At 57.0% G+C, this 107,278-nt stretch carries 83 protein-coding genes; 6 read left to right on the top strand and 77 right to left on the bottom strand.

Annotation, left to right across the window (positions count from 1 at the left end; genetic code table 11):
• Positions 1-653: 653 nt before the first annotated feature.
• Positions 654-2,270, top strand: coding sequence for a nitrite/sulfite reductase (locus tag AC6I6H_RS10060; protein WP_497953626.1), 1,617 nt, complete (start codon positions 654-656; stop codon positions 2,268-2,270).
• A 34-nt stretch (positions 2,271-2,304) separates the two neighbouring features.
• Here the strand turns inward: AC6I6H_RS10060 and AC6I6H_RS10055 are convergent, their stop codons facing one another.
• The 5 genes from AC6I6H_RS10055 to uvrB all read right to left on the bottom strand — a co-directional run bounded on the left by AC6I6H_RS10055 (position 2,305) and on the right by uvrB (position 11,516).
• Positions 2,305-2,934, bottom strand: coding sequence for a cation:proton antiporter regulatory subunit (locus AC6I6H_RS10055; protein WP_497953625.1), 630 nt, complete (start codon positions 2,932-2,934; stop codon positions 2,305-2,307).
• Between the two features lie 254 nt (positions 2,935-3,188).
• Positions 3,189-4,367, bottom strand: coding sequence for a mannitol-1-phosphate 5-dehydrogenase (locus AC6I6H_RS10050; RefSeq protein ID WP_497953624.1), 1,179 nt, complete (start codon positions 4,365-4,367; stop codon positions 3,189-3,191).
• Positions 4,368-4,586: 219 nt separating this feature from the next.
• Positions 4,587-5,297, bottom strand: coding sequence for an HAD family hydrolase (locus AC6I6H_RS10045; RefSeq protein WP_497953623.1), 711 nt, complete (start codon positions 5,295-5,297; stop codon positions 4,587-4,589).
• A 236-nt stretch (positions 5,298-5,533) separates the two neighbouring features.
• Complete coding sequence (uvrA, locus tag AC6I6H_RS10040) at positions 5,534-8,587, bottom strand: excinuclease ABC subunit UvrA (RefSeq protein ID WP_497953622.1); 3,054 nt, start codon at positions 8,585-8,587, stop codon at positions 5,534-5,536.
• A 928-nt stretch (positions 8,588-9,515) separates the two neighbouring features.
• Positions 9,516-11,516: an excinuclease ABC subunit UvrB gene (uvrB, locus tag AC6I6H_RS10035; protein WP_497953621.1), complete on the bottom strand. Its 2,001-nt coding sequence runs from the start codon at positions 11,514-11,516 to the stop codon at positions 9,516-9,518.
• Positions 11,517-11,714: 198 nt separating this feature from the next.
• Here uvrB and AC6I6H_RS10030 point away from each other — a divergent pair, with 198 nt between their 5' ends.
• Together AC6I6H_RS10030 and AC6I6H_RS10025 are read left to right on the top strand one after the other, a co-directional pair.
• A complete protein-coding gene (locus tag AC6I6H_RS10030; protein WP_497953620.1) occupies positions 11,715-12,515 on the top strand; it encodes a flagellar motor protein in 801 nt (266 codons plus the stop codon).
• Entirely contained in the window at positions 12,499-13,329 is an 831-nt protein-coding gene (locus tag AC6I6H_RS10025; RefSeq protein ID WP_497953619.1) for a flagellar motor protein MotB, read from the top strand. Before AC6I6H_RS10030 ends, AC6I6H_RS10025 begins: the two co-directional genes overlap by 17 nt.
• 87 nt (positions 13,330-13,416) lie before the next feature.
• Here AC6I6H_RS10025 and AC6I6H_RS10020 read toward each other — a convergent pair whose 3' ends face one another.
• From AC6I6H_RS10020 to AC6I6H_RS09920, 21 genes are all read right to left on the bottom strand, one after another.
• Positions 13,417-13,971 carry a hypothetical protein gene (locus tag AC6I6H_RS10020; RefSeq protein ID WP_497953618.1) on the bottom strand — a complete coding sequence of 185 codons (555 nt, stop codon included), beginning with the start codon at positions 13,969-13,971 and terminating at the stop codon, positions 13,417-13,419.
• 243 nt (positions 13,972-14,214) lie between these two features.
• On the bottom strand, positions 14,215-15,507 hold the full coding sequence (locus AC6I6H_RS10015) for a PDZ domain-containing protein (protein ID WP_497953617.1): 1,293 nt from the start codon (positions 15,505-15,507) through the stop codon (positions 14,215-14,217).
• Positions 15,508-15,630: 123 nt separating this feature from the next.
• Positions 15,631-17,097 carry a S41 family peptidase gene (locus AC6I6H_RS10010; RefSeq protein WP_497953616.1) on the bottom strand — a complete coding sequence of 489 codons (1,467 nt, stop codon included), beginning with the start codon at positions 17,095-17,097 and terminating at the stop codon, positions 15,631-15,633.
• A 92-nt stretch (positions 17,098-17,189) separates the two neighbouring features.
• Positions 17,190-18,485 (bottom strand): murein hydrolase activator EnvC family protein, encoded by a 1,296-nt coding sequence (locus AC6I6H_RS10005; protein ID WP_497953615.1) that lies wholly within the window; start codon positions 18,483-18,485, stop codon positions 17,190-17,192.
• 12 nt (positions 18,486-18,497) lie between these two features.
• Complete coding sequence (gene ftsX, locus AC6I6H_RS10000; RefSeq protein WP_497953614.1) at positions 18,498-19,403, bottom strand: permease-like cell division protein FtsX; 906 nt, start codon at positions 19,401-19,403, stop codon at positions 18,498-18,500.
• A complete protein-coding gene (gene ftsE, locus AC6I6H_RS09995; protein ID WP_497953613.1) occupies positions 19,393-20,079 on the bottom strand; it encodes a cell division ATP-binding protein FtsE in 687 nt (228 codons plus the stop codon). The genes ftsX and ftsE overlap by 11 nt, the downstream gene beginning before the upstream one ends.
• Positions 20,080-20,634: 555 nt before the next feature.
• The gene (argH, locus tag AC6I6H_RS09990; protein ID WP_497953612.1) at positions 20,635-22,065 is read right to left on the bottom strand and encodes an argininosuccinate lyase; all 1,431 of its coding nucleotides are present in this window, start codon (positions 22,063-22,065) and stop codon (positions 20,635-20,637) included.
• Between the two features lie 231 nt (positions 22,066-22,296).
• Entirely contained in the window at positions 22,297-23,535 is a 1,239-nt protein-coding gene (locus tag AC6I6H_RS09985) for an argininosuccinate synthase (protein WP_497953611.1), read from the bottom strand.
• Positions 23,536-23,584: 49 nt separating this feature from the next.
• On the bottom strand, positions 23,585-24,538 hold the full coding sequence (gene argF / locus AC6I6H_RS09980; protein WP_497953610.1) for an ornithine carbamoyltransferase: 954 nt from the start codon (positions 24,536-24,538) through the stop codon (positions 23,585-23,587).
• 55 nt (positions 24,539-24,593) lie between these two features.
• Positions 24,594-25,781, bottom strand: coding sequence for an acetylornithine transaminase (gene argD, locus AC6I6H_RS09975; protein WP_497953609.1), 1,188 nt, complete (start codon positions 25,779-25,781; stop codon positions 24,594-24,596).
• Positions 25,782-25,801: 20 nt separating this feature from the next.
• On the bottom strand, positions 25,802-26,596 hold the full coding sequence (gene argB, locus AC6I6H_RS09970) for an acetylglutamate kinase (protein ID WP_497953608.1): 795 nt from the start codon (positions 26,594-26,596) through the stop codon (positions 25,802-25,804).
• Between the two features lie 35 nt (positions 26,597-26,631).
• Complete coding sequence (gene argJ / locus AC6I6H_RS09965) at positions 26,632-27,852, bottom strand: bifunctional glutamate N-acetyltransferase/amino-acid acetyltransferase ArgJ (RefSeq protein ID WP_497953607.1); 1,221 nt, start codon at positions 27,850-27,852, stop codon at positions 26,632-26,634.
• A gap of 80 nt (positions 27,853-27,932) precedes the next feature.
• Positions 27,933-28,982, bottom strand: coding sequence for an N-acetyl-gamma-glutamyl-phosphate reductase (gene argC, locus AC6I6H_RS09960; protein WP_497953606.1), 1,050 nt, complete (start codon positions 28,980-28,982; stop codon positions 27,933-27,935).
• Between the two features lie 303 nt (positions 28,983-29,285).
• A protein-coding gene (gene prfB, locus AC6I6H_RS09955) for a peptide chain release factor 2 (protein ID WP_497953605.1) occupies positions 29,286-30,408 on the bottom strand; the annotation gives its coding sequence in 2 pieces (ribosomal slippage) (positions 29,286-30,332 and positions 30,334-30,408; 1,122 coding nt in all).
• Positions 30,409-30,783: 375 nt separating this feature from the next.
• Positions 30,784-33,297: a preprotein translocase subunit SecA gene (gene secA, locus AC6I6H_RS09950; protein WP_497953604.1), complete on the bottom strand. Its 2,514-nt coding sequence runs from the start codon at positions 33,295-33,297 to the stop codon at positions 30,784-30,786.
• 205 nt (positions 33,298-33,502) lie between these two features.
• Positions 33,503-34,051: a ribosome hibernation-promoting factor, HPF/YfiA family gene (gene hpf, locus AC6I6H_RS09945; RefSeq protein WP_497953603.1), complete on the bottom strand. Its 549-nt coding sequence runs from the start codon at positions 34,049-34,051 to the stop codon at positions 33,503-33,505.
• Between the two features lie 204 nt (positions 34,052-34,255).
• A complete protein-coding gene (locus AC6I6H_RS09940; protein WP_497953629.1) occupies positions 34,256-34,453 on the bottom strand; it encodes a cold shock domain-containing protein in 198 nt (65 codons plus the stop codon).
• Between the two features lie 664 nt (positions 34,454-35,117).
• A complete protein-coding gene (locus tag AC6I6H_RS09935) occupies positions 35,118-36,353 on the bottom strand; it encodes a hypothetical protein (protein ID WP_497953602.1) in 1,236 nt (411 codons plus the stop codon).
• Positions 36,346-37,461 (bottom strand): glycosyltransferase family 4 protein, encoded by a 1,116-nt coding sequence (locus AC6I6H_RS09930; RefSeq protein WP_497953601.1) that lies wholly within the window; start codon positions 37,459-37,461, stop codon positions 36,346-36,348. The genes AC6I6H_RS09935 and AC6I6H_RS09930 overlap by 8 nt, the downstream gene beginning before the upstream one ends.
• A 119-nt stretch (positions 37,462-37,580) precedes the next feature.
• Positions 37,581-39,665 (bottom strand): glycosyltransferase, encoded by a 2,085-nt coding sequence (locus AC6I6H_RS09925; RefSeq protein ID WP_497953600.1) that lies wholly within the window; start codon positions 39,663-39,665, stop codon positions 37,581-37,583.
• A 40-nt stretch (positions 39,666-39,705) separates the two neighbouring features.
• Positions 39,706-41,841: a glycosyltransferase gene (locus tag AC6I6H_RS09920; protein ID WP_497953599.1), complete on the bottom strand. Its 2,136-nt coding sequence runs from the start codon at positions 41,839-41,841 to the stop codon at positions 39,706-39,708.
• Positions 41,842-42,037: 196 nt separating this feature from the next.
• Here AC6I6H_RS09920 and AC6I6H_RS09915 point away from each other — a divergent pair, with 196 nt between their 5' ends.
• A complete protein-coding gene (locus tag AC6I6H_RS09915) occupies positions 42,038-43,972 on the top strand; it encodes a glycosyltransferase (RefSeq protein ID WP_497953598.1) in 1,935 nt (644 codons plus the stop codon).
• 34 nt (positions 43,973-44,006) lie between these two features.
• Here AC6I6H_RS09915 and AC6I6H_RS09910 read toward each other — a convergent pair whose 3' ends face one another.
• The 23 genes from AC6I6H_RS09910 to AC6I6H_RS09800 all read right to left on the bottom strand — a co-directional run bounded on the left by AC6I6H_RS09910 (position 44,007) and on the right by AC6I6H_RS09800 (position 65,471).
• The gene (locus AC6I6H_RS09910; protein ID WP_497953597.1) at positions 44,007-44,366 is read right to left on the bottom strand and encodes a hypothetical protein; all 360 of its coding nucleotides are present in this window, start codon (positions 44,364-44,366) and stop codon (positions 44,007-44,009) included.
• Entirely contained in the window at positions 44,363-44,746 is a 384-nt protein-coding gene (gene fliS / locus AC6I6H_RS09905) for a flagellar export chaperone FliS (protein WP_497953596.1), read from the bottom strand. Before fliS ends, AC6I6H_RS09910 begins: the two co-directional genes overlap by 4 nt.
• Before the next feature lie 5 nt (positions 44,747-44,751).
• Complete coding sequence (locus tag AC6I6H_RS09900) at positions 44,752-45,129, bottom strand: flagellar protein FlaG (protein ID WP_497953595.1); 378 nt, start codon at positions 45,127-45,129, stop codon at positions 44,752-44,754.
• Between the two features lie 14 nt (positions 45,130-45,143).
• Positions 45,144-46,925, bottom strand: coding sequence for a flagellar filament capping protein FliD (gene fliD / locus AC6I6H_RS09895; protein ID WP_497953628.1), 1,782 nt, complete (start codon positions 46,923-46,925; stop codon positions 45,144-45,146).
• Positions 46,926-46,993: 68 nt separating this feature from the next.
• Entirely contained in the window at positions 46,994-48,049 is a 1,056-nt protein-coding gene (locus AC6I6H_RS09890; protein ID WP_497953594.1) for a glycosyltransferase, read from the bottom strand.
• A gap of 71 nt (positions 48,050-48,120) precedes the next feature.
• Complete coding sequence (locus tag AC6I6H_RS09885) at positions 48,121-48,930, bottom strand: flagellin N-terminal helical domain-containing protein (protein WP_497953593.1); 810 nt, start codon at positions 48,928-48,930, stop codon at positions 48,121-48,123.
• A 71-nt stretch (positions 48,931-49,001) separates the two neighbouring features.
• The gene (locus AC6I6H_RS09880; protein WP_497953592.1) at positions 49,002-49,811 is read right to left on the bottom strand and encodes a flagellin N-terminal helical domain-containing protein; all 810 of its coding nucleotides are present in this window, start codon (positions 49,809-49,811) and stop codon (positions 49,002-49,004) included.
• 87 nt (positions 49,812-49,898) lie between these two features.
• A complete protein-coding gene (locus AC6I6H_RS09875) occupies positions 49,899-50,708 on the bottom strand; it encodes a flagellin N-terminal helical domain-containing protein (RefSeq protein WP_497953591.1) in 810 nt (269 codons plus the stop codon).
• Positions 50,709-50,794: 86 nt separating this feature from the next.
• Positions 50,795-51,604, bottom strand: a complete 810-nt coding sequence (locus AC6I6H_RS09870; protein ID WP_497953590.1) for a flagellin N-terminal helical domain-containing protein — start codon at positions 51,602-51,604, stop codon at positions 50,795-50,797.
• A gap of 118 nt (positions 51,605-51,722) precedes the next feature.
• Positions 51,723-51,953, bottom strand: a complete 231-nt coding sequence (csrA, locus tag AC6I6H_RS09865; RefSeq protein ID WP_497953589.1) for a carbon storage regulator CsrA — start codon at positions 51,951-51,953, stop codon at positions 51,723-51,725.
• Positions 51,953-52,375, bottom strand: coding sequence for a flagellar assembly protein FliW (gene fliW / locus AC6I6H_RS09860; protein WP_497953588.1), 423 nt, complete (start codon positions 52,373-52,375; stop codon positions 51,953-51,955). The genes csrA and fliW overlap by 1 nt, the downstream gene beginning before the upstream one ends.
• A gap of 50 nt (positions 52,376-52,425) precedes the next feature.
• Positions 52,426-52,998, bottom strand: a complete 573-nt coding sequence (locus AC6I6H_RS09855) for a DUF6470 family protein (protein WP_497953587.1) — start codon at positions 52,996-52,998, stop codon at positions 52,426-52,428.
• Positions 52,999-53,013: 15 nt separating this feature from the next.
• Positions 53,014-53,916, bottom strand: coding sequence for a flagellar hook-associated protein FlgL (gene flgL / locus AC6I6H_RS09850; protein WP_497953586.1), 903 nt, complete (start codon positions 53,914-53,916; stop codon positions 53,014-53,016).
• A 28-nt stretch (positions 53,917-53,944) separates the two neighbouring features.
• Positions 53,945-55,540, bottom strand: coding sequence for a flagellar hook-associated protein FlgK (flgK, locus tag AC6I6H_RS09845; RefSeq protein ID WP_497953585.1), 1,596 nt, complete (start codon positions 55,538-55,540; stop codon positions 53,945-53,947).
• Between the two features lie 16 nt (positions 55,541-55,556).
• Positions 55,557-56,057, bottom strand: a complete 501-nt coding sequence (locus tag AC6I6H_RS09840) for a flagellar protein FlgN (RefSeq protein WP_497953584.1) — start codon at positions 56,055-56,057, stop codon at positions 55,557-55,559.
• 44 nt (positions 56,058-56,101) lie between these two features.
• Positions 56,102-56,383, bottom strand: coding sequence for a flagellar biosynthesis anti-sigma factor FlgM (gene flgM, locus AC6I6H_RS09835; protein WP_497953583.1), 282 nt, complete (start codon positions 56,381-56,383; stop codon positions 56,102-56,104).
• Between the two features lie 116 nt (positions 56,384-56,499).
• On the bottom strand, positions 56,500-56,928 hold the full coding sequence (locus AC6I6H_RS09830) for a flagellar protein (protein WP_497953582.1): 429 nt from the start codon (positions 56,926-56,928) through the stop codon (positions 56,500-56,502).
• A 241-nt stretch (positions 56,929-57,169) separates the two neighbouring features.
• Positions 57,170-58,042 (bottom strand): ComFC family protein, encoded by an 873-nt coding sequence (locus AC6I6H_RS09825; protein ID WP_497953581.1) that lies wholly within the window; start codon positions 58,040-58,042, stop codon positions 57,170-57,172.
• Positions 58,043-58,055: 13 nt separating this feature from the next.
• Positions 58,056-60,290, bottom strand: a complete 2,235-nt coding sequence (locus AC6I6H_RS09820; protein WP_497953580.1) for a helicase-related protein — start codon at positions 60,288-60,290, stop codon at positions 58,056-58,058.
• Positions 60,291-60,325: 35 nt separating this feature from the next.
• Positions 60,326-60,727, bottom strand: a complete 402-nt coding sequence (locus tag AC6I6H_RS09815) for a hypothetical protein (protein ID WP_497953579.1) — start codon at positions 60,725-60,727, stop codon at positions 60,326-60,328.
• Between the two features lie 131 nt (positions 60,728-60,858).
• Positions 60,859-61,587: a response regulator gene (locus AC6I6H_RS09810; protein ID WP_497953578.1), complete on the bottom strand. Its 729-nt coding sequence runs from the start codon at positions 61,585-61,587 to the stop codon at positions 60,859-60,861.
• Positions 61,588-61,591: 4 nt separating this feature from the next.
• Positions 61,592-62,746 (bottom strand): sensor histidine kinase, encoded by a 1,155-nt coding sequence (locus AC6I6H_RS09805; RefSeq protein WP_497953577.1) that lies wholly within the window; start codon positions 62,744-62,746, stop codon positions 61,592-61,594.
• An 82-nt stretch (positions 62,747-62,828) separates the two neighbouring features.
• Positions 62,829-65,471, bottom strand: coding sequence for a stalk domain-containing protein (locus AC6I6H_RS09800; RefSeq protein WP_497953576.1), 2,643 nt, complete (start codon positions 65,469-65,471; stop codon positions 62,829-62,831).
• Positions 65,472-65,759: 288 nt separating this feature from the next.
• Here AC6I6H_RS09800 and AC6I6H_RS09795 point away from each other — a divergent pair, with 288 nt between their 5' ends.
• Positions 65,760-68,093 carry an Ig-like domain-containing protein gene (locus AC6I6H_RS09795; RefSeq protein ID WP_497953575.1) on the top strand — a complete coding sequence of 778 codons (2,334 nt, stop codon included), beginning with the start codon at positions 65,760-65,762 and terminating at the stop codon, positions 68,091-68,093.
• A 213-nt stretch (positions 68,094-68,306) separates the two neighbouring features.
• Here AC6I6H_RS09795 and AC6I6H_RS09790 read toward each other — a convergent pair whose 3' ends face one another.
• From AC6I6H_RS09790 to AC6I6H_RS09655, 28 genes are all read right to left on the bottom strand, one after another.
• On the bottom strand, positions 68,307-69,662 hold the full coding sequence (locus tag AC6I6H_RS09790; RefSeq protein WP_497953574.1) for a hypothetical protein: 1,356 nt from the start codon (positions 69,660-69,662) through the stop codon (positions 68,307-68,309).
• Between the two features lie 97 nt (positions 69,663-69,759).
• Positions 69,760-70,974 carry a methionine adenosyltransferase gene (metK, locus tag AC6I6H_RS09785; protein WP_497953573.1) on the bottom strand — a complete coding sequence of 405 codons (1,215 nt, stop codon included), beginning with the start codon at positions 70,972-70,974 and terminating at the stop codon, positions 69,760-69,762.
• A gap of 131 nt (positions 70,975-71,105) precedes the next feature.
• The gene (locus AC6I6H_RS09780) at positions 71,106-71,393 is read right to left on the bottom strand and encodes an alpha/beta-type small acid-soluble spore protein (RefSeq protein WP_497953572.1); all 288 of its coding nucleotides are present in this window, start codon (positions 71,391-71,393) and stop codon (positions 71,106-71,108) included.
• A 102-nt stretch (positions 71,394-71,495) separates the two neighbouring features.
• The gene (locus AC6I6H_RS09775; protein ID WP_497953571.1) at positions 71,496-71,972 is read right to left on the bottom strand and encodes a hypothetical protein; all 477 of its coding nucleotides are present in this window, start codon (positions 71,970-71,972) and stop codon (positions 71,496-71,498) included.
• A gap of 117 nt (positions 71,973-72,089) precedes the next feature.
• Positions 72,090-74,978, bottom strand: a complete 2,889-nt coding sequence (locus AC6I6H_RS09770; RefSeq protein WP_497953570.1) for an S-layer homology domain-containing protein — start codon at positions 74,976-74,978, stop codon at positions 72,090-72,092.
• 468 nt (positions 74,979-75,446) lie between these two features.
• Positions 75,447-79,175, bottom strand: a complete 3,729-nt coding sequence (locus AC6I6H_RS09765) for an S-layer homology domain-containing protein (RefSeq protein WP_497953569.1) — start codon at positions 79,173-79,175, stop codon at positions 75,447-75,449.
• A gap of 359 nt (positions 79,176-79,534) precedes the next feature.
• Entirely contained in the window at positions 79,535-80,563 is a 1,029-nt protein-coding gene (locus tag AC6I6H_RS09760) for an MraY family glycosyltransferase (protein ID WP_497953627.1), read from the bottom strand.
• A gap of 212 nt (positions 80,564-80,775) precedes the next feature.
• Positions 80,776-81,519 (bottom strand): WecB/TagA/CpsF family glycosyltransferase, encoded by a 744-nt coding sequence (locus AC6I6H_RS09755; protein WP_497953568.1) that lies wholly within the window; start codon positions 81,517-81,519, stop codon positions 80,776-80,778.
• 2 nt (positions 81,520-81,521) lie between these two features.
• On the bottom strand, positions 81,522-82,775 hold the full coding sequence (gene csaB, locus AC6I6H_RS09750; RefSeq protein WP_497953567.1) for a polysaccharide pyruvyl transferase CsaB: 1,254 nt from the start codon (positions 82,773-82,775) through the stop codon (positions 81,522-81,524).
• Positions 82,751-84,805, bottom strand: coding sequence for a DUF5693 family protein (locus AC6I6H_RS09745; protein WP_497953566.1), 2,055 nt, complete (start codon positions 84,803-84,805; stop codon positions 82,751-82,753). The genes csaB and AC6I6H_RS09745 overlap by 25 nt, the downstream gene beginning before the upstream one ends.
• Positions 84,806-84,818: 13 nt before the next feature.
• A complete protein-coding gene (locus tag AC6I6H_RS09740) occupies positions 84,819-86,516 on the bottom strand; it encodes a phospho-sugar mutase (protein WP_497953565.1) in 1,698 nt (565 codons plus the stop codon).
• A gap of 159 nt (positions 86,517-86,675) precedes the next feature.
• Positions 86,676-87,119: a 3-hydroxyacyl-ACP dehydratase FabZ gene (gene fabZ / locus AC6I6H_RS09735; RefSeq protein WP_497953564.1), complete on the bottom strand. Its 444-nt coding sequence runs from the start codon at positions 87,117-87,119 to the stop codon at positions 86,676-86,678.
• Between the two features lie 166 nt (positions 87,120-87,285).
• Positions 87,286-87,798 carry a CDP-alcohol phosphatidyltransferase family protein gene (locus tag AC6I6H_RS09730; protein WP_497953563.1) on the bottom strand — a complete coding sequence of 171 codons (513 nt, stop codon included), beginning with the start codon at positions 87,796-87,798 and terminating at the stop codon, positions 87,286-87,288.
• 88 nt (positions 87,799-87,886) lie between these two features.
• The gene (locus AC6I6H_RS09725) at positions 87,887-88,204 is read right to left on the bottom strand and encodes a DNA-directed RNA polymerase subunit beta (RefSeq protein ID WP_497953562.1); all 318 of its coding nucleotides are present in this window, start codon (positions 88,202-88,204) and stop codon (positions 87,887-87,889) included.
• Positions 88,205-88,227: 23 nt separating this feature from the next.
• A complete protein-coding gene (locus tag AC6I6H_RS09720; protein ID WP_497953561.1) occupies positions 88,228-89,115 on the bottom strand; it encodes a flagellar hook-basal body protein in 888 nt (295 codons plus the stop codon).
• A gap of 7 nt (positions 89,116-89,122) precedes the next feature.
• A complete protein-coding gene (locus AC6I6H_RS09715) occupies positions 89,123-90,064 on the bottom strand; it encodes a flagellar hook-basal body protein (protein ID WP_497953560.1) in 942 nt (313 codons plus the stop codon).
• A gap of 31 nt (positions 90,065-90,095) precedes the next feature.
• Positions 90,096-91,106 carry a rod shape-determining protein gene (locus AC6I6H_RS09710; protein ID WP_497953559.1) on the bottom strand — a complete coding sequence of 337 codons (1,011 nt, stop codon included), beginning with the start codon at positions 91,104-91,106 and terminating at the stop codon, positions 90,096-90,098.
• A gap of 186 nt (positions 91,107-91,292) precedes the next feature.
• The gene (gene spoIIID, locus AC6I6H_RS09705; RefSeq protein ID WP_497953558.1) at positions 91,293-91,586 is read right to left on the bottom strand and encodes a sporulation transcriptional regulator SpoIIID; all 294 of its coding nucleotides are present in this window, start codon (positions 91,584-91,586) and stop codon (positions 91,293-91,295) included.
• Between the two features lie 297 nt (positions 91,587-91,883).
• On the bottom strand, positions 91,884-92,615 hold the full coding sequence (locus AC6I6H_RS09700; RefSeq protein ID WP_497953557.1) for a peptidoglycan DD-metalloendopeptidase family protein: 732 nt from the start codon (positions 92,613-92,615) through the stop codon (positions 91,884-91,886).
• Between the two features lie 75 nt (positions 92,616-92,690).
• On the bottom strand, positions 92,691-93,914 hold the full coding sequence (gene spoIID, locus AC6I6H_RS09695; RefSeq protein WP_497953556.1) for a stage II sporulation protein D: 1,224 nt from the start codon (positions 93,912-93,914) through the stop codon (positions 92,691-92,693).
• A gap of 329 nt (positions 93,915-94,243) precedes the next feature.
• The gene (locus AC6I6H_RS09690; RefSeq protein ID WP_497953555.1) at positions 94,244-95,050 is read right to left on the bottom strand and encodes an endonuclease/exonuclease/phosphatase family protein; all 807 of its coding nucleotides are present in this window, start codon (positions 95,048-95,050) and stop codon (positions 94,244-94,246) included.
• A 36-nt stretch (positions 95,051-95,086) separates the two neighbouring features.
• Entirely contained in the window at positions 95,087-96,055 is a 969-nt protein-coding gene (locus tag AC6I6H_RS09685; protein ID WP_497953554.1) for a LacI family DNA-binding transcriptional regulator, read from the bottom strand.
• 50 nt (positions 96,056-96,105) lie between these two features.
• Positions 96,106-99,474, bottom strand: coding sequence for a GH36-type glycosyl hydrolase domain-containing protein (locus AC6I6H_RS09680; protein WP_497953553.1), 3,369 nt, complete (start codon positions 99,472-99,474; stop codon positions 96,106-96,108).
• A 99-nt stretch (positions 99,475-99,573) separates the two neighbouring features.
• A complete protein-coding gene (locus AC6I6H_RS09675) occupies positions 99,574-101,730 on the bottom strand; it encodes a glycoside hydrolase family 3 N-terminal domain-containing protein (RefSeq protein WP_497953552.1) in 2,157 nt (718 codons plus the stop codon).
• Between the two features lie 164 nt (positions 101,731-101,894).
• A complete protein-coding gene (locus AC6I6H_RS09670; RefSeq protein WP_497953551.1) occupies positions 101,895-103,496 on the bottom strand; it encodes a type 2 periplasmic-binding domain-containing protein in 1,602 nt (533 codons plus the stop codon).
• Between the two features lie 55 nt (positions 103,497-103,551).
• Positions 103,552-104,451 (bottom strand): carbohydrate ABC transporter permease, encoded by a 900-nt coding sequence (locus AC6I6H_RS09665; RefSeq protein ID WP_497953550.1) that lies wholly within the window; start codon positions 104,449-104,451, stop codon positions 103,552-103,554.
• A 27-nt stretch (positions 104,452-104,478) separates the two neighbouring features.
• Positions 104,479-105,432: an ABC transporter permease gene (locus tag AC6I6H_RS09660; RefSeq protein WP_497953549.1), complete on the bottom strand. Its 954-nt coding sequence runs from the start codon at positions 105,430-105,432 to the stop codon at positions 104,479-104,481.
• Positions 105,429-105,785 carry a hypothetical protein gene (locus tag AC6I6H_RS09655; protein ID WP_497953548.1) on the bottom strand — a complete coding sequence of 119 codons (357 nt, stop codon included), beginning with the start codon at positions 105,783-105,785 and terminating at the stop codon, positions 105,429-105,431. The genes AC6I6H_RS09660 and AC6I6H_RS09655 overlap by 4 nt, the downstream gene beginning before the upstream one ends.
• A 104-nt stretch (positions 105,786-105,889) precedes the next feature.
• Between AC6I6H_RS09655 and AC6I6H_RS09650 the strand changes: the two genes are divergently transcribed.
• A complete protein-coding gene (locus AC6I6H_RS09650; RefSeq protein ID WP_497953547.1) occupies positions 105,890-106,801 on the top strand; it encodes a serine hydrolase domain-containing protein in 912 nt (303 codons plus the stop codon).
• Positions 106,802-107,278 lie beyond the last annotated feature (477 nt).

Below are 107,278 nucleotides of genomic sequence, written 5' to 3'. Positions count from 1 at the left end.
TTTTGGCATTTTACCCCATGTTAACTTCTTTGCAAGTCTACTGCCATTTTTGACCTAATAATTGCATAAAGGCAACTATTTTTCCCATTTCCTCTGAATATCGCTTCTTTTATTAAAATAAATGCGCCTACGTTCTTATTTCGCAATAGAGGCGGGAATCTTAGAAAATAGGTGTCGCCTTGCACCTATTCGCCAACATCACATCGCCGCTCTTTCTTTATCGTTCGCTTGTTCGCTTACTCGGGTATTCTTTTATAGGCCTGTTCCCTTGTCCCTTTTACGCATATTCACTTGTTCGTTGTTCCCTTGCTCCCCAGTTCGGCCCAACCGCTCATCCTCGCCAATCTCCTCCAGCCACATTTCAAGTTCAACCCCGGCAGCCTTTATCATAAGAAACGGCGGCACAAGCAATAGCCGTACAAGCAGACGCGAACGTCCAAAAGAGAACAAACTTCATAAGCGGAACACGAAGTTACCCGCTACCTCGCTAAAAAGCATCCCTCCCATATCAGAAATGCTTTTGGAAACCATAATATTCTCTTATGCCTATATATCCGGGTTTTGTGGTAGGATTAATAGTACAAAAAAAGGAAACGACGCCCGCGCCATAATCCGCGGCCGGGGTTTCAATCCGCAAAGGAGGCTGCCGCGCCATGGCATATGAAGCCAAATGGGCGTCCGACAAGGAAAAGCTGAGCAAGGTGGAGCTGCAAAAGCTGGAAAAGGACGGCCTGGACGTCATTCGTTCGATTATCGAAACCTACTCGCGCGAGGGATACGCCTCCATTCCGGAGGATGAGCTGAACCGGTTTAAATGGGCCGGCGTCTACGAGCAAAAGCCCCGCGACGGTCATTTTATGATGCGGGTGCGGATCAATACGGGACGCATGACCTCGGAGCAGGCGAGAGGCCTCGCCTCCATCGCCCAGGAGTACGGCCGCGATCTGGCCGACGTAACCACCCGCCAGGCGATTCAGTTCCACTGGCTGCGGGTGGAGAACCTGCCGGATATTTTTCAGCGGCTGGAGAAGGTCGGACTCTACTCGTATGAAGCATGCGGCGACTGCCCCCGTACCATTGTCGGCAACCCGCTCGCCGGCATCGACAAGGACGAACTGCTGGACACGACGGCTCTTGTCGAGGAGATCAATGACTTTTTCCTGCTGAACCGCGATTTCTCAAACCTGCCGCGCAAGTACAAAATGTCGGTTTCCTCCAGCATTTACAATACAGCGCATGCCGAAATCAACGATCTCTCGCTTACGCCCGCCGTAAAAGTAATCGACGGCGCGGAAGTGACCGGCTTTCACGTTTGGGTCGGCGGCGGCTTGTCCGCCAAGCCGCATTTTGCCAAGAAGCTGGACCTGTTCGTTCGTCCCGAGGAAGCGCTTAAAGTGGCGGTCGGAGTCACGACGCTGTTCCGGGACCACGGGTACCGGGAGAAGCGGCATCACGCCCGGCTGAAATTTCTGGTGGCGGATTGGGGGCCGGAGAAGTTCCTGGACGAGCTGAAAAAGCTGATCGGGGATATGCCGGGGCTCGGCGAGGACAAAATCGTCGGCTGGAACGGCGCCTACTTTGACGGCGTTCATCCGCAGCGCCAGCCGGGTTTGAACTATGTCGGGCTGAACGTGCCCGTCGGGCGGCTGTCCGGGACGGAGCTCGCGGAGCTGGCCCGGCTTGCGGATGAATACGGCGACGGAACAATCCGCACCACCATGTCGCAAAACATCATTCTTCCGGGCATCCCGGACGCCAAGGTGGAGGCGCTGCTGAAGGAAAAGGTGCTGGAGCGGCTCACCCCCTTTCCGGACCGGTTTGTCAGCCGCACCGTGTCCTGCACAGGGAATGAATTCTGCAACCTGGCCATCGTCGAAACGAAGGAGCGCGCCCGCCGCGTCGCCGAATACCTGGACAGCCGGGTGCAGCTGGACGAGGACATCCGGATTCATTTCGTCGGCTGCCCCAACAGCTGCGGGCACCGCTACATTGCCGATATCGGCCTGCAGGGCTCGCTGGTCAAAACCCCCGAGGGTATGATCGACGCGTTCGATCTTTCCGTCGGAGGCATCCTCGGGCCGAACGCGACGCTGGTCAGCCCGCTCAAAGGACGGGTCAAAGGCGACGATGTCGGCCCGGTGCTGGAGCAGCTGATTCTGTTCTACCGGGACAACCGGAGCGCGGAGGAAACGTTCCACCAGTTCGTGCACCGCGTCGGCCCCGCGGCCTTCCAGGAAAAGCTGGCCGAAGCGCTCGTCGCGGCTTCCTGATCAAAAGCATCGCGCTCCATTCCGCCCGTTTTCTTTAGTCCTCCGGACCGGAGGAGTTGAGGAAGCGGGCGGTTTTTTCGGCTGTTTCCCCGCTCCCGACAAACACCACCCGGTCTCCTTCCTGAAGCTGAACGTACGGCCCCGGTGAGATGGTGACGCCTTTGTCCCGGCGCAGGGCGATGATGGTCGCGCCGGTGTTCTGCCACAGCTGCAGCTCGGCAATCGTCCGCCCGATGACATGGGCCCCCGGCTCGATGGTCACTTCGAGCGGATTGTACGGCGTCAGGTTGCGCAGACGGTCGGAATAGTTCATCATGTCCCGGACCAAGCTGTCGAACTTTTCGTCGATGGCCTTTTTTTCGCGCAGCAGCTGCTCCAGCTCCTGCTTCAGCGAGTACGCCGAGCCGATGTACTGGTTGTATTGGTTGATGTAATCGATCGCTTTTTCCCGGGACAGGACCGTGATTTCCTTTCCCTGGCTGACTTCGACGATGCCCGCTTCGCGCAGAAGCGCGATCGACTTGCGGATGGTTTCCGAAGAGACGTGATACTGGCCGGTTAAAAGCGTCCTCCCCGACAGCTTGGAGGATACCGGAAACTCCTTGTTAATAATCCGCTGCGCCAGGTCAAGGGCGATGGATTGGTAAATCGGCAGGTCGCTCATGGTTTGTTAACGCTCCCAATAAACCCTCCGTTTGGACCGGAGGCAGGATGATGAAATCCGTTGGACATGTAGTCCTTCCTTATTTTATACGAAGCGCCTGCAAAAGAAAAAGCGGCAAGCAAAACGCTCCGCCTCCCGGCACGGCGCGCATCGTTCGGCAGGCCGGGGGTTGGCGGAGCGTTTTTGGATCATGCGCGGCGGTACGGAGGCGGGTTCCCGCCGATTCGGTTGGCGGATGGAAAACATCCCGCCGCTTACGCCTGCATCAGACCGGACGGGCGGACTGCAGGTGCGAGCGTTTCATACTGCTCAAGAATTTGTGTCTGAAGCGGATGCCCCGCCGCAATACCCAGGTGATGCTCGATGACATGCGGCACGCCGTGCCGGTGCAGCTCGCTTTGCAGCCGGACCGCTTCGGCGTCCTCCGGCGAGTCGAACAGCAGGGCGGCCGCGACCGCCGACGTCAGATGGGCTGTCTCCAGGCCCAAGGCGTGCGCTTGCAGCAGCGGACGGACCAGCCGCTCCTGCGGCGAGAGCTTGCGAAGCGGAGACCGCCCGACGCGAACGATTTCGTCCGTCAGCGCCGGATTGGCGAAGCGCTCCAGGGTCGTGCGAATGTAAGCCTGGTGCCGTTTTTCGTCCAACCCGAACTTGGCCGCCAGCAGCTTCCCCGTCTCGCTCAGAATCAGGTGAACTTTGGCCCGCAGCTCTCCGTTTTCGAGCGCCTCCTGTATCGTCCGAAAGCCCTTCAAATGCCCCAGGTATGCGGCGGCGCAGTGGCCCGTATTCACGGTAAACAGCTTGCGCTCCTGATACGGCTCCAGCGGGTCGGCGTAGCGGACGCCTGCAATGTCGGGGTAATCGTCCAGCAGAGCAGAACGGTCCACGACCCACTCGTAAAATGGCTCCACCGTCACCTGCAGCGGATCGGCGGTTTTCTTCTGGTCGGGTACAATCCGGTCCACGGTCGCGTCGGGAAAAGCGATCCAGCGGTCGGCCTTGGACCGCAGCCTCTCGTCCAGGTGGGCGTAAACCAGCTTTTTCAGCCGGCTGCTCCCCTTTACGCCATTCTCGCAAGCAATCACATGCAGCGGCCGGCTGCCCGCCCGCAGGCGAAGCTCGATGCCCCGGGCGATCGGCTTTGCGATCTCCTTTAGCGAGGAAGCGCCGACCGCTGTCGTGACCACCTCCGCCTCGGCTACGGCAGCCGCAACTTCCTCGGGCCGTCCCGAATGGACGGCCGTTACGTTCGTCACCACTTCCGTTTCGCGCTCCGGACCGGCCAGCGTGACCGGATAGGCCTTCCGCTGCCGCAGCAGCTTTTCCTGCTTGGGATTCCGGACAACAAAGCAAACCTCATACCCCGACTCCGACAAAAGCTTTCCGATGAAGCCCCGGCCGATATTGCCGGCTCCAAAATGAACGGCCTTCATGCAATCCCTCCTTGGTTGGCTGTTGACATATCCCGTAAATTTAACAGAATCTTCTGATAATTTCGCGTGCGAAAAGACGCCCCGCCGGCCGCTTTGTTTAAAAGCGCGCCGCAGGTGAGGAGGTCTTTTCATTTACCGGAGCAGGGGCGATGCGGCTCGGTTCGTTTGCCGCGCCACCATGCGCCTCTTTTTCGGATGTCCATCCGCAAGCGGCTCCCGTCAGTTGGCGGCAGCCGTTCCGCCGCTGACCGGATCTTGCGCTCCGATGCAGTAGGTTACGGGATTGGCGAGCAGCTCTTTGAAATCGACTTTGCTGAGACAATCGGTTTTGGTGGGAGGGGTGTCGAATGTCAGGAGCTTGGTGATCGTGTTGGGCACGACCACGCAGTGCATGCCGGCGGCCACGGCCGCGCGGGTGCCGTTCGGGGAATCCTCGATGGCGATCGCTTCATCGCCTCGCACGCCGAAGCAGTCAAGCACTTGCTGGTACAATTCGGGGTCGGGCTTCACATTTTGCACATCGTCCGCGGTGCGGATGCAGTCGAAATACTCGCGGATGCCCAAATGAACCATGTATTTGTCAATCCATTCGCGGCGGGAGCTCGTCGCCAGGCCGATCTTCAATCCGGCCTCCTTGGCGCTGTCGAGAAAATGCCGGATGCCCGGGCGCACCTGCTCGCTTTCCATCAAAAGCGTATGCTGGGCGTGCACCGTCGTCCGCAGCTCCTCTCGGTCTACCGGAAGGTTCATATGCGTGTTCAGATACTCATAGGGGTTAAAGGCGCTCAGGCTGGTCCCGATGCATTGCGAGTACAGGTCCACCGTCAAATCCACGCCATGCGTCTTGTAAGCGTCACGGAAGGCAACATACCATGCGGTTTCCGTATCGATTATCGTACCGTCAAAATCAAAAACCATCGCTTTAATCAAAATACAGTCTCCTCTCCAGCTCTGTGATGTCTTGCCGCCGGCCGGTGTCGGGTGCTTTTTTATTTTCGGGCTGACTCCTATCCGTTGTTCTGTAGTATACACCAGTTCCTCTTCACTAACAACCCATATGTAAGGTATATGTTGTTAGTTGCGGAAAGTTGCCTAAAACAGCAAAACAACCTTCTTTTGCTCGTGGATGAGAAAAGAAGGTTGTTTTGCTCTATTGCTTCTGCCTGTCAATCCAAGGCTTCGGCTCGCCGGCCTTTGCCTTTTCCGGCTGCTTTCGGCTTGCCCGCTTCCTTCGTCCTGCCGGCCGCTTTCCCTTTCTTCCCTACCGCCGGTACATCCGCCGGGTCCAGCGCCGCGCCGGTTTCCCGCTTCGCCTGCTCCGCTTGCTCCGAGCCGCCCGAGCGATAAGCCCAGTTCCCGCCATCGGGGCCATACAGGACTTCCGTGCGAAGGCGGTCCCGCTCCATAACCGGCTTCAGGTAACGGCCGGTGTACGACACGTCGCTTTTCTCGCACACTTTTTCCGGTGTGCCGGTGGCTACGATCGTCCCGCCCTTGGTGCCGCCCTCCGGTCCGAGGTCAATCAGGTAGTCGGCTGTTTTGATGACGTCCAGGTTGTGCTCGATAACCAGCACGGTCTCGCCGCTGTCCACGAGCCGGTGCAGGACCTCCAGCAAACGGTCGATGTCGTCGACATGCAGACCGGTGGTCGGTTCATCGAGAATGTAGAACGAACGGCCCGTGTTGCGGCGGTACAGCTCGGCCGCCAGCTTCACGCGCTGCGCTTCGCCTCCGGACATGGTCGTCGAAGGCTGCCCCAGCTTCATGTACCCGAGCCCTACGTCCAGCAACGATTTGATTTTCCGGTAAATGCGCGGGTTGTTCTCAAAGAAGCGGCTCGCGTCCTCAATGGTCATGTCCAGCACTTCGGCGATGTTTTTGCCCTTGTAGCGGATTTCCATCGTTTCGCGGTTGTACCGGCTGCCTTTGCAGACTTCGCAGGGAACGTACACGTCGGGCAGGAAGTGCATCTCGATTTTGATGATCCCGTCGCCCCGGCACGCTTCGCAGCGCCCGCCCTTGATGTTAAAGCTGAACCGGCCCTTCTTGTAGCCGCGCACCTTGGCTTCGGTCGTGGTGGAATACAGGTCGCGGATGTCGTCGAACACCCCCGTGTAGGTGGCCGGGTTGGAGCGCGGCGTGCGTCCGATCGGCGACTGGTCGATTTCGATGACCTTTTCCACGTTTTCCAGACCGAGAATTTCTTTGTGGTCGCCCGGGCGCACCTTTGCCCGGTTCAGCTGCTTCGCCATGGACTTGTACAAGATTTCGTTCACCAGCGAGCTTTTGCCCGAGCCGGAGACCCCGGTGACGCAGGTGAAGACTCCGAGCGGGATTTTCACGTTGACGTTCTTCAGGTTGTTTTCCTTCGCTCCCCGGATTTCCAGCCATTCCTCGCGCGGCTTCCGTCTTTGGGACGGTACGGGGATCAGCTTTTTGCCGCTCAGGTATTGCCCGGTAATCGAAGCCGGATTGTCCATGATTTCCTGCGGCGTGCCCTCCGCGATGACGGAACCGCCGTGAATGCCTGCGCCCGGTCCGATGTCGATGATGTAATCGCAGGCCAGCATGGTGTCCTCGTCGTGCTCGACCACGATCAGCGTGTTGCCGAGGTCGCGCATTTTTTTCAGGGTGCTGATCAGGCGGTCGTTGTCCCGCTGGTGCAGCCCGATGCTCGGCTCGTCCAGGATGTACAGCACGCCCATCAGGCTGGAGCCGATCTGGGTGGCCAGCCGGATGCGCTGCGCTTCGCCGCCGGACAGCGTGCCGGCCGCACGGCTCATGTTCAGGTAATCCAGTCCGACGTTGACCAGGAAGCCGAGCCGTTCCTTGATTTCCTTCAAAATCAGGTTGGAGATGGCCTGCTCTTTGCCGGTCAGCTCCAGGCTGTCGAAAAAGAGATGGGCTTCGCCGACCGGAAGCTCCGTCACATACGCGATGTTTTGGCCGCCGACCGTCACCGCCAGTATTTCGGGCTTCAGCCGCTTGCCTTTGCACTTCTCGCATGGTTTGGACGCCATGAAGCCTTCGATGAACTCGCGGATGCCGTCGGATGCGGTTTCCCGGTACCGCCGCTCCAGGTTGTTCACGATGCCTTCAAAAGCCGCCCAGGCCTCGCGGCTGTGACCAAAATCGTTCTCGTAGCGGAAGTGCACCCGCTCGCCGCCCGTCCCGTACAGCAGCTTCTCCATCTGCGCGGGGGCCAGCTCTCCAACCGGGACGTTCATTGGTATTTTGTAGTGGCGGCAGACGGCCGCCAGAAATTGCGGATAGTAGTTGGACGTTCCGCCCGACCAGGCGGCAAACGCGCCGTTCTCGATCGTAAGGGTCGGGTCCGGCACCAAAAGGTCCGGGTCGACGATCATTTTGCTCCCCAGGCCGTCGCATTCGGGGCAGGCCCCGAACGGGCTGTTGAAGGAAAACATCCGGGGCGAAAGCTCCTCCATGCTAAAGCCGCAGATCGGACATGCCAGGTTCTGGCTGAAAAGCAGCTCCTCTTTTTCCATGACGTCGACCAGAACCCGGCCTTCGGCCATTTTGAGCGCCGTCTCCAGGGAATCGGCCAGACGGGTTTTCACATCTTCTTTCACGACGATCCGGTCGACGACGACCTCGATGGTGTGCTTTTTGTTTTTCTCCAGCTCGATCGTCTCGGAAAGCTCCCGCAGCTCGCCGTTGATCCGCACCCGGACAAAGCCCTGCTTGCGGATTTCATCCAGCAGCTTGACGTGCTCGCCTTTGCGTCCAGACACGAGCGGGGCCAAAATTTGCAAACGGGTCCGCTCGGGGTATTCCATTACCCGGTCCACCATCTGCTCGACCGTCTGGGACGTAATTTCCGTTCCGTGGACGGGGCAGTGCGGATGCCCGATGCGGGCGAACAAAAGCCGCAGGTAGTCGTAAATTTCCGTAACCGTCCCGACCGTGGACCGGGGGTTGCGGCTCGTCGTCCGCTGGTCGATGGATATCGCCGGCGAAAGCCCTTCGATGGAATCGACATCGGGCTTTTCCATTTGGCCCAGGAACTGCCGGGCGTACGCGGATAACGACTCCACGTACCGCCGCTGGCCTTCGGCATAGATCGTGTCGAAAGCCAGGGACGATTTGCCGGAGCCGCTGAGCCCCGTCAGCACGACGAATTTGTCGCGGGGAATCGTGACGTCGATGTTTTTCAGATTATGGGCTCGCGCCCCTTTGATTACAATATTGTCGCTGGCCACTCTCGCTCATCCTCCATGCCGAATTGGTTCCTTGAATTTTTCTATAAAAAGCGGCGGTTTGCCGAAAAAACCTTGCGGCGGCGAAGCGCCGGACTGCGCGTTCGGGACGGGGTTCCGGTCGCNCTCGCTCATCCTCCATGCCGAATTGGTTCCTTGAATTTTTCTATAAAAAGCGGCGGTTTGCCGAAAAAACCTTGCGGCGGCGAAGCGCCGGACTGCGCGTTCGGGACGGGGTTCCGGTCGCTGTTGGTTTTGAGAGGCCGGAATGAATTCCATCGGACGCCTCTCAAAACCAAAGGCGAACGCTGCCGCTCCTGCACCCCGTTCCCGACGCTCCGTCCTGCTTTTCGCCGCGTTGTTGGCGTGACCGCCGCGTTCCAGTTCGGCTCTGCCGAGGGGACGCTTCATGATCTGCTCGCGCTCAAGCGAAAACCTTTCGGCGGCGAAGCGCCGGACTGCGCGTTCGGGACGGGGTTCCGGTCGCTGTTGGTTTTGAGAGGCCGGAACGAACTCCATCGGACGCCTCTCAAAACCAAAGGCGAACGCTGCCGCTCCTGCACCCCGTTCCCGACGCTCCGTCCTGCTTTTCGCCGCGTTGTTGGCGTGACCGCCGCGTTCCAGTTCGGCTCTGCCGAGGGAACGCTTCATGATCTGCTCGCGCTCAAGCGAAAACCTTTCGGCGGCGAAGCGCCGGACTGCGCGTTCGGGACGGGGTTCCGGTCGCTGTTGGTTATGAGAGGCCGGAATGAACTCCATCGGAGGCCTCTCATAACCAAAGGCGAACGCTGCCGCTCCTGCACCCCGTTCCCGACGCTCCGTCCTGCTTTTCGCCGGGCAAACATGCCGGGGCAGCGAAAGCCGGGAAAAGTCCCGGCTCCGCTGCCCTCGTTCCGCCTGCGCCGCCGCACCGGAAAGCTTCCGGCCGCCGTCAGTCCGCGGCCTTCAGCTCCAGCACCGCGTCGCGCAGCTCGGCCGCCCGCTCGAATTGCAGGTTCTTGGCCGCTTCCTTCATTTCCTTCTCCAGCCGCTCGATCACGGTTTGCCGGTCGCGCTTGGACATCTTGCCGCCTTCCTTGAAGTTCGACAGGTAATCGCTCTTCTGCTCGGCGACCTTCGTCGCTTCGATGACATCGCGCACCCGCTTGCGGATCGTGGTCGGCGTGATGCCGTGTTGTTCGTTGAACGCCATCTGGATCGAACGGCGCCGTTCGGTTTCCTTGATGGCGCGGTCCATCGAATCGGTGATCTTGTCGCCGTACATCAGGACCATGCCCTCCGAGTTCCGCGCCGCCCGCCCGATCGTCTGGATCAGCGAACGGTCGGAGCGCAGGAAGCCTTCCTTGTCGGCATCGAGAATCGCCACAAGCGAAACCTCCGGCAGGTCCAGGCCCTCCCGGAGCAGGTTGATCCCGACGAGCACGTGGAAGGTGCCAAGCCGCAGGTCGCGCAAGATCTGCATCCGCTCCAGCGTTTTGATGTCCGAGTGCAGGTAGCGGACCTTGATCCCGATTTCCTTCAGGTAATCGGTCAAGTCCTCGGCCATCTTCTTGGTCAGCGTCGTCACCAGGACCCGCTCGTCCTTGGCGATCCGGTCGCGGATTTCCCCGATCAGATCGTCGATCTGGCCTTTGGTCGGCCGCACCTCGATCAGCGGATCGAGCAGGCCGGTCGGGCGGATGATCTGCTCCACCATTTCCGGGCAGTGCTCCAGCTCGTACGGCCCCGGTGTCGCTGAAACGTAGATGATCTGGTTGAACTTCTGCTCGAACTCGTCGAACCGCAGGGGGCGGTTATCGAGCGCCGAGGGCAGACGGAAGCCATGCTCCACCAGCACCTCCTTGCGCGCGCGGTCACCGTTGTACATGCCGCGGATCTGCGGCAGCGTAACGTGCGATTCGTCCACGACGACCAGCATATCGTCGGGGAAATAATCGAACAGCGTGTAAGGTGTCGCACCGCGCTCGCGGAAAGTGAGTGGCCCGGAATAGTTCTCGATCCCGGAGCAAAAGCCCATTTCCAGCATCATTTCAATGTCGTACCGCGTCCGCTGCTCCAGCCGCTGGGCTTCAAGCAGCTTGCCGAGACCGCGCAGCTCCTCCAGCCGCTCTTCCAGCTCGCGCTCGATGTTCACGACGGCCCGCTTCAACGAATCCTCGGCTGTTACAAAGTGGGAAGCCGGAAAGATGGAAATGTGTTCGCGTTCTCCGACGATTTCACCGGTCAACACGTCGATTTCCGTGATCCGCTCGATCTCGTCCCCGAACAGCTCGACGCGAACGGCGTGCTCTCCGCGGGAGGCGGGGAAAATCTCGACCACATCTCCCCGCACCCGGAACGTGCCGCGTACGAAGTTAATGTCGTTGCGCTGGTACTGGATGTCCACCAGCCGGTGCAAAATCTCGTTGCGCGGCTTCTCCATGCCGACCCGAAGAGACATGCGGAGATCCCGGTACTCCATCGGAGAACCGAGACCGTAGATGCAGGAGACGCTGGCCACGATGATGACATCCCGCCGCTCGAAAAGCGAGCTGGTGGCGGAGTGGCGGAGCTTGTCGATTTCCTCGTTGATGCTGGAGTCTTTCTCAATATAGGTATCGGAAGAGGCGATGTATGCTTCCGGTTGATAGTAATCGTAGTAGCTGACGAAGTAGTCGACCGAGTTGTTGGGGAAAAACTCTTTAAATTCGCTGGCGAGCTGCGCCGCCAGAGTCTTGTTGTGGGCGATGACCAGCGTCGGCCGGTTCAGCTTCGCGATCGTTTGGGCGATCGTGAACGTCTTCCCCGTACCGGTCGCACCGAGCAGCGTCTGATGCCGCTTGCCGGACCGCACGCCCTCCACAAGCTCGTCGATGGCTTTGGGCTGGTCCCCTTGAGGCGAAAATTCGGACTTCAGCTCGAACGTCTTGTCGCTCATGATAATGTTGCTCATTGCTTTAACCACCTGCCGATCTAGGAATTCCTCTAACATTTTCCACTTGGGAATCCGATAACTTAACTAACCGTCGAACAGGAAAATAAGAATACATGTTCGATCCATTATACCTTATTTTCCTTCCGCGTTGCAATCTGGCCTTTCATTAAGTGAACGCGGGTACATATCTTACTCTCGAGAACTGGAGTGGACATTGTGGACATTACTACAATTATTGGTCTTCTTTTGGGTCTTCTATCCTTGGTTGGCGGATTTATGCTGGAAGGCGGGCACGTCGAATCCCTGATGATTTACACCGCCGCCATCATTGTGTTCGGCGGCACCTTCGGCGCCGTCATCGTCAGCTTTCCGCTTTCCCATCTCAAAGAGCTTCCCAGCGCCTTCCGCATGGCTTTTGTGGAAAAGAAACGCGACCAGCGCCGGATCATCGAGGAGATCGTCGACATGGCGACCATCGCCCGCCGGGAAGGCGTTCTCGCTTTGGAGCAGCGTGCCCAGGAGCACAAGAACCCGTTTCTGAAGGAAGGGCTGCTGATGGTGGTCGACGGCACCGACCCCGAGTTAACCCGCCAGATTCTGGAGCTGGAAATGGACGCGCTGGAAACAAAGCATGACGGGTACGCCAAAATATTCGAATCCGCCGGCGGCTATGCCCCGACCATCGGGATTATCGGGACGGTGCTCGGTCTGATCCACGTGCTCGGCAACCTGGAGGACCCCGACACGCTCGGACCGAAAATCGCCGTCGCCTTTGCCGCCACCTTGTACGGCGTCGCGAGCGCAAACATCATTTACCTGCCGATAGCCTCCAAAATCAAAATGCGCAGCAAGGAAGCCATTTCCGATAGGGAGCTGATGCTGGAAGGCATCCTCGCCCTGCAGGCGGGCGAAAATCCGCAGCTGATCAAGAAAAAACTGAATTCCTTCCTCCACGACAAGGCCAGAAACAAAAATGAAGCGGGAGCGAGGGCGGAAGCCAATGTCGAGGCGGTCTAGAAAAAGGAAAGAGGCGTCGCACGAAAATCACGAGCGCTGGCTGGTCACTTACTCCGACTTGATCACGCTCCTGCTGGTCTTTTTTGTCGTCATGTATTCCATGAGCAAGGTCGACGTCAGCAAGTACGAGCAATTGTCGCAATCGCTCAGCTTTCAGTTTAACGGCTCGGAGTCCGTGGTCGCGAAAGGAGGCGGCGGTTCCGGCATCATCGGGACTGTAAATCCGGTCCAGGCGGAAGTGAAACCGGAGGAGCCTCAAAGCGACAAGGACAAGCCCAACGTAAACGAGAAGGACGGCGAAGCCGACGCCAAAAAAGAGCAAGACCTTCAGGACCTGCTGAAAACCATTACCCACTATATCCAGGAAAATAACCTGGAGGCTACCGTCTCCGCCGTAGACAGCCAAAGAGGGATTGCGGTTACTCTGAAGGACTACTTCCTGTTTGATCTGGGGCGGGCCGATCTGAAGCCCGGCGCATACCCTGTTTTGGACAAGCTCGCCAGTTTATTCCCGACACTGGACGCGCAGATCAGCATCGAAGGGCATACGGACAACCTGCCGCTCACGAACGGGGCGCTCTACAAGGACAACTGGCGGCTGTCGTCCGAGCGTTCCCTCTCGGTTCTGCGCTATTTCACGGAGCAAAAGCATCTGCCGCTCAAAACCTTCCAGTCCGTCGCCCACGCCGATACGCAGCCGGTAGCGCCCAATGACACCGAAGCGAACCGGCAGAAAAACCGGCGCGTGGAGATCATCGTTTTGCGCGACCTGCCGAAGCAAGACAACGAATCTCTGCCGCCGGGTTCTCCTTAAAAATCATCGAACGGATATAGGCGAATATAAAAGAGGGAGCTCCTTCAAGTCATTTCGGACGACTTGGGGACTCCCTTTTTCAATCCGTTAAAACTGATCCTTGTACTCCTTGACGACCCACTCGCCCTTCCTTTTTTCTACCGTAAACTGGGCCAACCCGACATAATCTTTCCCAATCGGACGAGGATACAAGCTGGATTTCTCTTTGGCTTCGCCCGGAAGCTCGTAATAATTCGCCTCAATCACATAAGCATGCTCCGGCGTCTCCCCTAAAGAGTGCAGGCTCAGAACGACCCGGTTGTTTTTCAAAACAGGCAGCCCGTTATTCTCCGAAACCCGATTCTCCCGCATCCAGGCTTTGATTGTTTCCATCATGGTCGCTTCCTCTTCCGTTTGCGCTTGCAGAACGGGCAGAGAAGGCGCCACCTCTTTTAAAACACTCTCCATCTCCCTGTCATACTGGGTCATCATATTTTGATACCCGGACAGCAATTCTTCCGATCTTTCGTGTTCCCGATCTTGGGTTTTGAGTGCCGTTAATTCCGAACGCAGGGAATGTATGCGGGTTTGCTGGTAATAAACCATCGTCCCTGCGCCGATGAGCAAAAGCAGAATAATCACGGTGTACCTTTTTTTCCTCATAAAATAGCCCCCTTCTGTCAAAAAATCAAACGCAACACTGTTCCAGTTTCTTCATTATAGCAGGTTATGTGGAAAGTTTTCCGTTTTGAGGTGAGGGTTTATCCATGCTACATTCTGAATGCGGAAATGGCGGAACGATAAAAGGCCTCCTTTCCTCAACGGGAGGACAGGAGGCCTGTTTCATTCCAAATGCATGCTTTGAAGCCGGTGATCGCTTGCAAGCCATACGTACGGTACGCTGCGTTACGCTTCAAACCCGCCCGTCCGCCGGTTCGGCCGGACGCCCATCCATTTGCGGCGAACGTATGCCGTGAAGGGAAACGGCTTCTCTTCCAGGAAAAACGGCGTCCGGTCGTCGGGCGCAAGAATCAGCCCCAGCTGATGATGCTCGTCCTCGTAAAGCGCGCGGCTGACAAACTTGCTCTGTCCTTCCAGGTTGAGCACCTCCAGCTTGCAAAAAGCGGGGTTCAGCCGCAGCGCCAGGTGCAGCTCCTCTTTCGTCGCTACCCGCTCTCCGTTCACCTTGTGTACGGTTTCGCCGGGCACGAGCCCGACCGCCTCCGCTGCGCTTCCCGGCAGCACCGCCAGAATTTTCAGTCCGCCCGCGTCATGAACATACAGCGGGCTGCGGCCCTCCTCCAGCCGGCGGGCGTAAAACCCGGCCGACTCGCGAAGCGCGACGGTCAGCACCGCTGCGGCCCAGCCGAACGGCGGCCAGAAGTAGACCGCCGCGCCCGCAGCCAGCAGAAGGACGCCGGACAGCAGCAGCAGGGCGGCGTTTTGCCTGAGCTTGGGTCCGGGGTGAAAGGCTGTGGTCGTTTGCGAAAACCCGAGGACAACCGGGAGAGCCAAGAAGCTCCATCCAACCGCCCCCCAATCACCCGAGAGAAGGGGCTCCCAAAGCGGCTGAAACGATGAATTGGCCGCAGGAGCAAGCAGCAGAAGAGGCACAGGCCAAAATCCTTGCAGCTGGAAGCCGCCTACGATTTTGCCGCGCCGGCTTTCCAGGTACAGCGGAAGGGCAAGCCGCTTGCCCTGTAGGAAGAGAAGCAGCCCTTCCATCAAATAAAGGACCGCCGCCAGAATGACCAGCGAAGGCATGTCCACGCCCGATACGGCCCGCCAAAGCCAGCCCCCCGCTCCCTTGAGTCCGCTGCCGTCCGGCAGATAAGCGGAAATCTGGTGCAGAAGGCCGAGCGCGCCCGCCGCGTATGCCGTGCCGAAAAACCGCACCCGTACCAGCAGGAAGAGGAGGCTGAATGCCCACAGCAGCACCGCGCTTTCCGGCGCGAGGCGGAAGCCGGTTAACGAGAACAGCAGAGAGACGGCCAGCCCGGCCGCCAATCCCCAGCCGACGGCCCGCAGCGTTTCCAAACGCAGCGAGCGAAGCCGGTGGGCGAAAAACTTGCGCTCCAGAATGATTTGCCTGCGGTACTGCATCACCACAAACAAAACGCTTATGTAGGAAAAAGGATTCAAGGCCAGCCTGCCGAGCGCGGGCAGGAGCCGCTGCAAAAGCTCGCGGATTGCGTCCATAGCTGCCGGTTCTCCTTTGAATGAAAAGAATGGGAAGGCCGGAGCCCGTTTCGGCTCCGCCTCCCCTTGTTTCGACGCCCCGCAGGGCGATTCCTTCACGGCCGGTCCCTAAAGTTGCCGGGATCAGGGCGCAAGGGCTTCTACTGTCGCCTGAACGGCGGCTTGCAGCTGGGTATCGTTTTTCGGATCGCTGATTTTCGTCACCAGCGATTCCTCCAGCCGCTCCATCGTGGCTGCGTCCGCTGCGCCGGTTTGCGGCAGCTTCACGGCCTTTTGGAATGCTTTGACCGCCGCTGCGGTTTTCTGGCTGTAGTAGCCGTCGGTGCGGTCCGGAGCGTACCCGGCCGCTTCCAGCAGGACCTGCAGCTTTTTGACCTCGTCGCCCACCATGTCGGCTTTGAGCGTCTTCTCCTTCGACAGTGCCGCCAGCAGGTAATAATCCGGCGGGCTCACCTTGATATCCGGGGCGATGCCTTTTTTGTGCACCCAGTTTCCGTTCGGCGTCAGCCACTTCATGATCGTCATCTTGATGTTGCTGCCGTCGCCCATTTCCTTTTCGTAAACGTCCTGAACGGTGCCTTTGCCGAACGTCGTTTCTCCGACCAGACGGCCTCCCGCCGCTTCCTTCACGATCCCGGCCAAAATCTCCGAAGCGCTCGCGCTGCCTCCGTTGATCAGAACGGTGACGGGGTACGTTTTGACGGGGTATTTCCCGTCCGAAGGCTGGGCGCTGCGTCGGCCTTCCCGGTCCTCCACCTGGAGGAGCGTTTTGCCTTCGGGCACAAAGTGTTTGGCGATGTCGAGAACGGATTCCAGAAGCCCGCCGGGGTTATCCCGAACGTCAATGATCAGGCCCTTCATCCCTTCCTTTTCCAGCCGGTTCAGCTCCGCGGTGAAATGCTCCGCCGTCTCTACGGAGAACTGCCGGATTTCAATCTTGCCGATCCGGTCGTTTACCATTTCCCCAAAAACCGTTTCCACCGGAATGTCGTCGCGCACCACCGTGATTTCCAGAGGCGATGTCGAGCCGGCCCGGGCGATCGACAGCTTCACCTGCGTTCCTTTGGGGCCGCGGATTTTAGCGACCGCCTCATTCAGGGACAGGCCGTCCAGCTTCTCGCCGTTGACCGACAGAATCGCATCCCCGGCGCGGATGCCCGCTTTTTCCGCAGGCGCGCCCTTGATCGGGGCCACCACGGTGACTACTCCGTCCACCAGAGAGCATTCCGCTCCGATGCCCTGGAAGGTGGACTGAATGTTCTCGTCGAACTGCTTCGCCTCTTCCGGGTCCATGTACGTCGTATACGGATCGTCCAGCGCTTCCAGCATGCCGTTGATCGCGCCGTCGACGATTTCTTCCTTGTCCACCTTGCTCAAAAACCGGTTTTCAATCAATCCGTACGCCGTTTCCACCTTTTGCAGCGCTTCTCCCGACAGACCGCCGGGCTCCCCGGTCTGCGGCGAGGCTGTGGCTTCCGGAGCTCCCGCGCGTGCGCCCAAAGGCGATTCAAGCGCCGCCATGGTCAAAATGCTGCCGGCAAACAGCGCCAGCAGCACAAAAGCGACGACGGTACGTCCTTTAAAAACCATCTTTTTTTTTCACCGCCTTCATCCGGGCCTGTCCGAGCGCCCCGCGTGCCTCACGGCTTCAGTATATGAGCTTCGGGGCCGTATTAGTATTCTTATTGGACGTAGGGCAGCGGATTTACCGGACTTTCGTTGATCCGGACCTCGAAGTGCAGGTGGTTGCCCGTCGAATCTCCCGTGTTGCCGACGCCGGCAATCACTTGTCCGCGTTCCACCTGCTGGCCTTCGCTTACGTAGATGCCGCCTTCCATAATATGCCCGTACCAGGTCCACATGCCGCCGCCATGGTCGATGACGACGGTGTTTCCGTAGCCGCTCACCCAGGAGGCGATCAGCACCGTTCCGCTTTCCGCGGCGACGATGTTCGTTCCGCGCGGCGCGGCAATGTCCATGCCTTTATGCAGCTTCCGGTAGCCCTTGATCGGGTCGATCCGGTAGCCGAAGGAAGAGGAAATCGTGCCGCTCGCCGGAACCGGCCAGGCCAGCTGGCCGTTGCCCGAAACCGCAACGCCTTGGGACCCTCCGCCGCCGCTTCCGCCCTGGCTGGCGGCTGCCGCAGCGGCCGCTTCCTGCCGGCGGCGCTCCGCTTCTTCCCGCTCCTTGCGTTCCTGCTCTTCTTTTTCCTTGGCGAGAATTTCGTTTTTCTCGCTGTACAGCTGCTGCTTCTGGCGGGCCAGGCTCAGCAGATTGGCTTCCTGCTCCTCGCTCGCTTCTTCCGCATCTTCCTGCTGCTTTGACAGGCTGGCGATGACCGCCTTGACCCGTTTTTCCTTATCCATCAGCGTGACTTTGACCGCTTCGGCCTCGGCATACAAGCCTTTGACCTCGGCCAGCTTCGTCTCCACGTTTTTCTTCAGCTCGGCGATCTCGTTGCGGTCGTTTTTGTTATCGTCCAGAATTTTGCGGTCCTGGCCGACCAGCTTTTGAACCGAGTCCATCCGGGTAATAAAATCCGAAAAGTTGGTTGCTTTGAGCAGCACATCCAGGTAAGAGACCGGTCCTTTTTTGTACATCATGCGCACGCGCGACTTCAACAGCGTGTCCCGCTTGGCGACGCGGTCCTCTGCTTCTTCCAGCTTGTAGCCGGCTTCCTTCAGCTCCAGGCTGGTGGCCGTTATTTGATGCTCCAGCTTGTTCAGCTGGGCCGTTTGCGTTTTGATATCCGCTTGCAGGTCGTTCATGGTGACGATTTGCTGTTCCTTTTGCTCCCCCAGCTGCCGGGCCTTCTGATCGGCGTTCTTCTGGGCGGCGGCCGCTTTCTGTTCGTTCTGTCGGATTTCGGCGATTTGACGGTCGATGTCTTCCTTTGCTCCCGCGGTAGCGGCCAGCGGTTGCAGCGTCAAGGCGGCTGCGGCGGCGATAGCGATCCATGCGGTCCAGGTCCGTTTCAACTTTCCGTCCTCCTACACCTTCAAAAATTTACGAACTGAAATCAAGCTGCCCCAAACCCCGATCACGAGTCCGATTGCCATGAGCACGCCCCCTATGGGATAAGCGATATCCGCAAACGGAGCCATTTTGAGAAAGGCCGTCGCCAGGTTGCGCTGCATGGGATCCAGAATGGCGCTGTAGCCATAGACCAGAACCACGGTCGGAATCAGCGCCCCGAGAAAGCCGATCAGCGCCCCTTCGACAAAAAAGGGCCAGCGGATAAAGCCGTTCGTCGCGCCCACCAGCTTCATGATCTTGATTTCCCGGTTGCGGGCCAAAATCGTCAGCTTGATGGTGTTTGAAATCAGGAACATGGAGGTAAATACGAGAGCGATGACAAACACGATGGCCACGTTGCGGACGATCGTGGTGACCTTAAACAGCGCGTTGATTGTGTCCTTGCCGTATTCGACGTCTTCAATGACGGGCGTTTCCTGCGTATCGTTCAAAGCCAGGATCTGCTGGGAAACCGCCTCCACCTGCCGCGGCTCGCGGACCTGCACCTCGAAGCCGTCCGGCATCGGGTTGTTTTCCCCTTCCAGGCCTTCCAGGTCGTCTTCCATGATGTCCCGCATCCGCTGGAGCGCCTCATCCTTGGATACAAACGTTACGGTTTGCACGTTGGGCAGCTGGCGGATCGACGTTTCGATCTCCTGCCGGACCGAATCCGGCGTCTCCAGCTGTAAAAATACTTTTATGGTCACTTGGTCTTCGATCTGATCGGACATGTAGCTCAGGTTGATGCCCAGCATCAGAAAAAGCCCCAGGATAAAAAGCGAGATGGTGATCGAGCTGACGGACGCAAAGGTCATCCAGCCGTTGCGGAAAACGCTTTTGCCGCCTTCCCGAAAGTGCCTGCCGAGGGTGCTAATCTTCATAGCCGTAATCCCCTCTCTGCTGGTCACGGACAATCTGGCCCTTTTCGATCGCGATGACCCGTCTGCGCCGGGTGTTGACGATCTCTTTGTTGTGGGTGGCCATGATGATGGTGGAGCCGCGGTAATTGATCTCGTCCAGGAGCTTCATGATGCCCCAGGACGCCTCCGGGTCCAGGTTGCCAGTCGGTTCGTCGGCGATAATCACCGCCGGGTTGTTGACGATGGCGCGGGCGATGGCCACGCGCTGCTGCTCGCCCCCGGACAGCTGGTTGGGGTACGAGGCCATCTTGTCCTTCAGGTTCACGAGCTCCAGCACTTCCTGCGTGCGCTTGCGGATCAGGCGCTTCGGCGCCTCGATCACCTCGAGGGCAAAGGCCACGTTCTCGCTGACGGTCAGCTTCGGAAGCAGCCGATAGTCTTGAAAAATGACGCCGATGTTGCGCCGGACAAACGGAATTTTGCGCGCCTTCAGCTTGCCCAGGTTGAAGCCGTTGACAAAAATCGTCCCTTTGGTCGGTTTTTCTTCTCTATAGATCATTTTCATGAACGTGGATTTGCCCGCTCCGGAGGGGCCGACCACGTAGACAAATTCGTTGACGCCGACTTTCAGATTGATGCCCCGCACGGCGCTTGTTCCGTCCGGGTACGTTTTCCAAACATCGTTCATTTCGATCATTTGTATCACTTCCTGTCGCTAGTAAGCCCTAACCCATTCGACAATGAAGCCCGAAATCCTTTCTTCGGGCGGCAAAGTACGTTGTTTTTTCACAATTGTCCCCGCATTTCGCTTCGCCTTGGCGCCGCAAGAGGACGGCCCGGGATTCGGGCGACCGACGGTCCTCCGGACAATCAAGGAGCGGGATGGAGCGAATGGCGGCAAATCTATGAAAGATACCGGCGGTTTCGGCCGACTTGATAGACGATCGGTCAAAAAAACCGAACAAAAAAGATCGGGCGAAGCAGCCTGCTTCGCCCGGCACGAATCTTATTGTACATGAGGCCCTGGCGATGTACAAGGCAAAACGGCCGTTTTGCCGTCGAAATATCTGAAAAATCCAAAAAAAGTCCGGTTTTCGCGGGGGAAAACCGGACTTTTTCACATGCGACGATGCGGCGCTTGGGCCACTCGGAAACATCTAATATATAGAAAGTGAAGCAATAGATAGATTATCCGAATGAGTCCGTCACGACTGCGGGGAGCGCTTCTCCTTCCGCCTTCTTGCCGCCCCTTCTAATCCGCGAAGGCGCCTCCGTTTTTTGCTGTGTAGGCTTCGACCCAGGAAGCCGTTTCGCGCGCGGCCTGCTCCGCCCGCTCCAGCGCCTGCTCCACCTGGGCGCGCGCCGTCCCGCCGTAGACGTCCCGGGCGTTCACCACCTGCTCGGGCTGAAGCACCTCGAAAATCCGCTCGTCGAACAGCTCGGAGAAGCCGCGGAACTCGTCCAGCGTCAGGTCGAGCAAAACGGTTCCCTTTTCGATGCAGTACAGGACAATGCGGCCGATGACTTCATGCGCCTGGCGGAAGGGCAGGCCTTTGGTCACCAGGTAATCGGCGATGTCCGTGGCGTTCGAGAAGTCGCTGTTCACCGCCTGGCGCATCCGGTCCTTGCGCACCTTCATCGTCGCCACCATGGGGGCGAACAGCTGAAGCGCGCCCTGCAGCGTCCGGACGGTGTCGAACATGCCTTCCTTGTCCTCCTGCATGTCCTTGTTGTAGGCCAGCGGCAGCGCCTTGAGCACGGTCAGAAGGCCGAACAGGTTGCCGTATACCCGGCCCGTCTTGCCCCGGACCAGCTCGGCGACGTCGGGGTTTTTCTTCTGCGGCATGATGCTGCTGCCGGTGCAAAAGGCATCGTCCAGCTCGATGAAGGCGAATTCGGTGCTGGACCATAGCACGAATTCCTCGCACAAGCGGGACAGGTGCGCCATGATCAGAGCCGAGCCGGAGAGGAACTCGACGATAAAGTCGCGGTCGCTGACCGCATCGAGGCTGTTCTCGTAGACGGCGTCAAAGCCGAGCTGCTCGGCAACGAAATGCCGGTCGATGGGAAACGTGGTGCCGGCCAGCGCTCCGGCGCCGAGCGGCAGCACGTTGATCCGCTTGTAGCTGTCCTGCAGGCGGCCGATGTCCCGCTGGAACATCGACACGTAGGCCAGCAGGTGATGCGCCAGCAAAATTGGCTGGGCCCGCTGCAGGTGCGTGTAGCCGGGCAGGATAGTATCCAGGTTCGCCCGCGCCTGCGCGAGCAGCGCTTCCTGCAGCTTCAGCAAAAGACCGGTCAGCTCGACCACCCGTTTGCGCAAATACAGGTGCATGTCGGTGGCGACCTGGTCGTTCCGGCTGCGCCCGGTATGCAGCTTGCCGCCGACGGAGCCGATCTCGGCCATAAGCGCCTTTTCCACGTTCATGTGGATGTCTTCGTCGCCGACGGCGTATTCCATTTCGCCGCGGCGGATCGTTCCGAGCACGCGGAGGAGGCCTTCCTTGATCTTGTCGGCGTCCTCCTGCGGGATGATGCCGCATTTGCCCAGCATGGCCACATGGGCCAGGCTGCCTTCTATGTCTTCTTCGGCCAGTTCCTTATCGAACGTAATGGAGGCCGTGTATTCTTCTACCAGCTGGTTGGTCGGCTTCGTGAAGCGTCCTCCCCATAATTTCGACACGGGCGGATCCTCTCTTTCGTGGGCTGCGGCGGGTTGCGGCGCTGAACAAAATTCGCCCGGAATAAGTCATCCAGGAACCTTTGGGCCTCCGGCCGCTGTTGGTTTCGGAATTGTATGGAATAATTTTCACCGGTAACAATCCGAAACCAAAGGCGGACGCTACGCTCCTGCGGCTCCAAACCTTCCTTCCTGACTCCCGGGCGAAAAGGTCAACCCCAAAACCGCCGAAGGTTATTGGGATTTGGCTTGCTCGACGCCGGAGGCGACTTTCAGGCGCAGGGCGTTCAGGCGAATGAAGCCCGCCGCGTCGCCCTGGTTGTACGCCTGCGTCGGATCGGCTTCCATCGTGGCGATGTTCGGGTTGTACAGGCTGACGTCGCTCTTGACGCCGGCGCCGATGACGTTGCCTTTGTACAGCTTCAGGCGCACGGTGCCGCTGACGTTTTTCTGGCTCTCGGCAACGAGCGCCTGCAGCGCAAGGCGTTCCGGCGCAAACCAGAAGCCGTTGTACACCAGCTCGCTGTACTTGGCGATGAGCGAATCGCGCAGGTGCATGACGTCGCGGTCCATCGTCAGGGATTCCATTTTGCGGTGCGCGGTGAACAGGATCGTACCGCCCGGCGTCTCGTATACGCCCCGGCTCTTCATGCCGACAAAGCGGTTTTCCACCATGTCGACGCGGCCGATGCCGTGTTTGCCGCCCAGCTTGTTCAGCTTCTGCATCACTTCAAGCGGTCTCAGGCGTTCGCCGTTTACGGCGACGCAGTCGCCTTTTTCAAAGTCCAGTTCGATGTATTCCGGCGTGTCGGGCGCGTCCTCGGGGGAAACGCTCAGCACGAACATGTCCTTGTTGGACTCGGCGCTCGGGTCGAACCACGGGTCCTCCAGAATGCCGCTCTCAAAGCTGATGTGCAGCAGGTTGCGGTCGGTGGAGTACGGCTTGGCGGCCGTCGCCTGTACGTTGATGCCGTGCTTTTCGGCATAGGCGATCATTTCCGCCCGGCCCGGGAACTGCTCGCGGAACTTCTCGTCCCTCCAGGGCGCGATGACCTCCAGCTCGGGCGCAAGCGCCGCCGCCGTCAGCTCGAAGCGGACCTGGTCGTTGCCTTTGCCGGTCGCGCCGTGGGCGATGGCGAACGCGCCTTCCTTGCGGGCGATTTCGACCATCCGTTTGGCGATCAGCGGGCGGGCGATGCTGGTGCCGAGCAGGTACTGCCCTTCATACAAAGCCCCCGACTGGAACATCGGAAAAATAAAGTCTTCGGCGAACTCCGCCTTCAGGTCGTCGATATACGCTTTGGTTGCGCCCGTTTTCAGCGCCTTTTCCTCCAGCCCGTCCAGCTCGTCCTCCTGGCCGATATCGGCCGTGAAGGTGATGATTTCCGCGTCATATGTTTCCTTCAGCCAGGCCAAAATGACAGAGGTGTCCAGTCCCCCGGAATAGGCCAGCACGATTTTATCTTTCGCCATGCGCTTGATCCTCGCTTTCGTTGTCCGTTTCGCCTTATAAGGCCAATTCTTACATCAAAGCTGCCATGATCGCTTTTTGCGCATGGAGCCGGTTTTCCGCTTCGTCAAAGATGATGGAATGCGGGCCGTCGATGACGCCTCCGCTCACTTCTTCGCCCCGGTGGGCGGGCAGGCAGTGGAGGAAAAGATAATCCTCCTTGGCCCCCTTCATCAGCTCTTCGTTAACCTGGTAAGCGGCAAACGCTTTTTCGCGGATTTTCTGCTCTTCCTCAAAGCCCATGCTCGCCCATACGTCGGTGTATACAATGTCCGCGCCTTCGACGGCTTCCCGCGGATCGGTGGTCACAAGCAGCGAGCCGCCGCTTTGCTCGGCGAATTCGCGCGTCATCTTCTGCACGCCCTCCTCCGGCATGTAGCCCTCGGGGGAGGCGACCGCCATGTGCAGGCCCAGCTTGCCGGCGCCCACCATGAGCGAATGCACCATGTTGTTGCCGTCGCCGACGTAGGCGATTTTCAGCCCCGCCAGCCTGCCTTTGTGCTCCAGCACCGTCATGTAGTCCGCGAGCGCCTGGCAGGGATGGGCGAAATCGGTCAAGCCGTTGATGACCGGAATTGTCGCCGACCGCGCCAGGTCGATTACGGTTTTGTGCGCGAAGGTGCGGATCATGATGCCGTCGAGGTAACGGGACATGACCTGGGCCGTGTCGGCGATCGGCTCGCCCCGGCCGATTTGCAGGTCGTTGCGCGACAGGAACAGCGCGTGCCCGCCCAGCTGGTACATCCCGACTTCAAACGAAACCCGGGTGCGGGTGGACGATTTCTCAAAAATCATGCCGAGGGTTTTGCCCTTCAGCGGCTGATAAACCTCGCCCGCCTTGTTAAGCCGCTTCAATTCAATGCCAAAATCGATCAGGCTGCGGATTTCCTCCGGCGTGTAATCGCCCAGCGCGGCAAAGTCCCGCCCCTTCAGCCCTTCGATTTGATAAGTCTTCAATAAACTCATAGCCACTGTCTCCTTCGCGTGTACTCCTTGCGAATCCTGCCGCCGTTCCCGTTCGTTATTTGCTGGCTGCCGGCTGGCCGACGAGAACGGATGAGATGATCTCCACCGCCCGGTCGATCTCCCTGCGGGTCACGAGCAGGTTGGGCAGCAGCCGGATCACATTCGGGCCGGCCGGAACGACCAGCAGCCCTTTGGCATGAATGGCGGCGATTTCTTCCGCCACCGGACCGTCACAGGCGATGCCCCAGATCAGCCCTATGCCGCGAATTTCCTTTACGCGCGGGTTGTTCCCCAGCGCAGTCTCCAGCTTGCCGTGGAGGTACTCGCCCAGCTCCGCCGCACGGTCGGCCAGTTTGTCGTTCAGCATGATCTCCGTGGTGGCAAGCGCTGCCGCCGCCGCGATCGGCGTGCCGCCAAACGTGCTGGCGTGGCTGCCCGCCGTGAAGGCCGGCTTCAGCCTCGCTTTGCCGAGCATTGCGCCGATCGGAAAGCCGCTGCCGAGCGCTTTGGCCAGCGTGAAAATATCCGGCTCGATGCCGTAGTGCTGATGCGCGAACAGCTTGCCGGTCCGGCACATGCCGGTTTGCACTTCGTCGACGATCAGCAGAAGGTCGTATTTGCCGCAAAGCCGGACGATCTCCTGCACAAAAACGGGATCGGCTTCCAGAACGCCGCCTTCGGCCTGGACCATTTCCAGCATAATCGCACAGGTTTTGTCGTTTATATAGCTTTCCAGCGCTTCCGGGTCGTTAAACGGCGCATGCACGAACCCTTCCGGCAGCGGCAGGAAGCCGTCCTTTACCTTTTCCTGCCCCGTGGCCGTTAAGGTCGCCAGCGTGCGGCCGTGGAACGATTGGTGGAAGGTGATGATTTCATAGCGTGCGTTGCCGAGCACCTTCTGGTTGTACCGGCGGGCCAGCTTGATCGCCGCCTCGTTCGCCTCCGCTCCGCTGTTGCAGAAAAACACCGCGTCCGCTCCGCTATTGGCCGTCAGCAGACCGGCCAGCTTTTCCGCATTCGGGTTGTGGAACAGGTTGCTGCAGTGCCACAGCTCATCCAGCTGGGCGACCAGCTTTTCTTTGACCGCCTGCGGCGCATGGCCGAGACCGGTGACCGCCAGACCGGACATGAAGTCGAGGTATTCCTTCCCGGTATCGTCGTAAAGCCGGCTGCCCTCCCCTTTGACCAGGGTAATCGGGTACCGGGCATAGTTTTGAAAAAGGGCGCTTTCCTGTTCCGCCATTCCGTTCACTCCATTCTGATTTATGCTTTGGCGATCCGTGTGCCGGCCGCTTCGGCCTTCACCGCCCGGCTCAGAATGCCGGGCACCGAGCCGTCCACGATCACCGCTTCGCTCACGTCCCCTTGGATGCACTGCACCGCTGCCTTCACTTTGGGAATCATGCCGCCGTAAATTTCCCCCGAGGCGATCATCTCGTCGATCTCCCGCGTGGTCACCCGCTCCAGGACGCGTTTTTCGCCGTCCACCGTTTTCAGGATGCCCGGAACGTCCGTCACCACGATCAGCCGTTTGGCTTTGATCGCGGAGGCGACGGCGCCCGCCGCCGTATCGGCGTTGATGTTGTAGCGGCCGCTGCCGTCCTCGGCCAGGCCGACCGGCGAAACGACCGGTATGTAACCGAGCGCCGCGATGCCTTCCAGGAGCGCGCCGTTCACGCGGACGACGTCGCCCACGAGGCCGACTTCGTTCGCATGGGCCACCGGAACCGCCTCGATCAACCGCCCGTCGATGCCCGACAGGCCGACCGCTTCCGCTCCGGCGGCCTGAATTCGTCGCACGATCTCCTTGTTGATTTTGCCGGAGAGCACCATCTCCACCACGTCGAGCACGGGCTCGCTCGTTTTCCGCAGGCCGCCGACAAATTCGCTTTCGATGCCGAACCGGGACAGCGACTCGTTAATGGCCGGTCCCCCGCCGTGCACGATGACGGGCGACCAGCCTTCCCGCAGCAAATCCCGCAGGTCCGCAAAAAAAGAATCCGGAAGAGCCGCAAGCGTGCTCCCCCCGCATTTGATGACAAAATTCTTTTCGTTCAAAGCCAAAAGCCCCTCTCCCGGCCGGCTGCCGGACCTCAGGTCCGGTAAGCGGCGTTAATCCGAACGTATTCGTATGTCAGGTCACAGCCCCACGCCGTGGCGCCGGATTCCCCCATGTGCAGGTCGATGAAAAGCTGAACTTCGGTTCCCTTTAAATATTCCGTAGCCGCAGGATCGTCAAACGGAACCGGACGCGACTGCTCCAGGACGAGAAAATCGCCCACCCGCACGTCGACCGTATTCACGTTGACCGGTTTCCCCGCCCGGCCCACGGCCGCGACGATCCGGCCCCAGTTGGCATCCGCTCCGAAGCAGGCGGATTTGACGAGGCTCGAGCCGACCACCGTTTTGGCGATCGCGCGGGCGGCTTCTTCGTCCGCCGCCCCGGCCACACGGACCTCGACCAGCTTGGTCGCCCCTTCCCCGTCCCGGGCGATCGCTTTGGCGAGGTATTCCGCCACATGCCGGAATCCGTCCCGGAAGGCCGGCCAGTCGGGATGCGACGGGCCGAGCCCCTCGCTGCCGCTCAAGCCGCTTGCCAGCGCCACCACCATGTCGTTGGTCGACGTGTCGCCGTCAACCGTAATCATGTTGAAGGTGGCGTCCGTCGCTTCGCTCAGCAGCCCCTGCAGGTCGGCGGCCTCTACCTTGGCATCCGTCGTCATGAAGCCGAGCATCGTCGCCATGTTCGGGTGAATCATGCCCGAGCCTTTGGCCGCACCGGCAATCCGCACCGGTCCGCCTGCCGTTTCCACCTGCACGCAGATGGCCTTTTGCACCAGATCGGTGGTCATGATCGCTTCGCAGAAGTCGTCGCCGCCCGCCGGGCCGACAGCGCCCGGCAGCGCCGCAATGCCGCGCCGCACCTTTTCCATCGGCAGCGGCTCGCCGATCACGCCGGTCGAGGCGACGCCGACGAGCAGCGGCTCGATGCCGAGCGCATCCGCAGCGGCCTGCCGCATGGTGCGGGCGTCTTCCTCGCCCTGTGCGCCGGTGCACGCATTTGCATTGCCGCTGTTGACGACCAGCGCCTGCAGCTTGCCGCCGGCCGCGATGCTTTCGCGGGTCACGCCGAGCGGCGCCGCCTGAAACGCGTTCAGCGTATACACCGCAGCCGCCGCAGCCGGCACTTCGCAGACCAAGAGCCCGAGGTCGCGCCGCTGCGTCTTTTTCAATCCGCCGTGCAGCCCTCCGGCCTGAAATCCCTTGGGCGACGTCACGTTGCCCCCCGGGAGAAGTTCAAAACGTTTCCCCATTTTCCGCACCGCTCCTGTATGTTGGCATCATTTTTGTTCCATAAGCTGGCTGTTCTTCCGTCTGTCCGCTTTCGTTCGGATCAGGGATACAGCGGATACCCCGTCAGACCTGCCGTCTCGTCCCAGCCCATCAGCAAGTTGAGGTTTTGAATCGCCTGTCCGGCGGCCCCCTTGACCAGGTTGTCGATGACCGAAACCACCGTCAGCCTTCCGGTCCGTTCGTCGACGGAAAGGCCGATGTCGCAGTAATTGGACCCGTACACCTCTTTGGTCGCCGGATACTGGCCCTTCGGCCGAACCCGCACAAACGGGCGGCCTTCATAATACGACCGGTACAGCGAAACCAGCTCGTCCGCCGTCCGCTTGCCGGTCAGGCTGGCGTACATCGTATTCAAAATGCCCCGCGTCATCGGCACGAGATGGGGGGTAAACGTCACCGTGACCGGCCGTCCCGCCACCCGCTCCAGCGCCTGCTCGATTTCCGGCGTATGCTGATGCTGATTCACTTTATACGCTTTGAAATTTTCGTTGATTTCCGAATAATGAGAGCCCAGGCTCAGGCCGCGCCCCGCGCCGGAGACGCCCGACTTCGCATCGATGATAATGGTGGCCGGGTCGATCCAGCCCTCCGCAACCGCCGGAATCAAACCGAGCAGCGCGGCCGTCGGATAACAGCCCGGATTGGAGATGAACCGCTTGCCCTTGACTTCGGTCCCGAACACCTCGGCAAGCCCGTATACCGCCTCTTCCAGATAACCCCGCGCGGCCGGCTCTTTTTTGTACCATTCCCGGTACACCTCTCCCGACTTCAGCCGGAAGTCGCCCGACAAATCCACGACCGTAAGCCCCGCTTCCAGCAGCCGGGGCACCAGCTCCGTACTCACGCCGTGGGGCGTGGCGGTAAAAACGACGTCCGCCTTGCTTTGCAGCAGGGGGATGTCGATGCCGTCCAGCTCCAGGTCCACCAGTCCGTTCAAGTGCGGAAACCCCTCTGCAAACGGAACGCCCGCGGTGGATGAGGAAACGACCGATGCCAGCTCCACATGCGGATGCCCCGCCAAAAGCCGGATCACTTCCACCCCGCCGTAACCGGTGGAGCCGACCACCGCCGCCCGCAATTTCTTTGTCATTCCCGAACCCCTCTCTCTGCAGCAAGCCCGTTTTCCGAAAAAAGATATGTATTATTATACGGATGTATGCATGATAATTCAACGCCTTTTTTGGAGGTCGCTTTCTTCCATTATAGCACGCGGCAATCCTGTAAAGCGAAAAAGAAAGATGGCGCAGGACTCCCCGAGTCACCGGACGGATTCACAGCCGGACCGCCAGCCCTTAGCGGCAAATTCCAACTTACTCGAACAAAAAATCCCCTTCGGGCGCGCGCCAAACGGCGCCGCCCCGAAGGGGATTCTAGCATGTTCATGCATTCCGGCTTATTCCTGTTCCGGCTCTTTGTTGATTTCCTTGCGGAGGGCGGCGTCGATCAGAAAATCGATCTCCCCGTCCATGACGGAGCCGACGTTGCCGGTTTCCGCTCCGGTCCGGTGGTCCTTTACCATGCTGTACGGATGGAAGACGTAGGAGCGGATTTGGCTGCCCCATGCGATGTCGGATTGCTCGCCGCGGATTTCGGCGAGCTCCTGCCGCTGCTCTTCAATGCGGCGCTCGTACAGCTTGGAACGAAGCATCGTCATCGCGCGTTCGCGGTTTTTGATCTGCGAGCGTTCCGTCTGGCAGGACACGACGATGCCGGTCGGCATGTGCGTGATCCGCACGGCGGAGTCGGTGGTATTGATGTGCTGCCCGCCCGCGCCGCTCGACCGGTACGTGTCGACCTTGAGGTCCTCCGTGCGGATCTCGATTTCGACCGTATCGTCAATTTCCGGCACGACGTCGCAGGAGACGAAGGAAGTGTGGCGGCGGCCGGACGCGTCAAACGGCGAGATGCGCACCAGCCGGTGGACGCCTTTCTCCGTTTTGAGGTAGCCGTAGGCGTTGTAGCCCTTGATCAGCAGCGTGACGCTTTTGACGCCGGCTTCGTCGCCGGGCAGGTAATCCAGCACCTCGACCTTGAAGCCGCGTTTTTCCGCCCAGCGGCGGTACATCCGCAGCAGCATTTCGGCCCAGTCCTGCGATTCGGTTCCGCCCGCACCGGGGTGCAGCTCCAGAATCGCGTTCAGCTTGTCGTACGGCTGGCTGAGCAAAAGCGTCAGCTCGTAAGCTTCCAGCTTGTCGACCAAAGCCCGCGTGCCGGAGGTGAGGTCGGCCAGCATGCTTTCATCCTGCTCCTCTTCCACCAGCTCCAGCATGACGGCCAGGTCTTCGTATTCACGGTTCAGCGCTTCAAAGTCGGCGGTCACCGATTTGATCGCGTTCAGCTCCGCGATGACCTTCTGAGCCCGGTCGTTGTCGTCCCAAAAGTCGGGGGCGGTCATCTTCTCCTCAAAGTCGGCGATTTGTTCCGTTTTGAGATCTAAGTCAAAGAGACCCCCTAAGGGCATGTAATCGTGCGGCTACTTCCCGCAAATCCTGTTTCACTTTCACTGAATCAAACATCGGTATCGCTCCGTTTCGTTATGTTCTAAACAATCAAGGATTGGAAAAAAGGAGCTCCGGGCCCTCTGAAATCGCTCTTTGATCGCTGCTGTTTTTGGAAGCCTTTGAATCAAGGCTGGCGCGGTCGGCTTCCAAAAACAAAGGCGAACGCTGCGCTTCTGCAGAGCGATTTCAGGCCCCTCCGCTCTCTTTTCCCCAATGGGCGGCCGTTTTCGGAGCCGCTCCGAAAACAAGGGATAGTGGAAAAAGCGGAGCTTCAGGCCCCCTGAAACCGTTCATCGATCGCTGCGCTTCCGCAGAACGGTTTCGGGTCCTTCCGCCCCTCTTTTCCCTTGCAGCTGTTACGGGAATTTCGCACCCCGTTTGGCGCCTTGCTTAAGACTGGCCGTGGCAGTGCTTGAACTTCTTGCCGCTGCCGCACGGGCAGGGATCGTTCCGGCCGACTTTCTCGTCCCGTTTGACCGGGCGCTTCTCGGCGGGCTCGGAGCCGGCGCTCGGATCGACCGCCTGTCCTTCGGCGACCGCCTGGCGCTCCAGGTTCACTTGAACCTGCGCCTTCATGATATACATCGAGACTTCTTCCTGAATGCTCTCGACCATCTGGCCGAACATTTCGAAGCCTTCGAACTGATACTCGCGCAGCGGGTCGGTTCCGCCGTAGGCGCGCAGGTGAATGCCCTGGCGGAGCTGATCCATCGCGTCGATGTGGTCCATCCACTTGCTGTCCACCGCGCGGAGCACGACAACCTTCTCGAACTCGCGCATGTTGTCCGAGCCGATGGCTTCCTCGCGCTCGTTGTACAGCTTCTCGATCCGGCCTTTGAGCATCTCCTCGATCTCTTCCGGCTCTTTGCCCCAGAGGTCGTCCCGGGTAAGCGATTCGTCGGGGAGGAAGGTGGCCTGCATGTATTTGATCAGGCCCTCGTAATCCCACTCTTCCGGGATTTGATCCTCGGGGCAGTGCGCTTTGACCGCGCGCTCCAGCGTCGGGTAAATCATGCCTTCGACAATGCCCCGGATGTTGTCGGATTCCAACACCTCGCGGCGCTGCTTGTAGATGATGTTCCGCTGCTGGTTCATTACGTCGTCATACTGCAGGACGACCTTCCGCACGTCGAAGTTGTTGCCTTCGACGCGTTTCTGGGCCGACTCGATGGCGCGGGAGACCAGACGGCTTTCGATCGGCTGGTCTTCTTCAAAGCCGAACCGCTCCATCATCGTCTTGATGTTTTCGGCGCCGAACCGGCGCATCAGCTCATCCTCCAGGGAGATGTAGAACTGGGACGAACCCGGGTCGCCCTGACGGCCCGCGCGGCCCCGCAGCTGGTTGTCGATCCGGCGGCTTTCATGCCGCTCGGTACCTATGATATGCAGCCCGCCAAGCTCCGCCACGCCCGTGCCGAGCAGAATGTCGGTCCCCCGGCCGGCCATGTTGGTCGCAATCGTTACGGCGCCCGGCTGGCCCGCTTGGGAAACGATCTCGGCTTCCTCGCGGTGGTACTTCGCGTTCAGCACCTGGTGCTTGATGCCTTTTTTCTTCAGCATGTCCGAAAGCAGCTCGGAGTTTTCAATCGAAATGGTCCCGACGAGCACCGGCTGGTTTTTGGCGTGGCGCACCGCGATTTCTTCCACGACCGCGCGGAACTTGCTCATGACGCTTTTGTAGACAACATCGGGCATGTCCTTGCGGATCATCGGCTTGTTCGTCGGCACGACGATGACGTCCAGCCCGTAAATTTTCTTGAACTCCTCTTCTTCCGTCTTCGCCGTACCGGTCATCCCGGCCAGCTTCTGGTACATCCGGAAGTAGTTCTGGAAGGTGATCGTGGCCAGCGTCATGCTTTCGTTCTGCACCTTCAGATTTTCCTTGGCTTCGATCGCCTGGTGCAGCCCTTCGCTGTAACGGCGGCCGGTCATCAGACGGCCGGTAAATTCATCGACGATAATGACTTCTTCGTCCTGAACGACATAATCCACGTCGCGCTTCATGATGACGTGGGCCTTCAGGGCTTGGGTAATGTGATGGTTCAACGTAATGTTGGCGTGGTCGTACAAGTTCTCGACGCCGAACATGCGCTCCGCCTTGGAGACCCCTTCTTCGGTCAGCATGACGGTTTTCAGCTTGATGTCCACCGTATAATCGGTTTCTTCCTTCAGCCGGGACACAAAGCGGTCGGCGGCGGTGTAGAGCTCCGTCGATTTGGCGGCTTGTCCCGAAATGATCAGCGGGGTCCGGGCTTCGTCGACCAGAATGGAGTCCACTTCGTCGACGATGGCGTAATAGAGCGGCCGCTGTACCATTTGCTCGCTGTACAGCACCATGTTGTCCCGCAGGTAGTCAAATCCGAATTCGTTGTTGGTTCCGTAGGTAATGTCGCAAGCGTACGCCGCCTGCTTGTCCGAATGATCCATATTATGAAGGTTCAGCCCGACGGTCATGCCGAGGAACTCGTAAATCTTGCCCATCTGCTCGGCGCCGACGGTCGCCAGATAATCGTTGACCGTAATCAAATGGACGCCTTTACCGGTAAGGGCGTTCAGGTACACGGGGAGCGTGCCCACGAGGGTTTTCCCTTCCCCGGTCTTCATCTCGGCGATCTTGCCGTCATGAAGCACCATGCCCCCGACCAGCTGAACGTCAAAATGCCGCATGCCGAGCACCCGGCGGGACGCTTCCCGGACGGTTGCGAAGGCTTCCGGCAGCAGGTCTTCCAGCGACTCGCCCTTTTCGTGCCTTTCTCTGTATTCAGCGGTTTTTGCGCGCAAGGCCTCGTCCGAAAGCGCCTGGAACTGCGCCTCCAGGCCGTTGATGCGCTCGACCGTTCTCATCATCCGTTTGATATCCCGTTCGTTGGAATCCCCGAACATTTTCTTAACGATTCCCAGCATGGGTGTACCCCTTTCAAAAATGCATAAATGACCGCGCACCCCATCCGGGCACACAGAAAATTGTAACAGTTTCCACTAGATGTAGCAACAATTCAAGCAGTGGCCGCCGGGCGGCATTCTTCTTTTATACGCAGCAAAACCCGATCCGTTTCAAGGAGTTTTCTCCCATCCGGAACCGGGTTTGAATTGGCTTATTCAGGACGGCTTAACGGGCCGGTTCAATCAAACCGTACGTTCCGTCGTCGCGGCGGTACACCACATTGACTTCTTCGGAAGAGTCGGAGTTGGAGAACACGAAGAAGCTGTGGCCGACCATGTTCATTTGGAGGATCGCTTCCTCCACGTTCATCGGCTTCAAGGTGAAGCGCTTCGTGCGCACAAGCTCGAATTGCTCATCCTCCTCATGCATTTGAGGCGCGTCGGGCTCTTCGACGAACGTCCTCATGCCGCTGACTTGGCGGATTTTGCGGTTCGCCTTCGTCTTGTGCTTGCGGATCTGCCGTTCCAGCTTCTCCGTCACCAGGTCGATGGAGGCGTACATGTCGGTTCCGCGAACCTCCGCACGCAGCAGCACGCCGGGCAGCGGGATGGTGACCTCGACGTTCTGGCGGTCGCGCACCACGCTCAAGGTAACGGTTACAGAGGATGTGGGGGGAGATTCAAAGTAGCGCTCCAAACGGTCGAGCTTTTTCTGAACGTAGTCCTTCAAAGCATCAGTCAATTCAAGATTGGCACCGCGGATGGTGTAATTCATATTTACTCCTCCTCTCCTCCCCATTATAGACGAAAACGGCTTCTCCTTCAAAATACTTTTACAATTCCGTTATCGCTTTCAAGAGCTGAAGCGGTTCCGCCTCAACGTGTGTCCGGCCACAAAAAACGCTCCGGAAAAACCGGAGCGCTTCTTGGAGCCGAGTGATCCATTTATGTAGGAACGGCTCTTCTACCAGCCGTCTTCTTACAGCTTCACAACGTTGGCTGCTTGCGGTCCGCGAGCGCCTTCCACGATGTCGAATTCAACTTGTTGGCCTTCGTCCAGGGACTTGAAGCCGTCAGATTGAATCGCGGAGAAGTGCACGAATACGTCGCCGCCTTCTTGCGTTTCGATGAAACCGTAACCTTTTTCTGCGTTAAACCATTTTACACGACCTTGCATGCACGAACATTCCCTTCTGTCTTCAAAATAAAGCGCTACCGCTTCCATTCGAATATAACATTCCGGCAACATCAATGTCAAACTGGTGAAAACCCGCACAATTCCTTGAATTTTCGCCTTTTTTCGCGCTTTGTCGGAGGCTCCGAAACCCGGTCGAAAGGACGCGGGGCGGACCGTGTACAAGCGGACATTTTCCGACCAAATCTTCTGAAAATTCGACAATCAACAGGTTTTTCACAAGGGGTGTTTCTTCTGAAAGCTTGTTTTCATTGAGATGAAAAGATTTGCACACATTATACACACCCTGTGGATAACTCTGTGGAGAAGTGGACAAATGGTGACAGGGGTGCAGGCGGACAACGAGCCGGGCTTTTCAGTAGGGCGTTCGAAAGAACGAGGAAAAACGGCGTCTGAGGACCGGTTTGTAGGTCAAAGGAAACGATGCACAATGGGAGAAAGAGCATTCCAAAACGGGGGCGGCTGGAGGGGGTGAAAGACAGACAGGGTTGGCTGACCGGACCGAGGCTGTGGACGGAGAATCCGGGCAGACCAACCCGGCCGGGACGATTGGAAGTCCAGCCTGTCGTTTTTGCGGAAGCTGCGTGCAAACCGAAAAAAAACGGCAGACCGGGACCGGGGCGCGGTTTCGTCTGCCGCAATGGGCCTATTGGAGATTGGTTTGGAAGCTGTCGAAACCGGCGAAGCTTGTTCGGGAAAGCTCCGCGAGCCGTTTAGTCCATTCGGCATACCGGGGCTGCCCCCTTTCGGCGAGGAACCGGCTGCGCTCCTCCTCCGTCCAGGAAGGCGCCACCGCCGCCAGTTCGGCCAAAATATCCTTCAGCCGGCTTGCCGCCAGCTTGAGCGGGAGATCGGGGCGCGGCTCCTCCAGCAGCGCATCCTCCAGCCGGTCCAGCTTCTCCAGCGCCAGCCGAAGCCGGCGGGCAAACACGTCGCCGGTATCCCAGGCCGTATCAAAGCCGATCGTTGCACGCAAGGCCTCTTCGGCGGCTGTGATTGCTGCCGTCAACCGGGCCGGCATGGAGCGGACCGGCTGAGCCCATTCCATTAATGCCCGCCTGTCGGCATCCGACAGTACGGCATAGCCGATTCCGCTGTGGCCGAGCCGGGCGTACCGCCCCTCCATCGCCATAAAGCGTACCGCCCGTGCGAGGCGGTCATGAGCTTCGGCCGCACCAGGGGGAAGCTGTACCAGCAATAGCCCGGCAGGCTTCAGCTTGCGGGCGGCATTGGCGAGCATGGCGGCAAGTTCCGAGTCCGTATGGCTCTCCGTTTGGAGGAAAATCAAATCAAAAAAGCCGTCCGCCAACGCTTCCAGCCCTTCCTCAAGCAAAGCGCAGCGCATTGCGGTCACGCCGGGTTCTTTTTCAATGACCGAAGATGTTGCCCCCTCCCGGTTGGCTGTCTTTTCGCCGGATAACGGACTTTCGGAACGCGCTGCAGCCGCCGCTGGTCCGCTCGCTGTCCCGCCGACCCCCTCGAGGAGAACCGCCACGACCCGGTTGTCGGGCGAAAACGCCGCCAGCGTCCGCGCCACAACGCGGATCGCCTCCGGGCAGCCGCCGCTTTCCCCAGCGCCGACAAAAAGCGCCCGCACCCGGCGGTACGTCCCCTGCATTAGCTGCCGGAACAGCAGCGCAACCGTCGCAAGCCGGTCAACCGCCGGAAACGGCTCCTCCCTTCCCGGTGCTCCGGGGCCGACGCCCGGTACCGACCCGGCCGGGTCGGCCAGCAGCCGGTCCAGGTGCTGAAGCAGCTCCGCATTGGTATGAACGGTGAAATTGCCCGCGTCCCCTTCATCCAGCGAAAGCACCGGCTCCAAACCGGACTGTCCCGCGTTTTTTAGAACGATATGGGCATGCAACCGAATTAATTCACGCATCGGCATTCTCCTTTAGATGAAGCAGCAGTTCAATCTTTCGGCAGATGAGCCGCCAGTCATGCCGGCGGCGCGCTTTCTCCTGAATATCGCCGCAGATCCGCCGGAGCCGCGCCTCATCCAAGCCCAGCTCCGCCAGCCGTTCCGCCAGCACGGCCGCCTGGTCCCGGGGAAATACGGCGCCATACTCCCCGTTTGACGTAATATCGTACCCCGCATCCAGGTCGCTGGAAATGATGCAGCAGCCAGACCAGGCGGCCTCCGGGAACACCAGAGGATACCCCTCCGAACGTGACGTCAGGCAAAACAGCTTTGCCTGCCGGTAAACTTCCGCCAGCTGCCGCCGATCCGTCATGGCCCCCGCAAAAACCGTTCTCGCCGCCGCTTCGGGATGAGCGGCCCGGTACTGCCTGATCCTGCTCTGAAAGGCCGGATCGATGTCCCCGACCAGCATCAGCTCCCAGTCCGGCAGACGCGAGGCGGCCGATGCGAAGGCCTCGAGCAGCACTTCGTTCGCCTTTTGCCAGATGCCGATCCGGCCGACCGTCAAAATCAGATTCCGCTTCTCACTGAACTCGACCCGTGGAGATGCGGGATCCGGGTCGTAATAGCCGTTCGGGATACAAGCCACTTTAAGCGGCCACTTGCGGGTCAGGTAACGGTGCATCCTTTCGCTTTCCACAGAAATCAAATCGCACTGCCGCAGGCAGCGCTCCATGCCCGGATTCATGGAAATCCGGTTCGCCCACCAGACGTTGGAATCCAGCTTCAAATAAATTTTGCCGCGCGGATTCAGCCGCTTGTACGTGTCGATCCAGGCCAGCGTCTCGGCGTAAATGCCGATCACGTACAAAATATCGATCCCGGCCGCATGCGCCTGTAGATAGCGCATCCCGTCCTCGGCGTAATTGCCGGTCGGCTGCTGCATAAATTCCATTCGCAGCCCCCGCACTTCGTTGTCCACATAAGGAAATTCACCGGCATACGTGACGATGACCGCCTCGTATCCAAGCTCCTTGTAAAACAAAAAGGGAATCATCCCGTGATCCTTGATCAGATGCACGTTGGAGATTCCCGGCGCCAGACAGACAAACGTTCGTCTTTGCGGCATTGCGGCACGCCCTTCCTTTCCGCCCGGCGTAGCGGGAATAAACCGGTATAGTTTATTCCGCGTTAAGGGCGGGGGGAAGGGCGAACATTGACTCAATTTGTTTTCTTTACGTCCTGGTCTTATTGTTGATCAAAGGAAGCTTTTACGAGGTACTGATAGGCTGTATACTGCTCAATCGGCGCTTGCCCAATAGAGGCCAGCTTTTCAAGGAAAGGCATGTCGCTTTCCGTCGGACCGACGCTTGTCTTGGAATATTGGACAGACGAGGAGCCCGCCCGGCGCATCATTTCATCAATCTCGGCAAGCGTGAAGAAACGGACGTGTGTGCGGTCCAGAAGCCCCGCATCTTCATAAGCAAACCTGCCGTTCAACAAATTCCTCATCAAGCTGTAATGCATAATATTCGGAATGCTGAGAAGCATCTTTCCATCCTTTTTCAGCAAGGGAGCCAGATTATTAATGGCGGACCATGGATCATACAAATGCTCGACAACATCCGCCAGAATGATATAGTCGAACGTATGGCGCTCATAATCCGGAACCTGGTGCTCTATATTTCCGGCAATAACCTCAGCAAATGTGCCGGCGATTGCGGCTGCATGCGGATTAAGCTCCATCCCGACAAGCGTGGAATCCTTGTAATAATTTCGGATTTGCAGCAGCGTTCCTCCGCATGCACAGCCAACCTCTAGAACTTTTAAAGGAGTTCCAACCGGCTCATCAATCAAACGGATGACATCCAAGCGGATGTTTGTACTGTAATGCGGGCCAAATCCCCACTTTGTCTCAAATTGTTCTCTGCTTTCTTTTAATACTGCCAGGTAATCGTTTTGCCTGACTTTAAAAGAAGATCCCCGGTGGTGATGGATAAAGGTATCCCCGCATTGCAGCAGCTTGTAGTTCTTTTGCAAAATGCGGAAGGAATAATCGTCATCCTCAAAATATCCCGTGGTAAGCTGTTCATCCCATGCGCCTACTTCCTCGACGACAGACTTTTTAATAAGGATACAAAATCCGTCAAGCTTTAAGCGCTCTTCCCATTTTGCCTTGTTGCTTTTATTATACTGCTCAGCAAACAGCTGCATCTCATTATAATTTCGATATTCGACGGATATTTTTTGGTAAGTAAAGCAGTCATTTGTGACCGGCCCTACCGCCCCGATGGAAGGATCACTATAAAGTGCGCCGGTTAAATTCTCAAGCCAACCCTTGGTAACCACTGCACTGTCGCTTAAAAAAAGGAGATTGTCTCCCGCAGCAGCGCCAATCGCTTGGTTGTATGCAGCTGCCAAGCTTATCTTTTCGTTATTGACGAGAAGCTTTAAATAAGGCTGGTTTCGTAACCATTCCAGAGCCTCTTCGGCTATATTCACACTAACGACAATAAGTTCATACTGCCCCCCGGGAGTCAATGCTCGGATGTTTTCAATGCATTGGGAGAGTTTATCCGCCCCGTTATCCGTCACAATCACGATACTTGTCTTCGTACGGCCATCTTTTTCAGATGGATAGAACGCTCCGGCATCTGAACTAGAATTCAGCAACTCTTTCCTATATTCCATCCTGTATAAAGCAAGGCTATCATTAAATCCATTTTCTGTCTTTAGTATCCCGCAGTCATGCAGACACCACGGCGATTCTTGACGAGGGATCGCCACTTCAAAGCCCTTGCGAATAAACTCCATACATTGCGATTGATCATAGAGGTGCCATCCCTTAAACAAATCCTCTCTCCAGGGCACATCGTACTGCGTCATCAAAATAAACCCGTCCAGTGATTCTACCGTTTCATATGCATCTGTTACTTCTGCGAAGGAAACCAAGTCCATTTTGCCGGTACTATTTTCGTAAACCTTTCCGATTTTGGTTGCAGAGTTCCACCAAATTCCGTCAACCGCCTGTTTTTTGGAGCCGATCATGCCCAGCATGCCAATCTGCGGGTTTTGCTGAAAAAGCCCCACCGTTTCCAGAATAAAATCCCGGTTGAGAACAAACGTATCCTGGTGGAAGTATACTTTATACTTTGCATCCGTTTGCTGCATCGCGAAGTTATAGCCGGATGTAATAGAGGAAGCGCCGGTTACAGGGAGAAGCTCAACTTCGAAATCATCCGGTATTCTCAAATTTTTTATATAGTTTACGGCTTCGGTAAACAAAACCTCATCGTTTACGCATGCGATGAAACAGACTTTTTTATCATTCATGGATGCATACCCTCCCGCGCTAAGAAATCAATCTGTTTCCTCAATGCAACGTATCTTTTATCATGCGTATTTTATTTGCAACCTCTTCGTTAGGGGCTTCGATTCGCTCCAGGTAAAGCAGTGCGGCTTCGTTTTCTCCAATCTCATGCAAAACACAGCTTAGTTGGAACAGGACCTCTGAATGATGAGGAGCAAAGAGTAATGCCTGTTCAAATAACGGGATGGTCAATTCCTCGAGGCCATTATAGAAAAACACAACAGCCAGTTCACCGAGAACCTCCGCTTTATGAATGGTTGTTTCCGAGATCGTTTCAAGGATGGCATCCAACGAAAACGCATCCTGCTGTACCCCGTTTATGAGTTCTGCCAATGCAGCTTCTTTTTCGATATCAAACTCAATTCTTCTCAAAATAAACTTCAAGTTGCTTTGCAATTCCTCTTTTTTGTTTAGCTCTTCCTGAATATCCTTCATCCAGCCGGTCACTCTCTCATCTTTTTCCGGAAGAAGATCGAACCAGGAAAGGGAAAGCTCCAGCTGCCCCATAAAATACATGGTCATTCCCAGATTAAACAAGGTGGTTGAGTTTGAACTATCTTCTTCAAATGCTTTGTTAAGGTAAGCTTGAGCCAATTGGTAATGGTTAAATTCAAGCAAACGGATGGCAAGGAAGTTGAGAAGTTCAACTTTACTTTCCTGTTGATTAAGGATAGTTATTACATCATCAAGATCAAAATTAATGAATTTATTTAAACTTTCTTCATCAGCCGTCTGTTGAATGAACTGATTTATGACCGTCTTGATTTCAGACTGGACGTCCATTTCCGCTTCCGCTTCTTTTCTCGCCACGACACGAAACTCTTTAACGTGAAGATGCTGAAATTCCCCGCCGCCCACCAAGTGCTTTACAATCTCCGCTTCATTGCCAGAGAGTGGCTCTTTCCCTTCTACAACGTACAGCGTTATATCTGAAAAGGCCGCTTTACCGAATAAAGCTTTTAGTTCATCATGACTTGGGTAGGCGAATTGCCCTCTCGGGATCTCCCCGTTTAGCAGCTTTCCTATCGTGCTGGTTTGAATCGGATTGGGATTAAGAACGTAAAGGATTCCCCCTGGTTTAAGGAGACCCTGGAGCTCGGCTAAGTACCCCGGTGTTGCAAAATCCCCCTTCAACTCATTATTCAAGATGATCGCATCAAAAAATTCACTTTTGAACTGGGTGCTCAGCTTGTCCGCCGCTCGAACCGGATGAAACGGTTTTATATAACTGGCGGCTGCAAGCTCTGCCTCATTACTGGACCATCCAAACACATTCGCCTTGGGGTATTCATTGCGGATGTCCAGCAGGTTCCCTCCGCAGCCGCAGCCGATTTCCAGCACGTTCATTTCATGATCATTCGCGAAGTGATTTTTAAGCGCTTTTGCAATATCCAGGTTCACCAGAAACCCCTTGGCCGCATCAAACGCCCATTTTTGATAGAATTTTATTCGGTTATTCCGCATCAGGTTATCATATTCAGGCGGGACCTCTTTAAAAGAAACGCTCCCGTAATGATGGATGAACGTGTCCTTACACAATAAAAGCCGATACCCGGCCCTTCTAATGCGGTGAGATATATCGTCATCTTCAAAATTCCCGGGGAAAAACTGCTCGTCAAGCAAGCCGACTTCCTTCAAAACAGAACTTTTGATGAGCATGCAGTATCCTACAAGCTTAAGCCGTTCTTCCCACCGTGTCGGATCAGAGTGATTATGGCTTTTTGCGAAAAAGTGCATGTCCTCTATTGTCGAATAATCCACCGGAATGGATTGGCCGTAGGAGGCGCTGTTGGTTACGGCACCGACAGCTCCTACGTCTTCTGCGCTAAACAAGCTGGAAAGCAGCTGATCCAGCCAGTTAGCTGTCACTACCGTATCGTTATTCAAGAGAAGAACGGCCTCTCCCGCCGCAATCTCGATTCCCTGGTTGCAAGCGCGCGGAAACCCTTCGTTTTTGTCGTTATAAATCACTTTAAGGTCCGGCTGTTCTTTAAGCCATTGAACCGTGTCATCCGACGAGTTGTTATCCACCACAATGATTTCATAGGTGTTCGGTCTTGTATATTGCCGAATGCTTTCGATACACTCAATGGTGTATGGAAGCTTGTTATAGGTGGCGATGACGATGCTGGTCAGCATAAATAAATTCCTCCATACCTCTTGGCCGTTTTCTGAGGCTCTTATAACCTTTATCGACAGTTCCCTCTCTAACCAACAGAAAAAACTTCTGGAAAATATAGAGTGGCGTGTATCAGGTTGATCTGCCAAAACAAGTGTTACGATGCTGCACAAAATCCGATATAGTAGTATAGATACATGGTTGACAGGAGGACCTATGGAAAAGCTGATTTCGTTTTGTATGATTATGAAGGATGAAGAAAAAGTTCTTCGCCGTTGTCTCGAAAGTGTGAAAGACCTTGTCGATGAAATCATTATTGTGGATACCGGGTCTACCGATAAATCGAAAGAAATTGCTGCCGAATTTACCGATTGCATCATTGATTTTGAGTGGATACAAGATTTCTCCGCAGCCCGAAATGCCGGCATAAGCAGGGCCGCCGGAAAATGGATCCTGTGGCTGGACGCCGATGAGTTCATTCAACAGGAAGATCATCAGCAACTGAGAACCTATCTGGAATCGTACGAAGCGGCTCAGCCGGTAGGGCTCATCCTTCCGATTTTTAATTACGTTGGCAATGAGAAAGACGGCAATTTTATTGAATCCTCCGCCGTGCGATTATTCTTGAACCATCCGGAGACAAGCTTCCGAAATCGCATCCACGAACAAGTGAGCTCCGTTCAAGATAACCTGTTACTGATGAAGTACAACTTTGTCATCTATCATACCGGTTACCTCACTGCGGTGCGCGAGGAAAAGGACAAACTGAATCGCAACAAGTCCATCTTCGATGAGCTTCTGTCCGAAAAGAAGCTGGATGTTTACGAAAGCTTTACATTAGGCAACGAGTTCATGGTGCAGAGGAATTTTAAAAAGGCGCTGTTCAATTATGAGAAGGCGTACAAGCGTTCATCCAAAAAAGAATCGTGGTTCGCTTATTGCCTTTACCAAATGATTCTTGCCAACAGCAGCCTGAACCGGGCGACGGATTGTATGCAACTGATTGAAGAAGGCCTCCGGATTTGGCCTCACTATTCAGACTTTTACTTTCTTCGGGCGTCTCTCTACCTTCAGTACGGAGTGTACAATCTTGCAATTGCCGACTTTGAAAAAAGCATCTCCGTTGCCGAGTCGCACGGGAAGGAACGGTTCTGGGTCCTTGCCTCTCACTACGGAACAACCTCGGCTTACGAAAAGCTTGCTTTAATCTATTCCAAATACCAGATTGATACACAAAAAGCCGTCTATTACTTAACGTTGATCATTAAAGTAAAGCCGACCGATTATGTTCATCTGCTTCAGCTCTTGGAGCTCCTTCTACTTCATGAAGAACAATCCAAGGTCGCCGCATTCCTGGAACAATTTTACCCTGCGGCCAAGGAAGAAAATGTCCTTATCTTGCTTCACCTTGTAATGAGCTTAGGGAACAAGGAGCTCGCCCGTGATTATTATCAGCTTTGCGTAGAGAGAAACATCTCCGTCTCCCCGTACAATCTGATGAAATACGGGATTATCCAGAAGGACATGCTCTTATTTGAACAATACGCAGGTTCCACCAGTCAGGATCATCACAATAAGCAAGCAATAAAACTGCATTTCGTGGCAGCTTTACTTTGGGAGGACCCCAAGTACCTGGATCAAATCCGTTCCGACGATCTTTACGAGCCGTTGGCTCAACATATGAAACACTTGTTGCGTAACGAGGGCAGGAACGATCTTGCAATGCCCGATGGAGAAGTCATTAAAGCCCTGTTAATCGACCTTTATAATTATGGGCTGCTGGAACAATATGAACGGGTATTGAACTATTTTGACAATATTGCCACCTACACGCTTAATGCTATGGGCGACTACTGTTTTGCCCATGGCAACTATGCCCTCGCCATTGATTATTATGCCACCTTAATCGATCAGGGTTTTCTTGGCATTACCGGTTACGAGAATGTCGCTTTATTTTATATCGCTCAGAATATGCAAGAGGACAGCTTGCCCTTTCTGGAAAAGGCAATCGAGCTGGCCAAATCAAAACCACACTTGTATTCGCTCTACCTGCAGAACTGCCCACCAGGCGAAGAACGGGACAAGATGAAAAAAAGAATGCAAGCTGCTTTTTCGGAAGCAAGGGTTTTGCCGTTTCTATTAAATCTCTAGAAATAAAAACAATGAGGATCGGCTGGTGCCGTCCTCATTGTTTTTTGTCCAGAAAAAAGCCTCCGGCTTGGGTTGCATAGCTGTTGCGTGCGTACAAATCTTTTGTCCGGTTGCCTCTTTGAAGTCGTGCATTTTGTTCAGCCGCTTCGTCCCGCTGCATCGTTTCGAGCCGAAGAATCTCCTGTTCCAGTCGGAAGCATTCCCGAAGCGTCTCCAACTGTTCGGAAGACCAAGAGGTACCGGACAGGAGCGTCCGAAGCTCTGCCTGCTCGGTTTGCCGGGCGGCCAACCCTTCCAGATCCGGTTCGCCGCTCTTCAGCATCTCATAGATTTCGACTGTCAGGAGCCGCATCTGTTCCAGCAAGCGGTCGGTAGAGTGGGCATTGCCGGTCATTGGGCTGCGCTCTTTTTGGTAAGTTTTAAAGCTTCTACCCACGTATCCCGAAGGTCCGTGACCAGCTCGATGGCCGTATTTAAGCTTTCTTCCTTTTTGTACAGGTTCGCTTCGGTCATTTGCTGTTTGATAAAATGGTATAAATCGCGCAGAGAAGCGGAAAGCTCATACTTCATATCCAGCGTAATGATAAACTCATCGATAATGTCCTGCGCGCGTTTAATGTTTTCATTTTTTCCGACATAATCCCCGGCGAGCAATGCGGTCTTGGCTTGCTTCAAAAATTTCAGGCATCCGTTATATAGCAACAAGGTTAACTCGCCGGGCGTGGCTGTATTGACCTGGGTTCTCATGTAAAGCTGTTGGGCCTGACTATTCAATTTCGTTACCTCTTTTCATCAATAAGTATTCCGCTGATCTCCTGAAGCTTCGCCGCAAGATCCAAAATTTTCTCGGGAGGAATCTCGCGTACAAGTTCGTTGGTGTCGCGATCAATCACTTTGACCATAATATCCCCGGTCTTCTCATGCACACTGTATTCAAACCGTTTGTTAATGCCCGCCAGCGCCTTGTTGGCCTTCTCCAGCTCTCGAACAACTGCTTCCTCGGAGATGGTTAGCTCTTGTTTTTCCTTGTGAAGCAGGTTTATAGCGCCGGTAGGCTCAAATTTTTTGGCTTTTTCCTGGACCGGCTGGCCGCCCTCCACCTTTACCGGTTTCGAGGCGCCGGAAGGAAGCGGGGAAGCAGAAGGTTGAATATCCATATTACTGGGCTCCTTTACGCAAATTGTTGCGAGAGCCATGACAGTTGTGAATTACTCTTCTGGATAGCAGTCTCCATGGCACTAAATTTTAGATAATAATAATCTTCTTTGTCAATCAGCTTGACCGACAGCCTGGAAATTTTGTCGTTTACCCCCCTCATGCTTAGCCCGAGGATTGTGTTGATATCATCGTCGATTGCCCCGACTCCTCCGGCCTTTTCCATCAATTCGGTTATTCCGGTACTGGCCTGTTCATACATACGCTGGGCAATGCCGACTTTATTGGGATCATCGGATTGGTTGGAGAACAAAGCGATTACGCTATCCGGGTCGCTGGAGAGCGCCGCCTTCAGTTTGGTTTCGTCCAGTATGATTTTACCCGAGTTCTGCTGGTTTTTGGGGTCATACGGTACGGTATCCACCCCAATGGACGATAAGGTGGAGAAGGAGCCGTCCAAGCCCGCCACGATCGCACTGGTGTCCGAACGGAAGCCCCGCAAGGCGCTTTGGAGAATCGTATCGTTTTTCAGCAGACCGCTTTTCGCCTTCTCCTCCCACAGCTTAATGTCGTTCTCTTTCATATCGGCTTTCTGTTCTTCCGTAAGCGGCGCAAACCCTTTGTATTTCGTTTCTTTTACCCGCTTGTTCAGAAGCTCGATCGTTTCGTTATACACGTTGACAAAATCTTTGATTTTGTTGAAAAGAGCATCCGTGTCCTTCACAACGGAGAGCGATTGGGGCACACCGGCTTCCGTCTTCTGCTTGAGCGTATAAGTCACATTATCGACTGTAAACGTGTTGCTGCTGCGATAGGACTCGATCCCGTCGATCTTGACGTGGGCATCCGTCCCCGATATGGAACCGGTAATTCCAAGCTTACCAAGGAGGTTGCCCGTATCCGCTCCGAGCGTTACGGTAGCCGCTACGCCTGTGCCTTTGGTTCGAAGAGAGACTTTGTCGGTGACCGAGTCGTACGTCATCGTGACGCCGGCGCTTGACTGGTTAACCTTGGTCATAATCGAAGCCAAGCTGTCCGAGGAAGTATACTCTATTTTTTGGCCGTTTATGGTAAATTCTCCGCCTGTAACAGCCGTACCAAACTTGGCCGTTTGGGAGGCGAAGGATTCCGTGGCATTCAGCTTGTAAGAAGCGCCGCTCGTAAACCCAAGCTTTGCAGCCCCGCCCGTTCCATCGTTTATTGTCAGTTGAGGAAGATACCCGGCTGTTCCGGCAGGCTTCAAATCCAACTGGTTGGAGGCCGTCAGGTTGACTTCGATGCTGCCTGCTCCAAAGGCCGAAGCCAGCTTATTGGTAAACTCGGTTTTCAGCTGTTCCGGGGTATACGTGCCTGCTTCAAGCGAAATGGTTTTGGTTACGCCGTTTAACGTGACATTCAACGTGTTCTGATCGGCCGCAACGGTCGTGGTGGCCCCCAGTGCCCCGCCGGTTAACCCCGCCTGGGAGATCGCTGCCGAACTGGACATGCTTGCGCCCGATGCCAGCTCCAGGATTTCCACGGTATGGCTAGCGACCGTTCCCCCTGTAGATGTCGCAGAGAAGTACGCATCATTCGCTGCACTAACCTTGGAGAGCGTCCAATCCCCCGACAGACGCATATTGTTCAGCGTATTGCGGAAGTTCGCCAGTTTGGTGTTCACTTCCCGGTATTGCTCCATCTGCCAACTCAACGTCTGTTTCTTGGCCTTCAAATTATCGAGCGGGATTCGTTCCGCTTTCATCAAATCCTTCACAATGGCTTCGATGTCCATCCCGGAACTCATGCCCGTTACCCGCATTGGCACGTTGACCAACCTCCTTTTTCCATCAACTCATTACTATATATATCGTATAAACGTTCGCGCTTTTAAAGGGAATTTTTCAAATTTTCGCAGCGCTCGCGTGCAATTTTCATAGATGGGGCGGCCACTTGGTAATAATGGATCGCTTTTTGTTTGCTGCCCATCAGTTCATAAAAGATGCCCAGGTTATAAGCAGCTTTAAAGGAACCGACGCCGGAAACGGTTGTGTACTTGGTCGTTTCACCGATTTTCAATGCTTGCAGGAAATAATGCTCGATCAGTTGAACCTGTCCGGTATTCATGGCGAGCAGCCCTAAAAGAAAGGGGAGATCCGGGAAGTCCGGATAATAGGTCAAATATGGCGTCACCAGTTCAACTGCCTCACGGTGACGGCCCAATTCGTGCAAGGTGTAGCCTAAAGTAACCAGCATAACGGGAAAATAGAGATGGGCGCGCGCTCCAACTTCCATTGAACGGCGTAAAGGTTCCTCAGCCTTTTGATAATCGCCCAGGCTGTAATAAAGCCGCCCTAGCTGATGCCACATATAGCCGTCGTTCGGATTCTCGTTCAAGTGCTTTTCGTAAAGCGGGATGTACCGGTCTTTCTTCTGCTTCGCGGCGTATTCGTCTGATTCGTAGCCAAGGTGCTTAATAACAAGCCCGGTATCTTGATAGTCCGGCTCTTGGCCTTGATAAAGAATTTTTTCGTGAACGGTGCCTGCAAACCGGAAATCGGCTGTATTGGGATAAAAGCGGAGCATACGGTGACGCGCGGTCTCGTCGCTCATTTGATTTTCTATGATTACCGTTCCTGCTCGATCCGGCCAACGTTCGATAAAGCGGTTTAGAACCGTCTCGGTATCCTTCGGAAGACGTTCGTCCGCGTCCATAACCAGAATATAATCCCCACTGGCGTGGCGGGCCGCTTCGTTACGGGCGTCAGCAAAACTGTTATTCCACGTAAAGGTGTAGGGTGCAACGCCCGCAGCGGCCAGCAATTCCAGTGTACGGTCTGTCGATCCGGTATCCAGAACGACTTTTTCATACGAAGACGGAATGCTGGCAAGCGCTTCGAGGATATGGTTTTCTTCGTTTTTTACGATCAGGCAAACGGAAATCATTCGTGGTCCCCCCAGAAAAAAAGGACCCATTAAGAAACTTAATGGGTCCCCGTGCTGTAGTTCTGTAAAGCTTAACGGAGCAGCTGCAGAACGCCTTGCGGAGCCTGATTGGCTTGCGCCAGCATCGCCGTGGACGCTTGCTGCAAAATGTTGAGCTTGGTATAGCTCATCATTTCTTTCGCCATGTCGACGTCACGGATACGGGACTCAGCAGCTTGCAGGTTCTCGGACGTAGCGCCCAGGTTGTTGATAACGCGTTCCAGACGGTTTTGTACCGCACCAAATTCGGAACGTGCCGTGTTGACCATGCCGATAGCAGCATCGATAGAAGGCAACGCTGCTTTTGCAAGGGCGGAATCCGTCAACTCGAGATCTTCAATGCTCAGAGTCGCACTGGTAATATTCTGGAGCGTTACCGTTACAGTGTCGCCTGATTTATCGCCAGTTTGAATGGAGAGGGTGGCATCGTCGTTCAATAACGTAATACCGTTAAAGTTGGTCTTCGTGGCGATATCATCGATAGCTTCGTCCAAAGCTTGAAACTCTTTGTCCATTGCCGCAAGGTCGGAAGCATTGTACGTGCCGTTGCTTGCTTTAACAGCCAGTTCTTTCATCCGCGTCAGCATGTCGGATACTTCGTTCATCGCGCCTTCTGCCGTTTGTACGAGCGATACGCCGTCTTGAGCGTTCGCTTGCGCTTGGTTCAAGGACTTGATTTGCGCGCGCATTTTTTCCGAGATCGACAGACCGGCCGCATCATCAGCGGCGCGGTTGATCCGGTAACCGGAAGACAGCTTTTCGCTGGATTTGCCTTGCGCACTGTTGTTGCCCACCAGGTTACGGTGCGCGTTCATGGCGTTCAGGTTGTGGTTGATAATCATGTTGTTATCCTCCTTGAGCTCTTATCCTCCACTTCCTTGTGGAGCTAATTTAAACGAGGGCTGCTACATTATTAACGGAGCAGTTGCAGAACGCCTTGCGGAGCCTGGTTGGCCTGCGCCAGCATCGCCGTCGAAGCTTGCTGCAGAATGTTGAGCTTGGTGTAGCTCATCATTTCTTTCGCCATGTCGACGTCACGGATACGGGATTCAGCGGCTTGCAGATTCTCGGACGTAGCGCCCAGGTTGTTGATTACACGTTCCAGGCGGTTTTGCACCGCGCCGAATTCGGAACGGGCCGTGTTGACTTTGCCAATCGCGGTGTCGATGGCTGCCAGTGCGTCACTTGCATTGGCGGAGGTCGTAAGATCTTCGGCATTGATTCCCAGAGTAGTGATTGTGATATCTTGTAGCGTTACCGTTACAGTATCGCCCGATTTATCACCTGTTTGAATAGAGATGGTTGTATCGTCGTTCAGCAGCGTAATGCCGTTGAAGTTCGTCTTGCTGGCAATGTCGTCGATTGCAGCTTCCAAAGCTTGGAATTCCTTGTCCATCGCGCCAAGGTCGGATGCATTGTACGTGCCGTTGCTTGCTTTAACGGCCAGTTCTTTCATCCGGGTCAGCATGTCGGACACTTCATTCATCGCGCCTTCTGCCGTTTGTACGAGCGACACACCGTCTTGAGCGTTCGCTTGCGCTTGGTTCAAGGACTTGATTTGCGCGCGCATTTTTTCCGAGATCGACAGGCCGGCTGCGTCGTCAGCGGCGCGGTTGATCCGGTAGCCGGAAGACAGCTTCTCACTGGACTTGCCTTGTGCGGTGTTGTTGCCCACCAGGTTACGGTGCGCGTTCATGGCGTTCAGGTTGTGGTTGATAATCATCGTTTTCTTCCTCCTTGAATTTTGTTCACCCCCACATCCTTGTAGGGGTTTTACGTATTACAAAAGGTTAAACGTTACGAACCGTTATTAACGGAGCAGCTGCAGTACGCCTTGCGGGGCTTGGTTGGCTTGCGCCAGCATCGCCGTCGAAGCTTGCTGCAAAATGTTGAGCTTGGTGTAGCTCATCATTTCTTTCGCCATATCAACGTCGCGGATACGGGATTCAGCAGCTTGCAGGTTCTCCGAGGTAGCGCCCAGGTTGTTGATAACGCGTTCCAGACGGTTTTGAACCGCACCGAATTCGGAACGGGCCGTGTTAACCAAGCCGATAGCTTCGTCAATCTCGGACAGTGCAAGTGTGGCGTTAGCAGAGGTTGTTAGGGACAAGGCGTTAATTCCAAGGGCAGTCGATTGGATATTTTGAAGCGTAACCGTTACAGTGTCACCCGATTTATCCCCCGTTTGAATGGAGAGGGTTCCCGTTTGGTTCAACAGCGTAATGCCGTTGAAGTTTGTCTTCGTAGCAATGTCGTTGATCGCTTCGTCCAAAGCGTCAAACTCTTTGTGCATCGCGGAAAGGTCGGAAGCATTGTACGTTCCATTGCTTGCTTTAACAGCCAATTCTTTCATCCGCGTCAGCATATCGGATACTTCGTTCATCGCGCCTTCTGCCGTTTGCACCAGCGATACGCCGTCTTGAGCGTTCGCTTGCGCTTGGTTCAAGGACTTGATTTGCGCACGCATTTTTTCCGAGATCGACAGGCCGGCTGCGTCGTCAGCGGCGCGGTTGATCCGGTAACCGGAAGACAGCTTCTCGCTGGACTTGCCTTGTGCGGTGTTGTTGCCTACCAGGTTGCGGTGCGCGTTCATGGCGTTCAGGTTGTGGTTGATAATCATCGTTTTCTTCCTCCTTGAATTTTGTTCACCCCCACATCCTTGTGAGGGTGCTGCATACTACAAAAGGTTAAGCGCTATCGTCGTTATTAACGGAGCAGTTGCAGAACGCCTTGCGGGGCTTGGTTGGCTTGTGCCAGCATCGCCGTCGAAGCTTGCTGCAGAATGTTGAGCTTGGTGTAGCTCATCATTTCTTTTGCCATGTCGACGTCACGAATCCGGGATTCAGCAGCTTGCAGGTTCTCGGATGTAGCACCCAGGTTGTTAATGACGCGCTCCAGGCGGTTTTGTACTGCGCCGAACTCGGAGCGGGCCGTGTTGACCGTGCCAATTGCGGTGTCAATCGCGCCCAATGCAGTATTAGCATTAGCGGAAGAAGTGAGTTGCGAGCCACCAATTCCCAGCGTTCCACTAGTGATGTTCTGAAGCGTTACCGTTACCGTATCACCCGATTTATCCCCTGTTTGAATGGAGAGTGTACCCGTTTGGTTCAGCAGCGTAATACCGTTGAAGTTGGTCTTATTAGCAATGTCATTGATTGCTTCATCCAAAGCTTGGAATTCTTTGTCCATCGCGGTAAGGTCAGACGCATTGTACGTGCCGTTGCTTGCTTTAACGGCCAGCTCTTTCATCCGTGTCAGCATGTCGGATACTTCGTTCATTGCACCTTCAGCCGTTTGCACGAGCGATACGCCGTCCTGAGCGTTCGCTTGCGCTTGGTTCAAGGACTTGATTTGCGCACGCATTTTTTCCGAAATCGACAGGCCGGCTGCATCGTCGGCGGCGCGGTTGATCCGGTAGCCGGAAGACAGCTTCTCGCTGGACTTGCCTTGTGCGGTGTTGTTGCCCACCAGGTTGCGGTGCGCGTTCATGGCGTTCAGGTTGTGGTTGATAATCATCGTTTTCTTCCTCCTTGAATTGTTCTTACTTTCCACGTCCATGTGGATTGAGTAGGGTACCCTTACAAAAGTAATTATCGGTGCGGAAAAGCGAATTGTTTATAGCATTTCCGGCGTTTTACGTCCCCGGATTATTTTTTTTCTTCAGCTTCAAAATGGCGTCCTTGCCGTGCGACGCCTCCCGGTTGGTATTCTGAATCGCTTCCAGCACTTCTTTTCGGTGAATGACGTACTGGGCCGGGGCGTTAATGCCGACTTTGATCTGGTCCCCCTCCACAGCCGTAATCATAATTTCAATCTCGTTGTTTATTATGATCGACTGGCCTTTTTTTCGGGTCAAAATAAGCATCAGCCTTCACCTCCGACTTTCGCTTCCTTCTTCCCGGAAAAAAGCCGCTCTTTTGTTCCATACTCATAACGGGATTGCAGCACCAGCTGCCGGCCCTTGCCGGTCCGTACGTTGATGACAAGCGGAGCGAGCAGATTCATGGTCGATTCGTGATAGGGATCGCGGACGGTGACCAGTCCAAGAACAAGCAGGTCTTCCTGCGTATCCGCTTCCAGTTCCTTACGCTCCTGTTCGGTCAGTTCAAATTCATAATCGGGGAAAAAGGAAAACGGCGAAGCGACGATAAACCCGAGCTCTTCATTGTCAACGGCCTGCAAATATGAATAAAGCGGTTCGTCTTCGATTTCTTCCAGCGTATACTGGCTGTATTCTTCAAATCCCAGGATGCTGCCGCCCATATCGATGGCTTTGGTTTTTGTCATCTCGTCACCTCATTTAAAATAAAGACAAGCTATAGGTCTACTATAGCTTGTCAGGCGGTAATTTCCAAGGCGGGCGGGGTGATTTCAATGCTGGCCCGCTGACGCAGGTAAATCTCCAGCTTGCCCCGCTCAAAAGAGATATCCGGTTTTTGCGGAGTGACTTGAATGTCTGCGCCCCCCTGGATCACTTCAATAGTCGGTCTGGTCTGAGTCGTATACTGTAGGCGCACATTGTTCGAAGAAGCGGCCCCCATGTATGCCAGATGAGGGAGCGGGTCGAAAGCTCCCGCCGCCAGCTCGGCAAAGGCGTTCCCGGACAGATGAATCGCTCCCATCCGGTGTCCCTCTTGCACCTTTTTGGCCAGGTTCTGCAAAAAGATTCCCTCTACCTGCGAATAAATCCGGCTGTTAAAGGCAGTCAGCTTGCCGCCGTTCAAAGCGTCCCAGGCGAGACTGGAGTCCACCGTGAGCTCCCCGCGGTCCGACTGGATCTGAAGCTCGGCCGGGGTCGATTGGATCTGAACATCGGCCCGGGGAGAATGCATGGTAAACTGTCCTGGGCCGGATTCAATACCGATCTGAGCAAACTGCTGGCGAATTTGAATATGCGGAATGGAAGCCATTGGGAAGCCTCCTTCTTATCGCAGAAAATCGACCAAGGTAGGCGTAATGATTTTTGCTCCCACCGAAAGGGAGGCTTGGTAGATGTTTTGGTTAATCTGCGATTGAATAATCAGTTCGTCATAATCGACATCTTCGACCTTCGACTGCAGGCTCGTCAAGTTGTAGTCCATATCCATCAGACGGTTGCCCATCAGCTCCAGACGGTTCGTGCGGGCGCCGATTTCGGAATGCGCCGTTAAAAGAACGTTGCGCTGCTCGTTGATCCGATCCACCGTAGAGGACAATGCAGCCGTGTCGGGAGGAGTCCCCAAGGCCGCAATAAAATCGTCGCAGATCTTAAAAATGTTCTCGTTGCTGCCGCCCGCTCCGAAAATGGCGTTCCCGGACATGTTGACCGGCACTTTAACGCCGGCACCCAGCTCATATTCAATCAGCATGCTGTCGGTTACGGCATTCGCTGCATTGGTTCCGTCCGGATAGGGAGGCTTGTCCGTGATTTGACCATTGAACACATATTTGCCGTTGATTTTGCTGTTCCCGATATCGACAAACTGCTTGCGCAGCTCCTGAACCTCGTTTTTAATCGCATCCAGCGCTTCCTGAGGGTTAGTTCCCGTCGCCGCTTTAACCGACAGCTCGGTCAGCCGCTGGTAAACGTCCTCCGCCTGCGAGAGCAGCGAGTCGTTGTAGTCCAGCCAGGATGCCGCGGAATCGGCATTCTTCTGGTATTGCTCATTTGAAGTCAGCTCGCTGCGATACCGCATCGCGTACGTAATGCCGACCGGATCGTCGGACGGCTTGTTGATTTTACGCCCTGTCGACATCTGCTCGCTGATGGTATCCGATTTGATCATGTTGCGGTTCAAATTGTGGATCAGCTGGTTGCTGATCATGCTTTGCGTTACGCGTAAAGGCACCTTACTCTTCCCCTCTCGTTAAAGGCGGTTACCGGCCGACAACGCCCATTCCATTGATGACCTTGTCCAGCATTTCGTCAAACGTCGTCATGATGCGGGCCGCCGCCGAGTAGGCGTGCTGGAATTTCATCATGTTGCTCATTTCTTCGTCCAGCGAAACCCCGCTTACGGATTGGCGCCGGGAATCCACCTGATTGACCAGGACGGCCTGGTTCTCCAATTGGCGGGAAGCCTCTTTGGACTGAACGCCCAACTGGCCCACCATGGATTGATAGAAGTTGTTGACCGTTCCCTTGCTGATCGACAAGCCGCTGCTGCTGAAATCGAATACGCTGTCCTTCAGCTGGCTCATAACGGCGGCAAGAGTACCGTTGCCGTTAATCAGCACTTCGTCCGAACCGACCAACGCCGTCCGCATCGAAGCGGCGATATTATCCGCACTGTCCAGGATGGGCTGGCTGAGCTTGATGTTGCCGGCCGTAATCGCCGCTCCGTCCGCGCCGGAGGTGAAAAACGCTCCGCCCGCCTGCGGGGTCCCCGAAAGGGTGTAGCCCAACTGGTGCAGGCCGTTCAGGCCGGCAACCTTGATCGTCAAGCCGCCGGGGCCGATCGTCCGGGACGAGACCGGGCCGTTGAATTGAAGCTCCTGGGTGGTGTCTTCTCCCGTGACTTCGTAAACCACCGCGCCTTCGGGAAGCACGGAGCCTTCCGGAATCGTGACCGTCACTTCACCGTTGGCGATCGTGTTGGCCAGAGAGTCCAGCTGTTTCTGATAATCCGCCACATACCGGTCGCGGGAAACCAGCATCCCGAACACTTCGCCGTTGTTCAGGGCGCCGGAGTCTTTTGCCTGCGAGAGCGAATCCGCCGTAACGGGTGTGACCGTTTGTCCGGCAAGGAGGCTGGTACCGCCCATGGTAATATTGTAGCCCTGCGCCGTTTCCTGCACTTGAATGTTGATGACCTTGGACAGTTCATCCGTCAAAAGGTCCCGTTGGTCGCGCAAGTCATTGGCATCGTTGCCCATGCCTTCGATCCGGATAATTTCCCGGTTCAGGTTTGCGATCCCCGTAAGCTGGGAATTGATCTCCGTCACCTTGACCTCAATGTTTTGGGTAAGGTCGTTTCCAAGATCCTGCAGCTTGCTGCTCGTATAATTCAAAGCATCCGTCAGGGCGATCCCGCTTTCACGCAAAATCTTGCGGGCCGTCGGGTTTTCCGGGTCCTTGCTGAGCCCCGACCAAGCCTGCCAGAACTGGTCCAGCACCTTTTGGAGGCCGGTGTCGGAGGGCTCGTTCAGAATCGTTTCCAGCTTTTCGAGCGTGTCCGCTTGAACGGTCCAGTTGCCCAGCGACTTGTTTTCATTGCGGAACTGGTCGTCCAGAAACTTCTCCCGCATGCGGGTAATCGACTGAAACTCGACGCCTGTTCCGAGCTGCCCGGGAGTTGTGGTATGGCTCATGCCCACAGCTTCCATCGGACGGGTGGCCACCATGTTTACGACCTGACGGGAGTAGCCCGCCGTATTGGCGTTTGCGATGTTGTGGCCGACCGTACTCAGGGCCGCCTGTTGGGTGAAAAGGCTTCGTTTGGATGTTTCCAGCAGGTGGAAGGTTGATGCCATGGTCGGGTCCTCCTAATCAAGCACGCGTGTCGAAACGCATGGCCTTCGATTGTCCGTTTTTTTGATTCATGGGATTCTGGTAAAAGGCCTCGTCCTCCGGAGGGCCGGCCAGCATATCCAGCGAGTAGTCGATAAAGGCGAGCGACTGCTCGATAAGCTGGCGGTTCCGCTCGTTGAGTCCCTTCAGCTTCTCCAGCCGGGCTAGCAGATCGGTTTGGAGCTGCCGAACGGTGTCCTTGTCCTCCGGACGGAAAATGAGCTTGATGACTTCATTAATGGTAATGTGCGGGGTAGGCCGAAAGCCTTTGGAAATCAGAAACCGGTCGACCGCTTCCACCCGGCGCTTCTCGCAATCCGCGATTTGCCGAATCAGCTGGGCTTCCTTGTGTACGATCCGGTTCAGTTCTTCGACATTGTTCTCCACAAGAACCCGGATCTTCTGCTCCGACAAATCAAGAAGCGAGTCGTGATGGGCAATCATTTGCTCCATTGCCTCGCACAGGGCTGGGATCGACATGCTGGTTCACCGTTTTCCTTTCCATGGGGCTGTTCTGGGTGTCATTACTTGATGTAGGGCCAGAGCTTCTCGGCAATTTTGCCGGCATCGACATGATAGGTGCCCGCCGAAACCTGCTGCTTCAGTTCCTCAATCTTGCGGGCCCGGGCTTCGCTTGCAGGCTCCTTGGCCGAAGCGGCCTGCAATTCCTGCAGCTCCTTCGCTTCCGGCGAAATCTCCACTTGGTCCTTCTGCTTCACTTTTTTCTCCTGCTTCACCTGCGCGCCTTCCTGCTGCTTCAGATAGGGATTGATGGGGCCTATGCGTGACGGTTCGTTTACTTTCACCGTTGATCACTCCTATGTATTCGGGTTAAAAAAAAGCCTGCCGATTCATCTTTACCCATATTATCGGCAGGCTCACTGTGAATATTTAGTTGTCGGACGGAATTAACAGGAATTTCTTATTGTTTCCGCTCTTGCAGACGGTCGCGAATCTGATATGTCGCGCCCTTGTTTGGCCCGTCGGGAGCCTCTTCCTTGCGCCGTTCATCCTCTTTGAGATTGGTATACTCCTTGGCCAGCCGCTGGCGGCAGTTGGGGCACATGGTCTGCTCGCGGATCGGCTCGCCGCAAACCTCGCACGGATAGGTAAGATTGGGAGCGTTGAGAATGGAGATCCGCCCTTCCCGGATAAACCGGATAATTTGCTTGACGGGGACCTCCGTGGCGTCGCTTAGTTCCTGCAGCGTGATTCCGCGGTTTTCACGCAAATATTTGAGACAGGCTTCATATTGGTTTTCCAAATCCTTCATACAGGACGGGCACAATTCGCTTGCGCTCCGTAAACAAACTTTTCCGCACCGCGAGCAGTTAATCACGTTCAAGCTCATGATCCGAACACCCTTTACTATATAGTACAACCGCTTTTTTAGAATGGCGGGACTGCCCTATCAAAAGATTTCCACTTTTGTCTAGTGTACATTAGAAAAAAAGGCTTGTATAGACAGCGAAAGCGGCGAGGTCCCCACAAAACGCGAAAATCCTTCCTGGCAGTCCAGGCCAAAGAGCCTGCCGCCTGTCAAAAGAGTCAATTATAAAAAATTATAAAAATGAACGCGGACGGCCGTCTCCTTACCGGGCCCATGTCAAAACATAGACCTCCGCCCCGGCTGCCTGCCGGAGGACAGCCGCACAGTGGTCGGCCGTGCTCCCGGTGGTATACACGTCGTCTACGAGAAGCAAACGAAGAGGGCTCGGGCAGGCCGATTTCAGATTCACCTGCTGCCTGAACGCATTCAGCCCGTCCTCATTGCAGGTAAATGCGCCATTCATATCCTGAAAACGGGCCAGCCGGCTTTTTTGGCTTTGCTTGGCCGTCGCCTTGACCCGGATTAGCAGCGGGAGCACCGGCCGCCGGATGTGAACGGCCAGCTCCCGCGCCATCCGCTCAGCCTGATCGAAGCCGCGCTCCGCCAGCCTTTCCCCGCTGACCGGAACATAGGTGACGCAGTCGAAGGGAGAAGCCTGCGGCCGATGGCCGCGGTTCGGGCTGCGGTTGCGGCTGCCTGCCGGGCCGCTCTCTCCGCAGAGTGCATCCGCCAGATGGGCGTGCCCGTGATAGAGCATGGCGCCGAACAAGCCGGCCAGTTCCTCGTCCCCCCGGTATTTAAACCGGGCCAGCAAGGCTTTCATGCTTTCATTGTACCTTACCGCGCTTCGGCTCAGCCGGAAATGCCGGTGATACCCCCTTTGGCAATCCGGGCAGTCGTCCGGCCGGCCGCAAACCGGGCAGCGGATTTCAGTTATCCAGGGAATTTCCCACAGGCAGGCTTCGCAAACGCGCAATGGGTTAGGCTCGCCGGCCGCCGCCTCCAGGCATATCGGGCACCTCGCAAGAGGCGGGGCCCAAAAGCCGTCCCGGACCGCCCTGGCGAGCAGGCGCGCCCGTTCGCCAAACCCGGCAAACGGCTGGGCGCCTGGTAGGGATTTAAATAATCGGCTCATAAGCTCCTTCCTTTCATAAAAGAGATTCCGGTTCCCGGATGAGATAGCCGCGGACGGCTGCCAGCCGGTTCATCCGCCGGATCTGCCGGACGGCGCCGCTTTGGGATCTCGTCAGCGCCGATGCCGCAAATACGACAACTCCGGCCGGGTCTTCCTTGGAGCGGCCCGCCCGTCCGGCCATTTGCACGAGAGACGCTTCGTCAAACAGACCGGCATCGGCGTCCAAAATGAACACATCGGTTTTCGGGACGGTCACGCCCCGTTCGAGAATGGTGGTTGTCACCAGCAGGTCGATGTTTTTCTGACGGAAGCCCGTCACCTTTTCCGTTCGTTCGGCATCCTTCGAGGAGGTTCCCTCCACCCGCTTGTCCGGATACTCGGCGGCCAGAAGGGCCGCAAGGGGCGCAACCCATTTGATCTGCGGAACAAACACAAACACCTGAGCCTCTCTTTTCAGAGAGCGTCCCAGCCGTTTGCGGAGCGCCGCCGGAAGGCGGCCTTTCGGCAGCCATTTGGCCAGCGGGCCGACGCGCAGCAGCCACGGCACCGGCAGGGGCCGGCGGTGAAAACGCACCGGCACCTCGGCGTACGGGAGAAGCCCCCTGCGCGCTTCAAGCTGAAGCGGTTTCGGCGGGGTGGCGCTCAGCAGGATGGAGCGTCCGGAAGGTGTTAACGACTTCTTTGCGGCGTAATGGAGCATCGGATCACCCGCGTATGGAAATGCATCAAGCTCGTCAATTACGGCCAGGTCAAAGGCGCTGCGAAACCGAAGCAGCTGATGCGTCGTCGCCAGCGTAATGCCGCCGCCCTCCCAGCGTTCCTCGGTGCCCCCGTACAAAGCCGCCACCCGGCAATCGGGAAAAGCCTTTCGCAAGCGCGGCAGGAGCTCCAGCACCACATCTTTCCGGGGTGTCGCCACGAGCACGCTTCGGCCCGCCCGCACTTCGTGCTCTAGGAGCGGAAAGATCATTTCCGTTTTGCCAGCGCCGGTGACGGCCCAAATAAGGAAGCGGTCCGCCGGGCGGGGCATGCTCTCGCCGCGCAGGAACGCGAGCGCGGCGGCGGAGGCGTCCGCCTGGGCCGGGCTCAGCCCCCAGCGCGCGGCAAGCGCCGCCGCTGCCGCAGGCGAACCCGGGCGCACCGCCGCGCGGCCGTTTGCCCGGCGGCCGAAGCGCCCGAGGCGCCAGCGCCCCAGCGGCAGGCTGGCCGCCGCTTCCGGCGCGGGTGCGCTTTCGCCAGCCGCCCGGCGGGAGCCCGCGGCGGCGATGGCGCGCGGCGCCCGGTGCCGCGCCCGGCGGCTGCCCGCGGCCGGGGCTGCGGCGGTGCAGGCCGCCTCGCGCCGCAGCGCCGCTTCCTCCGCGGCCGAGGGCCCGGGCATGCCGTCGACCAGCGGCGCGCAGGCGCGCGAGCGGCCCATGCCGAGGCAGCGCGCGCAGTACGGGCACGGCCCGCCGCACTGCGGGCAGTCCGCGAAGCGCAGCGCTTCCGGCCCGCTGCCGCAGCGGCGGCACCGCCAGCGCGGCTCTCTCCGCCCGGTCTCCCGCCGTTCTGCTTCGCCAAAGCCGCCAGGCCCATCGAGCCGCCGTCGGCTTTGCCCTGCCGCGTCGCCTCGCGAACCAGCCGCCCTGCCTCCGCTCTGCACTGACGTTCCGGCTTCATCGGCAACGCCGCAGCCAAGCCGGACCTCTCCCATCAGCGCCGCCGCCTGGAGCAAAGGCCAAAGGCCGGCCCCGTCCCTCACGGCTCCGTCCAGGCCGTAAAAAGCCAATAAAGAAAGCAGCTCATCCCCGAACAGAGACCGTCCCCGGAGGAGTGCGGCGATCCGCCTCAATTCCGGGTGTTCCAATACGGCTCTTGCTTCCAGGAATGGCTGCTTTCCATTTCCTATGCTTCGTTCCAGCGTCATCGCTCCGGCGGCCTCCGGAGAAACCCCGGCGTCGCACGCGCGTTTTGTCAATTCCCTCCATTGCATTCGATTTTCCAACCGCTGCGAAGCCTGCCCGTCGTAAGCGTCGTAAAATCCCGCCTTGCTTGCCGCAGCTTCGTTCGGGGGCGGCTCCACGCGTTCCCGTATCCAGGCGTCCCGCATCCGAACCGCCTGCCCCCAGGAGAGCCTGCCCCGCACCATTGCCAGCTCGGGGAGTTCTCCGCAATGCTTCTGCCAATACGCAAGGTCAACCCTTTCATCGAGCGTTGCCCGCCAATGCCAGAAACCTTCTAATCGAATCGCATATAAAGTGGCTTGCATGAATTCTCCTTCCCGGGACCTGAAAAGTAAGCGCATTACCACTGCTGAAGCGGACGCTTTGGATTGAGGTCCATCCGGTACAGATGGAGAGTAAGCAAAGGCTGCGATTCGTGTTCCTCAAGGAAGCGCGCCAGGCCTTCCGTTGTGGGATGCAGCGTAACATTCGGCCGGCTGTGGGCGATCCGGCCGACAATCCGGCAGGTGTCGTCCGACGAACCGTCATCGAATACCGCGATGAACATCCGGCGGTTTTTCCAAAAGGAAGCGATAAGAGAAGCGTAAACATACCATTCGATGCCGGACTGGTTGTTTCGCGTGACCAGCACCAAATAATACGAGGGACGTTTCTCCGCCTTTCCGGAGCGCGCATACAGCGCATGGATCGATGCGGCGCAAAGCGCATACACCCCGACGATCAGCAAAAAACCGGCTACCATTCGCGGCTCCCTCCTTTTGGGATAGTATATGCCGCGATGACGCCCAAAGTGTCTGAGTTTTGTCCGTCCCGAGCGGGGGCGGATGCATCCGTATCGAGTCCCGGTTCGTGCCGGAACAGCCGGTCTTCCGTTTAAAGCGTGACCCAGCCGTTTTTGATCGAATTAATAACCGCCTGCGTGCGGTCTTCCACTTCCAGCTTTTGCAGAATGCTGCTGACGTGGTTCTTCACGGTCTTTTCGCTGATGAACAGGCTTTCTCCAATCAGCTTGTTGCTTTTGCCTTCGGCCATCAGGCGAAGGACTTCCGCTTCGCGTTTGGTCAGCGGACTTTCCGGCGTATGTATGTAGCGGACTCCTGCTTCTCTCAATTGCTCCGCTCCGTTTTCCGAAGTGCCGTGCTCGTCCAGATACGTCATCCGCCGCAATTGGTTGATCAGCTTGCCGGTCACCTTCGGATGAATGTAAGCATGGCCCGCTACAACCGAACGGATGGCGTTAATCAGGGCTTCGGCCTCCATGTCTTTCAGCAGGTAACCGGACGCGCCTTTGCGGAGCGTTTCAAACACATAGCTTTCATCATCATGAATGGACAAAATGATAACCTTGATCGCAGGAAAAATGTCCTTCAGCTTCTCCGTTGCGGCGACGCCGTTCTCCACCGGCATGTTGATGTCCATCAGGACGATATCCGGCCGCAGATCGTTGCACAGCTCGATGACCTTTATCCCGTCCCCGCACTCTCCGACGACTTCGAGGTCATCCTCCATGTTGATGATACGCTTGATTCCCTCGCGAAACAGCTGGTGGTCGTCAGCGAGCACTAACTTTACGGTTTTGCTCCCGGCCATGGTCATGGGCATCTCGTTACTCCTCTCTATTCTTCGAGCTTAAAGGTATCTCCATGGTAACTTTGGTCCCCACCCCCTTCAAGGAATCGATCACCATTTTCCCCTCCAGCAGTTCAAGGCGCTCCCGCATTCCCAGAAGTCCGTAATTCGAGCCCTTGGTGATGAGCATTTCAGTCGCTTCCACATTAAAGCCCTTGCCGTTGTCGCGGATGACAATTTCCACCTGGTCCGGCAGAAAGTAAACCTCCAAGTGGATAAAGGAGGCCTCCGCATGTTTGTAGCAATTGGAAAAAGCCTCCTGAACGAGGCGATAAATCGCCACCTCCATACCAGAAGGCAACCGCATTTCTCTCCCGTTTAAATCCATCTTGGTTCGGATTTTGGTCCGTTCTTCGAAGTCCTGGGTAAACTTGCGGAGCGTCGGGACAAGGCCGAGGTCATCCAGGGCCATCGGACGGAGATTAAAGATAATCTTCCGTACTTCCTCCAGGCCGCCTCGCACCTGCCCCTTCAAGTCGCGCAGCTCTTCCTTTACGACTTCATACTCCTGCTTCACCAGCATCCGCTCGGAGATCTCCGTACGCAAAACGACGTTCGCCATCGTCTGCGCCAGCCCGTCGTGAATTTCCCGGGCAATACGCTTGCGCTCTTCTTCCTGCGCCAGGATGATCTTGAGCCCGAGCAGCTGCCGGTTTTTGGCCGATTCCAGAATCCGGGTGACCTGATTCAGGTCACCGGACAAGTATTCCAGTACGACATTCATCTGCGAAACGAGCGCCTCCGCCCGTTCCACCTGTTTGTCGACATTTTTGATCCGCTTTTGCAAATCGTTGCGCCTGTGCTTGAGGTGATTTTCCTTCTCCCGAAAAATGGTCAGCTGCAGCTGCAGCTGGGTGGCGGCTTCGTAAGCGACCCGGATGTCTTCCTCGCGGTAGCGCTGAAAATCGCGGCTTACCTCGGTCAGCCGAATCCGGGAACGGCGGTATTCGAGCTCCAGCTTGTCCACCTGGCGGATGGCTTCGCTCGCTTCTTCCATCACCTGCTGCAATTCCTTGTTAAGCGAGTCCCGTTCGGCACGAACGCTCTCGCAAATTTCAAAGATTTGGTATTTGCTGCTCTCCATCACTTCGATAGCGTTCTTTATCACGCGGTCTATGGCGTCAACTTGCAAGGCGACCGTGTCCCTTCGGATTGAACTTTCCCTTAATAGTAACATATTTCGCTAAACGGTGGAGAGATAGGATAGAACTATTTTACCGCAGGGTCACGGTCTTGGCCTTCGCGTCGGAGCTGATATTCCAGTTGAAATGATCCGAGAAAACACGCACCGGAATCATCGTCGATCCGTTCACGACCGACGGGGCGGAATCGGTGGAAGCGGCCTTTCCATCCACTACCATGGCCTTGCTGCCCAGCCACATGTCGATCAGCTGGCTGCCTCTTTGAATGCTGACCCGCTTGGTAGCGGCGTCCCATTCGACCTTCGCGCCAAACGCTTCTGAGACAAATTTCACAGGAACCATGGTCCTACCGTCCTTGCTGACAAAAGGCGCCGGTACGCCGGCAAGCGACACGGTTTTGCCGTTCACCAGGGCGGTCTTCTGACCCAGCGTCAGCACGACGCTGTTCTTCGGCAGCGCAGGCGACGATTCCTTGTACAGGAACGAGATGTCGTCAACCGCGATAGCACCCGCCCGCGCCCGTTCGTCCTGGCCGTCCGCCGGGTTGGCCACATAGATGCGGTTCAGCTTGATCGGATAGACGGGATTTGCCGCCGTCAAGTCGCCCGTCACGGTCTTCCACCCGGTCCAGTTGATGGTGCTGGCAAGATCGATTCGCGACAGCGTGCCCTTGGCATCGACAATCTCCGCACGCAGCATGTTCAGGCTGTTGTCTCCCAGCACCTTCAGCGACAAGGTTTGCGGCGTGCCTTCCACGGCGACTCCGTTCGCATCGGTGCTGAATTTAATGTAGGCTGCCTTCGTCACTTCGCCAAAGGTACCCGGCGTCATGTCATATTGCAGCTGCAGCGCCGCATTTGTTGCGGCAAGACCGCCGAGGCCGGACACAACGGACACGCTGCCCGTCAGCTCCGCGGCCGGATAAGCGCTGAACGATGCGTCGACGGTTTTGGCGGAGAAGTCGGAGAACAGCTTGGTCGATCCGCTGTTCAGCGGCAGAATGGTCCGGAAGCCGTCGTAATCGGCGATCAGCAGGCCTCCCTGCGTCCCGGCCTTGTTTACTCGCAGCACGTCTCCGCTGACGGCACCGTCAAAGCCCGAGACGGTCCATTTGAACGATTTTGCAGGCAGAATCCGCTCCGCGCCCGCTTTAGTTTTTACTTTCACCGAAAGAGCAATTTCCTGGCCGTCCAGAAGCACGGTGCTGGAAGGCAGAATAGACATGCTGGCGATGTCGTCACGGCCCGCGACCCGGACCGTTTTGGTTGCCGTAGCTTTTCCGATAACCGCCTTGATCGTTGTCGTGCCTTTGGCCGACAGGCTCAGCACGTTGCCGTCAAAAGCCCCGATGGCGCTGGAGCTTGTCCATTTGACCTGGCTTTGGTCAAATGCGGTGGGGTTATAGTACGTATCGTAGCCCTTCACCCGATACTCCACTTTCTCGTTCAGCAGGACCGTGTCCTGTCCGACGATGTCGACGCTAAGCGCTTCGCCCTTGGGCGCATTGGTGTAGACGCCAAGCCCGTTGACCACGTTGCGCTCGCTGTTGTTTTCGGTGGTGTTGACCAATTGCACGCCCGTTTCGCCCAGCGGCCGGGCCACCATTGTCGTCGAGCCCCCTCCGTCCATGTTGACCGCTTTCCATGCGCCGATTTTTACCAGGAACTGCTGCAGCTCCGCCAGGCTCATGCCGGCGCTGCCGCTGCTTTTGTCCGCCGTCACCAGATAAACAGTCTTCATGTCCTTGGAATAACCGACGGCGGTCCGCGCCCGGTACGAGTATCCGCTGACCCCGTTCACATCGCGGGAAAAGGGCGCCGCTTTGCCGCCGTCGACCAGAATCGTATGCCCGCCGATCATCGTTTTGAAGTCGGTCGCGGAATAGGTTTTCTTGCTCCCCGCGGCAATGATGCTCGTATCCGCCGTTACCGGATCGCCTACGTGCAGATGCGTCTTGACGAATTCCGCCGCTTTGCCGTGCGCGCGCAAAATGTAGGCGCCCTTCGGGACCTTCATCGCGAGTGCCTTGCCGAGCGAAATTTCCGCCACCACGCCGCCCTGCACAAGAACCTCGGTCGGCGTCGTGCCGCTGTTCATCCCGCGGCTCGTGCTGTCCCAAACGTCCGTGTACATATGCAGCGCGTCAACCATGATGTTGACCTTGTCCGGTTCGGTTACGTAGTAATTCGTGTTCACGCCCGACAGCTTGAAGGCGGTTCCGTCCGCCGCCGTCACGCCTCCTTCAAAGGTGAACAGATCGATCAGGGGCGTATTGTCGTTCAGAACGGCGAAGCTGTAGAGCCCCTTCATGATGGAAGGAGTGGAAACCAGTGTGCCCTCCGAGATGGCTCCGCCGATCGGTGCCTTTTCCGCAGCGCTTGTGTTGTAAACGTCTCCGTTGATGCCCGCCACGGCTCCTGTTTGCGTCGCCATATCCCGGACGCTGTCCGTTGTGGTGAGGGTGTTCTCTTTTCCCGACATGACATCCAGCTGAATATATGGATTGGCCAGATTGACCTCGATCACATTCGCTTTGGTTTTAACAGTCGATGAGTTCCGTTTGATAACCGCGACATAATCTTTGCGTACGGCGCCCGACGTAATAATTTCCTGCCCTTTGAATACCGCCTCGGTCACCGTTGAAGCAGCCTCCGCCTTTGCCGGCGGCAGTATGTACGACGGCACCAGCAAAACAGCCGCCAACGCGGCGCTCACGCCACGCCTCCAGTATCGTTTCCCTGCACGGTCTTTCCCCAGCATGTTCTTTATCTCCTCCGCATTCTCTTTTTCCAAACTCTATAGGTTAGACTCGGACTGTTGACGAAAAGTTACGAACTTCGGAGAAAAAAAGGAAAGTGCTCCTATCCGACGGCTGTCCGAAAGCAGGAATTTCGCCCTGTTTTCGGCCCGCGGCCTCCTAAATTCTTCCTTATCCCTTCACTTCTTCTACCCCCGGGCCGATAATTAAGAGGAATCTTGCTCTCTTACAGAAAGGAGAAAACAATGAAAGTTTCCAAATGGTTGTCCGCTCTGCTCGTCTTCGTGCTCCTGCTGGGGCAGTTGGGCGTAGCCAAAGCGGCCGAGCCCGAGCTTTCCAAGCTGGTCTTGACCAAAAATGAGCTGACGCTCGAAATCGGAGGCACCGCTTCCCTGACGGCCACGGCCGTTTATGTCGACGGCACCACCGCCAATGTGACCATCAGCACGACCTGGTCCAGCGACACTCCTTCCGTAGCCAGCGTTTACAACGGCACCATCTCGGCCAAAAGCGAAGGAACCGCCATCGTCATGGCCACCTATAAAGGAAAACCGCAGGCGGTCCAGGTGACGGTCACCAAAAAGGTGAAGACGCTCACCAAGGACACGCAAAAAGTTCAGCTGCGCATGAATGAGAAAAAGACGGTCGCCCTGACCGCCACCTACCAGGACAACACGACCGAAGATGTGACGGCGCTGGCCGAATGGTCCAGCAGCGACGATTCCATCGCCACAGTGGTCAACGGTACGATTACCGGCATCGGACCCGGCGCGGCCACAATTACGGCCAAGCTGGGCAGCCAGACCGTTACCATTCCGGTGGACGTCGAAATCGTCAAGCGATTGGACCCGAGCAAATCGGAAGTCTCCCTTTTGCTGAAGGACAAAGCAAAGGTCGGGCTGACCGCCACTTACCCGGACGGGACGACGCGCGACGTGTCCGCCGAGGCGGAATGGAGCACCTCCGATCCGAAAGTCGCCGATGTCATCAAGGGCGAAATTACCGCCTACGGCGCCGGTCAAGCGATCATAAAAGCGGAGTACGGCACCCAATCGGCGACGATCGAGGTCGACGTCGACAAAACCAGCAAGATCGAGGTTAACGCGGATAACGCGTTCCTGCGCGTCGGCGCAACCCAGAAGCTGACGCTGACCGCAACCTATCCTTCCGGCACCTCGTCGGATGTCACCAGCTTGGCCAAGTGGACCTCGAGCGACGAAAAAGTCGCGTCCGTCTCCAAAGGCACCGTCTCCGCCAATTCGGCCGGTGCTGCGACGATCACGGCCGCATACGGCGGGAAAACCGTCACCGTCTCGATCGACGTCGAGGTTCCCCGTTTCCTGGAGACGCCGAACGAGCTGCTTGCCATGCGGGCCAAGACCTCCCAGGAGCTTTCTCTGAAAGCGACGTATGCAAACGGCGTTACGGAGGATGTCTCCAAAAAGGCGACCTGGACGTCCAGCAATGAGGACATCGCCTCCGTCGTAAACGGAAAGCTTTTCGCCTCCGCCCGCGGGGAAGCCAAACTGACGGCGACCTACGGCGGCAAAAGCGTGAAAATCACGGTACAGGTTGACGTGCCGAGCAAACTGACGCTGAGCGCCAAAACCGTATCGCTCGAAATCGACGAAACGTTCGCTCCGACTCTCATCGCCGTCTATGCCGACGGGCGGGAGGAAGCGGTGACGGATAAAGCGGAGTGGAGCACCAGCGCCGAAAAAATCGCCGAGGTTTCCTCCTCCGGCGTTATCACCGGGAAAGCGAGCGGAAGCGCCACGATTACCGCCAAATATGAAACACGGTCGGTTACCCTGAAGGCGAATGTTGCGCTTGCGGACAAGCTGACGGCGGACGTTCGCTCCCTGTTCCTAAACAGCAACGAATCGAAACCGATTAAGCTGACGGCCGTGACCGCGGCGGGCAAGACGGTGGATGTAACCGCGGACGCGGAATGGAAATCATCCAATGTTAAAGTCGCGGATGTCACGAACGGCATCGTGACGGGATACAGCCGCGGAGAAACCAAAATCACCGCTTCTTATGGCGGCAAAAGCGTTACCGTCTCCGTCGAAGTCGACGTGATCCAGAAGCTTGAAGCCAACAAGCGCACCTTGTCTCTGAAATCCGGTCAAGCGTCTCAGCTGGAGCTGACGGTCACCTTTAACGACGGCAGCAAAAAAACGGTCACGTCCGACGCGGACTGGAGCTCCAACTCTTATAAGGTCGCAGACGTTGAAAACGGCAAAGTGACGGCCGTGGCTTACGGCAAAGCGACCATCACCGCCAAGTACGGCAATAAAACGGTCACGGTGGCCGTTGATGTGGATACCCTGAAGTACCTGCAAACCGACAAGGTAAACGTCGTCATGAAGGCAGGCACGACGTCAGCGGTCATCGCCACCGCCACTTACTCGGACGGCTCGGAAAGCAATGTCTCCAAGCCCGCTCTCTGGTCCTCCTCCAAAACGTCGGTCGCCGACGTGAAGGACGGCGTTATCCGGGCGCATGGCAAAGGCAAAGCAACCATCACGGTCAGCTATGCAGGCAAAAAAGCGAAAGTAACGGTGGAAGTACAATAACGGCCAGCAAACAAAAAAAGGACACGCAAGCGTTAAACGCTGCGTGTCCTTTTCTTACGGGGTCAGGTTCGTAGGGTCGAGGTTCGTAGGGTCAGGTTCGGCCCTACTCGGCCCATATAGACGGGAACGGCTTTCTCGTCCTGCCATCTTGCCTGCCGGTGACGGTTTTCTTGCCTCTGTACATGTTGACACGCCTCGCAGTTTTGCCCCTTTTTAAGCGGTGCGGCCTTCGTCTTCCTTATCGCTCAATACTCGTCTTCCCAAGCCGATCAACCCCAGCAGGAAAAACGGATAAAGCGTAAAGGTATACCGGGGCTGCCCTTCGGAAGCAAAAATGACGGCTGTAAAGAACAACACGAACAGTAGATTTACCGCATCCAAATGGTTCAAGCGGCGTCCCGTCGCCAGGCGGATCAAAAGGAGCAGGGCATAAAGAAGCCCGCCGCCAACCGCCAACAATCCGGTCAGCCGGTTCAACTGAATGGTGGTGGTCACCGCATTATCGCTCAAGCGGACCTGCGCTTTCGACATGGTCCATTCCCAGATTTCCGACCCGACCTGCGTATAGCTGAGCGTCAGTCTTTTCAAGCCGAGGTTAAACGCTTCGGCCGGATGCTGCAGGATCCACCTTTTCGCTTCGGCCCCGGCCAGCTCCATCGCATCCGGTTCTATGTATTCCCCGTTTTCGCTTAGAATCCGATCCGTTTTGTAAATGGAGTTTGGCACTTTCATGGCGTCCATGTATTTTCCCGTGGCCAAATCGTTATTGTTGATGTAAAGCACAAAACTCCCGTTGGTGGATATGGGAACAAACCGGTCGAACACCTGATAATTGCGAATAGTCCAAGGGGAAATGATCAGTGCCATCCCCGCCGTCAGCAAAACGGCTCCCAGAACCGCGCGCTTTGCATATGCCTTCCACTGCCCCCAAGCTCTACCGCCGCTGGCTTGCCACCAGAGCAGCACAAAGTACAAAACCGGCAGGGCCATGAAGTAGGGCTTCACGAGCGCGAGAAAGCCCGCCAGGAGCCCCAGAAGCAGATGCCTGAGCCAAGCGGGGCCAAATTGATAGAGATGCGCCACCAAAAAGGCCAAGAGTAGGGCTGCGGAAATGATTTCGGTGCTTAACACACTGGTATAAGCGATGGCCGGCGGGAAGACCGCCACCAGGAATGCCGCCCAAAGCCCTTCGCGGACGCCCCAAAACTTTCGTGCCAGCAGGAACACGCCCATCATCCAAAGCAAGCCGAAAGCGACGTTCGCCAGCTTCGCCGCCAATATGCTCGGCCAAACGGCATACAAGAGGGCCAGGAAAAACGGGTAGCCGGGAGGACGAAACGCCGTCGGATAGTGAACGCCCTTTTCAATATAAGGGGTATCCGCCTTGATATAGTCCAATCCTTCCGGGAGCTCGTAACGATGATCGTTCAGCAGAGAAAACGCCAGATCGTGATAATGCTTGAAATCGGAGATGGGTTGGGTATTGACCGCATAAACCCAGGCCAGCCGCAAGCCCGTTCCCAAGAGCAGAATGAGGAGCAGCCAAGCTTTCCATCTCGATTTTGGCAATGGGGTAGCCTCCATAAGATCCAAGTTCTCCTTGTGTGCGAAATCAAAAAAACGCCCCTTCCCCTCGCGGGTCCGGGGCGTTATGTGCAGGTTTGGCTTAACGGAGGAGCGCTTCCGCATCGGCTTGAAGCAGTGCGGCTTTGTCGGTCCGTTCCCAGGGCAGATCGATATCCGTCCGTCCGAAATGACCGTAAGCCGCGACTTGCCGGTACATGGGCCGGCGCAGTTCAAGCTCCTTGATGATCCCGGCGGGACGCAGGTCGAAATGGCGGCGAATCAGCTCGACGATCGAATCGTCGCTGATTTTGCCTGTTCCGAATGTGTCGACGCTGATCGAAACCGGACGGGCCACCCCGATTGCATAGGCCAGCTGGATTTCGCATTTCTCAGCCAGGCCGGATGCGACCACGTTCTTGGCAACGTAACGGGCGGCATAAGCGGCCGAACGGTCGACCTTCGTCGGGTCTTTGCCCGAGAAGGCGCCGCCGCCATGGCGCGCGTACCCGCCATAGGTGTCGACAATGATTTTGCGGCCGGTCAGACCGGCATCGCCTTGCGGTCCGCCAATGACGAAACGGCCGGTCGGGTTAATGAAGTATTTGGTGTCCGCACCGAGGAATTCTCCGGGTACAACCGGTAGGATAACGTGTTCCTTGATATCCCTCTGGATTTGCTCCAGGGTGATGTCTTCCGCGTGCTGGGTGGAGACGACGATCGTGTCCACACGCACCGGTTTGCCATCCTGGTATTCCACTGTAACCTGGGTTTTCCCGTCGGGACGCAGATAGGGCAAGGTGCCGTTCTTCCGCACTTCCGCAAGGCGCCGGGCCAACCGATGCGACAAAGCGATCGGAAGCGGCATAAGCTCGGGCGTTTCGTTTACCGCAAAGCCGAACATCAGGCCCTGGTCGCCGGCTCCAATGGCTTCAATGTCTTGATCGGACATTTGCCCTTCTCTCGCCTCAAGCGCCTGGTTAACCCCCATGGCTATGTCCGGGGACTGCTCGTTCAAGGATACCAGGACGGCGCAGGTTTTGGAATCAAATCCGAATTTGGCGCGGGTATAGCCGATTTCTTCAATGGTTTTGCGGGCAATGGCCGATATGTCGACATAATCCGCCCGGCTTGTAATTTCTCCAATGACAAGCACAAGACCGGTAGCCACCGATACTTCGCAGGCAACCCGCGCATTGGGGTCCGCCTCCAGGAATGCGTCAAGCACGGCATCCGAGATTTGGTCGCATATTTTATCCGGATGACCTTCTGTCACGGACTCTGATGTGAATAACCGTTTGGCAACGGCGTTGGACATGACCTCATCTACCTCCCATAAAAAACCAACCTCTTCCAATTGGAAAAGGTTGTATTCTACCTTTACTTCGTATAGTAAAACAAGAATCCGTAAGTGTCAAAGGGTAATTATGACGGTTTAAGGATATTATTCTAAATATTTCTAGATAATGAAAACAGGGTTTCTTCGGCCCTTTCAATCAGCCGTTTGGTAATGTGACCGCCGACCGCTCCGTTGTCACGGGAAGCAAAGTACCCCCAATAATCGCTTTTTCCGGAAGCGTTCGGGGTTTGCCCCAGTTCTCCAGAGAACTCGGTGTTGAATGCTCCTCCGCTGCCCGCTTGTCCAACCGGAAGCCCCAGCTCCGCCGCAATTTCATACTTCATTTGGTCCAGCATTTGTTTGCTTTCCGGTACCACTTTTTTGTTGCTTTTCGCCAAGACCTTCACCTCCTAAAGGATCTGGTCTTAGTATGGCTCGCGGCGCCCGGGCTACTACGTTTAGATTTTCCCACACGGGGAATGCTTATAGAGAAAAGGGAATTACTGAATCGAGTATCCCCCGCGTACCATGACAATGGCCTTCTCGGTTTGTGCGGTAATTCCGCGCCCGTCCGATGGGAAAATCAACAAGGAGTTTTTGCTGATCGGAGCGCCATTCTTGATATCCTGCCCCAACGTCACATCGGGAATGCCGTTGCCGTCTTTGCTCATCGCCGTAGCCTGCCCGGTGCGAAGAATAAACTCGGTACCGGATTTGGCGACCAACGTTTGGCCCTTAACCAGGTTGACGACAACGATGCCTTGAGCGGCGGTGCTGCCTCCCGTCGACCCGGAGCCGCCCGAGCCCAGGTTTTGCTTGATCTGCTGATCTACGTAGCTTTTGGTCACCAAGGGGTCGTCACCGGAACCCGGCTGCACAGCCGAATCGGCGCTTGTCGTCTGCGAAAGCGTGGAGCCCACAAAAATCGCCCCGCCAATCGCAAGCGGAGCCAAGATATAAAAAGACTTCCGTTTCATGTCAACCTCCTGAATCCATAATGCCGTTTCTATCTTTTACGCAAAAATAACCAGTAAGTTGTGGTAAAAAGAAAAAAGAACCCGATTGCTCGGGTTCTTTTCGGGTGCAGCTTTGGATTAGTCAACCGTTACGGTGATGGCATAGGTGAAGCCAGTACCGTAGTTCAACGTCAGTACGAATTGGTCACCGGAATCCAGAGCCGTTACAGTAGCACTTTGAGTACCGTTGTTGGAAATGGAGACCGTACCAGCTTTCGGAGATACCGTCACGTACGGAGTACCAGTCGGAGTACCATCCGGGAAAATATTGGCAACCGTTTTACCCGTTACCGATACACCGTATTGGTCCGTAACCTTCAGGCTCAGGTTTGCAGCAGAATCAGCCAAAATGCTGCTGAGCGAAAGAGCCGTAGAAGAAGTAGCACCCGTAACCGTATAAGTGCTTACTGCATTTCCGCTTGCATTTACCAGAGTAGCCGCTTTGGCATACGGAGTAGAACGCGAGAAGGTAACCGTCTTCTCAATCTGTTCGCCCGTTCTGCCAATCGTCACAACAATCGGTTGGGTGAAGGTATTAACACCGTTATCGTATTTAAGTCCGGTAGCTACATTCAGAACCCCATTGTCAACCAGATCAGCTTGCAGAGCCGGGAGGTTGACGCTGTAGGCATTTGTAGTAACAGAGAACTCATCTGCAGCGTAGCTAAGTTCTACTTTGCTGTTATCACTCAATACGCCATAGACTTTAATGTTCTTGTCGTACGCTGCATTGTTCGTTCTTCCTGCTGCCGATTCATCGTATACAGTTCCAACTTCATCTACCGAGTAGGAAACATATTCCGAGCCGTCAGTTACACGAAGAGTGGTGGAACCGGCGCTGTCCGCCAGAACGCCCGTACCCGCTTTGTTAATCGTAAAGGTCAGGGCTTCCGTACCGTTGGTTGTATTAGCCGTTACAGTTACGCCTGCAGCGCCCGTGATAGCTGCACCAGCCGGTACAGTCAGAATGTTGCTGGTCGTATCTGTTACCAGGATCGAGTTGCCGCCGGTCAGCCAAGCTGCAACAGCGCTATCGGACATTACTTGACCGTATTGGTCTTCAACGACGAGGTTGGAAACCGCAATCGTCGGAGCGGCATTCGTTTTCAGCGTTTTGCCGAAGTCAGCGTCCAGACCGCGAACAACCGTCGGAACAGAAGCTTCCGAAACTGCAAAGGTTACAGAAGCAAACTTATTGTTTGCACTTTGAGCAGTCAGGGAAACATAACCGGCTGCCGAAATACCAGTTACTTTTACATAGGTGTTGCCATCAACAACAACGATCGGATAGGTCGTCGTACCGAAGGAAACCTTAACGCCTTTAACAGCGTGGTTCAGGACCTTCACGTCCGTGATTACGTTACCTTGGGAATCGTTAACGGTAATCGGGACAAGGATGTCTGCACCTGCAGCAGCGACAGCCGGCTGGCTCAGCGTAACCGCATCGGAGCGAACGGATTCAGCTACCGTTACAGTAAAGGAATCGCTCTTGCCTGCCGAATAAGCGAAAAGACCAATCGTGCTGGAACCAATTTTTGCAGAGGATTGAGCGCTCGGCACAATCGGGTTTCCAAGCTTGATTGCAGTTTTGCTTACTCCATTAACCGTTACGTTAGTAAACAGCGGGTGACCCGCCGTCGCACCTTGCGGTACATGTACGGCCATCGGATTGGTTTCGCTGTAGATCAGGTCATCCGACAGATACGTCAGATTCGTTACGGAATTTCCGTATTGGTCCTTAGCGTCTACAATCAGATAGAAGCTATCACTGGACAAGTTGATATCTTCGTTCAAAGTTTTTCCGTCTTTGTTGTAAAGATCTACAATGTCAACGGAAGAAACGCGAGCAACCGGAGCAACCGTCAGCTTTGCATTTACGGTTACTTGGGAAGTAGAGTGATACATCGTCAACATAACCGTTTCACCCAAACGGAACGGTACGGATGCACTGGGTGCAGCAATCGTAACAACCCCATTAGCCGCACTTACAGTAGCAGTACCGGGAGCAGCCACTGCGGATACAGACGTTCCGGAAGTGACATCTTCATTGTATTGGTTGAAGACTTTATAAGGTACAACGACAGCCGATCCTGCGGCATTCGCCATCGGAGCGGATTCGGACAGCACCTTAATTTCTGCTACACGTTCTGCTTGTGCATCAATCTTAGCGGTAAGCGTACCAGTGGAAGCGCCGGTTACGTTAACCGTGTAGGTAGCAGCAGCCAGCTTGCTAGTCAGTTCAATCGTAGCAACCGTGTTGTTGGAGGAGAAAACCGGGGTTCCCGTAATCGTTACGGAAGCCGTGCCTCTCTTAACTTCGAACTTGGCTGCAGCCGGATCAACCGGTTTGCTGAACGTTACTTCCAGCTTCTTGGCACCAACTGCTTTCAAGGAAGCGATGGAGAGAACGTTGTTGGATTGATAAACCGTGTAAGCCGAGTCAACCAGCGTAGCGCGAGGAGCTGCAACCGTGTAGTCGGATTGCGGCGTCAGCAAGCCGTTGTCCAAAGCCGTTTGAACCCAACCGTCGGCCCATTCCGATACGGAACCCGTAACGTTCGGAGCTGCTGCTTCTGTCAGGCCTTTGGATTTAGCAATAACAGTAGCCAGTTCTTCGTAAGTAACGGTAGAGCTCGGATTAAACTTGTTTCCGCCTACGCCTTCCATCAGCTTGGCTTCGGTTACGGCACCGATCCAGCCTTTGCCCCAGTGGTTGTTTGCCACGTCGGTGTAGGTGGAAGCGGCCGGGTTTTCAACCTTGCCGTTCAGTTTGGCCAGGATTACAGCCAGTTGGGCGCGGGTCATGTTTTGATCCAGACCTGCTTCGCCGTTGATACCGGCGAAAATGCCCTGTGCTTCAAGCACGTCGTACTTTTCTTGCGTCGTCAGGTCAGCGGCACCGGCCAGGCCGGCGAACGCGCTGCTCGTCAACGCAACTGCGAGAGCCATAGACAAAGCTTTCTTCATAACCTTTTTTTCTCCTCCTTGGAAATGCCTCGTTATCTGTACGTCTTTCTTGAGAAAAATAGAGCTCGTTTCCCTCATCGTGTGTGTCACCCCCTTCCCAGAGTTGAGCATGTTATAGATGTGAGTCCTGCGACCCGGTAGAGTCGCAGAAACTTGTAAACAAAGACAGAAAAAACAGGCTTCACAAGCCGCTTGTTCCATTATACACTCGCCTGGCAAGAAGCGTAAAGCGTTTTTTGCGCGGAGTGGCAATTATAAGAAAAATCGCCGGATAACGGACTGTTTGCGGCTTTCAATTCGACAACACCTATATAAACGCGCTCCAAAAGAAAAAGTTGCGGATTGCCTTAAAATTTTTTACAGTTCTATGAATCTGTTTTTTACCCGTTATTTCTTATGTAAGACGGTCCCTCCAAAAGGGAAGGACCGTCTGTTTCTGCTGCATTTCAACTCTGCCAAGAGCAGCGATTATTTCGGAATCTTCTTCTGGGAAGCCATGACGTTCATAATAACCGCCGCGGCTTCCGCACGGCTGAAGGTGTCCTTCGGGGCGTAGCGGTAGGTCTTCTTGGTGCCCGCAGTCGTTGCATTTTCCATGCCGGACATCAGCTTCGCTTTGGTTACAGCTTCAACAGCCGGACGAAAATAAATCGTAATCAGGTTGGCGTCGGTAAAGCTCTTTTGCAGAGACTTTAATATTTTGTCATTATCCGTGGCCATCTTCAAATTCGCCGCCTGGGCGATCATGACCGCCGCTTCCTCGCGCGTAATCGACGAGCTCGGCAGGAACGCGCCGCCGGTCGTGCCGCGGACAACACCTTTCCGTGCCGCGGTTTCAATATACTTGTAATCGTAAAGTCCTTCGCTAAACGGATCGCTTTTGAACACGTCCGTAAACGTGCCTTTGCCTTCATAATCCAGCTCAAACTCGAAGACCTTGACAAGCATGGTGACAAACTCGCCGCGCGTAACCGGATCGTACGGGTCGAACGTGCTCTTGGATTCTTTTTTGTTCATGATGCCTTTGGAGTAGAGTGTGTCAAGCTGATTTTGGGCCCACTGATGGGAAATGACATCGTCAAAGCTCTTATCCATATACATAACGCGATAATAGCCAAAGGTGTCGAACGGAACGGTAATGGTATTGTTCTTGTTGTTGACTACGCCGCCGAGGTTTCTCCAGCGGAAGCCGGGAACGCCTTTATAGTCGGTATAGTATTCGAAATGCATAACCGTCACATAGCGCCATGCGTCCGAACGGATATCCTGATCATATTTCAGCGTCAGCTTGCCCTGCTGGGTCGGAATAACCTCCGCGCTTTTGTTGGTGCGGTTGTAGAAGTAATCGGCGGTGTACGGGTCCTGGCCTCTCCCTCTCAGGAACTGCTGCTGAAGATCGCTGCTTACCGAGGTAACGGAAGTCGTCTTCATCGTGCCGGCGTCAATCCAGAAAAGATCGCTCGCCGGACGGAAACGGCCCGTTTGTTCCATGAGAATGGTTTTGCCCGTCAGCATCGGCTCAACGTAAATCGGCTCCAGGAAGTCATAGGTATCGCTCGGAAGCGGATGGTTGATTTTATCGACCCGTCCGTCGTTGCCGTCCGCAATACCGAACAGAATCTGGCGCTCGACCGTGATGAACGAGTTCGCCTGAAACGGAGCGGCACGCATCAGCTTTGTATCCCGCGGGAAGGTAAGCTGGATGTTGTTGTTAAACACCTTCATATTATTGGCGATAGGCGCCATGTATTGAGCGCCCACGATCGACGTTTCCGAGTTGTACACCACAAGCTCTCCGTTTACCTTCTGGCTTCCGCGCATCACGGTGAATTTGAGCGTGGTCGAGCCTTTTTTAAGCTTGGTTGCGGTATAAGTGAATTCGTCAGGCCGGTTAACGTTCTTGACGGCCTTTTCTTTGCCGAACAATACCGAGTCAGCGCCTTCGGCTTTGACGACAATATCCACAAAGTTGCTGTTGATGTTGACTTGGTCCTTGTTGTTGGAATTACGCGTCGTCATCGGGCTGATGACCTGGTAAGGAAGCGGTTCGCGCACGATGGTGATTGCCTTGGTGCTGGCGACACCATCCGAGTTCTTGATTTCAAATTCCAGAACCGTTTGGCCTTGTACCGGCAGCTTCAGATAATGCGTCGCGAACGCGCCGTTGGAGGCCGGATTGGTCGTCCCGGAATTGGCCGTGTTGATGTAAGCATTGATCGGCGTATTATTGATAGGCTCCGAAATGGCTTCCAGAACGCCCGTTACCAAGTGCGTGCCGCCGGCAATGGTAAAGAGGTCCGAAGACGTTGCCAGCTTGCCATCCTTGTCCGTTTTCTTTATTGTCAGCTTGACGGAAGTAACGCCAGGGCTGTAGTTGCCCTTCAGCAGAACATAAGCCTCGTTGGTGGCGTAAGTGCCCGGCGTGCCGGTCGCAACAAACTTGTTGGCGATTCCGCTTGTTGAATGCAGGGTAATGTCCGAGAACTCCGGGGCCGGATCGCTGAACTGGAAGATTTCATAGCTGCTTTGGGTAACCAGGCGGCCGTTTTGCAAGATTTGGAGCTGGATGGTGTTTTTTCCCGGCAAAAGCGCCGTTTGCGGGTTATGCGTAAAAGTAGCATCCGCCGCCGGGGTCAGGGTCGTCCAACCGCCGCCATTAATCTGAATTTGAAGCGTCCCGCTGCCCAAGTTCTTGACTTGGCCTTCGATCAATCCATTAGGCTTCAAATCGGCTACGCCTTTGATGACCATCCCGTTGTAGATGTTCTTCATGAAGACGTAAGGAACGCTGCTGATATTGATGTTATAGGTTCTGGCGCTTTCCATAACCTCTGCGTTGGCGGCATTTTTCGGAATCACGGTCAGCGTGCTGAGTCCGTCCGGCAAAGTTCCGAGGTTAAGCTCAAAAATCCCCCCGCCTCTCGGAGTGGCGGCAACTTCCGTATTTCCGACAAGCACTTTAATGCCATTGTTGTTGACTACTTTAATGAAAAGATTTAGCGGTGTTTCCGTGATGGTATTTGAGCCTTTGCTGGTGTCAACCAGTTCGGCTTCAACCGTTCCGATTGTCCGGTATACTTTCTCAATATATGGTGCGTCTTTAGGAACGTATTCAAAAACGAACGTGTTATGCTGGTCGCCTTTTACGTCGTCCTGCAGAAAAATGTCCAAGGTCTGATAACGCGAGTTGGTGAGTGAGATATTGGGCAATGCGTAAGTGTAGACGGAGTATTTTCCCGATTTGCTCCAGGCGGTATCCTTTGGCAGGGTAGCCAGGTTGATGGAGCCGATGCTGACGCCGTTAAGCAGCACGGTTCCGCGCGCATTGCTGCCGATGGAATCATCAAATTTCAGCTTTGCGTCCAGCTTGACCAAACCTGTAGAGGTAGCCGGCTGATAGGGCTGGTTCCCCGTCAAGTCAATTTTTGATCCGCCGGCGTCGCTCAGCTCGACCTGGAACGGAAACGGCTTGCCATTATCGTACACAACATCCCGCTGCGCGGAATAAATCTGCGTCCCGTTCTTGGCGAAGAACGAGATCTTGTTGTCACCGGGCTTTAACCGGAAATTAGTCATGCTGCTGCTCAACGGTGTGTTGCTGTCTTCTACAGAAAAGATAAAGTACCCGTCGTTGCGGATTTGCGCGTAGACCGGGCTGGAAGAACCGTTAACCAGCGCCGATACTTCGCTTGCACCGACAGCAGAACCGGTTATCATGAAGCTGGTTCGCTGCATGTCCGGCAGAATCCGATTGTTTTCGAATACGGAGCCGTCGATGCGCAGGTCGGTGATGTTCGTAACAGGGGTATAGTTCACGGTAACCGGCGGAGAGGTAATGGAGCTCGTTTCCCCGACGATGATCGTGATCCGGTTTTGGCCTTCGGTTAAATCGACGCCTTCAAAAGTAACTTCATAAGATCCGGTTTGGCGGGCGGCTTTTGTCTTGACAACCCCCGTATCCTGACCGGTTGTCAGATTCTCGACGCGATAGTACATTTCGGAGATTCGAAGCATGTTATCGGCGGATACGGTGACCCGCACGTCAACAGGCGATTTGATGATACTGGAGCCGTCGGCCGGGCTTGTAATGACGATCGGCGATGCGGCGGAAACCTCCGCCGGCTTCACCGGCGCCAGCCCGATGACAAGGGCAAAAATGAGCGCGATGCCGATCCACTTGCGAAACGCGTTTTTCAACTTGATTCCTCCTTGTAGCTCTTCCTCTATTTTTCTGTGCACAACATGGCATTCACGATGACGACCCTTTCGGACAAGCCCTGCGTTCCCCCTCCCGAAATGGCGAATCCACTCCGAAATCCGCATAGTATACCTTGTTTATCGGACAGGGGGAACGGATAGTTTAGGCGCAGGGGAAAGGTTTCGGCAAAAAAGCCAAGCGGCGGCTTTTTCGCTGCAGGCGAACAGCGTCAGTTCAAGGCGATAAAGAAAGGCGGGCTCCAAGGAGGGAGGTGTGAGGCAGAGGATAAAACAAAAAGCGCCCCGCGAAGGGCGCTTGCGCTTTATTTGCATTCGTTTCAACCCGGTCAACCAACCTGTTACTTCGATTTTCCGGCGGAGATGGCCTTTTGCAGCAAGTTCAGAATCGGCTTCCGCTTGTTCAGGATTCCGATAAATTCGGCGCCCAATTCCAAAGCCAGCAGGATGCCGATGACCAGAATCACCGTGATCCAGTTTTGCTTTTGGGTCATCAGGATCGCGCACAAGCCGAAGGCGGCTGCAATGCCGTAGATGATCAGCACGGTTTTGCGCATGCCGAAGCCCAGGTTCAGCAGCCGGTGGTGCAGATGCCCTTTGTCCGCGACGGAAATGGGCTTGTTGTTCAGCTTTCGGCGGATGATTGCCAGCAGCGTATCCGAAATCGGAACGCCGAGGATCAGAATCGGAACCAGGAAGGAAACGATCGTCGCCTGCTTATAGCCGAGAATGGACAAGATCGATAACGCATATCCGAGGAAAAGCGCCCCGGAATCGCCCATGAAAATTTTGGCCGGATGAAAGTTGAAGAAAAGAAAGCCCAGCGTGCTGCCGATCAGGATCAGGCAGAGCAGAATGATCATCGGGTTGGAAAACGGCATCAGCACGCAGACCGCCATAATGGTCGCGGCGGAAATGGTTGAAACCCCGGCGGACAAGCCGTCGAGTCCGTCAATCAGGTTGGTGGCGTTCGTGACGCCCACGATCCAGAGCACGGTCAGCGGGATGCTGATCCATTCTTCCGTAATCGGGAAGGAAACGGTGCCAAGCGGAATATTGACGACGTCAATCTCCAGCCCGAACGAGACGGCGATGCCGGCGGCGATCAGCTGACCCAGCAGCTTCAGCTTGGGAGACAAATCAAAGCGGTCGTCAAGCGCGCCCGTCAGAGCGATCACAAAACCGCCCAGAATCAGGCCGATGGCGACGTTATCCTTGTCTTCGTAAACCACGCCGGGCATGACAATAAAATAAGTGCAGACAAATGCGAGAAAAATCGCCAGACCGCCCAAAAGCGGCATCGGTTTTGTATGAACACTGCGATGGTTCGGCACGGAAACGGCGCCGACCTTGACCGCAAACTTGGCCATCAACGGCGTGAGGAGGACGGAAAGCGCCAGCGACGCGGCAAATCCGATCCCATAGATCCACCAGCTCAATGAAGTCAACCCCTGTTCTATCTAATAGAAAGCAACGTGCAGAATACTTCTACCCTACTATAAATACATGTAAACAAATAGACAAACGCCCGAAACAGACAAAAAACCCGGCAAACCATTTGTTTGCCGGGGAAATCCTTGAATTAACGCGCGTTTTCTTTCTCTCTTAGCACTTTTAAAGCAAATTTGGGCAGCACCAGCATCCGTTTGTAACGGCTGGGCTCCTTCAAAAGCCGGTAGAACCACTCCAGCCGCAGCTTGATAAACAGCTTGGGCGCACGCTTGAGTTTACCGGCCATGATGTCCAGGCTGCCGCCCACGCCCATCATCACCGGCACCTGCAGCCGGTTCTTGTACCGGTCGATCCAGGGCTCCTGCGTTTCGGCCGAACGGCCGACAAACAGCAGATCGGGCGCCGCTTGGCGGATTTGCTCCACCACTTCTTCGTCCAGCTCCGGCCCGAAGAAGCCGTCCCGGACGCCGACCAGATTCAGGCGGGGATGCTTGGCCCGCAGCCGAGCGGCCGCCTCCTGAATCGTTTCCGGCGATGTGCCGAGCAGAAAGACCTTCCAGGCCTTCTCTTCGCCGAGCCGGATCAGTTCCTGCATCAGCTCGATGCCGGCGACTTTTTCGGCCACGGGCTCGCCCATTTTGCCCGAGGCCCACACCACGCCGGCCCCGTCGGGCACGATCAGCTCGGCGCGCAGCATCATGTCGCGGTACGCCGGTTTGTCGAGCGCCGCCATAACCATGATCGGATTGGCGGTGATGACCTGCAGCGGCGTTTTTTCTTCCACCGCCCGCTGCAGAATCGCCATCGTGTCGCGGAAGCCAAGCCGCGAAAAAGGTATGCCGAAAATGGATACCGTCGGAACAGTCGGTTTCATGTCTATCCCCTTCCCCGGCCCAGTTCCGCAAGAATGGCCCGGGCCGGCTGCTGCGCTTCGTTCTTCAGCCGTTCGATCAGCGGCCGGCGGCCGTCAATCCACGCTTTCCCGCCATCCAGAAGCGAACCTGCTTCCGCCGCAAGAGCGGCCGGATCGATGCGGCTCGTATCGGCGGCCGGCGCGGTATCCAGCCGGTTCAGGAACTGGCCGATTTTCGGGTCGTACGAGATGCCGAGCACCGGCACGAACTGCGAGGCGGCATAAATCAGGGAGTGAAGCCGCATGCCGATCAGCAGGTCGCACGCGGCCACCTGCGCCAGCATGTCCTGCGGATGCTCGATGCCGCCCAGGAGGGTGACGCCGGGGTCCGACTCCGCCCCCATAAGGCGGATGACCTCGCGCGAAGCTTCCTCATCCGCCGGCAGGTGGAACGGCAGAAACCGCAGGTCCGCCTGCCGGACGCGGCGCAGCTCGCGAAGCGCCTCGGCGATTGCGGCGAGGTCGGAGCGGTCCGCGTTCCAGTAGCGGACGGAGACGCCCACGACCGGTCGGCGGGAAGCCGCAGCCGGGGGGACGGTACGCTCGGCGGCGCTCCCGCCGGGAGCTTCAGCCGCGCCCGCCGGATGCCCGGCGCCGTTTCCAAGGGCGGGTTCGTTTGACGCAACGGGAGCGGGGAGCCCGCGTTCATAAGCGGCAAGCACTCCCGTATCAGCTGAGGACTCCCGCAGCGGCAGCCCCATGACCGGGTCGGGGACGACCTCGACCGCGCCCGTATAGCCGATGCGGCCGAGCAGCTCCGCCGACTCCCGGTCGCGGACGGAAACATACCGGCAGCGCGAGAACGCCCGGCGGATCGGCCCGTGATAGACCGGCCGGTTCACCGGTCCGACGCCCTGGGCGTAAACGAACGTCGGCTTGCCAAGCCACTGGGCGAGCCGAATCACGCCCAGATAATACGGAATGGTCAGCTTGCCGGTAGCGTCCTGCAGCAGGCTTCCGCCGCCGCTGATCAGCCCGTCGCTTTCCCGGATAGCCTTAAGCAGCGCCGCCGGCTTCATCCGGTGCGCCGCCCGGACGCCGTAGGTTCGCTCCGTCCATGCGGGGTCCGCGGACAGCACCACCGGCTCGATGCGAACCCCCGCCCGCTCTCCCTCCGCTTCCAGCGCCAGCAGAATCGACTGGAGGACGGCCTCGTCCCCGCTGTTGCGAAAACCGTAATACCCCGAGAGAACTAGTGTGTAAACGGATCGGCCCATTTTCTCCAGCCCCTAGCAAACAGATTCCAGACGCCGATCAGAATGAAGCCGATCACCGCGCCGAAAAGGAGGCCGTAGCCGACGCGGAGGGCGGAAATGTAAATCGGCGTGTGCAGGTGAGTGAAGGTCCCCACCATATTAATTTGGCCAAGAACCCCGACCAGTAAAATCCACAGCGCAATCGGCTTGCGGTAGCGGATCGTGAGGTAAGCGCCAAGAATGAACAGCGGATGGCCGATCAAAAATTCCTTGAAGCGCGGGCGCACCTTCAGCACGTCCTCCAGCAGCCAGCGGAACTGCATCTCCAGGCCGGAAGCCTGGCCTTCATTGCCGGTACGCGACATGTAATAATACGCCGCCCCGCCGACCACGGCCGCCAGCGCGATCCACATGACGGTCACCGGAGAAGCCAAAATGCGCTTCGCTTTGCGGATTCTTTCCGCAGTGCCGAGACTTTCGCTAAAGAGCAGCAAGTAAGCGGCGACAATGACAAGCGGCAGCAGACCGAGCACCTTGACCCCGGTAAACTGGTTGAACATCAGACTGAATGAAATATGATTCAGCAGCCCGACCACGAAAACCGCTCCCCCAAGGGAAAGCAGGGTCGTGCGGATAAAGACGTTCACCGTCACGCCGATAGCCGGATCGGGCATCACCGTCTTGAACCTGCGCAGCCGGCGGATCGCCAGAATGGAAGCGAGCGACGGGGCGCTGATGGCGGCTCCGAGGGCGAGCAGCTTATACAGCATCCCGGAAGACAACACGTAAAGCCCCGCGGCGCCGAGAGCGCCGAGCAGGAAGAGCGCCAGCGTCCAGGACGGGAAAAATGCGCCGATCAAAAGCGCGATGAGGGCCACGCTGCCGAGCACCACAAGGGGCTTCAGCACGGAAGCGAACGGAGATTCAGAGTAGAAAAATTCGCCCGCGGGCTCGCCCGTTTGATAGCCGGCCTCGTGAATGCGCTCCATGACGCCGTCCGGCCCTTGCAGCGCCTGATACATAGGCAGCAGCGGGTCGGTATACGTCGCCTTGTCGACATTCCGGTAAGGCCGGGCGTTCAGGAAGATCATCCGGATGTTCCGGTCCTTGACCGCCAGAACAAACCGGTCGGACACCACCTTCACCCGTTCCTTGATTTGCTCCTGCGTAAGCGTGCCGGAAAGCTTGTCGGCATCCGCTTCAGTAAACGAGTGGGCCCGAAGCGCATTGTAATGCAGCTTGGAGGCGAGCGTGCCGAGCCCGGCCGGCGTCTTGATCAGTTCCACCGTAGCCAGTCCCATGCCGTGCTTCTCCATCAGCTCGGCGAAATCCTTGATATGGTTGTTCTCTTCATCGCCATAGCCTGGCACGTAATCGCCTTCGACGATCAGGGTCCGGGCGCCCGCTCCGCTGAACGCGGCGACCACCCGCTCCATCTCTTCGTCCGAATACGGCTGATGGCGGTTCGACATCCGGGCGACGACATTCAGGCCCTTGGCCTGAAGCGTCTCCAGAGCGATAGGGTCGGGCCCCAGAGGCTTCAGGGAAACCTCTTCGGGCGTAGCCGTCAGAACCAGACCCGGCCGGCCTTTGTAGGTCCACGGCTCCACCGGGATTTCATAGCGGCCGAACCAGTATTCCAGCTCCGGCTGGAGCTTCGCCCGCGTCGTCTCGTCAGCGAAGAGAAGATAGGTCTTCGCTTCTCCGATCGGCGGGGCCGTCTCCTGCAGCAGCGAAACGTCCTTCTGCGTGAAGATATCCAGCCGGCGGGCCAATTGAAGCTCGCTCAAGGTTGTCTCGTAAACGGCGGCGGACCGGATGCCGGCTTTCTTCATGGCATCCAGCTCCTCGTTTACAAACGCCTGCGGATTTTCCTTGTAATAGCTGATGTCGAGCAAATCGCGGTAATCCATGACGAACTCGACCTTCTTGGCCGAACGCTCCGTGCGGACGCGTTCAAAGCCGAGCGGCAGCGATGCGAGAAGCCCGAGAGCGACCAGCGCCCAGAGCACCCGCACCGCGAGTTGATTCCACTTTTGGTAACGTTCCAAAGCGTAACAGCCCCTATCCGTCCACGCGGGCCATGACGGTTTGCGTCATGGCGTCGAGCAGACGGAGGGATTCCTCGGCCGACCCGCCTTTTACCGCAAAGTACACTTTGATTTTCGGTTCGGTGCCGGACGGCCGGAGCGTGAACCAGGAGCCGTCGGCGAGAATGTATTTCAGCACGTTCTCCTTCGGCAGGCCCTGAATGCCCAAGGAGTAATCCAGCACCTCGGTGACGGCTGCGCCGTTCAGCTCGGCCGGCGGATTCTGCCGCCAGTCTTCCATGATGCCGCGGATGCGGGCCACGCCTTCCATGCCCTTAAGCGTGCGCGATTCCAGTCGCTCCATGAAGAAACCGAACTTGCCGTACAGCTCCAGCAGGACGTCATAAAGCGTTTTGCCCTGTTTTTTGTAATAGGCGGCCGCTTCGCAGATCAGCATGGAAGCGATAACCGCGTCTTTGTCGCGCGCGTAATTGCCGGCCAGGTAGCCGTAGCTTTCCTCGTAGCCGAACAGGAACGTGTGCGCGCCGGTCTTTTCGAATTCGGTCATTTTTTCGCCAATGTATTTGAAGCCGGTCAGGGTGTCGATGACGTCCACGCCGAAGCTGCGGGCGATGGTCGCGCCCATTTCGCTGGTCACGATCGTCTTGATGACCACCCCGTTGGCCGGAATGGCTCCCCGCTCCTTCAGGCTGCTCAGGAAGTAATGCACCATGATGGCGCCCGACTGGTTGCCGGTCAGCACGGTGTATTCGCCCGACGCGTCGCGGACGACCGCGCCCACCCGGTCGCAGTCCGGGTCCGTGCCGATGATGATGTCGGCGTCAACCGATTTGCCGAGCTTCACCGCCAGCTCGAACGCGGCCCGCTCTTCCGGGTTGGGCGATTTGACGGTGGAGAACAGCGGGTCCGGCTTCTCCTGCTCCGGCACCACGTAGACCTGATTGAAGCCGATTTCCTGCAGCACCCGTCGGACGCTCAGGTTTCCGGCGCCATGCAGCGGCGTGTACACGATTTTGACCTTGTCGCCCATTTCCCGCGCCGTTTGCGGGTTCGGGCTGACCGCCGTGACGGCGGCTATGTATTCCCGGTCGATGTCTTCCCCGAGCCAATGCAGCAGGCCGCGGTCCTCGGCTTCCTTCCGGTCCATACGCCGTACGGAGGAGAACAGATCGAGGCCGGCGATCTCCGCAATGACCTGACGCGCTGCGTCGGATACCATTTGGCCGCCGTCCGGACCGTATACCTTATAGCCGTTGTACTCCGGCGGGTTATGGCTGGCCGTGACCACGATCCCCGCGGACGCGTCAAGCTTGCGGACGGCAAACGACAGCTCGGGCGTCGGGCGCAGCGATTCGAAAAGATGCGCTTCGATGCCGTTGGCGGCGAGCACCAGCGCGGCTTCCAGCGCGAATTCCGGCGACATGTTGCGCGAGTCGTACGCGATCGCAACGGAATGCTTGCGGCTGGCGTCCTTCAGCAGGTATTGGGCCAGGCCTTGGGAAGCCCGCGCTACCGTGTAAAGGTTCATCCGGTTCGTACCGGCGCCGATCACCCCGCGCATGCCCCCCGTGCCGAACTCCAGGTCGCGGTAAAAACGGTCCTCGATCTCCTTATCTTGGCCCTTCAGCGCTTCCAGCTCCGCTTTGGTGGCAGCATCCCCGTTTTCCAGCCACAGCCGGTACTCGTTCTCTATCCGTTCATTTGCACTCATGGTTAACTCCTCCTTGGCATTCTTTCTTAATATGTGCAGGGCCCGAAATCATAAGCCGCGCCGTGACGCCGCTTGCCGGTGCCCGCTTCAACCGTCCATCCCATGCGGATGCATGCCGCACTGCCGGTCCTCCGGCGGCGGCAAGTTATCCGTCCGTCCTCAGGCGTCTTCCACCGGCCGGTCGACCAGCGCAAACATCAGCTCGCCCTCGGCGACAAGACGGTCGCCGACCTTGGCCGTGCCGGTCCCTTTGCCAATCGTGCCCTTCAAACGGGTTACGTTCATCTCCAGCGTCAGCGTATCGCCGGGGAACACCTGGCCGCGGAATCGGAAATTGTCGATGCCCGCCAGCAGCCCGAGCTTGTTTTGCCCTGCGTCCGACTGAAGAATCGCCACCGCGCCGACCTGGGCCAGAGCCTCGGTGATCAGCACGCCCGGCATAACCGGATACCCCGGAAAATGCCCTTGAAAAAACGGCTCGTTAATCGTCACGTTTTTGATGCCGACGGCCCGTTTGCCCTCCTCTACCTCCAAAATGCGGTCAACCAGCAAAAACGGATATCGGTGCGGTAGAATCTGCTGCACCTGTTTGGCTTCGTACATGAACGTTTGTCCCCTTTCCGGGCGCCGCGCTTGCATAACTTGGCAAGCTTGCACCTAAACTAGAACTATCCCTTCCCGAACTGCAGGCGGGAAGGTTGAGATAAAGGAGCATGCCGCCGGGCGGGGCGGGTGCTCCTTTCCATATTCGCCCGAACGCTTGCGGCGGTCACGGGCTTTCCCGGTTGACTTTGCGCACCGACACGAAATAGATCAAGCTGGTTACGAAAGAAAAAGCGATCACGCTCCAGAAAAACGGCACGGCAAAGTCCAGCTTCAGCACGATAAAAAGAATTGCCGCGTAAAAAAGCACCGTGGTCAGCTTCCCCATCGCATTGGCGGGGACGGTTTTTTTGCCCCGGACCTTAAACACGAAGGCTCCGACAATCATGCCGGCGTCGCGCAGCACAAAAGCGGCCGCCGCCAGCCATGGGATCCAGCGGGCATACAGCAGAGAGAAGATGACGGCCAGCATCATCAGCTTGTCCGCCAGAGGATCGAGCAGCGAGCCGAGTTCCGTTACCTGTTTTCGTTTGCGGGCGATATAGCCGTCCAGCACATCCGTAAGCCCCGCCAGCAGCATGACTAAAAAAGCATACGTTTCATAGCCGCTAAAAAAGATATACAAGTACACGGGAATCATGAAAAAACGCAGCAGTGTCAAGACATTCGGCAAGCTCAATTCCCTTACGCTCCTCGCCCTGGATTTCCATCCCTTCATTATACCTGTGAACCCGCGAAAAAAAAACTCCCCGGAGAGGGAGCCTGAATCAAGGCGCAAAAATAAGATCAAACGCATGCTTCCACGTTTCCATTTGCCACATATCGGACGACGGCTGCTTGCCCAAATAGACATAGCCGATGGCAAGCCCCGCAAACAAACCCAAAAAGCACAAGAACAGAACCACCAGCTTCCCGATGTAGCGGAACTTCTTCTTTTTCCGCGGCTTCGGCTCCTTGCGGCCGGCGTCCTTCCCCCCGCCCGGTCCGTCTCCGGACCCTCCGCCCTTTTTGGGCTGGGTCTGGACCGGCTTGTTCGCCGGTTGAGTGGCGCCGGGGCGCGGTTTGTTATCATTCATTTGATACATGCCTTACCTCCTTGCCGCCTCCCTTAAGCCCGGAGGTTGTTGGCCAGGTTCATCATCGTATCGGACGACGAGACCGCTCGGGCATTCAGCTGATAGGCGCGCTGCACCAACAGAAGCTCCGCCATCTCGTCTGCCATGTTGACGTTGGACTGTTCAAGCCAACCTTGCCGGACTCCGATGGGCATCGCCAGCGTCCGGTCCGGGGAATCCGCATTAAAGTCGGCGGGATAGGCCGCGTCACGGACCACTTGGGCCGCGGCGTTGTCCACATCCCGGGGAACGATATATAAATTGTCGCCGATCTGCTGCAGGAACTGCGGCTTGGCTGCCACCACCAGCTTCAAACGGCCGACGACGGTGCCCTGCCCGGATGCCTCTTCGGGATACGCGGTTACCGTGCCGTCGTTTGCAATCTTGATGGTCTGGCCGTTCGGAACCAGAATCGGCCCGGCCGTTTCCTGGCCGTTCTGCTGGCGGATCAAGCCCTGGACGACATGGCCGTCCCGGGTCGTCAGCGCCATGCGGCCGGGGTTGCCGGCAAGCGGCGCCAGCTGAAAGTTGCCGTCGCGCGTATAAGCGACCTGGCCGTTCGCATTCACCTCGAACAGCGCGTCCCCTTCGATGGAGACGTCGGTCGGCAGCCCGGTTTCCTTGAGCGATCCCTGCGTCAGGTCAAACTGCACCTGGCTTAAGCGGGCGCCCCAGCTCTGGCTGTAGCCGAGCGGAGACAGCCGCCCTTCCTTCTGGAAAGGCTGCGGCTGCTGTTTGACATTCATCAGAATGTCTTCGAACGTAGCCTGCTTGCGCTTATAGCCTGTGGTATTCAAATTTGCCATATTGTCGGCCATGATGTCAAGTTTTTGCTGAAGGGCGCCCATGGACACCATCGATGTGATCAGGGAAGGGTTCATTGTTCACCTACACCTTTCCGATTTCGTTGGCCGCCCGTTCCAGGGTGCGGTCGTAATATTGCACGATCTTCTGATTGGCCTCGTAGGCCCGGAGAGCCGTGTTCATGTCGATCGTGGCCTGGGCCGCATCGACGTTCGAGCGCTCCAGATACCCTTGGCGCAGCGCCACCTGGTGGTCGTTCACCCAGCCGGCAAGCTCGGCGTTCGGCGTGTTGCCCGGCCCGTCCGTCAAAGCGGTAACCGTGCCTTCTTCGCCCGGATTGATCCGGTAGACGCCGTTTCCTTCCCGTACCAGCCGGTTCGGATCGTCCGCCACGGAAAGGAGCATGCCGACCGGGCCGCCGGCTGCGTTCTGAACCGGATTGCCCGTGATGCTGTTGACAAAGCGGCCGTCGGCCGTCGCCGTTACATCGGACAAAGGCAGCCCCGTCGCCGGGTCAACCAGCCGGAGGGGTTGTCCGTCCAGACCGAGCACCCGGTACCCGTTCGGGGTCATCAGCTCGCCCTGGTCGCTTACCGTAAAGTTCCCGTTGCGGGTGTAGCGGGTTTCGCCGTCCGGACTTTGCACCGTGAAGAACAGCTGGCGCTGGAAGACGCGGTTGCCGTCGGCGTCGAACGCCATGCCCGTTCCGCCAAAATCCAGGCCTTCCTCTTGAATGTCGGAAGCGAGGGCGAAATCAAATTTATTTTTCGTCTCCATCAGGTCGCCCTGCACGTACAAGGAGGGGTCCTCCTCCGCCAGAACGCCCGTATTGAGCCGTCCGATGGTTCGTTTTTGCCCCGGCTCGCCGTTGGTCAGGGCGATCAGCATTTCCGGAAAGGAACGGGAGATCGCATTCACCTGCTTGTAGCCCGGCGTCTGCAGATTGGCAATGTTGTTAACGACGGTATCGTGCTTGCGCTGCTCGGAAATCATCCCCGCAGCCGCCGTATAAAGACCTCTGATCATGCTATGTTCCTCCCGTCAGCCCGTTCGGCTGTCATCTCGATGCCAGGGGGCGCATCCGCGCCACTTTATCCAGGTTGTCCAGCATAATGCCCGTTCCCTTGACCACGCAGTGCATCGGGTCCTCCGCGACGATGACCGGCACCATCAGCTCGCTGGCGAGAAGCTGGTCGAGCCCGTGCAGCAGGGCGCCGCCGCCGGTAAGGATGATGCCCTTCTCGATAATGTCCGCGGCAAGCTCGGGCGGGGTTTGCTCCAGCACGCTTTTGGCCGAGGCGACGATTGCCGATATCGGCTCCAGCAGCGCCTGCCGCACCTCCAGCGAGCTGATGGAGACGGTTTGGGGCATGCCGCTCACCATATCCCGGCCCCGGATGTCCATTTCTTCGTTTTTGCCCGCCGGGCTCACCGTTCCGATCCGGACCTTGATCTCTTCCGCGGTGCGCTCGCCGATCAGCAGCTTGTCCTTGTTTTTGATATAGCGGCTGATCGCGGCGTCAAACTTGTCCCCTGCGATTTTGAGGGAGGAGGAGGTCACGATGTCCCCCATCGAAAGGACGGCCACGTCGGTCGTGCCGCCTCCGATATCGATGACCATGTTGCCGCTGGGCTGGAAAATATCCATTCCAGCCCCTACCGCGGCCGCTTTCGGCTCCTCCTCCAAAAACACTTCCCGCGCACCGCTCTTGGCGGCCGCTTCGCGAATGGCCTTTTGCTCGACCGAGGTCATGCCCGTGGGCCCGCAGATCAGGATTCGCGGATTCCGCAGCCAGGACTTGCCTCCGATCTTGGCGATAAAATACTTCAGCATGATTTCCGTCACTTCGAAGTCCGCGATCACTCCGTCCCGGAGCGGACGGATGGCAATGATGTTGCCGGGCGTCCGGCCGACCATCCGCCGGGCGTCTTCGCCGACCGCGAGCACCTTTTTGCTCTGATTCTCAATGGCGACGACGGAAGGCTCGTCGAGAACGATTCCCCGTCCTTTTACATAAATCAAAACGTTGGCTGTTCCCAGATCGATCCCGATATCCTTGCTGAGCATGTCTTGCTTTTCCTCCCCGGCCGTGTCCGCACATTTCGAGACGCCTTTGTCCCGGTATATTCCTATTATATCGGCAGAAAGCGCGCCATCGCTTATAGGATTTTTCGCCATAAAAACAAAAAATCCTCTTTTTCCAGATTTTTTGCGCGTCCATTCGCGTACGAAGACGGTTGCGGGCAAGAAAAATCAGGAATTAGCGGATACGAGTTGCTCCTGGGTTTTGTTGTATCGGGTCGATTTTTTATATTTGATTTTGGTCGCTTCTCCTCCCCTCAGATGCCGGATCGATTTGTGGTATTCCAGAATGGTTTTCACCTGATTCGCCAGGTCCGGGTTGATGTCCGGCAGCCGTTCGGTCAGGTCCTTGTGTACGGTGCTCTTGGAAACGCCGAACTCTCTCGCGATGGTGCGAACCGTGTGTTTCGTCTCCACGATGCAGCGTCCGATCTTGATGGTCCGTTCCTTGATGTAATCGTGCACTCGCCTCGCCTCCTCTTCATTCCACTTGGAATTGGTACATTATATGAGGGGCGGGCCTAGTTATGCTGTGCAGGGACAACAAATTGCGGGGGATTGTCCCTTGCGGGGCGCGGGTTTGCGGCATGCAGGGCACGCTTGGCCGCACCCGGAAGCGTTTGCTCCGCCGGCAGCGGGCAAACGCTTCAATTGCTTGCGGCGGACCGGACGGGCAAACCCATGACAAAACGGCCCTCCCGCCGTCCGGCGGAAGAGCCGTTTCCCCCTTGCGGGGCCGCTGCCAAAGGCGGCGTCTTTTGCTTACTCGGGCAAAATGTCGGCCGGGTTCAGCGCGGTTTCGCCTTGGCGGATTTCGAAGTGCAGGTGTACGCCTTCGTCCTTGCCGATTTCGTTGCGGCCGGCTTTCGCGATCACTTCGCCCTTCTTGACCATGGCGTCCTTGGCCACCTTCACGTCATCCAGGCTCTGATAGACGGTTACCAGCCCGTCGTCATGGGTGATTTCCACCAGATTGCCGACAATCGGGTCGGTTTCGACCGCCGTTACTTTGCCGCTTTTTGCAGCCAGCACGTCAAACGGCTGATTGTCTTCCCGCGCCAGGTCGATCCCGGTGTTCGGGTAAAGCGTGTCGCCGTACTGCATCATGGCCGCCGCTTTTTCTTCCGCGCTGGCGGAAGCTTCGTAGAAGGACCCGACCGTGTTCAGTTCGGCCTTGTCCGCTACCGGCCACTCGATGTCCTCGATGTTCACGTTGGCGGGGAGAGCGTCGGCGTCGCCGGTTTCCGCGGCTTGCTGGCCGGTTTGCCCGGTCTGCAGGCCGAGGTCCTTGCTCGTCACGGTATCGTCGCCGGAGCGCTGATACACCCACATCAACGAAAAGATGATAGCCGCCGCTGCCAGATAGATTGCCGGGTAGACCCATCTCTTGGACAGAAGTCTTTTCCAGGCCGAAGCAGGTTTGGCCGTGCGTCCCTCCCCTGCAGTTTGGGGAGTTTCTTGCGAAAGGGGCTGATTTTCCTGATTCTCTTTCATTGTTCATATCACCTCATCCCCCATTGTTGCCAGAATGGAAGCTTTTATACGCGAGGCGATAGAAGGTTTCAAAGATTAGTTGGCGGCGGCTTCCAGAAACGGGCCGGCGTCTTCGATCCGGCTGCCGGGGTAATAGTGGGCGGTGATAGCTTCGGCGGCTTTGCCAGCCTTGGCCATCCCGTTGGCCCCCCACTGGCTCATGCCGACGCCGTGCCCGTTGCCGTATGTGGTGACGGCGATCTCGTCCCCTTGCAGCTCCCAGGCAAAGCACGAGGACCGCAGCCCCAGTTTCTCGCGGACTTCGCGTCCGGTGAAGGTATGGCCGCCCAAGCGCAAACGCGCGATGCGCCTGCCTTCGGTCCAGGCCTCCACCTTCATCGAAGCCAGCGCCGACGGGCTCACCGCCCCGCCGAGCCCAAGCTTCTCCAGAAACGCATTCTTTGAAAACACCTCGGTCCGGCGATAGGCGGGCGACTGCTTGTCCCACGGGCTTTCCACGCTGCGGAGGTACGGCTCTTCCACATTCCAGTAGTCTTCCGAATTTTCCGTGTAGCCGTTGCCCACCGAAAAAAAGACGGCGTTGACCGGCTTGCCTTCATAGGTAAGGATTTGCCCGGCCGTCTCCTCGACCGCCCGGCGCAGCTTGGCGACGTTCTCGCGGTACAGTGCCGGCTGCCATTTCCGCTGAAGCTCCTCGGAGGAGAGAAAGACCTGGTGGTCCACCGTGTCGGTCACCCAGGCGCCGCTCGCCGGAACGCCGCTGAAATCGCGGTCCGTCCAGCGCCGCACGATGTACGTGCGCGCCGCCAGCGCCTGCGCCTTCAGCGCCTCCGGCTCGAAATCGGCGGGCATTTCCGCCGCCAGCACGCCCAAAACGTAGTCCTCCAGCGGCACGCGGTCGACTTTGTGCTGCTTGGTCAGGTACACCGGCACGATCACGGACGCGGCGGCCGACCGGCTTTTTGCGGCGGCGTCCGCCGGTGCCGCGGATGGAGCGGCGCCCTTGCCGACGCCGGGCAAAACCCCGGGGGCCGGGCTGGCCGCTTGGGTGCCGGGACCGGCGGGACGCGGCGGCTCGTCCGCCTGCTGGCGGAGGAGCCCGATCGCGACGACCAGAATGGCGGACACCAGCGCAAGGCCGGCGGCGGCCGGCAGGAGCGGCGGATACCCGCGCAGCCGCCAGAAGGCTGTGCGCGGGACCGGCGTGCGGGCGCGGGACTCGGGTTGGCCGACCTGAAAGCCGACCACCCGGGGAAGCCGGGGGAAGCGCGGACGCCGAAGCCAGGCGAAGCGAGGCAACAGGCGGGGCCGCCGGGCCGCGCCTGTTCTGGCAGCCGGACGAAAATGCCTGGCAAATGGAAGACTTGAACGTTTCCAGCCCGATTTAAGGCGCGCGAAGGCCCGGCCCGGACGAAGCCGGCGGCGAGGCGGGCGGCGGAAGGGTTGAAGGTGCATGGGAGACGCCCCCTTTCGGATTCTCTCTTTTTCTGAACACACTATCAGTCTATGAAAGAATCCGGTTTGGTATAACCGGCGGCGTCATTTTTTTGAAGCGGATCGGACCATTCGGCTGAGTGGCTGCATAAAAAAGGCATGCGCGTCCGCCGCGCATGCCCTTTCTTTCCTGCTTATTCGCCTGCCGCCCCCGAAGCCGGGGGCCAGAATAATTCGGCGCACACCGGGTAGTGATCCGACGGGTACCGTCCCTCGTAGCGGCCCCGGTCGATGATGGCGCTCCGCGTCTCCACCTCCGGCGTGGTATAGATGTAGTCGATCAGATCGCCGGTCTCCCCGCCCCGGAAGTTGTGGAAGGTGCAGCCCGCGTTTGCCGCGCCGCCTGACAGAACGGCGTAAGCGCTGCGGTAACCCGCCTGCTCGAGCTCACGGATGACCCGATGCTCCGGCTTCACGTTGAAGTCTCCGGTAAGGATAACGGGGAGTCCGGTCTCCTGCCGAAAGCGGACCATGCGCGCGCGGATCAGCGCCATGCCGTTTACCTGCGCCTCTTCGCTGATATGGTCGAGGTGCGTATTAAACACCGCGAGCTCCCCCGTCCCGCCGGAGGCCCCAAACCGGGCCCAGGTGCACATGCGGGGGTAATCGGCGCCCCAGCCGAGAAAGCCAAGCCGGTCGGGCGACTCCGAAAGGCCGAAGTTCCCCGTATCAAGCAGCTTCCATTTGCGCTCGTTATAAAAAATGGCGCAATGCTCGTCCTCCTGTCCGCCTTTGCGGCCTTCCCCCGTCCACCGGTACCCCGGAAGCCGGGCCTCCAGCTCCTCCAGCATGAAGCGCCGGCCCTCCTGCGTGCCGATAAAATCGGGCCCGTGCTTCTGAATGGCCGCCGCCGCTGCGGAGGGCCGACGGCTCCATGCATTGTCTCCATCCGATTCCACCATCACCCGAAGGTTGAAGGTCATCGCTTTGATTGCCGTCATCTTTATGCCCCTTCTGCCGAACGGCACGAATCATTATCAGCCGCGTATTTTGTCAACCGACGCTCCTTCGATGAGCTTGACGTAAACCCGCTCGTGCTCCACCGGTTCGCCCGAGATCAGCTTCACCAGCTGCTGGGAGGCCAGTTCCCCCCAGCGCTGCTTGGAATACTCGATGGTGGCAAGCCGCGGGCTCAGGTAGTGCGAGACTTCGATATTGTCGAAGCCGATGACGTGCAGATCCCGGCCGATGCGAAGCCCGGTGTCCGCCAGGCGCTTGTACAAGCCGATGGCCATTTCGTCATTCAGGCAGAAGACCGCCGCCGGCTCCGTGTACTCGCCCAGAATTCGCTCCGCCGCCTGCACGCCCCCGCTTTTTTTGAAGTCGCCGGGAAGCTCGATAATCTCGACATCGGCCCGCTCGGCCGTCAGCCGGACGGCTTTCATCCGCTGGATCGAGTCGAAGGAGCCTTCCGGTCCGGTAACGACGTAAATCTTCCGGTGCCCGTTATCCAGCAGATGATCCATGGCAAGGGTCGCCCCCGCTTTGTTGTCGAGAAGCACCTGATTGATGTTCGGATGCTCCAGCTCCCGGTCCAGCACCACGATCTTGTGGCCGAGGTCGGCGTACTGCAGCAGTTCCTCGCTTTCGAAGGCTTGATCGAGAATCACCGCGCCGTCGATCATGCGCTCGGGCAGCATCCGGTGGGATTGCTTTCCGCTGCAGACGATGAGGTCGTAACCGAGCGCGTTGCTGACTTCCTTCATGCCGTGCTGGAGGTCTCCGTAGACATCGCCGCGGAAATCCGTCAGAAACACACCGATGATCTTCGTTTCGCGCTTCTTGAGGTTTCGTGCGGAAGCGTTCGGGACATAATTGAGCTCGCGCGCAATTTCCAAAATCCTTGCGCTCGTTTCGTCCGTCACCTTGTCGCTGCCGTTCAGCGCGTAGGAAACCGTCGAGATGGAGACATTGGCTTTTTTGGCGATGTCTTTAATACTGACCATGTTTTCGCTCCTTACTTCTATGCAAAAGCAAACTGCGGCAGCCGGTCGGATTAAGCAAACAGCTCAATGACGGCCTTCCCTTGCCCTGCAAGCTTTTCAAACTCCTGGCGCGGGATGCGCAAGGCTCCCTCGCGGTACGGGTTCGCCATGCGCTCGCCCGCCGCTTCGACTCCATTGACGACTGCCTTCCGGATCGGCCCGCCGGTGCCCCGGTAACGGAACACCGTCTCGCGCCCGGCGTAATCAAACCGGAATTCCATGCCCGCGAGCCCGGCCGGCAGAACCGGATCCAGCACCAGGTCGCCTTCCAGCTGGCGGACGCCGAGAGCGGCGGAAATCAGCTGGTTCATGTAGATGCCCGGGCCGCTGGAATAAATCCGCCAGCCTCCCTTTACGGGGACGCTTCCGGTCCGCAGCTCGCCGAAGCGCTCCTGCGCTTCGTACCGGGTGTTGAACTTGCCGTCCGAGCTGCTGAAATAAGCATTGCTCTGCCGCGGCTCCGCATTCGGGACAACCTCCGCGATGCCGACCGGGTTGATCGCCTCCAGCCCGCTCCATACGTCGTCCGCATGGCCGAGCTTGGCCATCGCTTCCACGTAACGGATGTGGGCATGCACGTACTGCAGCCCCACCTCGCGGCCAAAGTTGGCGGCCTGCTCGGCCCGCTTGAAGTGCGTGCTTACGCCGCCGGCATAGTGGGCCGGCCGGTTCATCAGGCGAACGCCGTCCGGGCAGCGAAATTTCTCCTGGATCAGCCGGTAATGGGCCGCCGCCTGCTCGCCGTCCAGCAGCTCGGCGATGATGCTCCGGGTCATGGGCAGCAGCCGGTAATGAATGCCGGTTTCCGTGTCGCTCGGATGAAGCATGAGCTTTCCGTTCTGCGGATCCTCCAGGTAAAGGAAGCCCGGGATAACCTCTGTTTGCAGCATGTACCGGTTGAAATCCTCGCGGATCGCGGCCGACATGCCGCGGAGCTCGGCGGACATCGCGTCGTCCGTGCCGCCCAACACCTCGGCGAGCCGCGTAACGGCTTGGTAAGTCAGCGCCACGGTCCAGCTGCTGACCATGTACCGCTTCAGCTGGGCGTTCGCCGGCTGGAGGGTGTCGTCCCAATCTCCGTCGCCGTAGGATGATAAATGAGTGCCATGCAGAAAATGGCTGCGGATGTAGGCCAGTTCTTTTTTTGCATGGTCGAGAAGGGTCGCGCGTGTTGCGGTGAAGCCGAAGCCGTCTTTTACGGTATAGGGCACCTCGTCCTGCAAAATGGAACGGTCCCCGGTCACGGCAATGTAATCGGCCAGCACCTTCAGCGGCCAGACGATGATGTCGCCATGGCTTTCCGCCTGCTGAATGGCGCTGTACCGGTCGAACATAAACCACTGCGGCCAATTGCCGTCGTCTTCGTATTGATGGGCGTATACCATTCGGAGGATGTCCCGGACCTGCCCGTATTTTTGCGTGGCCATGAAATACTCCGCCGGGCCTTGGCAAACGTCCCGGGTTCCCCAGGCCGCTCCGCCGTATTGCTCGAGGCCATGGGGCACCGAGTAGTGCACCAGCATGTTGTGGGTATACCACCAGGCCAGCGCGTTCACCTTGAACAGCCGGTTGTCGGTCCGCTCCGGCATGGAGAGCCGGAAGCCGTTCATCACCCCGGACAGGAATTCGCGGTAGGCCTCGATTTCTTCCTCCGCTCCGCGAATGGAAGCCGCCGGCTCCGCCTCGTCCAGCGCGCCCCGCACCGTCATCGTCCACTCGGCGCTTTCCGCCAGGCGGAGCACCGCAAGCGAAGCGCAGCCCCGCGCGACTCCTTCCGCCAGAAAGGTTTCATCGGCGGCTTCCGCCGACGCTCCCTCCACCCGCAGCGTATAGCGCAAATGTGGATAGTGCGACCGGCTGAGAGCCGCGGGATCGGCCCGAAAAACCCATTCGCCGTTTTCCTCGCTCCGGTGAATCGGATGCTCGTATTCGTTCACGTCCATAATGACCTGATTGGTAACCAGGTACCGGTAAGCCTTGCCGCTTTCCGAACGGACGTGCAGCCGGAGCTCGGGGGAATCCGCCGATGTCCAGTTTGTTACAATCAGCGCATCTTGTTCCATTATATAGTACCACCGGACGTAGTTGAACCCGATTTCCCATAGAGAAGGCATCGCCAGAAGACAAAATTCGCCATTTTGTTCGATATACAGCCGCTGCCCCGAGGTTTTGGAGACGTTCAGCGCCCCGCGGACATTGCTCAGCATCTTGTTGAAATTGGTATTGCCGATGACCAGATGCGAGTTGAACACCCCGAACATGTACGAGGTGGAGGTCAGAGCCGGCCGGCCCAGCTCCACGTTGTCGCCGCTCATCAGAATATGGCCGTGGGGACGTTCGACCCGCAGCTCTTTTTCTTTCAGAACCACATGCTCATAGGTTTCCGTAAAAAAGGCGGCCAGCTTGCCGTCGATATATTCCGCCTGATGCCGGCTGTCCGCCGGAAACAGCTGCTCCAGCTTCTCCTCCGGCACGGACAAGGTACGCAGCGGCCGGCCGATAACCGGGCGAAGCGACGCTTTGGCAGCGGGACGCGCACTGGCCGGACGCGCCGGCTGTCCCGCAAAGCCGGCTTCGTAAGCTTCCCATGCCGCGGCGAGCCGGTCGGCGTATTCCAGCCCGGATATGGCCGCCGGGTGATCCGCTTCCGCCAGGCCGTAGAACACAAAACGCGCCTCTCCCCTCAGGGACACCTTATCCGATTGCAGCGCCGTATAGGCGAATTCGTATTGGTAGACTTCATTCGCCAGCCGCTCGCTGAGCAGGCCTGCCGGCTCGTCGGTTTCTTTATAGGCCAACCCGAAGAATTGGAAGCCGTCGGTGGAGAAGCCCGCTGCGCGTGTAAGCGAACCCTGCTGCAGGTAGGGAAACGCTCCTCCCTGGGGCATGTTCTGCCGCGAGCAGACGACAAATCCTTTGGCAGGATCTTCAAAGACGGCATGGTCGATGTATTGCGACAAGTAAGCCTCGTTGCTGCGGACCGCTCCTTGGTCGGCGAGCCCGATATCCTGTCCGTACACGACATCGATCGTTCCGTGTTCGCCCTTTACCGTGACGTCCCAAAACCAGACGTTATGCTCCGTCGGGGCGAACCGGACGCGGTACTCGATCCCCGCCGCGCAGCCTTCCCACACGGCAAAGGCGTTTCCGCAGGAAAACCGGCTGCCCGAGCGGATGCCGAGTAGCGGATAATAGGCAATTTCGCCCGCTTCGTAAACGCGCAGATACAGATTGTTCAGCGACCCGTCGATCGGATTGGTCAACTGCTGGTTAAGCATGGTCCGGCCGTTCTCGGCCAGGTACAGATCGCCGCTGTTCCAGAAGGTAAAGGCCAGACTGCCGGCCCCGATGACCGTTTGCGATGTTGCCAGGGTTGTCATGAGTATGTGATTCCTCCTATCCGGAACCCCGTTCCGTTTTCTTCCGAACCCGGAACGGCGGGCCCTGGGCAGCTGCTGCTGCTTCTATGCTGATTCGATTCAGACCAGACGAAAGTCCGCTTCCCGGGTGTCCCGGCTGTTCGGACCGACATAAAGACGGAATGCGCCCGGGTCGCTGGAAAAGCGCAGATCGGAATGGTGATACCTCAGCTGCTCTTCCGTCAAGGTGAACGATGCCGTCCCGGTTTCCCCGGGCGCCAGCTCAAGCCGGACAAAATCCTTCAGCTCCCGCACCGGGCGGACCACCTCGCCCGCCAGATCGCGGACATACAGCTGAACGGTCTCCACCCCGGCTTTGGCGCCGGTATTGGTAACGGACACCCGCACGTCAAGCGGAGCATCCTTCGCCATCCGGTCGGCGCCGAGCACCAGCTCGCCGTACTCGAATGTCGTGTAAGACAAGCCGAAGCCAAAAGGCAGAAGCGGCTCGTTCGGGCTGTCGATGTATTTGGAGACATACCGCTCATCGCTGTCCGCCTTAAGGGGACGGCCCGTGTTGAAGCGGTTGTAATGAACCGGAATTTGTCCGACGGACCGCGGGAAGGACATGGACAGCCGGCCGGAGGGGTTCACGCGGCCGAGCAGCAGATCGGCAACCGCCGCGCCGCCTTCGACACCGGGGAACCAGGCTTCCAGCACGGCGTCCGCTTCTTCATACACGCCGGTCAGGTCCAGCGGCCGGCCGTTGAAGAGCACAACGGCGAACGGCTTGCCCATGGCGGCGACGCGGCGGACCAGCTCCAGCTGAGCTTCCGGAAGCCGGATGTCGGTCCGCGAGGCTCCTTCGCCGCTCATGGCGGCGTCTTCGCCGAGGGCCAGGACCGCCACCTCCGCCGCTTCCGCGGCCGCCAGCATGGCGTCAAGCTCGGCGGCGGAGATGGCCTCCACGCCGCACCCGGCTGTGACCAGGCGTCCGCCCTCCATTCGCTCGCGCAAGGCGGTCCCGAGCGGCACCGCGTCCCGGCGGTCGCCCACGCAGGACCACCAGCCGAGGATGTCGTTGCTTTCGGCGTAGGGACCGATCAGCGCCACGCGGGCATCGGGCCGCAGCGGCAGCGTGCCGCCGTTTTTCAGGAGCACGCTTGAGGCCGCGGCCAGCTCGTAGGCCGCCTGCCGGTGCTCCTTGCAGAGCAGCACTTCCTTTTCCCGCTCCGGATCCGCTCCCCGCAGCGGGTTTTCAAACAGCCCGAGCTTCTCCTTCAATTGAAGAATCCGCAAAACCGCTTCGTCGATCCATTTTTCCTCGACTTCTCCCTTTTCCACCAGGTCCGGCAGATGATGCACGTAGCAGGGGGTCATCATTTCAATGTCAATGCCGGCGCGGATGGCCCGAAGCGCCGCTTCCCGGTCGTCTTCGCAGGCGCCGTGCGCGATCATTTCCCGGATGGACGCCCAGTCGGAGATAATCACGCCGTCAAACTGCCATTCGCCGCGCAGGATGCCGCGCATCAGCTTCTCGTTTCCGCTGGCCGGAATCCCGTCCACGGTATTGAAGGAAGCCATTACCAGCGCACAGCCTTCCTCGACCGCCGCCTTGTAGGAAGGCAAGTAATATTCGCGTAGGCTGCGTTCGGACATGTCCACGGTGTTGTATTCCCGGCCGCCCTCCGGCGCCCCGTAAGCCGCAAAATGCTTCACGCAGGAGGCAAGCCGTTCCTTGTCGGCCTTCAGGTCGCTTCCCTGGTAACCGCGAACGAACGCGCGGGCGAACAGACTGTTCAGGTACGGATCTTCTCCCGTCGATTCCAGGACGCGCCCCCAGCGGGGGTCGCGCACCAGATCGACCATGGGGGCAAAGGTCACGTGAATGCCGGAAACGGCCGATTCCCGGGCCGCAATCTCCGCGCTCCGTTCCGCAAGCGGGAGGTTCCAGGAGCATCCGATCGCAAGAGGAACCGGAAAGATGGTTTTGAACCCGTGCACGACATCCGCCATAAAAAGCAGCGGAATACCGAGCCGGTTTTTCTGCAAATGGTTGTTCTGAACTTCAATGATCGTCGCCGCGCCCGACAGGTTGAGGGCGGAGCCGCTGGCATTCACCACCGCCTCGTCCACGCCGAGCTCTTCCATCGGCCCCGTGAGCAGATCCTTGTCGCGGTACCCTTCGTAAAAAGCGCCGGTAAGCTGGAGCAATTGGGCGTACTTCTCTTCTCTTGTCATTTGCCTGACCAGGTCAAGCAATGCTCCTTCCTTCATCGCTTCCCCTCCGTGATCCGAGCCGCCGGGCTTTGGAGCCCGCGGCGTTTTTCTCTCGTTTAAGGCAAGAACCCGGCCATCGCGCGGAAGATCCATCGCAAACCGGGTTCCGACCGGAGGGCCCGGGGGAGAAAGGCTTCTCCCCCGCCCATTGCCATGCACGTTTATTTTTTCATGTTGTTCAATTCATCAAGAACCGGCTGCACGAGCGACATTTTGCTATCTACCCATTTCTTCCAGTTTGCTTCGAGATCGCCCGGCTGGAGAATCAGGTTGGTGTATTCGGTCGCATAATCAAAGCTGGCCTGATTCTTGGCCTTGGAGTCGTAGAGCTGCACGTCCCAATCGTATTCGGCCATTTTGCCGCCCTCGGAGCTCAGCTTGGCTTTTTCCTGGAAGAGCTCTACCGCCCGGTCCCGGTACTCCTTTTTGATAAGGGGGTTGATGATGCTGAAGTCGTCGCCCAGAACGTACAGTCCCTCGAACCGGCTCGGATACTTGTCTTCCAGAGTGGTTCCTTCCGGCAGCAGGCTGACCAGCTGGTTGTTCTCGTCGTATTTCCAGTCCGTCCCTTCAAAGCCCATGTTCAGGAACAGCTGGCCTTCTTTGCTGACGGAGTAATCCATCAAGTCCATGATCCGTTCGAACTTGGCTTGTTCGATGTTCGGGTTAAAGATCAGAGCGGACCAGAAGTTGGCTTGCTCCAGGTTGCGGTACTTGCCGTCGTCGCCGGTGACAAGCGCCGTGTGCACGAGCTCGTCGCTGTTGACGCCCAGGTTTTTCTTCATATTCGTATCCAAATCCTGACGGTAGGAAGCCAGGCCGCCCAGGCTCATGATCCCGGCAACGCCGTTTACGCGGAACTTGTCGGTGCCTTCGCTGTTTTTCCAGGTGTAGAACTCCGGATCAAGCAGCTGCTCCTTGAAGGCTTGCTGCATGACCTTCAAACCGGTCAGGGTTTCCGGATCGGCCGGGCCCCAGTGGTAATTTCCGTCTTCGCCTTTGTAAAACGCGGATTCCACACGGGAATGCTCGCTGTTGGCCATGATAAAGTTGGTCAGAGCATCGGCCGAGTTATAAGCGATCGGAACCAGCTTGTCGCCGGCCTTGCCGGGGTCCTTCTCCTTCACCAGGCGGGCGTAGTCGTTCAGCTCGCTCGTGGTGTAAACATTCTTCAGTTCAAATCCGACCGCTTCCGCCCAGTCCTTGCGAAGGGCGATAACGCCGATTTGGTTCAGCAGCGGATCGGCCGGCTTGTTCTCGTAATAAACCGGGCGGGGCAAAATATACGTTCCGCCGGTCAGCTCCTCCAGCTTGTCGCCAAGGCCGGTAAGCTTGTACGCGGCTGCGACGTTCGGCCAGCGCTCTTTCCAGTCGTCCGGGAACTTGTAGAGCAGCCCTTGGTCGATGTAGTTCATGGCGTCGCCGTGAACATAGTTCCAGACGGCTACATCCGGAAGGTCGCCGGAGTTGATCCAGAGGCGGAGCTTCTCGGCCCAGGAATCCCATTCAATATAGTTGTAATCCCATTTGAGGTTGAATTTGTCCATCCAGAACTTGTGGAACTCGTTGTCAAGCTGGCCGTCCTTGAGGTTGGTCAGGTTCGCGGCGGAAATGGTGAGCTGCGTTTTGTAATTGCCGTTTTCATCCTTCGCATTGCCGTCCGAAGCGTCCGATCCGCCCTTGGAGCAGGCGGTCAAAACCAGCATCAGACTCATCGCGCTTGCCAGAAGCACTTTGCCGGACATCTTCCATTTCGTTTTCATGCTTTTTCCCCCATGTCTCATAATGGTTTTGGCTGGCCTTGCTTGTTTGTATGGATCAGGTCTTGATAGCCCCTGTCAATACCCCTTTGGCGAAATGCTTTTGCAGAAGCGGGAAGAAGCACATGATGGGCACCATGGTGACGAAAACGGCCGCCATCTTCATCCCCATCGAAAATTGGCCCTTCCCGATCTGGTCGACGCTGGACGCGTTGGATGCGTTCGTTGCCGATTCCACGATGATGGCGCGCAGCACGTTTTGCAGCGGTAGCTGCTCGGCCTTTCGCAGGAAGATCATCGCGTCGTACCAGCTGTTCCAGAACCCGACCCCGTAAAAGAGGGCGATGGTCGCGATAATCGGAGCGGAAAGCGGCAGGACCACCTGCGCCAAAATTCTCCACTCGCCCGCTCCGTCGAGACGGGCCGACTCCATCAGCGATTCCGGCAAACTGTAGAAGTAGTTCATCATCAGGATCATATTAAAGGCGCTGAAGCTGCCGACCAGAATGACCGACCATAACGAGCCGGTGAGGCTCAGCGATTTCATGACTAGGTACAACGGGACAATCCCGCCGTTAAAAATCATCGTGAACAGCACGAGGAAGAAGAAAAGCTTCTTGCCGGGAAAAGCGGGCCGGCTCAGGCCGTACGCCAGGCTGGTGGTCAGGAACAGGCTCAGCGGCAGGCCGGCCGCAAGCAGTTTGATCGTGTTCCAGTATCCCGTCAGAATGGTCCCGTCCGCAAACAGCGCTTTATAGGAATCCAGGGTCGGATTCTTCGGAAACATCAACAGCGGGTTGTCTGCGTATTCCTTCGGCGTGGCGAGCGATATCATGATCACGTTCCAGAAGGGAATCAGGATCAGGAGCGCCGCGATCAGCATGATGACAAAGATCACGATGTCCACGGCGGACATTTTCTTCCCGAAGCCGTATTTGGCGGTGCGGGCATTACTCATCTGGACCTTCTCCTTTCTATGGCCGGCTTACTTGAACAGTCCGTCTCCACCCAGCAGCTTGGCGCCCCGGTCGGCCAGAAGCAGGAGGGCCATGTTCACCAGAGAGCGGAACAAACTGACGGCGGTCGAGAAGGAGAAGTCGGTGGCGGACTGGAACGTAATCCGGTAGATGTACACGTCGAGCACTTCCGATACGTTCTTTGTAGCGGCGTTCGCCAGATTGAAGATTTGGTCGAAGCCCGAGGACATCAGCCCGCCGACGCTCAGAATGAACATGACCACGATGGTCGGCAGGATGTTCGGAAGCGTGATGCGGAACATCTGCTGCATCCGCGACGCTCCGTCGATTTGCGCGGATTCGTATTGGTCCTGGTCGATGCCGGAAATGGCGGCCAGGTAGATGATCGCGCCCCAGCCGGTCGACTTCCAGACATCCGTGAGAATCAGCATCGGGAGAAACGTGGATTCCGAGCCTAGGAAGTTGATAGCCGGCAGGCCGAGCAAAGCGAGCGTGCTGTTCACCAGCCCGTCATAGGACAAAACGTTGATGACAATCCCGGACACGATAATCCAGGACAGGAACTGCGGAAAGGTGAAGATCGTTTGAAACAGCTTGCTGGCCCGGCGCATTCTCATTTCATTGAGCAAAAGAGCGACCAGGATGGGAAACGGAAACTGAATGATGAGCTTCAAAATGTTAATGTACAGCGTCCGCCATACCGCCGCGGCAAAGTTGGGATCGCGGAAAACATACTCGAAATTTTCCAGGCCGACCCAGGGGCTCGCCCATATGCCGAGATTCGCCTTGTAATCCTTAAAGGCGAGCGACAAGCCGCCCATCGGCATGTAGGCGAACAGGAACAGCCAGACAAGGCCTGGAATCAGAAGCGTGTAGACCATCCGGTTTTTCCAGATTTCCGCCAATAGCCGACCCCGTTTGAATCGTGTCTTTTTCTCCGGCCCTAAGGCAGCTGATTTCACGTGCATGCACCTCTTTCTTCTTCTCCCGGCTCCTCCGGCGGAGCCCGAACCGTTCTCCCGCCAAAACCGGCAGTCGGATTGCAACCGCTTTCCGGAGACCGCTTGCATAACGGGTTCCTAGCACCGATACAAGCAACCGCCAAACGATTTTCTCCATCCGCCGAAAAAGCAAACCCGCTCTTTTTCCTCTCAAAAACCCCTAATAATCGAATCGTTTCAATAATGATTAACCGCTTTAGGGGTGCTTTTAAACACAAATTGGAATTTTGTAAGCGGTTTAATCGAATCGTTTCGACAACATAATAATATGCTTCCGGACCAAATGTCAACCCTCGTATTTTTCCTTTTGGCATCGTTTACACGCTTCACTTTGGGGACTAAGATGGAGGAAGGCCGGATGTGTTCCGGGCATTCCGGACATTTCCCGGGAAAAGACAGGGAAAGAGGAGCGTTTTGCATGGATGATTTGAACCGCTTTACCGAACGAATTCTGGGGGACAAGCTGAATGTCCACTCTTATCGGGTTTTGCAGGAAGGTACCCTGCTCGGCTGCTGGGATCGGACAAAGGACGAGCGCCGCCCGCAGCATTCGGTCAGCAAATCCTTTACCGCCATGGCGGTGGGCCTTGCCTTGTCCGAAGGCAAGCTTGCGCTTGATACGCGGCTGCACGATTTTTTTCCCGAGCATGCCGCCCGGGTTCCGGACGGAGGCTGCGGGTATCCTCCCGGAGAGATCACCCTGCGCGATCTTCTGCGCATGACAACCGGGCATGATTCTTCGCCCTTGTGGGCGGAGGAGCGCGCTTCGCTGGCCGAACCGGATTGGGTGAAGCATTACCTCTCTCTGCCGCTGGACCGGCCGCCCGGGGAGCGGTTCACGTACAGCAGCGGGGATACCTTTGTCGTTTCCGCACTTGTCCAGAAGGCCGTCGGCCTTACCGTGAAAGATTATTTGACCCCCCGGTTGTTCGAGCCGCTTGGCATTCGGGAGGTAGAGTGGGATGCGTCGCCGCTCGGGGTTACTCTTGGCTGCGCCGGATTAAGGCTGTCGACGGAGGAACTCAGCCGATTCGGCCAATTCCTGCTGCAAGAGGGCATGTGGAACGGGGACCGGCTTGTTCCGGCGGAGTGGATCCGCACGGCCGTGCGGAAACAAATCGGGAATGGCAACGGTGCGGGAGACTGGGAGATGGGATACGGCTATCAGTTCTGGCTGTGCACGCACGAAGCCTACCGGGCGGATGGAGCCCACGGCCAGTTCTGCGTCGTCGTTCCCGGCAAGAACGCCGTCATCGCCATCAATAGCGACGAAGACCGGCTGCAGGATATTTTGAACGCCGTATGGGAGGAAGTGTATCCGCTGCTTTGACCGGCCGGCGCAAAAAAAGAAGACCCCGACGGGGTCTTCAGAGTGTCGAGAAACCATGGTCATTTTAGTTTCCATGGGTGCTCCGTTTCGTTTGTCATCGTTGTAAAAAGGGGGAGAACGAGGGGGGAACTTACTCCGTTTATCTCAGCGATCCTGCTGGGACGCCATCCTTTTCCTCTTCTGTCCGGCTGCCGTCATCAGCACCTTCCCGTTTGCCTCGTTCTCCCTTGCTTTTTCTCTGTTTGTGGCGGGCACATGCCAACGAAGCCCAGGATAAAAGGCCAATAGGTGCACAGCGACACTTATTTTCGATGATGTCCTGTTCCGATCGCGAAATAAATCCCTACACGCACTTAATTCCTACTAAACAATCGGTATCCGGAGAAAAACGGAGAAATAATTGCTTCCTTGCATCTAATTGGTCGATAATAGCAGTAGACTTGCAAAGAAGTTAACATGGGGTAAAATGCCAAAAAA

This window comes from Gorillibacterium sp. sgz306347, assembly GCF_059735245.1.
Note: the sequence above shows the minus strand (reverse complement) of the source record. Positions and strands in the feature narration are given on the sequence as shown.

Coding starts and splice junctions, on each gene's coding strand:
- AC6I6H_RS10060 (WP_497953626.1), top strand. CDS start 654: ATGGCATATGAAGCCAAATGGGCGTCCGACAAGGAAAAGCTGAGCAAG.
- AC6I6H_RS10055 (WP_497953625.1), bottom strand. CDS start 2,934: ATGAGCGACCTGCCGATTTACCAATCCATCGCCCTTGACCTGGCGCAG.
- AC6I6H_RS10050 (WP_497953624.1), bottom strand. CDS start 4,367: ATGAAGGCCGTTCATTTTGGAGCCGGCAATATCGGCCGGGGCTTCATC.
- uvrB (WP_497953621.1), bottom strand. CDS start 11,516: ATGAGCAACATTATCATGAGCGACAAGACGTTCGAGCTGAAGTCCGAA.
- AC6I6H_RS10025 (WP_497953619.1), top strand. CDS start 12,499: ATGTCGAGGCGGTCTAGAAAAAGGAAAGAGGCGTCGCACGAAAATCAC.
- AC6I6H_RS10020 (WP_497953618.1), bottom strand. CDS start 13,971: ATGAGGAAAAAAAGGTACACCGTGATTATTCTGCTTTTGCTCATCGGC.
- AC6I6H_RS10015 (WP_497953617.1), bottom strand. CDS start 15,507: ATGGACGCAATCCGCGAGCTTTTGCAGCGGCTCCTGCCCGCGCTCGGC.
- AC6I6H_RS10010 (WP_497953616.1), bottom strand. CDS start 17,097: ATGGTTTTTAAAGGACGTACCGTCGTCGCTTTTGTGCTGCTGGCGCTG.
- ftsX (WP_497953614.1), bottom strand. CDS start 19,403: ATGAAGATTAGCACCCTCGGCAGGCACTTTCGGGAAGGCGGCAAAAGC.
- ftsE (WP_497953613.1), bottom strand. CDS start 20,079: ATGATCGAAATGAACGATGTTTGGAAAACGTACCCGGACGGAACAAGC.
- AC6I6H_RS09985 (WP_497953611.1), bottom strand. CDS start 23,535: ATGGCGAAAGATAAAATCGTGCTGGCCTATTCCGGGGGACTGGACACC.
- argF (WP_497953610.1), bottom strand. CDS start 24,538: ATGAGTTTATTGAAGACTTATCAAATCGAAGGGCTGAAGGGGCGGGAC.
- argD (WP_497953609.1), bottom strand. CDS start 25,781: ATGGCGGAACAGGAAAGCGCCCTTTTTCAAAACTATGCCCGGTACCCG.
- argJ (WP_497953607.1), bottom strand. CDS start 27,852: ATGGGGAAACGTTTTGAACTTCTCCCGGGGGGCAACGTGACGTCGCCC.
- argC (WP_497953606.1), bottom strand. CDS start 28,982: ATGACAAAGAAATTGCGGGCGGCGGTGGTCGGCTCCACCGGTTACGGC.
- secA (WP_497953604.1), bottom strand. CDS start 33,297: ATGCTGGGAATCGTTAAGAAAATGTTCGGGGATTCCAACGAACGGGAT.
- hpf (WP_497953603.1), bottom strand. CDS start 34,051: ATGAATTACACCATCCGCGGTGCCAATCTTGAATTGACTGATGCTTTG.
- AC6I6H_RS09940 (WP_497953629.1), bottom strand. CDS start 34,453: ATGCAAGGTCGTGTAAAATGGTTTAACGCAGAAAAAGGTTACGGTTTC.
- AC6I6H_RS09935 (WP_497953602.1), bottom strand. CDS start 36,353: ATGCGTGAATTAATTCGGTTGCATGCCCATATCGTTCTAAAAAACGCG.
- AC6I6H_RS09930 (WP_497953601.1), bottom strand. CDS start 37,461: ATGCCGCAAAGACGAACGTTTGTCTGTCTGGCGCCGGGAATCTCCAAC.
- AC6I6H_RS09925 (WP_497953600.1), bottom strand. CDS start 39,665: ATGAATGATAAAAAAGTCTGTTTCATCGCATGCGTAAACGATGAGGTT.
- AC6I6H_RS09920 (WP_497953599.1), bottom strand. CDS start 41,841: ATGCTGACCAGCATCGTCATCGCCACCTATAACAAGCTTCCATACACC.
- AC6I6H_RS09915 (WP_497953598.1), top strand. CDS start 42,038: ATGGAAAAGCTGATTTCGTTTTGTATGATTATGAAGGATGAAGAAAAA.
- AC6I6H_RS09910 (WP_497953597.1), bottom strand. CDS start 44,366: ATGACCGGCAATGCCCACTCTACCGACCGCTTGCTGGAACAGATGCGG.
- AC6I6H_RS09900 (WP_497953595.1), bottom strand. CDS start 45,129: ATGGATATTCAACCTTCTGCTTCCCCGCTTCCTTCCGGCGCCTCGAAA.
- fliD (WP_497953628.1), bottom strand. CDS start 46,925: ATGCGGGTAACGGGCATGAGTTCCGGGATGGACATCGAAGCCATTGTG.
- AC6I6H_RS09890 (WP_497953594.1), bottom strand. CDS start 48,049: ATGATTTCCGTTTGCCTGATCGTAAAAAACGAAGAAAACCATATCCTC.
- AC6I6H_RS09885 (WP_497953593.1), bottom strand. CDS start 48,930: ATGATTATCAACCACAACCTGAACGCCATGAACGCGCACCGTAACCTG.
- AC6I6H_RS09880 (WP_497953592.1), bottom strand. CDS start 49,811: ATGATTATCAACCACAACCTGAACGCCATGAACGCGCACCGTAACCTG.
- AC6I6H_RS09875 (WP_497953591.1), bottom strand. CDS start 50,708: ATGATTATCAACCACAACCTGAACGCCATGAACGCGCACCGCAACCTG.
- AC6I6H_RS09870 (WP_497953590.1), bottom strand. CDS start 51,604: ATGATTATCAACCACAACCTGAACGCCATGAACGCGCACCGCAACCTG.
- csrA (WP_497953589.1), bottom strand. CDS start 51,953: ATGCTTATTTTGACCCGAAAAAAAGGCCAGTCGATCATAATAAACAAC.
- fliW (WP_497953588.1), bottom strand. CDS start 52,375: ATGACAAAAACCAAAGCCATCGATATGGGCGGCAGCATCCTGGGATTT.
- AC6I6H_RS09855 (WP_497953587.1), bottom strand. CDS start 52,998: ATGGCTTCCATTCCGCATATTCAAATTCGCCAGCAGTTTGCTCAGATC.
- flgK (WP_497953585.1), bottom strand. CDS start 55,540: ATGGCATCAACCTTCCACCTGCTGGAAACATCCAAACGAAGCCTTTTC.
- AC6I6H_RS09840 (WP_497953584.1), bottom strand. CDS start 56,057: ATGTCGATCCCAGCCCTGTGCGAGGCAATGGAGCAAATGATTGCCCAT.
- AC6I6H_RS09830 (WP_497953582.1), bottom strand. CDS start 56,928: ATGAGCTTGAACGTGATTAACTGCTCGCGGTGCGGAAAAGTTTGTTTA.
- AC6I6H_RS09825 (WP_497953581.1), bottom strand. CDS start 58,042: ATGAGCCGATTATTTAAATCCCTACCAGGCGCCCAGCCGTTTGCCGGG.
- AC6I6H_RS09820 (WP_497953580.1), bottom strand. CDS start 60,290: ATGCAAGCCACTTTATATGCGATTCGATTAGAAGGTTTCTGGCATTGG.
- AC6I6H_RS09815 (WP_497953579.1), bottom strand. CDS start 60,727: ATGGTAGCCGGTTTTTTGCTGATCGTCGGGGTGTATGCGCTTTGCGCC.
- AC6I6H_RS09810 (WP_497953578.1), bottom strand. CDS start 61,587: ATGCCCATGACCATGGCCGGGAGCAAAACCGTAAAGTTAGTGCTCGCT.
- AC6I6H_RS09795 (WP_497953575.1), top strand. CDS start 65,760: ATGAAAGTTTCCAAATGGTTGTCCGCTCTGCTCGTCTTCGTGCTCCTG.
- metK (WP_497953573.1), bottom strand. CDS start 70,974: ATGTCCAACGCCGTTGCCAAACGGTTATTCACATCAGAGTCCGTGACA.
- AC6I6H_RS09775 (WP_497953571.1), bottom strand. CDS start 71,972: ATGAAACGGAAGTCTTTTTATATCTTGGCTCCGCTTGCGATTGGCGGG.
- AC6I6H_RS09770 (WP_497953570.1), bottom strand. CDS start 74,978: ATGAAGAAAGCTTTGTCTATGGCTCTCGCAGTTGCGTTGACGAGCAGC.
- AC6I6H_RS09760 (WP_497953627.1), bottom strand. CDS start 80,563: ATGGCCAAGTTTGCGGTCAAGGTCGGCGCCGTTTCCGTGCCGAACCAT.
- AC6I6H_RS09755 (WP_497953568.1), bottom strand. CDS start 81,519: ATGAAACCGACTGTTCCGACGGTATCCATTTTCGGCATACCTTTTTCG.
- csaB (WP_497953567.1), bottom strand. CDS start 82,775: ATGGGCCGATCCGTTTACACACTAGTTCTCTCGGGGTATTACGGTTTT.
- AC6I6H_RS09740 (WP_497953565.1), bottom strand. CDS start 86,516: ATGAGTGCAAATGAACGGATAGAGAACGAGTACCGGCTGTGGCTGGAA.
- fabZ (WP_497953564.1), bottom strand. CDS start 87,119: ATGTACGAAGCCAAACAGGTGCAGCAGATTCTACCGCACCGATATCCG.
- AC6I6H_RS09725 (WP_497953562.1), bottom strand. CDS start 88,204: ATGTATCAAATGAATGATAACAAACCGCGCCCCGGCGCCACTCAACCG.
- AC6I6H_RS09720 (WP_497953561.1), bottom strand. CDS start 89,115: ATGAACCCTTCCCTGATCACATCGATGGTGTCCATGGGCGCCCTTCAG.
- AC6I6H_RS09715 (WP_497953560.1), bottom strand. CDS start 90,064: ATGATCAGAGGTCTTTATACGGCGGCTGCGGGGATGATTTCCGAGCAG.
- AC6I6H_RS09710 (WP_497953559.1), bottom strand. CDS start 91,106: ATGCTCAGCAAGGATATCGGGATCGATCTGGGAACAGCCAACGTTTTG.
- AC6I6H_RS09700 (WP_497953557.1), bottom strand. CDS start 92,615: ATGAAAGAGAATCAGGAAAATCAGCCCCTTTCGCAAGAAACTCCCCAA.
- AC6I6H_RS09690 (WP_497953555.1), bottom strand. CDS start 95,050: ATGACGGCAATCAAAGCGATGACCTTCAACCTTCGGGTGATGGTGGAA.
- AC6I6H_RS09685 (WP_497953554.1), bottom strand. CDS start 96,055: ATGGTCAGTATTAAAGACATCGCCAAAAAAGCCAATGTCTCCATCTCG.
- AC6I6H_RS09680 (WP_497953553.1), bottom strand. CDS start 99,474: ATGACAACCCTGGCAACATCGCAAACGGTCATCGGGGCCGGCAGTCTG.
- AC6I6H_RS09675 (WP_497953552.1), bottom strand. CDS start 101,730: ATGAAGGAAGGAGCATTGCTTGACCTGGTCAGGCAAATGACAAGAGAA.
- AC6I6H_RS09670 (WP_497953551.1), bottom strand. CDS start 103,496: ATGAAAACGAAATGGAAGATGTCCGGCAAAGTGCTTCTGGCAAGCGCG.
- AC6I6H_RS09665 (WP_497953550.1), bottom strand. CDS start 104,451: ATGAGTAATGCCCGCACCGCCAAATACGGCTTCGGGAAGAAAATGTCC.
- AC6I6H_RS09655 (WP_497953548.1), bottom strand. CDS start 105,785: ATGCCAAAAGGAAAAATACGAGGGTTGACATTTGGTCCGGAAGCATAT.
- AC6I6H_RS09650 (WP_497953547.1), top strand. CDS start 105,890: ATGGATGATTTGAACCGCTTTACCGAACGAATTCTGGGGGACAAGCTG.